109 protein-coding genes, 1 pseudogene and 1 riboswitch (1 of these 111 running past the window's edge) are annotated in these 112,841 nt (G+C 72.4%); of the genes and pseudogenes, 57 read left to right on the top strand and 53 right to left on the bottom strand.

The genetic code is table 11. From position 1 onward, the window contains the following. Positions 1–523, top strand: partial view of a hypothetical protein gene (locus AB0B66_RS23430; protein ID WP_360533552.1) — the 3' portion only. The gene continues 416 nt to the left of window position 1, outside the view; 523 of the gene's 939 nt are visible here — the last part of the coding sequence; its start codon lies beyond the left edge, outside the window; the stop codon is at positions 521–523. A gap of 74 nt (positions 524–597) precedes the next feature. Here the strand turns inward: AB0B66_RS23430 and AB0B66_RS23425 are convergent, their stop codons facing one another. After that, positions 598–2,556, bottom strand: a complete 1,959-nt coding sequence (locus AB0B66_RS23425) for a S8 family peptidase (RefSeq protein ID WP_360533549.1) — start codon at positions 2,554–2,556, stop codon at positions 598–600. Between the two features lie 394 nt (positions 2,557–2,950). Then, entirely contained in the window at positions 2,951–3,163 is a 213-nt protein-coding gene (locus AB0B66_RS23420; RefSeq protein ID WP_360533546.1) for a hypothetical protein, read from the bottom strand. Positions 3,164–3,264: 101 nt separating this feature from the next. On the opposite strand from AB0B66_RS23420, the gene AB0B66_RS23415 reads away from it, so the two are divergent. The 5 genes and pseudogenes from AB0B66_RS23415 to AB0B66_RS23395 form a co-directional block, all read left to right on the top strand. Then, entirely contained in the window at positions 3,265–3,489 is a 225-nt protein-coding gene (locus AB0B66_RS23415; protein ID WP_360533543.1) for a winged helix-turn-helix domain-containing protein, read from the top strand. A 195-nt stretch (positions 3,490–3,684) separates the two neighbouring features. Beyond that, positions 3,685–4,596, top strand: a complete 912-nt coding sequence (locus tag AB0B66_RS23410) for a ComEA family DNA-binding protein (protein WP_360533540.1) — start codon at positions 3,685–3,687, stop codon at positions 4,594–4,596. Further along, positions 4,596–7,010, top strand: coding sequence for a ComEC/Rec2 family competence protein (locus AB0B66_RS23405; protein ID WP_360533537.1), 2,415 nt, complete (start codon positions 4,596–4,598; stop codon positions 7,008–7,010). Before AB0B66_RS23410 ends, AB0B66_RS23405 begins: the two co-directional genes overlap by 1 nt. Before the next feature lie 43 nt (positions 7,011–7,053). Beyond that, complete coding sequence (holA, locus tag AB0B66_RS23400) at positions 7,054–8,037, top strand: DNA polymerase III subunit delta (RefSeq protein ID WP_360533649.1); 984 nt, start codon at positions 7,054–7,056, stop codon at positions 8,035–8,037. Then, positions 8,034–8,282 (top strand): annotated as a pseudogene (locus tag AB0B66_RS23395) (hypothetical protein); the annotation flags it as partial. The gene holA and the pseudogene AB0B66_RS23395, both read left to right, overlap by 4 nt. Positions 8,283–8,891: 609 nt before the next feature. Here the strand turns inward: AB0B66_RS23395 and rpsT are convergent. After that, on the bottom strand, positions 8,892–9,158 hold the full coding sequence (gene rpsT / locus AB0B66_RS23390) for a 30S ribosomal protein S20 (RefSeq protein WP_360533534.1): 267 nt from the start codon (positions 9,156–9,158) through the stop codon (positions 8,892–8,894). A gap of 380 nt (positions 9,159–9,538) precedes the next feature. On the opposite strand from rpsT, the gene AB0B66_RS23385 reads away from it, so the two are divergent. From AB0B66_RS23385 to AB0B66_RS23365, 5 genes are all read left to right on the top strand, one after another. Further along, complete coding sequence (locus tag AB0B66_RS23385; RefSeq protein ID WP_360533531.1) at positions 9,539–10,105, top strand: DUF4240 domain-containing protein; 567 nt, start codon at positions 9,539–9,541, stop codon at positions 10,103–10,105. Between the two features lie 162 nt (positions 10,106–10,267). Continuing rightward, entirely contained in the window at positions 10,268–12,139 is a 1,872-nt protein-coding gene (gene lepA, locus AB0B66_RS23380) for a translation elongation factor 4 (RefSeq protein ID WP_360533528.1), read from the top strand. After that, entirely contained in the window at positions 12,136–12,642 is a 507-nt protein-coding gene (locus AB0B66_RS23375; protein ID WP_360533525.1) for an NUDIX hydrolase, read from the top strand. The genes lepA and AB0B66_RS23375 overlap by 4 nt, the downstream gene beginning before the upstream one ends. Positions 12,643–13,079: 437 nt before the next feature. Further along, positions 13,080–14,228 (top strand): hypothetical protein, encoded by a 1,149-nt coding sequence (locus AB0B66_RS23370; protein ID WP_360533522.1) that lies wholly within the window; start codon positions 13,080–13,082, stop codon positions 14,226–14,228. Positions 14,229–14,366: 138 nt separating this feature from the next. Beyond that, positions 14,367–15,275, top strand: coding sequence for a hypothetical protein (locus AB0B66_RS23365; RefSeq protein ID WP_360533519.1), 909 nt, complete (start codon positions 14,367–14,369; stop codon positions 15,273–15,275). A 69-nt stretch (positions 15,276–15,344) separates the two neighbouring features. Here AB0B66_RS23365 and AB0B66_RS23360 read toward each other — a convergent pair whose 3' ends face one another. The 3 genes from AB0B66_RS23360 to AB0B66_RS23350 all read right to left on the bottom strand — a co-directional run bounded on the left by AB0B66_RS23360 (position 15,345) and on the right by AB0B66_RS23350 (position 18,224). Next, positions 15,345–16,271: a phytanoyl-CoA dioxygenase family protein gene (locus AB0B66_RS23360; RefSeq protein ID WP_360533516.1), complete on the bottom strand. Its 927-nt coding sequence runs from the start codon at positions 16,269–16,271 to the stop codon at positions 15,345–15,347. Positions 16,272–16,444: 173 nt separating this feature from the next. Then, positions 16,445–17,317 (bottom strand): hypothetical protein, encoded by an 873-nt coding sequence (locus AB0B66_RS23355; protein ID WP_360533513.1) that lies wholly within the window; start codon positions 17,315–17,317, stop codon positions 16,445–16,447. Positions 17,318–17,405: 88 nt separating this feature from the next. Next, positions 17,406–18,224: an enoyl-CoA hydratase-related protein gene (locus AB0B66_RS23350; RefSeq protein WP_360533510.1), complete on the bottom strand. Its 819-nt coding sequence runs from the start codon at positions 18,222–18,224 to the stop codon at positions 17,406–17,408. 17 nt (positions 18,225–18,241) lie between these two features. Here AB0B66_RS23350 and hemW point away from each other — a divergent pair, with 17 nt between their 5' ends. Further along, complete coding sequence (hemW, locus tag AB0B66_RS23345; protein WP_360533507.1) at positions 18,242–19,456, top strand: radical SAM family heme chaperone HemW; 1,215 nt, start codon at positions 18,242–18,244, stop codon at positions 19,454–19,456. A 6-nt stretch (positions 19,457–19,462) separates the two neighbouring features. On the opposite strand, the gene AB0B66_RS23340 is transcribed toward hemW, so the two are convergent. Continuing rightward, positions 19,463–19,963: a DUF4870 domain-containing protein gene (locus AB0B66_RS23340; protein ID WP_360533504.1), complete on the bottom strand. Its 501-nt coding sequence runs from the start codon at positions 19,961–19,963 to the stop codon at positions 19,463–19,465. Positions 19,964–20,192: 229 nt separating this feature from the next. On the opposite strand from AB0B66_RS23340, the gene hrcA reads away from it, so the two are divergent. The 3 genes from hrcA (at position 20,193) to AB0B66_RS23325 (ending at position 23,218) form a co-directional block, all read left to right on the top strand. Continuing rightward, positions 20,193–21,215, top strand: a complete 1,023-nt coding sequence (gene hrcA, locus AB0B66_RS23335; protein ID WP_360533501.1) for a heat-inducible transcriptional repressor HrcA — start codon at positions 20,193–20,195, stop codon at positions 21,213–21,215. Between the two features lie 42 nt (positions 21,216–21,257). After that, positions 21,258–22,388 (top strand): molecular chaperone DnaJ, encoded by a 1,131-nt coding sequence (gene dnaJ / locus AB0B66_RS23330; protein ID WP_360533498.1) that lies wholly within the window; start codon positions 21,258–21,260, stop codon positions 22,386–22,388. Positions 22,389–22,483: 95 nt separating this feature from the next. After that, entirely contained in the window at positions 22,484–23,218 is a 735-nt protein-coding gene (locus AB0B66_RS23325; protein ID WP_360533495.1) for a 16S rRNA (uracil(1498)-N(3))-methyltransferase, read from the top strand. A gap of 204 nt (positions 23,219–23,422) precedes the next feature. Here the strand turns inward: AB0B66_RS23325 and AB0B66_RS23320 are convergent, their stop codons facing one another. Further along, positions 23,423–24,187, bottom strand: a complete 765-nt coding sequence (locus AB0B66_RS23320) for an SDR family oxidoreductase (protein ID WP_360533492.1) — start codon at positions 24,185–24,187, stop codon at positions 23,423–23,425. Positions 24,188–24,210: 23 nt separating this feature from the next. Between AB0B66_RS23320 and AB0B66_RS23315 the strand changes: the two genes are divergently transcribed. The 6 genes from AB0B66_RS23315 (at position 24,211) to AB0B66_RS23290 (ending at position 29,634) form a co-directional block, all read left to right on the top strand. After that, positions 24,211–24,564: a histidine triad nucleotide-binding protein gene (locus AB0B66_RS23315; RefSeq protein WP_360533489.1), complete on the top strand. Its 354-nt coding sequence runs from the start codon at positions 24,211–24,213 to the stop codon at positions 24,562–24,564. Between the two features lie 10 nt (positions 24,565–24,574). Then, positions 24,575–25,948 carry a serine hydrolase domain-containing protein gene (locus tag AB0B66_RS23310; protein ID WP_360533486.1) on the top strand — a complete coding sequence of 458 codons (1,374 nt, stop codon included), beginning with the start codon at positions 24,575–24,577 and terminating at the stop codon, positions 25,946–25,948. Between the two features lie 370 nt (positions 25,949–26,318). Then, positions 26,319–27,362, top strand: a complete 1,044-nt coding sequence (locus AB0B66_RS23305) for a PhoH family protein (protein ID WP_360533483.1) — start codon at positions 26,319–26,321, stop codon at positions 27,360–27,362. Between the two features lie 17 nt (positions 27,363–27,379). After that, positions 27,380–27,931 (top strand): rRNA maturation RNase YbeY, encoded by a 552-nt coding sequence (gene ybeY, locus AB0B66_RS23300; protein ID WP_203692514.1) that lies wholly within the window; start codon positions 27,380–27,382, stop codon positions 27,929–27,931. A 40-nt stretch (positions 27,932–27,971) separates the two neighbouring features. Continuing rightward, positions 27,972–29,288, top strand: coding sequence for a hemolysin family protein (locus AB0B66_RS23295; RefSeq protein WP_360533479.1), 1,317 nt, complete (start codon positions 27,972–27,974; stop codon positions 29,286–29,288). After that, positions 29,281–29,634: a cytidine deaminase gene (locus tag AB0B66_RS23290; protein ID WP_360533476.1), complete on the top strand. Its 354-nt coding sequence runs from the start codon at positions 29,281–29,283 to the stop codon at positions 29,632–29,634. The genes AB0B66_RS23295 and AB0B66_RS23290 overlap by 8 nt, the downstream gene beginning before the upstream one ends. A 62-nt stretch (positions 29,635–29,696) precedes the next feature. Here the strand turns inward: AB0B66_RS23290 and AB0B66_RS23285 are convergent, their stop codons facing one another. From AB0B66_RS23285 to AB0B66_RS23275, 3 genes are read right to left on the bottom strand one after another with little or no spacing between them, the layout of a single operon-like run. Continuing rightward, positions 29,697–30,506: a sugar phosphate isomerase/epimerase gene (locus AB0B66_RS23285; protein ID WP_360533473.1), complete on the bottom strand. Its 810-nt coding sequence runs from the start codon at positions 30,504–30,506 to the stop codon at positions 29,697–29,699. After that, positions 30,503–31,588 (bottom strand): dihydrodipicolinate synthase family protein, encoded by a 1,086-nt coding sequence (locus tag AB0B66_RS23280; RefSeq protein ID WP_360533470.1) that lies wholly within the window; start codon positions 31,586–31,588, stop codon positions 30,503–30,505. Before AB0B66_RS23280 ends, AB0B66_RS23285 begins: the two co-directional genes overlap by 4 nt. Next, the gene (locus AB0B66_RS23275) at positions 31,585–32,730 is read right to left on the bottom strand and encodes a Gfo/Idh/MocA family oxidoreductase (protein ID WP_360533467.1); all 1,146 of its coding nucleotides are present in this window, start codon (positions 32,728–32,730) and stop codon (positions 31,585–31,587) included. Before AB0B66_RS23275 ends, AB0B66_RS23280 begins: the two co-directional genes overlap by 4 nt. 133 nt (positions 32,731–32,863) lie before the next feature. Here AB0B66_RS23275 and AB0B66_RS23270 point away from each other — a divergent pair, with 133 nt between their 5' ends. Together AB0B66_RS23270 and AB0B66_RS23265 are read left to right on the top strand one after the other, a co-directional pair. Next, a complete protein-coding gene (locus AB0B66_RS23270) occupies positions 32,864–33,889 on the top strand; it encodes a LacI family DNA-binding transcriptional regulator (RefSeq protein ID WP_360533464.1) in 1,026 nt (341 codons plus the stop codon). 93 nt (positions 33,890–33,982) lie between these two features. Further along, complete coding sequence (locus AB0B66_RS23265) at positions 33,983–35,260, top strand: hypothetical protein (protein WP_360533461.1); 1,278 nt, start codon at positions 33,983–33,985, stop codon at positions 35,258–35,260. Positions 35,261–35,347: 87 nt separating this feature from the next. Here the strand turns inward: AB0B66_RS23265 and AB0B66_RS23260 are convergent, their stop codons facing one another. From AB0B66_RS23260 to AB0B66_RS23245, 4 genes are all read right to left on the bottom strand, one after another. Continuing rightward, positions 35,348–36,637 (bottom strand): delta-60 repeat domain-containing protein, encoded by a 1,290-nt coding sequence (locus tag AB0B66_RS23260; protein WP_360533458.1) that lies wholly within the window; start codon positions 36,635–36,637, stop codon positions 35,348–35,350. Positions 36,638–36,706: 69 nt separating this feature from the next. Next, positions 36,707–37,093: a hypothetical protein gene (locus AB0B66_RS23255; RefSeq protein WP_360533455.1), complete on the bottom strand. Its 387-nt coding sequence runs from the start codon at positions 37,091–37,093 to the stop codon at positions 36,707–36,709. Continuing rightward, the gene (locus AB0B66_RS23250; RefSeq protein WP_360533452.1) at positions 37,090–37,278 is read right to left on the bottom strand and encodes a hypothetical protein; all 189 of its coding nucleotides are present in this window, start codon (positions 37,276–37,278) and stop codon (positions 37,090–37,092) included. Before AB0B66_RS23250 ends, AB0B66_RS23255 begins: the two co-directional genes overlap by 4 nt. A 47-nt stretch (positions 37,279–37,325) precedes the next feature. Further along, a complete protein-coding gene (locus AB0B66_RS23245) occupies positions 37,326–38,159 on the bottom strand; it encodes a phosphoribosylaminoimidazolesuccinocarboxamide synthase (RefSeq protein ID WP_360533449.1) in 834 nt (277 codons plus the stop codon). A gap of 110 nt (positions 38,160–38,269) precedes the next feature. On the opposite strand from AB0B66_RS23245, the gene AB0B66_RS23240 reads away from it, so the two are divergent. The 4 genes from AB0B66_RS23240 to AB0B66_RS23225 are packed head-to-tail and all read left to right on the top strand — an operon-like array spanning position 38,270 to position 41,986. After that, entirely contained in the window at positions 38,270–39,430 is a 1,161-nt protein-coding gene (locus AB0B66_RS23240; RefSeq protein ID WP_360533446.1) for an ImmA/IrrE family metallo-endopeptidase, read from the top strand. Positions 39,431–39,445: 15 nt separating this feature from the next. Continuing rightward, positions 39,446–40,333, top strand: coding sequence for a GTPase Era (gene era / locus AB0B66_RS23235; RefSeq protein ID WP_203692503.1), 888 nt, complete (start codon positions 39,446–39,448; stop codon positions 40,331–40,333). A gap of 27 nt (positions 40,334–40,360) precedes the next feature. Beyond that, complete coding sequence (gene recO / locus AB0B66_RS23230) at positions 40,361–41,116, top strand: DNA repair protein RecO (protein ID WP_360533442.1); 756 nt, start codon at positions 40,361–40,363, stop codon at positions 41,114–41,116. 54 nt (positions 41,117–41,170) lie between these two features. Next, positions 41,171–41,986: an isoprenyl transferase gene (locus AB0B66_RS23225; RefSeq protein WP_360533439.1), complete on the top strand. Its 816-nt coding sequence runs from the start codon at positions 41,171–41,173 to the stop codon at positions 41,984–41,986. Between the two features lie 149 nt (positions 41,987–42,135). Here AB0B66_RS23225 and AB0B66_RS23220 read toward each other — a convergent pair whose 3' ends face one another. The 3 genes from AB0B66_RS23220 to AB0B66_RS23210 form a co-directional block, all read right to left on the bottom strand. Continuing rightward, positions 42,136–42,909 carry an energy-coupling factor transporter transmembrane component T gene (locus AB0B66_RS23220; RefSeq protein ID WP_360533646.1) on the bottom strand — a complete coding sequence of 258 codons (774 nt, stop codon included), beginning with the start codon at positions 42,907–42,909 and terminating at the stop codon, positions 42,136–42,138. 124 nt (positions 42,910–43,033) lie between these two features. Next, positions 43,034–44,374 (bottom strand): ATP-binding cassette domain-containing protein, encoded by a 1,341-nt coding sequence (locus AB0B66_RS23215; RefSeq protein ID WP_360533436.1) that lies wholly within the window; start codon positions 44,372–44,374, stop codon positions 43,034–43,036. After that, entirely contained in the window at positions 44,374–44,982 is a 609-nt protein-coding gene (locus tag AB0B66_RS23210; protein ID WP_360533433.1) for an ECF transporter S component, read from the bottom strand. Before AB0B66_RS23210 ends, AB0B66_RS23215 begins: the two co-directional genes overlap by 1 nt. A gap of 98 nt (positions 44,983–45,080) precedes the next feature. Continuing rightward, a riboswitch (TPP riboswitch) is annotated at positions 45,081–45,186 on the bottom strand. A gap of 178 nt (positions 45,187–45,364) precedes the next feature. Here AB0B66_RS23210 and AB0B66_RS23205 point away from each other — a divergent pair. The 3 genes from AB0B66_RS23205 to AB0B66_RS23195 all read left to right on the top strand — a co-directional run bounded on the left by AB0B66_RS23205 (position 45,365) and on the right by AB0B66_RS23195 (position 49,200). Continuing rightward, entirely contained in the window at positions 45,365–46,321 is a 957-nt protein-coding gene (locus AB0B66_RS23205) for a permease (protein WP_360533643.1), read from the top strand. Beyond that, positions 46,318–47,148 (top strand): TIGR03943 family protein, encoded by an 831-nt coding sequence (locus AB0B66_RS23200; protein ID WP_360533430.1) that lies wholly within the window; start codon positions 46,318–46,320, stop codon positions 47,146–47,148. The genes AB0B66_RS23205 and AB0B66_RS23200 overlap by 4 nt, the downstream gene beginning before the upstream one ends. Before the next feature lie 153 nt (positions 47,149–47,301). Next, the gene (locus AB0B66_RS23195) at positions 47,302–49,200 is read left to right on the top strand and encodes an acyl-CoA dehydrogenase family protein (RefSeq protein WP_360533427.1); all 1,899 of its coding nucleotides are present in this window, start codon (positions 47,302–47,304) and stop codon (positions 49,198–49,200) included. A gap of 189 nt (positions 49,201–49,389) precedes the next feature. Here the strand turns inward: AB0B66_RS23195 and AB0B66_RS23190 are convergent, their stop codons facing one another. The 7 genes from AB0B66_RS23190 to AB0B66_RS23160 all read right to left on the bottom strand — a co-directional run bounded on the left by AB0B66_RS23190 (position 49,390) and on the right by AB0B66_RS23160 (position 54,157). Beyond that, positions 49,390–50,001: a hypothetical protein gene (locus AB0B66_RS23190; RefSeq protein WP_360533424.1), complete on the bottom strand. Its 612-nt coding sequence runs from the start codon at positions 49,999–50,001 to the stop codon at positions 49,390–49,392. Positions 50,002–50,044: 43 nt separating this feature from the next. Continuing rightward, positions 50,045–50,455 carry a transcriptional repressor gene (locus AB0B66_RS23185; protein ID WP_360533421.1) on the bottom strand — a complete coding sequence of 137 codons (411 nt, stop codon included), beginning with the start codon at positions 50,453–50,455 and terminating at the stop codon, positions 50,045–50,047. A gap of 22 nt (positions 50,456–50,477) precedes the next feature. Continuing rightward, on the bottom strand, positions 50,478–50,816 hold the full coding sequence (locus AB0B66_RS23180) for a metalloregulator ArsR/SmtB family transcription factor (protein WP_155374867.1): 339 nt from the start codon (positions 50,814–50,816) through the stop codon (positions 50,478–50,480). Then, positions 50,813–51,682 carry a metal ABC transporter permease gene (locus AB0B66_RS23175; RefSeq protein ID WP_360533640.1) on the bottom strand — a complete coding sequence of 290 codons (870 nt, stop codon included), beginning with the start codon at positions 51,680–51,682 and terminating at the stop codon, positions 50,813–50,815. Before AB0B66_RS23175 ends, AB0B66_RS23180 begins: the two co-directional genes overlap by 4 nt. 11 nt (positions 51,683–51,693) lie before the next feature. Continuing rightward, a complete protein-coding gene (locus tag AB0B66_RS23170; RefSeq protein WP_360533417.1) occupies positions 51,694–52,455 on the bottom strand; it encodes a metal ABC transporter ATP-binding protein in 762 nt (253 codons plus the stop codon). A 37-nt stretch (positions 52,456–52,492) separates the two neighbouring features. Beyond that, complete coding sequence (locus tag AB0B66_RS23165; RefSeq protein ID WP_360533414.1) at positions 52,493–53,416, bottom strand: metal ABC transporter substrate-binding protein; 924 nt, start codon at positions 53,414–53,416, stop codon at positions 52,493–52,495. A 477-nt stretch (positions 53,417–53,893) separates the two neighbouring features. Further along, the gene (locus AB0B66_RS23160) at positions 53,894–54,157 is read right to left on the bottom strand and encodes a hypothetical protein (RefSeq protein WP_360533411.1); all 264 of its coding nucleotides are present in this window, start codon (positions 54,155–54,157) and stop codon (positions 53,894–53,896) included. A gap of 86 nt (positions 54,158–54,243) precedes the next feature. On the opposite strand from AB0B66_RS23160, the gene AB0B66_RS23155 reads away from it, so the two are divergent. From AB0B66_RS23155 to AB0B66_RS23125, 7 genes are all read left to right on the top strand, one after another. Beyond that, complete coding sequence (locus AB0B66_RS23155) at positions 54,244–54,567, top strand: antibiotic biosynthesis monooxygenase (protein ID WP_120316467.1); 324 nt, start codon at positions 54,244–54,246, stop codon at positions 54,565–54,567. Positions 54,568–54,649: 82 nt separating this feature from the next. Next, positions 54,650–55,153 (top strand): hypothetical protein, encoded by a 504-nt coding sequence (locus AB0B66_RS23150; RefSeq protein WP_360533408.1) that lies wholly within the window; start codon positions 54,650–54,652, stop codon positions 55,151–55,153. A gap of 172 nt (positions 55,154–55,325) precedes the next feature. After that, positions 55,326–56,705 carry a glycine--tRNA ligase gene (locus AB0B66_RS23145; protein WP_360533405.1) on the top strand — a complete coding sequence of 460 codons (1,380 nt, stop codon included), beginning with the start codon at positions 55,326–55,328 and terminating at the stop codon, positions 56,703–56,705. Positions 56,706–56,817: 112 nt separating this feature from the next. Further along, on the top strand, positions 56,818–57,777 hold the full coding sequence (locus tag AB0B66_RS23140) for an endonuclease/exonuclease/phosphatase family protein (protein ID WP_360533402.1): 960 nt from the start codon (positions 56,818–56,820) through the stop codon (positions 57,775–57,777). A 220-nt stretch (positions 57,778–57,997) separates the two neighbouring features. Next, positions 57,998–58,816, top strand: coding sequence for a SigB/SigF/SigG family RNA polymerase sigma factor (locus AB0B66_RS23135; RefSeq protein WP_360533399.1), 819 nt, complete (start codon positions 57,998–58,000; stop codon positions 58,814–58,816). 55 nt (positions 58,817–58,871) lie between these two features. Further along, positions 58,872–59,015, top strand: a complete 144-nt coding sequence (locus tag AB0B66_RS23130) for a GPGG-motif small membrane protein (protein WP_170213016.1) — start codon at positions 58,872–58,874, stop codon at positions 59,013–59,015. Between the two features lie 108 nt (positions 59,016–59,123). Beyond that, positions 59,124–60,191, top strand: a complete 1,068-nt coding sequence (locus AB0B66_RS23125; RefSeq protein WP_360533396.1) for an NADH:flavin oxidoreductase/NADH oxidase — start codon at positions 59,124–59,126, stop codon at positions 60,189–60,191. A 41-nt stretch (positions 60,192–60,232) separates the two neighbouring features. Here the strand turns inward: AB0B66_RS23125 and AB0B66_RS23120 are convergent, their stop codons facing one another. Beyond that, complete coding sequence (locus AB0B66_RS23120) at positions 60,233–60,472, bottom strand: DivIVA domain-containing protein (RefSeq protein ID WP_360533393.1); 240 nt, start codon at positions 60,470–60,472, stop codon at positions 60,233–60,235. A gap of 209 nt (positions 60,473–60,681) precedes the next feature. Here AB0B66_RS23120 and AB0B66_RS23115 point away from each other — a divergent pair, with 209 nt between their 5' ends. Next, entirely contained in the window at positions 60,682–63,015 is a 2,334-nt protein-coding gene (locus tag AB0B66_RS23115) for a polyprenyl synthetase family protein (protein WP_360533390.1), read from the top strand. A gap of 57 nt (positions 63,016–63,072) precedes the next feature. On the opposite strand, the gene AB0B66_RS23110 is transcribed toward AB0B66_RS23115, so the two are convergent. Next, entirely contained in the window at positions 63,073–63,867 is a 795-nt protein-coding gene (locus AB0B66_RS23110) for a hypothetical protein (protein WP_360533387.1), read from the bottom strand. A 138-nt stretch (positions 63,868–64,005) separates the two neighbouring features. On the opposite strand from AB0B66_RS23110, the gene AB0B66_RS23105 reads away from it, so the two are divergent. After that, positions 64,006–64,665, top strand: a complete 660-nt coding sequence (locus tag AB0B66_RS23105; protein ID WP_360533384.1) for a hypothetical protein — start codon at positions 64,006–64,008, stop codon at positions 64,663–64,665. 93 nt (positions 64,666–64,758) lie between these two features. Further along, positions 64,759–65,172 (top strand): DoxX family protein, encoded by a 414-nt coding sequence (locus AB0B66_RS23100; RefSeq protein ID WP_360533381.1) that lies wholly within the window; start codon positions 64,759–64,761, stop codon positions 65,170–65,172. 93 nt (positions 65,173–65,265) lie between these two features. On the opposite strand, the gene dusB is transcribed toward AB0B66_RS23100, so the two are convergent. The 3 genes from dusB to AB0B66_RS23085 form a co-directional block, all read right to left on the bottom strand. Then, positions 65,266–66,378 (bottom strand): tRNA dihydrouridine synthase DusB, encoded by a 1,113-nt coding sequence (gene dusB / locus AB0B66_RS23095; protein WP_360533637.1) that lies wholly within the window; start codon positions 66,376–66,378, stop codon positions 65,266–65,268. A gap of 162 nt (positions 66,379–66,540) precedes the next feature. Further along, positions 66,541–66,825, bottom strand: a complete 285-nt coding sequence (locus AB0B66_RS23090) for a DUF6158 family protein (protein ID WP_360533378.1) — start codon at positions 66,823–66,825, stop codon at positions 66,541–66,543. 69 nt (positions 66,826–66,894) lie between these two features. Continuing rightward, positions 66,895–67,572, bottom strand: a complete 678-nt coding sequence (locus AB0B66_RS23085; protein ID WP_360533375.1) for a hypothetical protein — start codon at positions 67,570–67,572, stop codon at positions 66,895–66,897. A 117-nt stretch (positions 67,573–67,689) separates the two neighbouring features. On the opposite strand from AB0B66_RS23085, the gene AB0B66_RS23080 reads away from it, so the two are divergent. Beyond that, complete coding sequence (locus tag AB0B66_RS23080; protein WP_360533372.1) at positions 67,690–69,063, top strand: FAD-dependent oxidoreductase; 1,374 nt, start codon at positions 67,690–67,692, stop codon at positions 69,061–69,063. Between the two features lie 106 nt (positions 69,064–69,169). On the opposite strand, the gene AB0B66_RS23075 is transcribed toward AB0B66_RS23080, so the two are convergent. Beyond that, positions 69,170–70,129 carry a TIGR03557 family F420-dependent LLM class oxidoreductase gene (locus tag AB0B66_RS23075; RefSeq protein WP_360533369.1) on the bottom strand — a complete coding sequence of 320 codons (960 nt, stop codon included), beginning with the start codon at positions 70,127–70,129 and terminating at the stop codon, positions 69,170–69,172. A gap of 87 nt (positions 70,130–70,216) precedes the next feature. Between AB0B66_RS23075 and AB0B66_RS23070 the strand changes: the two genes are divergently transcribed. After that, positions 70,217–72,352: a DEAD/DEAH box helicase gene (locus AB0B66_RS23070; RefSeq protein ID WP_360533366.1), complete on the top strand. Its 2,136-nt coding sequence runs from the start codon at positions 70,217–70,219 to the stop codon at positions 72,350–72,352. Between the two features lie 87 nt (positions 72,353–72,439). Here the strand turns inward: AB0B66_RS23070 and AB0B66_RS23065 are convergent, their stop codons facing one another. Then, positions 72,440–72,715: a DUF1876 domain-containing protein gene (locus AB0B66_RS23065; RefSeq protein WP_360533363.1), complete on the bottom strand. Its 276-nt coding sequence runs from the start codon at positions 72,713–72,715 to the stop codon at positions 72,440–72,442. A 94-nt stretch (positions 72,716–72,809) separates the two neighbouring features. Here AB0B66_RS23065 and AB0B66_RS23060 point away from each other — a divergent pair, with 94 nt between their 5' ends. After that, the gene (locus AB0B66_RS23060) at positions 72,810–73,781 is read left to right on the top strand and encodes a quinone oxidoreductase (protein WP_360533360.1); all 972 of its coding nucleotides are present in this window, start codon (positions 72,810–72,812) and stop codon (positions 73,779–73,781) included. Position 73,782: 1 nt separating this feature from the next. Here AB0B66_RS23060 and AB0B66_RS23055 read toward each other — a convergent pair whose 3' ends face one another. Beyond that, positions 73,783–74,538, bottom strand: coding sequence for a carbohydrate-binding protein (locus AB0B66_RS23055; RefSeq protein ID WP_360533357.1), 756 nt, complete (start codon positions 74,536–74,538; stop codon positions 73,783–73,785). A gap of 204 nt (positions 74,539–74,742) precedes the next feature. Here AB0B66_RS23055 and AB0B66_RS23050 point away from each other — a divergent pair, with 204 nt between their 5' ends. Next, positions 74,743–75,966 (top strand): hypothetical protein, encoded by a 1,224-nt coding sequence (locus tag AB0B66_RS23050; RefSeq protein ID WP_360533354.1) that lies wholly within the window; start codon positions 74,743–74,745, stop codon positions 75,964–75,966. Here the strand turns inward: AB0B66_RS23050 and AB0B66_RS23045 are convergent. Next, entirely contained in the window at positions 75,941–77,278 is a 1,338-nt protein-coding gene (locus AB0B66_RS23045) for a hypothetical protein (RefSeq protein ID WP_360533351.1), read from the bottom strand. The genes AB0B66_RS23050 and AB0B66_RS23045 overlap by 26 nt on opposite strands. A 59-nt stretch (positions 77,279–77,337) precedes the next feature. Here AB0B66_RS23045 and AB0B66_RS23040 point away from each other — a divergent pair, with 59 nt between their 5' ends. Beyond that, positions 77,338–79,002, top strand: a complete 1,665-nt coding sequence (locus tag AB0B66_RS23040) for a hypothetical protein (protein WP_360533348.1) — start codon at positions 77,338–77,340, stop codon at positions 79,000–79,002. A gap of 183 nt (positions 79,003–79,185) precedes the next feature. Then, on the top strand, positions 79,186–80,736 hold the full coding sequence (locus AB0B66_RS23035) for an AMP-binding protein (RefSeq protein WP_360533345.1): 1,551 nt from the start codon (positions 79,186–79,188) through the stop codon (positions 80,734–80,736). A gap of 189 nt (positions 80,737–80,925) precedes the next feature. Here AB0B66_RS23035 and AB0B66_RS23030 read toward each other — a convergent pair whose 3' ends face one another. Together AB0B66_RS23030 and AB0B66_RS23025 are read right to left on the bottom strand one after the other, a co-directional pair. Further along, on the bottom strand, positions 80,926–82,104 hold the full coding sequence (locus AB0B66_RS23030; RefSeq protein ID WP_360533342.1) for a macrolide family glycosyltransferase: 1,179 nt from the start codon (positions 82,102–82,104) through the stop codon (positions 80,926–80,928). A gap of 82 nt (positions 82,105–82,186) precedes the next feature. Continuing rightward, a complete protein-coding gene (locus tag AB0B66_RS23025; protein ID WP_360533339.1) occupies positions 82,187–82,795 on the bottom strand; it encodes a GNAT family N-acetyltransferase in 609 nt (202 codons plus the stop codon). Between the two features lie 89 nt (positions 82,796–82,884). Between AB0B66_RS23025 and AB0B66_RS23020 the strand changes: the two genes are divergently transcribed. The 5 genes from AB0B66_RS23020 to AB0B66_RS23000 all read left to right on the top strand — a co-directional run bounded on the left by AB0B66_RS23020 (position 82,885) and on the right by AB0B66_RS23000 (position 86,599). Further along, a complete protein-coding gene (locus tag AB0B66_RS23020) occupies positions 82,885–84,264 on the top strand; it encodes an aminotransferase class V-fold PLP-dependent enzyme (protein WP_360533336.1) in 1,380 nt (459 codons plus the stop codon). Then, a complete protein-coding gene (locus tag AB0B66_RS23015) occupies positions 84,261–85,181 on the top strand; it encodes a phosphotransferase (protein WP_360533333.1) in 921 nt (306 codons plus the stop codon). The genes AB0B66_RS23020 and AB0B66_RS23015 overlap by 4 nt, the downstream gene beginning before the upstream one ends. Before the next feature lie 64 nt (positions 85,182–85,245). Further along, a complete protein-coding gene (gene ppgK / locus AB0B66_RS23010) occupies positions 85,246–85,998 on the top strand; it encodes a polyphosphate--glucose phosphotransferase (protein WP_360533330.1) in 753 nt (250 codons plus the stop codon). Between the two features lie 63 nt (positions 85,999–86,061). Then, positions 86,062–86,184, top strand: a complete 123-nt coding sequence (locus tag AB0B66_RS23005; protein ID WP_360533327.1) for a hypothetical protein — start codon at positions 86,062–86,064, stop codon at positions 86,182–86,184. Positions 86,185–86,197: 13 nt separating this feature from the next. Then, on the top strand, positions 86,198–86,599 hold the full coding sequence (locus tag AB0B66_RS23000) for a hypothetical protein (RefSeq protein ID WP_360533324.1): 402 nt from the start codon (positions 86,198–86,200) through the stop codon (positions 86,597–86,599). A 12-nt stretch (positions 86,600–86,611) separates the two neighbouring features. Here AB0B66_RS23000 and AB0B66_RS22995 read toward each other — a convergent pair whose 3' ends face one another. Then, entirely contained in the window at positions 86,612–87,838 is a 1,227-nt protein-coding gene (locus AB0B66_RS22995; RefSeq protein ID WP_360533321.1) for a cytochrome P450, read from the bottom strand. A 1-nt stretch (position 87,839) separates the two neighbouring features. Continuing rightward, the gene (locus tag AB0B66_RS22990; protein WP_360533318.1) at positions 87,840–89,138 is read right to left on the bottom strand and encodes an SGNH/GDSL hydrolase family protein; all 1,299 of its coding nucleotides are present in this window, start codon (positions 89,136–89,138) and stop codon (positions 87,840–87,842) included. A gap of 356 nt (positions 89,139–89,494) precedes the next feature. On the opposite strand from AB0B66_RS22990, the gene AB0B66_RS22985 reads away from it, so the two are divergent. Genes AB0B66_RS22985 through AB0B66_RS22975 form a run of 3 tightly spaced genes read left to right on the top strand, consistent with a single transcriptional unit; the run spans position 89,495 to position 93,724 of the window. Further along, complete coding sequence (locus tag AB0B66_RS22985; protein WP_360533315.1) at positions 89,495–91,069, top strand: AMP-binding protein; 1,575 nt, start codon at positions 89,495–89,497, stop codon at positions 91,067–91,069. Next, complete coding sequence (locus tag AB0B66_RS22980; protein WP_360533312.1) at positions 91,069–93,042, top strand: MFS transporter; 1,974 nt, start codon at positions 91,069–91,071, stop codon at positions 93,040–93,042. The genes AB0B66_RS22985 and AB0B66_RS22980 overlap by 1 nt, the downstream gene beginning before the upstream one ends. Next, the gene (locus AB0B66_RS22975; RefSeq protein ID WP_360533309.1) at positions 93,035–93,724 is read left to right on the top strand and encodes an SGNH/GDSL hydrolase family protein; all 690 of its coding nucleotides are present in this window, start codon (positions 93,035–93,037) and stop codon (positions 93,722–93,724) included. The genes AB0B66_RS22980 and AB0B66_RS22975 overlap by 8 nt, the downstream gene beginning before the upstream one ends. A 34-nt stretch (positions 93,725–93,758) precedes the next feature. Here the strand turns inward: AB0B66_RS22975 and AB0B66_RS22970 are convergent, their stop codons facing one another. Beyond that, positions 93,759–94,247, bottom strand: a complete 489-nt coding sequence (locus AB0B66_RS22970) for an isochorismatase family protein (protein ID WP_360533306.1) — start codon at positions 94,245–94,247, stop codon at positions 93,759–93,761. 245 nt (positions 94,248–94,492) lie between these two features. Between AB0B66_RS22970 and AB0B66_RS22965 the strand changes: the two genes are divergently transcribed. After that, entirely contained in the window at positions 94,493–95,530 is a 1,038-nt protein-coding gene (locus tag AB0B66_RS22965) for a S1 family peptidase (protein WP_360533634.1), read from the top strand. Between the two features lie 58 nt (positions 95,531–95,588). On the opposite strand, the gene AB0B66_RS22960 is transcribed toward AB0B66_RS22965, so the two are convergent. From AB0B66_RS22960 to AB0B66_RS22895, 14 genes are all read right to left on the bottom strand, one after another. Continuing rightward, positions 95,589–96,563, bottom strand: a complete 975-nt coding sequence (locus AB0B66_RS22960) for a transketolase C-terminal domain-containing protein (protein WP_360533303.1) — start codon at positions 96,561–96,563, stop codon at positions 95,589–95,591. Further along, positions 96,563–97,549 (bottom strand): thiamine pyrophosphate-dependent dehydrogenase E1 component subunit alpha, encoded by a 987-nt coding sequence (locus AB0B66_RS22955; protein ID WP_360533300.1) that lies wholly within the window; start codon positions 97,547–97,549, stop codon positions 96,563–96,565. Before AB0B66_RS22955 ends, AB0B66_RS22960 begins: the two co-directional genes overlap by 1 nt. After that, positions 97,546–98,538 (bottom strand): methyltransferase, encoded by a 993-nt coding sequence (locus AB0B66_RS22950; protein WP_360533297.1) that lies wholly within the window; start codon positions 98,536–98,538, stop codon positions 97,546–97,548. The genes AB0B66_RS22955 and AB0B66_RS22950 overlap by 4 nt, the downstream gene beginning before the upstream one ends. 148 nt (positions 98,539–98,686) lie before the next feature. Further along, the gene (locus AB0B66_RS22945) at positions 98,687–99,475 is read right to left on the bottom strand and encodes a DUF3050 domain-containing protein (RefSeq protein ID WP_360533294.1); all 789 of its coding nucleotides are present in this window, start codon (positions 99,473–99,475) and stop codon (positions 98,687–98,689) included. 29 nt (positions 99,476–99,504) lie between these two features. Beyond that, a complete protein-coding gene (locus AB0B66_RS22940; RefSeq protein WP_360533291.1) occupies positions 99,505–100,416 on the bottom strand; it encodes a phytanoyl-CoA dioxygenase family protein in 912 nt (303 codons plus the stop codon). Positions 100,417–100,474: 58 nt separating this feature from the next. Further along, entirely contained in the window at positions 100,475–101,596 is a 1,122-nt protein-coding gene (hppD, locus tag AB0B66_RS22935) for a 4-hydroxyphenylpyruvate dioxygenase (RefSeq protein ID WP_360533288.1), read from the bottom strand. A 334-nt stretch (positions 101,597–101,930) separates the two neighbouring features. Next, the gene (locus AB0B66_RS22930; RefSeq protein WP_360533285.1) at positions 101,931–103,199 is read right to left on the bottom strand and encodes a beta-ketoacyl-[acyl-carrier-protein] synthase family protein; all 1,269 of its coding nucleotides are present in this window, start codon (positions 103,197–103,199) and stop codon (positions 101,931–101,933) included. Continuing rightward, complete coding sequence (locus tag AB0B66_RS22925; RefSeq protein ID WP_360533282.1) at positions 103,196–104,812, bottom strand: class I adenylate-forming enzyme family protein; 1,617 nt, start codon at positions 104,810–104,812, stop codon at positions 103,196–103,198. The genes AB0B66_RS22930 and AB0B66_RS22925 overlap by 4 nt, the downstream gene beginning before the upstream one ends. A 5-nt stretch (positions 104,813–104,817) precedes the next feature. Then, the gene (locus tag AB0B66_RS22920) at positions 104,818–105,366 is read right to left on the bottom strand and encodes a beta-ketoacyl synthase chain length factor (protein ID WP_360533279.1); all 549 of its coding nucleotides are present in this window, start codon (positions 105,364–105,366) and stop codon (positions 104,818–104,820) included. Then, on the bottom strand, positions 105,363–106,517 hold the full coding sequence (locus AB0B66_RS22915) for a beta-ketoacyl synthase N-terminal-like domain-containing protein (protein ID WP_360533276.1): 1,155 nt from the start codon (positions 106,515–106,517) through the stop codon (positions 105,363–105,365). The genes AB0B66_RS22920 and AB0B66_RS22915 overlap by 4 nt, the downstream gene beginning before the upstream one ends. Then, positions 106,510–106,713 carry a hypothetical protein gene (locus AB0B66_RS22910; RefSeq protein ID WP_166386422.1) on the bottom strand — a complete coding sequence of 68 codons (204 nt, stop codon included), beginning with the start codon at positions 106,711–106,713 and terminating at the stop codon, positions 106,510–106,512. Before AB0B66_RS22910 ends, AB0B66_RS22915 begins: the two co-directional genes overlap by 8 nt. A 92-nt stretch (positions 106,714–106,805) precedes the next feature. Then, entirely contained in the window at positions 106,806–107,063 is a 258-nt protein-coding gene (locus AB0B66_RS22905) for an acyl carrier protein (protein ID WP_120316423.1), read from the bottom strand. 77 nt (positions 107,064–107,140) lie between these two features. Beyond that, positions 107,141–108,553: a fatty acid--CoA ligase family protein gene (locus tag AB0B66_RS22900; RefSeq protein ID WP_360533273.1), complete on the bottom strand. Its 1,413-nt coding sequence runs from the start codon at positions 108,551–108,553 to the stop codon at positions 107,141–107,143. A 156-nt stretch (positions 108,554–108,709) separates the two neighbouring features. Continuing rightward, positions 108,710–110,302, bottom strand: a complete 1,593-nt coding sequence (locus AB0B66_RS22895) for an MFS transporter (protein ID WP_360533270.1) — start codon at positions 110,300–110,302, stop codon at positions 108,710–108,712. Between the two features lie 168 nt (positions 110,303–110,470). On the opposite strand from AB0B66_RS22895, the gene AB0B66_RS22890 reads away from it, so the two are divergent. Next, positions 110,471–111,769, top strand: a complete 1,299-nt coding sequence (locus tag AB0B66_RS22890; protein WP_360533267.1) for an ATP-grasp domain-containing protein — start codon at positions 110,471–110,473, stop codon at positions 111,767–111,769. A 15-nt stretch (positions 111,770–111,784) separates the two neighbouring features. Continuing rightward, positions 111,785–112,720: an alpha/beta hydrolase gene (locus tag AB0B66_RS22885; protein ID WP_360533264.1), complete on the top strand. Its 936-nt coding sequence runs from the start codon at positions 111,785–111,787 to the stop codon at positions 112,718–112,720. Positions 112,721–112,841: the final 121 nt, after the last annotated feature.

Below are 112,841 nucleotides of genomic sequence, written 5' to 3'. Positions count from 1 at the left end.
GATCAGCCTGCACGACCTGTACCAGGTCGGCGCGCAGCGCCAGGAGCTGCGGCTCAACTGCCGCCAGGTGCTGCGGGCCAACGTGGACCGGGTGTCGCGCACGGTCGGCATCTTCCGCACCGACGACCTGGGCGCGCCCACCGGTGTGCAAGCCCTGCGCAACTGCCGGCTGGGCCGGGTGCGCTCGGACCCCGAGTCGGGCCTGCAGGCCGCTGAGATCATCTTCGACCGGATGCTGTCCCAGGGCGACACCGTCGTGCTGGAGTACGAGTTCGAGAGCGGCTCGATGATCGCCACCGACAACTACTACCGGGGCTTCTCGGTGCCGGTGGGGGAGTACGTGCTGCAGGTGCAGTTCGACCGCGACGCGGTGCCGGCCCGCTGCTACCGCTTCGAACGGCGCGGCCTGCACGCCCCCGACCAGGGCGTACGCGAGGTGTGGATCGGCTCGACGCACGGCGCGCACCTCGTCGCGACCGACATCCCGCCGGGCATCGTCGGCATGCGCTGGGAATGGGAGTGAGCGGCCGGGCATCGTCGTGAGATGCCCGGCCGCTCGGCCCCCCGTCGGCCTCCTGATCGCCGAGGCCCCCCGGATCAGGAGACGCTGATGGTCACGTCGTCGATCACCCAGCTGGTCTGCAGGGACTGGTCCTCGACGCCGTTGAACTTCAGCGTCACGGCCTGCCCGGCGAACTGGCTGACGTTGACGACCTTCTCCACGTAAGCGGAGTTGGCGTCGAGGTTGGTCTGGGTGGCCACGGTCGTGCTGCCCATGGTCACCGTCAGCCGGTCCCAGATCTGCCCGTCGGTCTCGGCGGTGCTGATGCGCACCCAGTACCGCAGCGTGGCGCTGGTGCAGCTCGCCGGGATCGTCACCGACTGCTGGACCCAGTCGGTCTGGGTCTGGCCCTGGCCGCCCAGCCAGGCGCTGCGGGTGCCGGTCTTGCCCGGGTAGCCGTAGCTCGACCAGGCGCCGACGACGCCCGTGTCGGCCGTCCACGGCGTGGTGCCGCTCTCGAAGCTCGAGTTGCCGACGACCTGCGCCGCGGTGCAACCGCCGCCACCGGTGGTGATCGTCCAGGTGAAGTTCGTCGACCCGGTCTTGCTCGCCGAGTCGGTGACCGTCACCGTGACGTTCGAGGTGCCCGCGGTGGTCGGGGTGCCCGAGATCAGGCCGCTCGACGAGCTGATCGACAGCCCGGCCGGCAGGCCCGACGCGCTCCAGGTGTACGGCGACGTGCCGCCGCTGGCCTGCATCTGCAGGCTGGCCGCCTGCCCGACGACGCCGCTGCGGTTACCCGGGTTGGTGACCGACGGGTTGTTGGGGTTCGTCCCGCCGTTCATGAAGCCCGTGTAGAGCAGCCGGTTCGGCGAACCCGTGCCCGGCGAGGTGACCTTGCCGGTGGTGGCGTTGTTCACCAGCGCGTCGCGCACCTGGGCGGGCGTCGCGTTGGGGTTCAGGCCCAGGTACACCGCGGCGGCGCCGGCCGTGTGCGGCGAGGCCATCGAGGTGCCCGTCATCGTCGCGCTGCCGTTGTTGCTGGAGTAGGACGCCGACACGATGCTCGTGCCCGGGGCGAAGATGTCCAGGCAGGAGCCGTAGTTGCTGCTGCTGTTGCGGGCGTCGGAGCTGTTGGTGTTGCCGACGGTGACCGCCGCCGCGACGGCCTGCGGGCTGTAGTAGCAGGCGTCGTCGGAGGAGTTGCCGGCCGCCTGGACGAACTGCACGCCCGAGGAGATCAGGCTCGACACGGCGCTGTCCATGGCCTGGCTGGTGCACCGGCTCTGGCAGCCGATGCTGTAGTTCACCACGGCCGGCTTCTGGGCATTGGTGCGCACCCAGTTGATACCCGCGATCAGGTCGTCGTTGGTGCCGCTGCCCTGGCAGTTCAGCACCCGGACGGCCACGACGGAGGCCTTCTTGGCCACGCCGTAGCTGGTGCCCACGGCGGTGCCGGCCACGTGGGTGCCGTGTCCGTGGCAGTCCGTCGGCGAGCTGTCGTCGTCCACCATGTCCGTGCCCTGCTTGACGCGGCCGGTGAACTCGACGTGGTTGGCGTTGATGCCGGTGTCGAGCACATAGACCGTCACCCCCTGACCCGGGTTGGTGGGGTACGTGTAAGCCTGGTTCAGCGGCAGGTTCGCCTGGTCGATCCGGTCGTCGCCCCAGTTCGGGGGGTTGTTCTGGGTGTCCAGCACGCCGATGCGCTGCACCGCCTCGACCGAGGCGACCGCGGGGTCGGCGGCCAGCTTGCGCGCCTGCGCCGCGGTCATGCCGACCGAGAAGCCGCGCAGACCGGCGGTGTAGACGTGGCGCGCCTTGCCGCCGAAGCGGCCGGCCAGGTCACGGGCCTTGGTGCCGACGGTGCTCGCGGGCACCGCGGAGTCCTTGAAGACCACGATGTAGCGGTCGGCGACAGCGCTCGGGCTGTCGGCGTACATGATGCTGCCCTCGGCCCCGGCGGGAGCGGCGTTGGCCGTCCCACCCGCGCCGAGCGCCCCGGCGAACGCGACGATGATCGCGAAGCCGAGAGCGGAGACTCGATGCCGCAAGGTTCTCTCCTCCCAGAGATCCCCGCTGCGCGGCCGGGTCCCGATGACACCGACCGCGTAGGGGTGACGCAGAACCTAGGAGCGGATGAATCCGTTGCGGCAGAGCGGTTAACAGCGATCGATGATTCGTAACGTCAAAACTGTTTATTGAACGTGCGCCATGTCGTCGGTCGTGATCGGACGATCGGTGCGATGTGCTGTGGCGGTGGCGTCGCCTGGGTCGTGATCAGGTCGTTGTCCGGCACCGGCCCGCCGTCTGGAGACAAGAGAATTGGGGGTGTACGCCCGCGCGGTCCTGGCGTGCGTCACTGGCGTCGGCGCAGGTGCCAGAGGATCGTCCAGCGCCGGGTGTGCGGCTGTGTGGCGTCGCGCCCGGCATGGCCAGTTCCGCCGTTTACCCGAACATCCTCCAGCGTCGCCTGCCCGGCTGGACAGGCTCGCGGCCTGCCATGAGCAGTTCTGCCGTGCCCTGCCAGACCGCCTGGCAGCTCACCTTGGCGCAGATGCGGCAGCGCCCCATGCGCTTGCGGTTCCTGTGGCGGTACAGCTCCTCGTAGAGGAATGCCGCCCGCTTGTCGGTGATCGGCTCGATGTACGAGGTACGCACGGCACCACCCCAAACGAGTAAGAGGTTGAAGAGGTTCAAGACTTGGTTGCTATAAATCAACCAGGCGTGATCGACTCGGAGAGCCGACCCGAGGAAGAGTCATGCCAGCCATCCCGATGTCGTCCACGCAGATCGCGCAGGACATCACCGCCCGCATCCAGTCCGGGGAGTACCCGCCCGGTTCCCAGCTGCCTACCATCGCTGCGCTGGCGGACCTCTACAACGTCAGTGACGGGACCATCTCCCGCGTGATGATCGTGCTACGCACACAGGGCACCGTGATTGGCGTGCCAGGACGCGGCACGTTCGTGCCGGAGAAGGACTGACCCGCACGGGGGACAGTCTGAGCGCGCCAGGGCACCAGGGCGTGGGCGTGTTCGTGCCTGACAACGAATGATCCCGGGCGTCCGCCGTAGCACGCAGGAGCCTTGATCAGGCGGTTGTCCACAAGCGGCGCGCTGTCCACAGGCAAGAGATTTGAGGCGTACGCCCACTGCCCTGCCCGCCCCTAGCGTGGCCGCGTGCCGTCCTCCCCGTTCCGCAAACCGCCGCCCGTCGAGGCCGACCTCGACCGGCTGCACCGCGTGCTCGCCCAGTCCCCATCGCCGGCCCGGCTGCCGCTCGCGCCCCCGCCCTGGCCGGACGCTCTCGACGCGCCATTTCTCGACGTCCTGCCCGACTTCGCACTGTCGCGGGCCATTCCGCAGACGTCGTCACCGGATCCGCGCGTCTTGCGCGACTCACCGGCGTACGCAGCCGCGCCATCGGGGGCCGCCGTTCCGGACACGGACGGGTCGCTGACGGCGGACAATCTGCCGAGCGCGTTGCCCGGCCGAGCGGCGTTCGATCCGGGGCGGCGCGGGCTACGGGCGCTGGCGGCGGTGGCCGCGCTGGTGGTCGCCATCGCGGCATACCTGGCCTGGCAGGCGCGTCCGTCCGTGGAGCCCGCACCCGAACCGGTGCCGTTGCCCGTCGCGGAATCCGGGCGGCCAGCAGCCTCGCCCTCGGCGACGACACTGGTCGTGGCGGTGACCGGGCGGGTACGCAAACCAGGACTGGTCCGGCTGGCACCCGGTGCCCGAGTCGCGGACGCCATCGAAGCCGCAGGTGGGGTGCTGCCCGACACCGACCTGTCCGCAGTCAACCTGGCCCGCAAGGTCACCGACGGCGAACTGATCGCGATCGGGGTGCCGGGCGTGGTCGGCGCGGAGGGCCCGGCCGCTGGGGTGGGACCTGGTGCGGGTCCCGTAAACCTCAACACCGCGACCCTCGCCCAACTCGACGCCCTGCCGGGGGTCGGTCCCGTGCTGGCACAGCGCATCCTCGACCACCGTGCGCGACACGGAGACTTCCGCAGCGTCGGTGACCTGCGCCAGGTGGAAGGTATCGGCGAGTCGAAGTTCGCCCAGCTCAAAGACCTGGTGACAGTCTGATGGAGGCCTCCGCCCGACCGGCTCAGCGGCCGCCGGACGGCCCTGACCTGCGGCTTGCTCCGTTCGCGTTGGGCTGCTGGGCGGCGTCGCTGGCCGCGCTCTTCACCGGACTGGGATTCACGCTCGCACTCGGCGCGGTGGGATCCGTTGGCGCGACGCTGGTCGCGGTTCGCCGGATCGGCCAGGGCCAGGTGCACGAGGTGTGGACAGGCTGGCCTCGGCGGGCGAGCTTGACGGCTTGGCGGGCAAGCAGCGGAGCAAAGCCGGGCACTTGGCGGTGGATCGTGGCAGGCGCGTTTCTCGGGGTGCTGTGCGGGGCGGCGGCGACCGGGGCGCGGCTGGCGGCGAGAGATGCTGAGGAGGTCGCTGCGCTGGTGGACGGGCGGACGTCGGTGACGGTGACGCTGGTCGTGCGCGACGATCCGCACCGGTCGCCCGGAATCGTCGGCCGTCCGGCGACCTGGGTGGTCACGGCGGACCTGGAGCAGGCCGGTGAATTGCATACCGACGTCGGGGTGCTGGTGCTGGCGAGCGGCGACGGCTGGGCGGGGCTGCTGCCGGGGCAGCGGGTGCGGGTGCCCGCCCGGTTCGGCCCGGCCCGGGGCGGTGACCTGCGAGCCGCGGTGCTGTCCACGGAACGGCCGCCCGAGCTGCTGGGGGAGGCGTCGTGGGCGCAGCGGGCGGCCGGCGGCCTGCGCGCGGGGCTGCAACGGGCCTGCGCACCGCTGGACGCCGCGACCGGCGGCCTGCTGCCGGGTCTCGTGGTGGGCGACACCAGCCGTCTCGACCCGGCGGTCGAGCAGTCCTTCCGCGACACCGGGATGACTCACCTGACGGCCGTCTCGGGCAGCAACGTCGCCATCGTCACCGGGGCTGTACTGCTGCTGGCGAGGCGGACCAGGGCTGGGCCACGGCTGACCGCCGTGGTGTGCGCGGTGTCCGTGGTCGGGTTCGTGATCCTGGCTCGGCCGTCGCCGAGCGTGCTGCGGGCTGCGGTGATGGGCGGGATCGCGCTGCTGGCGCTCGCCTCGGGCCGGTCGCGGGCGGCGCTGCCCGCGCTGTCGGCGGGTGCGGCGGTGCTGCTGATGGCCGATCCCGAGCTGGCCGCTGACGCGGGTTTCGCGCTGTCGGTGCTCGCCACGGCCGGGCTGCTGCTGCTCGCGCCGCCGATGCGCGACGCGCTGCGCCGCCGGGGGATGCCGGGCGGGGCCGCCGAGGCGTTGGCCGTGCCCGCCGCCGCGCAGGTGGCCTGCGCCCCGGTGGTCGCGGGCATCAGCGGCACGCTGAGCCTGGTCGCCGTACCCGCGAATCTGGTCGCGGTGCCCGCGATCGCGCCCGCGACCGTCACCGGAGTCGCCGCCGCGCTGCTGTCGCCGGTGTGGCCGGGCGGTGCCGAGTTCGCGGCCTGGCTCGGCAGCTGGCCCGCGTGGTGGCTGGTCACCGTGGCCAGGGTCGGTGCGCAGGTGCCGGCCGGGGTGTTGCCGTGGCCGGGCGGGCCGCCGGGCGCGCTGCTGTTGGCCGGGTTGACCGTGCTGCTCATGGTCGGTTTCCGGCGGCCCGCGGTGCGTCGGCTGGCGGCCGTCGTGGCGCTCGCCGGAGTCCTGGGCGCGCTGCCGGTGCGCGTGCTCACCGGCGGGTGGCCGCCCGACGGCTGGCTGGTCGTGGCCTGTGACGTGGGCCAGGGCGACGCCACCGTGCTCAACGCGGGCGGCGGTGCGGCCGTGGTCGTCGACGCCGGGCCCAAGCCCCGCGACGTGGACCGCTGCCTGCGCGAGCTGGACGTGGACGAGGTGCCGTTGTTGCTGATCAGCCACTTTCACGTGGACCACATCGGCGGCCTCGACGGGGTGCTCGCCGGGCGGCGGGTCGGTGCTCTGGTCACCACGCCCTGGCCGGAACCCGCCACCGGCCGGGAGGCGGTGACCCGGGCCGCCACCGCGCACCGGGTGCCGGTGTCGGATGCCCCGGAGTCCGGTGGCTGGACCGTTGGCGACGTAAGGCTGGAGGTGTTGCCCGCGCCGCCCGAACGCGGCACCCGCAGCGACCCGAACAACAACTCCCTGATGCTCGTCGCGACGGTACGCGGGGTGCGGGTGCTGCTGACCGGCGACGCCGAGACGGAGCGGCAGCAGGCGCTGCTGGCGGCGGGCGTGGACGTGTCGGCTGCCGTGCTGAAGGTCGCCCACCACGGCAGCGCCTTCCAGGAACCGTCCTTCCTGGACGCTGTCGCGCCGAGGATCGCCCTGGTCAGCGTGGGGGAGGGCAACGACTACGGGCATCCGAGCGGCTCGGTGCTCGCCCGGCTGTCGGGGCGCGGCGCGCGGGTGCAGCGCACCGACGTCAGCGGCGACCTCGCGGTGGTGCTCGACGCGGGCAAGCTTTCCGTCGTGCTCCCGACGCGCCCGTTGGAGTGACGGCGGGCGGGTGCCAGTTCGCACGTGCGACGATAGCGAGGTGGTGAGCCAGGTTCCGTCCCCCGTCCTGACACCCGTGGTCCTCGTGCTGGGCGACGAGGAGCTTCTGGTGGCGCGCGCGATCGCCGACGCGGCCGCGCAGGCGCGTGCCGCCGATCCGGCGGCCGAGGTCCGCGAGGTGGAGGCGAGCACGATGCTCGTCGGCGAGCTCGCCGAGCTGCTCAGCCCGTCGCTGTTCGGCGGGGTCCGGGTGGTGGTGGTGCGTGCCGCGCAGGATGCCAAGAAGGACGTGTCGGCGGTGCTGCTCGACTACGCGAAGTCGCCCGACCCTGACGTGAGCCTGGTTGTTGCGCATGCCGGCGGTGCCAAGAACAAGGCGCTGGCGGACTCGCTGGCCAAGGCGGGCGCGTCCGTGGTGCCCGCGGCGAAGCTCAGCAAGCACCGCGACCGGGTGGACTTCGTCACCGGCGAGGTGCGCCGGCTCGGCGGGCGCTGCGCGACCGACGCCGCCGAGACGCTGATCGAGGCCGTCGGCAACGACCTGCGTGAACTCGCGGCGGCCTGTTCGCAGTTGATGGCCGACACCGGCGGGCGGATCGACCAGGCGACGGTGGCGCGTTACTACCGGGGCAAGGCCGAGGTGAGCGGGTTCGCCGTCGCCGACGCCGCGGTCGCCGGGGACGTGCCGGCCGCGCTGGAGGCGCTGCGCTGGGCCCGGCACAGCGGCGTGGACCCGGTGCCGATCGCGGACGCGCTGGCCGACGGCGTGCGCACCGTGGCGCGGGTCGCCTCGGCGGGGCGCGGCAACGCGTACCAGCTGGCCTCGACGCTCGGCATGCCCGCCTGGAAGATCGAGAAGGCGCAGCGGCAGGCGCGCGGCTGGACCCCGGACGCGCTGGTGACCGCGATGCGGGCGGCTGCCGACTGCAACGCCGCCGTGAAGGGCGGCGAGGAGGACCGCGACTACGCGCTGGAACGCGCCATCGTGGCGTTCGCGCAGGCCAAGCAGGCGGGAGGTGGGCGATGACAGCGGGCATCCGATCCCGGCGCGCCGGGGGCATCAGTCCCGAAGAGGCGCGCAACCGGCCGCTGTACGCCCGGGTCCTGGGCCTGCAGTACGTACGCCCGAGCAGCCTGCTGTGCTTCCTGTACTTCGAGGGCACCGTGGCGCTGGCCGTCCTGCTGTCCCTGGCCGAGCTCACCGGCTGGTGGGCGGTGGCCGTGCTGCCCGCCTCGGTGGCGGTGATGGTGAAGCTCAACGACGTCATCGCGGGTGCGACGACCCGGTCGGGCGGCACGGCGACCCGGTCCCGCGGCCAGGCGACCCGGTCGAAGTCCGCCACGCGACGGGCCCTCGCCCAGCCGACCGTGCGACTACGAGTGGCGGCGCCAGCCGAGGACACCCGGCCGTCTCGTCGCGCCGAGCGGCCCACGGATGACGAGCACGACCCGTTCCCGAGCTCCGCCGGGTACGACCCGTCGCCGGAAAGCCGTCCCGGCAACGGCCTCCAGGACTCCTACTCCGGCCGTACCGCCGCCGGCGAACAGGGCATGCCTGGCTACGCCGACCAGACCGGGTACGGCGCACAAGGCATCTACGCCTCCGGCGGGTATGCCGACCAGTCGACGTATGCAGGGCTGTCCGATCTCGGCGCGCCGGCACAGCCGGCATCGACCGGTCCGGACGCCGAGGAGCCCTGGCTCAGCACGGCCGAACAGCGCGCCCGCCAGTCCGCCGCCCACCGCTACGAGTAGCGCCTGCGCCACCGCCGCCTCATCAGCCCAGCTCAGTGCGGGTCGGGGAAACACCGATGCCCGGCTCCCATCGGGAGCCGGGCATCGGGTGATGTCTTGGCGGTGCCGGGAGGCACGCTGCGACGATCAGGCAGAGAGCGAAGCCAGCTTCTTGGCGATCGACGACTTGCGGTTCGCCGCCTGGTTCTTGTGGATCACGCCCTTGCTGACGGCCTTGTCCAGCTTGCGCGAGGCGTCGCGCAGCAGCGCGGTGGCGTTCTCGACGTCACCGGCGGCGCTCGCCTCGTGGAACTTGCGGACAGCGGTCTTCAGCGACGACTTGACCGACTTGTTGCGCAGCCGGGCCTTCTCGTTCTGCCGGTTGCGCTTGATCTGGGACTTGATGTTCGCCACGCGACAGCCTCGTCCTGCTCGTTTCGGTTGACTGGTTCGGATGGGCCGGCGCAACGAAGCACCAGCCGCGACGTGCCAGGTTACCAGGTGGCCTGGGCATCGGCCAAAACAGGCCGAGGTGACACCCGTCGCGGTGCCCGACCCGGACAGCCTATCGCCCCGCCTGCGCGGCCCTTCCGGCACCCGCGTTCCGCCCGCGGTTGGTCCGCGCGGCACGTGACGATCGTCGTTTCGGGGCGAAAAGTGAAGCCGGACCACGCTTCTTGACCGCAATCAACGATCATGCGCGCGGCCGGGGCGGTGACCTTTCCGGGTGATGGGACGCGACACCCGCTCGTAGATCGAGGGCGGGCGCGGTCCGGGTGGCAGACTGTGCTGCTGTGGACATCGAGCGGTTCTGGGCTCTGATCGAGCAGGCGCGTACGGACGTCGAGGGTGACATCGGCGAGGACGGCACCGGGCTGGCCAAGGCGCTGACCGCGCGGCTGTCGGCGCTGAGCCTGGCGGACATCGCCGGGTTCGCGACGCGGTTCGAACAGCTGCGTGCCGCGGCCGACCGCTACGACCTGTGGGGCGCCGCGCATCTGATCGGCGGCGGCTGCTCCGACGACGCGTTCGTCGACTTCCGCAGCGGGCTGATCGCGGCGGGCCGCAAGTGGTACGAGGCGGCGCTGGCCGACCCGGACGCGCTGGCCGGGCACCCGTCCGTGGTCGAGGCCGTGGAGTGGGACGACGACAGCGCGATCTTCGCCGAGCTGGTCGGGTACGCGGCCGCCGACGCGTTCCGGGAGGTCGCCGGGGCGGAGCTGGTGCTGCCCGAGGTGGCGAAGGCGCCGATCGCGGGCGAGGACTGGGACTTCGAGGACGACGACCAGATGCGCCACCGGCTGCCCCGGCTGAGCGCGCTGGTGCTGGGCTGGCCCGCGAACGAGGGCTGCCGCTGCTGAGCGAGGCCGCCGCGGGAGCGTCGGCGGCGGTAACGTTGAAGCCCGCTTCGGCACGGTCGGCGGGCGTGGGATCATAGGGGCGGCAATGACCGCCTCACGCCGAACGCGGCCCGTCGCCTGCGACCCGCTTTCCGCGCCTCACGCCCTATAGAACGGATCACCGTGCCTCCGCTGCTCGGATCTAACAAGCCCGGCGACACTGACCCGGCCGCCATCCGCAACTTCTGCATCATCGCCCACATCGACCACGGCAAGTCGACGCTGGCCGACCGCATGCTGCAGATCACCGAGGTGGTGGACCCGCGGCAGATGCGGGCGCAGTACCTCGACCGGATGGACATCGAGCGCGAGCGCGGCATCACCATCAAGAGCCAGGCGGTACGCCTGCCGTGGACCGTGCGCGAGGGCGAGCGGGCCGGTGAGCAGGTCGTCCTCAACATGATCGACACGCCTGGCCACGTCGACTTCACCTACGAGGTCTCGCGCAGCCTGGCCGCCTGCGAGGGCGCGATCCTGCTGGTGGACGCCGCCCAGGGCATCGAGGCGCAGACGCTGGCCAACCTGTACCTGGCGATGGAGAACAACCTCACCATCATCCCGGTCCTCAACAAGATCGACCTGCCCGCGGCGCAGCCGGAGAAGTACGCCGAGGAGCTCGCGCACCTGATCGGCTGCGAGCCGGAGGACTGCCTGCGGGTGTCCGGCAAGACCGGTGACGGCGTGTCCCACCTGCTCGACGAGATCGTCCGGCAGCTGCCCGCCCCGACCGGCGGTGACCCGAAGGCCCCGGCCCGCGCCATGATCTTCGACTCGGTGTACGACGTCTACCGTGGCGTCGTCACCTACATCCGCGTCATCGACGGCCGCCTCGACGCCCGCGACCGGATCAAGATGATGTCCACCGGCGCGGTGCACGAGTTGCTGGAGATCGGTGTCATCTCGCCGGAGCCGATCAAGTCGCCGTCGCTCAGCGTCGGCGAGGTGGGTTACCTGATCACCGGCGTGAAGGACGTGCGGCAGTCCCGGGTCGGCGACACGGTCACCCTGAACGCCAAGCCGGCCACCGAGCCGCTCGGCGGCTACAAGGACCCCAAGCCGATGGTGTACTCCGGCCTCTACCCGCTGGACGGCTCGGACTACCCGGAGCTGCGCGACGCCCTGGACAAGCTCAAGCTCAACGACGCGTCCCTGGTGTACGAGCCGGAGACGTCGGCGGCGCTGGGCTTCGGCTTCCGCTGCGGCTTCCTCGGCCTGCTGCACCTGGAGATCATCCAGGAGCGGCTGGAGCGCGAGTTCGGCCTCGACCTGATCGCCACCGCGCCGAACGTGGTCTACCGCGTGGTCACCGACGACGGCAAGGAGATCACGGTCACCAACCCGAGCGAGTACCCGCACGGCAAGGTCGCCGAGGTGTACGAGCCGGTGGCGCGCGCCACGGTGCTGACGCCCAACGACTACGTCGGCGCGGTGATGGAGCTGTGCCAGGGCCGCCGCGGCGTGCTGCAGGGCATGGACTACCTGTCGGCCGACCGCGTCGAGCTGCGCTACACGCTGCCGCTCGGAGAGATCATCTTCGACTTCTTCGACCAGCTGAAGTCGCGCACCAAGGGCTACGCCAGCCTGGACTACGAGCCCAGCGGCGAGCAGGCCTCCGACCTGGTCAAGGTGGACATCCTGCTGCAGGGCGAGCCGGTCGACGCGTTCAGCGCCATCGTGCACAAGGACAAGGCGTACACGTACGGCACGACGATCGCCTCCAAGCTGCAGAAGCTGATCCCGCGCCAGCAGTTCGAGGTGCCGATCCAGGCGGCCATCGGCTCCCGGGTCATCGCCCGCGAGACGATCCGCGCGATCCGCAAGGACGTGCTGGCCAAGTGCTACGGCGGTGACATCAGCCGCAAGCGCAAGCTGCTGGAGAAGCAGAAGGAAGGCAAGAAGCGCATGAAGATGGTCGGCCGGGTCGAGGTGCCCCAGGAGGCCTTCATCGCTGCGCTGTCCACCTCGGAGGCACCCGAGGGCGGCAAGAAGAAGTGACGTTCGCGGGACACTGCTTCCGCTGCGGCGCGGCCCTTCCGGCCGCGCCGCCGGCCGTCTGTGGGGGCTGCGGGTACGAGCAATACCTCAACGCCCGCCCCACAGCCAGCCTCATCGTGCTCGACGGCAGCGGGCGCTTCCTGGCGCTGCGCCGCTCGCGGCCGCCCCGCGAAGGGCTGTGGGAGACACCGGGCGGCTTCTGCGACGCCTGGGAAGAACCCGCCGACGCGGCCCGCCGGGAGGCCCGCGAGGAGTTGGGCGTCGACGTCGAGCTGGGCGCGTTCGTCGGCATGTACGTCGGCGACTACGAGTTCCAGGGCGAGCGACTGCCGGTCCTGGACTGCTTCTTCCTCGCCACCCTGCCGGCCGGCGCCCACCTGCGCCTGGACCCCGACGAGTCCTCCGAGTCCGCCTGGCTCCCGCTGGCCGACCCGCCCGTCATGGCCTTCACCACGATGGACCGCGCCCTCCGCGACGCCGCCACCCTCCTCCCGTCCCGCTGACCCGCCCCGGCCGCAGACACGGGCCTGCGTCGGCCACCGGCCTGCAGTTTCAAGGAAAGTGCAGGAATCCAGCCGACGGTTCGTGCAGTTTCCAGGAACCTGCACCGTGGCGCTGCTCGCTGCGGCGGTCGCGGCCCTGCCCGAGCCAAGATCGCCCGACTTGCCGGGCAGGTGGGCGACCGGCGGGCCAAGATACGCACGTTTTCCGGGCAAGTCGGGCGATCATGGAGGTGCTCTCCGGCAGGGATGTGCCGTCGCTCGTGTGGGTTATGGCTGTTCGGTCGGCGGGGGTGCACGGTCGGCCAAAGATCTGCCGACAAAAGGCCTGGAGCCGTAGTAACTGGGCAATCTACCCATCGTTACCCCAAGTGCAGTGTTTTGCCGCTTTCGCCCGATATGAGGGCATAGCAGGTTCCAAAGTCGCACAAGGAGTGACGATGCAGATGAAGAAGGCCGGAGCCGTCGCCACGGGCGCTCTCGCTACGATGGCGATCATGGGGGCTCCTGCCGCTGCGGCGCCCAGCACGGACGCCTCTGCGCTGACCCAGGCCGGTGCCTCCACCGAGGGCAAGACCACGTCGATGCGCCAGGTCGGGGCCAACCAGCTGAAGCTCGCCCGCGGCGGCGGCTTCGACAACAACGGCTGGGACGCGCCGTGGGACATCGACTCGGCGTCGGTCGTCGCGCTGCTCAACGGTACGGTCGTCAACGTGGCCGCCCTCCAGCAGTGTGGCTCCACCAGCGGCAACGTGGTGGGCATCTCGGTGCCGATCACCTCGCCGAACACCGTTGTCTCGGGCTTCGGTCACGACGACGGCTACGGCCACAAGAACGACATCGCGTGCGCCAACGCCAACGTCAAGATCAAGCAGACGGACAAGCAGGCAGCGATCCTCGGCGTCGGCAACGACTCCGCGATCAACATCGCGTCGATCCAGTCCTGCGGCTCGACCGACGGCCAGGTCGTCGGCATCACCGTGCCGATCACCTCGCCGAACACGGTCATCGGTGACTGCCAGAACAGCAACATCGAGATCAACGGCTCCGACGAGTGGGACAACGACGACCACTGGCAGGAGTCGGCCCGGACCGAGGCCATGCCGATGGGCCAGTCCCTGGCGATGGACAAGGCCCGTCAGGCCCTGGTCAAGAAGGTCGGCGCGCTGAAGAACCGCAGCGCGTGGGCCAACCGGGCCAACGCCCGCGTCGCCCCGCAGGCGCGCGGCGGCGGCTGGGACGCCCCGTGGGACCAGGACTCCGTCAGCCTGATCTCCGCGCTGAACGGCACCGCCGTGCAGCTGATCACGGCCCAGGCCTGTGGCTCGACCTCGCCCGACGTGCTCAGCGTGGCGATCCCGATCACCTCGCCGAACACCGTCATCGGTGACTGCAAGAACGCCAACGTGAAGATCAGCAAGGACGACCCCAAGGGTGTCATCGCCGCCCTGGACAACACCTCGCTGAACGTGCTCCCGCTGCAGTCCTGCGGCTCCACGAGCGCGAACATCATCGCCGCGGCGGTTCCGATCACCTCGCCGAACACCGTCATCGGCAGCTGCTACAACGCCAACACGGTCATCGACTAGTCGCTGAACCGGCACGGCGGACGGGGCGGGTCGCGCCAGCGCGACTCGCCCCTTCGAATGCTCGCCAACGACAACTCATGCCGCGCTGACGTGTGCCTGCGACTCGGGCGCCGGCGGCACTGAATACAAGGAGTGACGATGCAGATAGGAAAGGCCGGGGTCGTCGCGGCCGGAGCGCTCGCTACGGTGGCGGTGATGGGTTCCGCGGCGACCGCCGCGCCCGCGGCCGGACCGGCGCATGCGGATCCCGTCAGGACCGCCGCGACCACCTTGAAGCAGGCGGCGGTGCAGCAGGCCGCGGGGCAGGCGCTCGCTGCCGTGAAGACCGTGAAGGACGTCGCCCGCGGCCCCCAGCGGGAGGTGCGCCAGCCGCTGATCTCCATCGCCAACGGCAGCGCGCTGACCACCGGCGCGTGGCAGGCGTGCGGCTCGGCATCGGCTCAGGTCGTATCGGCCGCGGTCGCGCTCCGCTCCCCGAACACCGTGCTGGGCGACTGTGCCAACGGCAACGTCCTGATCCGGCAGAACCAGGTGCAGGGGGTCATCTCGATCCTGGACGACACCTCGGTGAACGCGCTGCCGATCCAGGTCTGCGGCTCGAACGCGGCCATCGCCGGCGTGACGGCCGCGGTCGCCTCACCCGCCACCGTGGTGGGCGACTGCTCCAACGCCAACACGTTCATCGCCGCGCCCAAGGACAGCGCGCAGGAAGGGCCGCAAAGCCTGGTGTCGCTGCTCAGCGGCTCGGTCGTGAACGCCGCGGCCGTCCAGGTCTGCGGTTCGACCGCGTCGATCGTCGGCGTGGCCGCGGCCGTGAACTCGCCGACCACCGTGCTGGGTGACTGCTACAACAGCAACAGCACCATCCAGAAGCGCAAGAACCCGGCGGTGCTCCCGCTGCTCAGCAACCAGGTCCTGGACATCCTGCCGCTGCAGACCTGCGCGTCGTCCGGCCTGCTCGGCCAGCTCGGCCCGGCGCTGCCGATCAACAGCTCGGCGTTCGTCGCCGGCCAGTGCGTCACCGGCGGGCAGAAGATCCTGGACTGACCGCCCGCCAGCAGCAGTGAGGCCGGGCCGCGAGATGCGGCCCGGCCTCACTGTCTGTTCATGCGCTGGTCAGCGCAGCCAGGGGACGTTGCGGTCCAGCAGGCCGCGCTCCTTCAGCTCGGCGCGCAGCGGGATCGTGTCGTCGATCCAGCCGCCCTCGCCGACGCCCCACATGTTCTGCACCTTCAGGTTGCCGAACGCCTCGCCGATGAGCTGGCGCTGCACCGGGGTGAGGCCGGCGTACCACGCGGACTCGCGGTCGATCGGCATGTCGTCGACCGGGCGGATCCAGCGGTAGGTGTAGCTCATGAAGAGCATCTTGCGCGTCACGTCCGAGCGGTTGCGCGAGCGCGAGTGCCACAGCCGGCGGTCGAAGATGAACGCGTCACCGGGCTTGGCCAGCCACGGCACGGCGCCCTCCGGACCCTTGGCGATCTCGGTCGGGTCGGTCGGCCGGTACATGTGGTTGTTCAGGTGCGAGCCGGGGATGCACAGGGTCTGGCCCCGGCCCGGCTCCGAGATGTCGCTGAGCACGATGGCGACCTTGATCGACAGCATCGGCCGCGGGATGTCGCCGTAGTACGGGGCGTAGTACTCCGCGTCGGAGTTCTGCCGCCAGCCGTCCTGGTGCCACTCCCAGCGCGGGGTCTCGTCCTCCTCGTACGGCGGGTTGACGTCGAGGTGGTTGTGCTGGGAGTAGATGTTCCAGCCGGCCAGACCCCAGACCCAGCGGAAGGTCGGGGAGTAGTCGAGCATCCGGGCGAACGCCGGGCTGTGGCTGACGGCGCCGAGCAGGTGCAGCGAGCCGGTCTTGTCGATGTGACCGGTGTTCTTGTTCTCGCCGTACAGGCGGTCGGCCTCGGCCTGGAGTTCGGCCACGATCTCGGGGCTGACGACACCCGGGAGGTGCTTGTACCCGTTCTCGTGGAATTCCTTGCGCTCGGCGTCGGTGAGCGGCGCGTAGTCCACAGCCGGCTCCTGAGAGGTGATGGTCATGTCCTCCCCTTGCGTCCTTCCAGACTTGGGCACAGTCGAAGGCAGGATCGGGGCGCGCGACTTGGGGGGTGGCGTGCCGGGATGAGCAACCTTCGCGAACGAGTGCCGATACTAACTCGCGTTCCCGAGTGACTGTGTCGCGCGGGGCTCGTCGGACCGGCCTGCCACCAGGGTCACCCGCCCGCGACGACCTCGGCCACCACCTGTTCGGCCACTTTCTCGGCGCTCGACCACGCGCGGTCACCGGCGGACCACTGCTGGTCGGCGAAGGTCACCCGGGTGACCCCGGTGATCGGCGCCTGGGCCACCAGCCAGTGCGCGAACTGCCAGCCCGCCTTGCTGTTCGCGGCCGGTACGCGCAGGGCGGTGCCCTCGGCGGTGACGCCCTTGGCCTTGGCGGTGCCGAAGTCGGCCTTGATCCGGTCGGCCAGCGCCTTCGCGGTCGCGGCGTCGGCCGGCGGCTCGTCGCCGTACGTGTCGCAGGTCACACCGCCTGCCTGCTGTCCGGTCAGCACCTTGGCCAGCACGGTCGCCTCCTCGGCCCACTTCTCGTAGGCCTCGGGGTAGGCCGACCGCTGCACCCGCTGGGCGGCCTCGGTGACCCGCATCTTCTGCCACCCCTTGACCTTCAGCAGACTGGTGTAGAAGCGCTTGGCGGCGTGCCGCGGATCCATGATCTGTTTCGCGGTGCCCCAGCCCTGGCTGGGCCGCTGCTGGAACAGGCCGAGCGAGTCGTGGTCGTTGCCCTCGCCGAGATGCTCCAGGTTGCGCAGCTTCGACTCCTGCAGGGCGGTGGCCAGCGCGACGATCACCGCGCGGTCGGGCACGTTGCGGCTGATCCCCACGGCGGCGATGGTCGCGGCGTTGGCCATCTGCTCCGGGTCCAGGCGCACCTCGCCGTCGGCGCGCGCCACGCACTCGGGCGCGCCGAGCCGGGGGAGCGGGATCTCCAGCTTGCCGTCGAACTGCTGCCGGGCGAGGTAGCCGCCGACGCCGAACACCACGGCGAGGATCACCAGGACGGTCAGCGCATGCTTGCCCTTCACAGCGGCCTCCTCGACATGTGCGCGAGGGCGGGCGGCTTGTCGAAGTCCGCAAGCCGCCCGCCCCCGCCGCAGGCTCGTTCAGGCCACCCTACGGGGTGGCCGCCGCCACAGCACCGTCCTCGTCGGACCGCGGAACCCAAGCGGCATCCCGTTTCTCCCGGAATGCGGCGACTCCCTCGCGGCCCTCGGCGGAGCCGAAGAAGCGCAGCGAGATTTCCGACAGGTGGGCCAGCTCGGCGTCCAGGTCCGGCTCCGGGCGGCGGCGCAGCAGTTCCTTCGTCGTCGCCAGCGAGGCGGGCGCCCCCCGGACCAGGCTCTCGCACCAGCGTGCGACGACCGCGTCCACGTCGTCGTCCGGCGCGGTCGCGGTCACCAGCCCGATCGCGGCGGCGCGGGGTCCGTCGAAGACGTCGCCGGTCAGGTACAGCTCCGCGGCGGCGCGCGGGGCCAGCCTGGGCAGCACCGTGGCGGAGATCAGCGCGGGCACCACCCCCAGCCGCACCTCGGTGAAGGCGAACGTGGCCCCCGCCGTGCACACCGCGAGGTCGGCGGCGGCGATCAGACCCAGCCCGCCCGCGCGGGCCGGCCCCCGGACCACGGCCACCACGGGCTTGGCCGACCGGGCCACCGCGCCCAGCACGTCACCCAGCAGCGCGGCCGGCATCTGCCCGGACTTCGCCGCGGCGGCGGTCTCGGCCAGGTCGGCGCCGGAGCAGAAGACCGGGCCGGTGTGGTCGAGCACGATCACCCGTACCCGGTCGTCGGCGTTCGCCTCGGCCAGCGCCGCCAGCAGTTCGGTCATCAGCCGGTGCGACAGCGCGTTGCGGTTGTGCGGGCTGTCGAGGGTGATCGTCGTTACGCCGCGGGCGTGGGTGACCCGGACGAGGTGGGAGTCAGGTGAGGACATGAGGGCAGACTAGAGCCGTGGCCCAGCTTCCCGACGGTGAACCCGTACCCGACACCGGTGTCCTGCCCGAGTCCGCGCTGGCCGACGTCGGCGGGCGCGGCTTCGGCGTGTACCTGCACGTGCCGTTCTGCGCCAGCCGCTGCGGGTACTGCGACTTCAACACCTACACCGCCTCGGAGCTGGGCGGCGCGGACACCGAGGGCTACGTCGAGGCGGTGCTCGCCGAGCTGGCGCTGGCCGCGAAGGTGCTGCCCGCCCCGCCGCGCGTCGACACCGTCTTCGTCGGCGGCGGCACGCCCACCCTGCTCAAGCCGGCCCAGCTCGGCCGGATGCTGGAAGCGGTCGACAGCACGTGGGGACTGGCCGCCGGCGCGGAGGTCACCACCGAGGCCAACCCCGAGTCGGTGAACCCCGCCTCGCTGCGGGAGCTGCGCGCGGCCGGATTCACCCGGATCTCGCTGGGCATGCAGTCGGCCGCGCCCGGGGTGCTGCGCATCCTGGACCGCAAGCACACCGCCGGGCGCGCCCCGGCCGCCGCGCTCGAGGCGCGGGAGGCCGGGTTCGAGCACGTCAACCTGGACCTGATCTACGGGACGCCGGGGGAGACCGAGGACGACTTCGCCGCCTCGCTGGCCGCGGTGGTCGGCGCGGGGGTGGACCACGTCAGCGCGTACGCCCTGATCGTGGAGGACGGCACCCGCCTGTCGGCCCGGATCCGGCGCGGGGAGCTGGCCTCCCCGGACGACGACGTGGCCGCGGACCGCTACCTGGCGGCGGAGGCGGCGCTGTCCGCCGCCGGGTTGGGCTGGTACGAGGTCTCGAACTGGGCCGCCGACGAGGCCGCCCGGTGCGCGCACAACCTGCTCTACTGGCGCGGCGGCGACTGGTGGGGCCTCGGGCCCGGCGCGCACAGCCACGTCGGCGGCGTGCGCTGGTGGAACGTCAAGCACCCGGCGAAGTACGCGGCCCGGCTGGCCGAAGGGCTCTCCCCGGGCCTGGGCCGGGAGGTGCTGACCGAAGAGCAGCGCCACACCGAGGACGTGCTGCTGCGGCTGCGCCTGATCGAGGGCCTGCCGCTGGCCGTACTGGACGAGGCCGGGCGCGCCGCGGCCGGGCAGGCGCTGGCCGACGGGCTGCTCGAACCCTCCGCGTACGCAGAAGGCCGCGCAGCGCTGACGCTGCGCGGCCGTCTCCTCGCGGACGCGGTGGTCCACTCCTTGCTGGCCTGGTGACCCGGCTTACTTGATCAGGTTCATGGTCAGCGGGTACTTCGGCAGCTCGCCGTTGTTGGCCTTGACACCGGCCATGACGCCCATGATCAGCGGGAACAGCGGCACGAAGAACAGCACCATGGGCAGGATCAGCCAGCTCAGGCAGCTGCCGACGCAGAGGCTCACGATGCTGATGACGCCCCAGAGGATCTGGAAGTTCAGCGCGGCGGTCGCGTGCGCCTTGACCGTGGGCGACTCGTTGCCCTTGACGAGCAGGGCGACCAGCGGAGCGACGAACCAGGTCAGCGCGCCACCGAAGTGGGCGACCAGGGCCCAGGTCTTGTCATCCGGGTTGGCGTAGCCGACCGGGGCGGGGCCGCCGACCGACGGCGGAGGGGTGTAGCCGCCAGGGGCGGACGGCGGGGGAGACGCGGGGGCCGACGGCGGCGCTGCCGGGGCCGGCGGCTCGTAAGAGGGGGCCGAAGGAACCGGCGGCTCCGAGGAGCCGGGCGGGGTGGGTTCACTCATGCCCGACAGGCTAGGTCTGTGGATCAATCGGCGCCAGTCAACACCCGTGACCGATAGGCGACACACTGCGAGCCGATCGGCCGAGTTTACCCGCTGTCCACTTTGTCGATGTCCGCGCCAGGTGTCGGATGCCGCGTGGTGTCGACCCCGTCACCACGCCTATGCCGTCCGGGTGACGGCCCACGTAGACTGGCACTCGCTCACGACGAGTGCCAGCCGGGAGGTGCGTATGGGTCTGGATGACCGCAAACTCGAAGTGCTGCGTGCCATCGTCGAGGACTACGTCGCGACGCAGGAGCCGGTGGGGAGCAAGGCGCTGGTCGAGCGGCACGCCCTGGGTGTGTCGCCGGCGACCGTGCGCAACGACATGGCCGTGCTGGAGGAGGAGGGTTTCATCCGCCAGCCGCACACGTCGGCCGGCCGGGTGCCCACCGACCGGGGCTACCGCCTGTTCGTAGACCGGCTGTCGCGGGTCAAGCCGCTCTCCCCGGCCGAGCGCCGGGCGATCGAGCGGTTCCTGGTCGGCGCGGTCGACCTCGACGACGTGGTGCACCGCGCGGTGCGGCTGCTCGCGCAGCTCACCCGCCAGGTCGCCGTGGTGCAGTACCCGAGCCTGACCCGGTCCTCCGTACGCCATCTGGAACTGGTTCCGGTCTCCACCACCCGGCTGCTGCTCGTCATGATCACCGACACCGGCCGGGTCGAGCAGCGGGTCGTCGAGCTGCCTGGCCCCGTGGAGCCGGACGAGATCACCGAATTGCGCCGCACCCTCAACGCGACCCTGGTCGGCGTGAAGCTGGTGGACACCCCGCCGCTGGTGCAGGGTCTGGTCGAGCGGGCCGAGCCGCAGGGCAAGGCAACCATGAGCACGCTGGTCAGCGTCCTGCTGGAGACCCTCGTCGAGCGGCACGAGGAACGGCTGGCCCTCGCCGGCACGTCGAACCTGGCCCGGATGGGCCCGCTGGACCTGACCACCGGCGCGCTGCGGCCGATCCTGGAGGCGCTGGAGGAGGAGGTCATCCTGCTCAAGCTCTTCGACGAGGTGAAGTCGGGCGCGGCCCGGGTGCGCATCGGCGACGAGAACGAGGTCGTCGACCTGCGGGCCACCTCGGTGGTCAGCACGGGCTACGGTCCGGGCGCGACCGTCGTCGGCGGGATGGGCATCGTCGGCCCGACCCGCATGGACTACCCCGGCACCATCGCCACCGTTCGCGCCGTGGCGCGTTACGTGGGCGAGATGCTGGGACATTGATTCCGAATTTCCTGTTGTTGCTGAACGAGGCTTGAGGACAGCGTGGCCAAGGACTACTACGGCATTCTCGGCGTTCCCAAGGACGCCGACGCCGACGACATCAAGCGGGCTTACCGCAAGCTCGCCCGTCAGTACCACCCGGACGTCAATCCGGACCCGGCCGCGGCGGAGAAGTTCAAGGACATCAACAACGCGTACGAGGTCCTCTCCGACGACCAGAAGCGGCGCATGGTGGACCTGGGCGGCGACCCGCTCGCGCCGGGCGGAGGCGGCGCGGGTCCGGGCGGCCCCGGCGGCGGCCCGTTCGTCGGCTTCCAGGACATCATGGACGCCTTCTTCGGCGGCAGCGGCTCGCGCGGCCCGCGCCCGCGCACCCGGCCCGGCGCGGACGCCATCCTGCGGCTGGACCTCGACCTGTTCGAGACCGCGTTCGGTGTCGAGGCGCCGATCACCGTGGACACCGCGGTGCTGTGCACCACCTGTTCCGGCGCCGGCACCGCGGCGGGCACCCACCCGCAGACCTGCGACACCTGTGGCGGGCGCGGCGAGGTGCAGTCGGTGCAGCGCACCTTCCTGGGCCAGGTCGTGTCGTCGCGCCCGTGCAACGCCTGCCAGGGCTTCGGCACCACGATCCCGCACCCGTGCCCGACCTGCGCCGGCGACGGCCGCGTCCGCACCCGGCGCAGCCTGACCGTGAAGATCCCGGCCGGCGTCGAGGACGGCATGCGGATCCGGCTGGCCAACCAGGGCGAGGTCGGCCCCGGCGGCGGCCCGTCCGGCGACCTGTACGTGGAGATCCACGAGCGGGCCCACGACGTGTACGCGCGCAAGGGCGACGACCTGCACTGCAAGGTCACCGTCCCGATGACCGCCGCCGCCCTGGGCACCCGCCTGACCATCAAGACCCTGGACTCCGAGGAGCAGGTCGAGGTCAAGCCCGGCACCCAGCCGAACTCGACCCTGCGCATCCGCGCCAAGGGCGTCCCGCACCTGCGCGGCACCGGCCGCGGCGACCTGTTCGTGCACCTCGACGTCCGCACTCCCACCCGTCTCGACGGCGAGCAGGAGCGCATGCTCCGAGAGTTCGCCCGCGCCCGCGGCGAGGAGGTCGCCGAACTCTCCAAGCAGGGCGGCTTCTTCTCCCGAGTCCGCGACGCCTTCAACGGCCACTGAGGGGTCTCTTCACCGCGTTGATCATGAACTTATGGACGTGTTCGACGGCGTGTCGGCACCCATAAGTTCATGATCACCACTGGAGGATGTCTGCCGTGAGTGCGCCGCTGTTCCTGGTCGACGAGCTGCCTGCGGGGCGGGTCTACACGCTCGGTGGGGCGGAGGGCCACCATGCCGCGACGGTGCAGCGGCTGCGGGTGGGCGAGGCGCTGCTGCTCGCCGACGGGCGCGGTGGTCTGGCGTCCGCGGTGGTCCAGGCCATCGGCAAGGGCACGCTCGATCTGGCCATCATCGAGCTGCGGTACGCCCACGCGCCCGACCCTCGCCTGGTCGTCGCCCAGGGCATCGCCAAGGGCGACCGGGGTGAGCTGGCCGTACAGGCGATGACCGAGGTCGGCGTCGACGAGATCCTGCCCTGGGCCGCGTCGCGCAGCGTCGCCCAGTGGCGCGGCGACCGGGGCACGAAGTCCCGCGAGAAGTGGGCGGCGGTCGCCCGCGAGGCCGCCAAGCAGGCCCGCCGCACGTTCCTGCCCGTGGTCGGCGGCGACCCCGACCTGTCCACGAAACAGCTCGTCCAGCGGCTCACGACGGCCTCGGCCGTGTACGTGCTGCACGAGGAGGCGACCGAGCGGCTGTCCCAGGTCGAGCTGCCCGCCGCCGGGGAGATCGTGCTGGTCGTGGGCCCCGAGGGCGGCATCGACGATGCCGAGATCACGGCGTTCCTCGCCGCCGGTGCGGTGGCGGTGCGCCTGGGCGAGAACGTGTTGCGTACCTCGACAGCCGGCGTCGCGGCCCTCAGCGTGCTCGCCACCCGCCTGCACCGCTGGTGACTCCCCGGGCGACTTTGCTCTGCACCCATTTGCTTGCTCTGCACCCACCGGCGCAACGGCCGCGTCCGGTCACCGCCGCGAGGTGAGCACCCGACTGCGGCGCGTCCGCCATGATCGCTCGACTTGCCAGGCACCTGTGCGAAAGCGTGCTCAAGATACGCACACCTGCCAGGCAAGTTGGACGATCAAGGCCGCAGGGCCCGGTCAGCGGAGGTGGGAGGCGCCGTTGAGGTCTAGGACGGCGCCGGAGGCCCATTCGGCGGCGGGGTCGGCGAGCCAGAGGACGGCGGCGGCGATCTCCTCGGGGCGGGCGACCCGGCCGAACGGGCTCTGCGCGGCGTGTTCGGCACCGCGGGGGACCTTGTAGGCGGCGTTGGTCTCGTCCTCCTGGACGTAGCCGGGGGCCACGGTGGCGACGGCGATGCGGTACGGGGCCAGCGCCACGGCCAGGGACTGGCCCATGGCGTGCAGGCCGGCCTTGGCCGCGCCGTACGCGGGCTGGCCGGGCTCGCCGCGGTAGGCCCCGCGGGAGCCGACGTTGATCACGCGGGCGGACGGGGAGCCCGGGGGACGGGCGAGCATGTGCCGGACCGCGCAGTAGGTGACGTTCGCCGGGCCGGTCAGGTTCACCGCGAGCGTGCGCGTCCACAGCTCCTGCCACTGCTCGTAGGTGACCCCGGTGATCGGGTGCGGGTAGGCCTGCCCGGCGTTGTTGACCAGCACATCCAGCCCGCCCAGCGCCTGTGCGGCAGCATCGACCATCGTGGCGACGGCGGCCGGGTCGGCGAGGTCCGCGCGTACCACCGCGTGCCCTTGACCAGGCAGCGATGCCCGCAGCGATTCGGCGAGGTCGGCGGAGTCGCGGTGGTGGATGGCGACGCGGTCGCCGCGGGCGGCGAACGCGGCCGCGACGGCCCGGCCGACGCCGCGCGACGCCCCGGTGACCAGCACCGCTCGTGAATCGGACATGGAGGCAGCCTACGATCTGTCTCGTGACCGTTGCCGACTGCCTGTTCTGCCGCATCGTGGCGGGGGAGATCCCCGCGACGGTGGTCGCCGAGACCGAGCGCACCCTCGCCTTCCGGGACATCGCGCCGAAGGCCCCCACGCACGTGCTGGTGATCCCGAAGGAGCACTACGCCGACGTCGCGACACTGGCCGCGGGCGATTCCGCGCTGGCCGGCGAGGTGCTGGCCACCGTCGCCGACGTGGCCACCGCCGAGGGCGTGGTCGGCGAGGGCTTCCGGGTGATCTTCAATACCGGCGCGTCGGTGGGGCAGACCGTGTTCCACGCGCACGCGCACGTGCTCGGCGGCGTCGACATGGACGGCGATCTCACCGGGTAGTCTCGCCGCCGTGGCAGACCTGAACCGCACTCTCGAACGCCTGGTCCGCGCCGTACAGGCCGAGGCCCGGGTGCCCGCCCTCAGCGTGGCGCTGCGCCGCGACGACCGTCCGCTGTGGACATTCCAGGTGGGCGGGTCCGGCAACCCCGGCGCGCCCCTGGACGCCGACACCCCGTTCCGGATCGGGTCGATCACGAAGACCTTCACGGCGGTCCTGGTGCTGCAATGCCGCGACGCGGGCCTGCTGGACCTCGACGACCCGATCGGCTCCCACCTCGACGTGCCCGCGCACGGCGGGCTGACCATCCGGCGGCTGCTGTCGCACACCGCGGGCCTGCAGCGCGAGCCGGTCGGCGACGTGTGGGACACGCTGAGCCCGCCGGACCTGCCCGGCCTGCTCGACGACCTGGCCCGCACCGAGGCGATCCACCCGCCCGCGCGCCGCTTCCACTACTCGAACCTGGGCTTCGCGCTGCTGGGCCACCTCGCCGCGCGGCGGCTCGGCGGCGACTGGTGGGACCTGGTCGACGAGCGCATCTGCCGCCCGCTGAACCTGTCCGCCACCACGTACGGTGCGCCCGCGCACGCCGCGACCGGTTACCTGGTCGACGAGTACTCCGACCACGCCCGGCCGGAGCCGCCGACCGACTTCGGCGCGGTCAGCCCGGCCGCGCAGCTGTGGAGCACCGCGGCCGACCAGGCCCGCTGGGCGGCGTTCCTGACCGACCCGGCCTCGGTGGACCCGGACGGGACGGTGCTGGCCGCGGACACCCTCGCCGAGGCGCGCTGGCCGCTCACGCCACGCAACGAGACGCTCTGGGGCTCGGGTGTGGGCCTGGGCCTGATGCTGTGGCCCCGGGAGGGCCGTGTGCTGCACGTCGGACACAACGGCGCGATGCCCGGCTTCCTGGCCGCCGCGTGCGGCCGCCACGGCGGCCCCGGCAACCCGGGGGGTATGGCCGCAGCCGTGCTGGCCTCCTCCGGCACCGCCTCGGCGATCATCGACCTGCCGCACCGGCTGATCGAGGAGGCGCTGGCCGCCGACCCGGTCGACGTCGCGCCGTGGACCCCGGGCGAGCCCGCCCCCGAGCACCTGCGCAGCGTGCTGGGCCGCTGGTGGGGCGAGGGCTACGAGTACGTGTTCCGCTGGGAGGGCGGCGTGCTGACCGGGCGCGGCGCGGACGACCCGGCCGACGCGCCCCCGGCCGTCTTCGCGGCGCTGCCCGGCGAGCCGGACGTGCTGCGTACCGTGTCGGGCCGGGAGGTGGGCGAGCGTCTGCGCCTGACCCGCGACGCCGGCGGCGAGGTGGTTCGGATGCACTGGGCGACCTACCGCTTCACCCGCCGCCAGGAGACCTTCGACGGCGTATGGGTGAGCAGCTGAACTGGCGCCCGCCTTCGCGGGCGCGGGGTTCGGCCTCTCAGCCTCCCTTACCCGCCGGTCGCTCGTCCGCTGCGCGGACTTCCGCTCCTGGCGGGTGCGGTCGGCGGCCGAACTGAGCTGCCGGCGCCCGCCTTCGCGGGCGCGGGGTTCGGCCTCTCGGCCTCCCTTACCCGCCGGTCGCTCGTCCGCTGCGCGGACTTCCGCTCCTGGCGGGTGCGGTCGGCGGCCGAACCCGGCGGATAGCGGGCACGCCGTCATAACCACTGGCGGCGATGGTGGGATCGGTGACTACGATGGGACCAGCGGGCGGCGACCTGAGCCGGTCCGGTGAGTGCGGAGAGCAGGTGGCGGAAGGCCGGTCGGCCGACTTATGAGCGTTGGTTCTTCTTCGAACGCGGTGCAGACCAAGATCACCGTGTCCGACCCGAGTGTCATGGTCCAGTTGCTGGGCACCGGCGATCGCGTGCTCAAGCTCATCGAGAAGGCCCTGTCCAGCGACATCCTGGTCCGGGGCAACGAGATCACCATCACCGGCCCGGCGGCCGAGAACGCGCTTGCCGAGCGCGTCTTCGGTGAGCTGCTGGAGCTTATCGAGAAGGGCGAGACGCTGACCGAGGACGCCGTCCGACGCACCGTCGGCATGCTGACCGATGAGGGCACCACCGAACGGCCTGCCGAGGTGCTCACCCTCAACATCCTCTCCCGCCGCGGGCGCACCATCCGCCCCAAGACCCTCGGCCAGAAGAAATACGTGGACGCGATCGACGCGAACACGATCGTCTTCGGCATCGGCCCGGCGGGCACCGGCAAGACCTACCTGGCCATGGCCAAGGCGGTCCAGGCCCTGCAGGCCAAGCAGGTCACCCGGATCATCCTGACCCGGCCCGCGGTCGAGGCGGGCGAGCGGCTGGGCTTCCTGCCCGGCACGCTCAACGAGAAGATCGACCCGTACCTGCGCCCGCTCTACGACGCGCTGCACGACATGATGGACCCCGAGTCGATCCCGCGCCTGATGACGCAGGGCACGATCGAGGTGGCTCCGCTGGCGTACATGCGCGGCCGGACGCTCAACGACGCCTTCATCATCCTGGACGAGGCCCAGAACACCACGCCCGAGCAGATGAAGATGTTCCTGACCCGTCTCGGCTTCAACTCCAAGGTCGTGGTCACCGGTGACGTGACGCAGGTCGACCTGCCGGGTGACCAGCGCAGCGGCCTGCGGGTCGTGCAGGAGATCCTGGACGGCCTGGACGACGTGCACTTCTCCCGGCTCACCAGTGCCGACGTGGTGCGGCACCGGCTGGTCGGCGAGATCGTCGACGCATACGAGAAGTGGGACTCCGACCAGCAGCGTGAGACGCTGCCGGCGAACGTCCACTCCGTGCCGCGACGCGGCGCGGGGCGACGCCGCTGACGAACAAGGAATAAAGAGTGTCTATCGAGATCGCCAACGAGTCCGGAATCGACGTCGACGCGGACAACATCGTCGCCGTCGCCCGGCACGCCCTGGTCCAGATGGGGGTCAACCCGCTCGCCGAGCTGTCGGTGCTGCTGGTCGACTCCGATTACATGGCGGAGCTCAACCACCGCTGGATGGACAAGGACGGCCCCACGGACGTGCTGGCCTTCCCGATGGACGAGGACACCATCGACCACGGCCCGTCGGAGTCCTCCGGCGGGCAGCCGTCGCTGCTCGGCGACATCGTGTTGTGCCCGGAGGTGGCCGCGGCGCAGGCGCTGCGGTACGGCTCCGCCGACCCGCGCATGCGCACCGGTGATAGCGTGCCGGATGCGCCCGCCCCCGGGCTGCACGGTGACTACAGCACCGCGGACGAGCTGAGCATGCTCACCATCCATGGCGTGCTGCATCTGCTCGGCTACGACCACGCCGAGCCGGAGGAGGAGCGGGAGATGTTCGCCCTGCAGGGCAAACTCCTGGACAGTTGGCAGGCTCGGGCAGCGGGCGGGGCGAGCGGATCATGAATCCTGCCCATACCGTCCCGACTCGTGACGGGGCAGTGCCGTGACCGAGCTGGGCGGACTGCCCGACGTGCCGCTGCTGTGGTCGGCGGCCGGTCTGGTGGTGCTGGCGGGGCTGTTCGCGATGACCGAATCGGCCCTAGCCGTGATCTCTCCCGCCCGCGCGGCGGAGCTCAACCGGGAAGGCCAACGCGGCGCGGCGGCGCTGCAGGCGGTGGCGGCCGACGCGGTACGCCACATCAACCTGCTCCTGCTGCTGCGGCTGCTGTGCGAGCTGACCGCCACCACCCTGGTGGCCCTGGTAGCCGTGGACACGTTCGGGCCCGGCTGGACGGCCGCGCTGGTCACCGCCGGCGCGATGAGCGTGATCAGCTTCGTGGTGGTGGGTGTGGCCCCGCGCACGATAGGCCGCCAGCACGCGTACGAGGTGGGCCGCTACACCGCCCCCGTGCTGCGCTGGCTCGGCCGGGTGCTCGGCCCGCTGGCCAGCCTGCTGATCATCATCGGTAACGCGGTCACCCCGGGCAAGGGCTTCCGTGAGGGGCCGTTCGCCAGCACCCAGGTGGAGCTGCGCGAGCTGGTGGACCTCGCCGAGCAGCGCGGCGTCGTGGAGCACGGCGAGCGCGAGATGATCCACTCCGTGTTCGCGCTGGGTGACACCATCGCCCGCGAGGTCATGGTGCCCCGCACCGAGATGGTCTGGGTGGAGTCGACCAAGACCGCCGAGCAGGCGCTCGCGTTGGCCCTGCGCTCGGGCTTCTCCCGGGTGCCGGTCATCGGCGAGTCCGTCGACGACGTGCTCGGCGTGGTGTACCTCAAGGACATGGCCCGCCAGGTGCAGGAGGGCGGCGCGGCGACGCCGGTCGAGCACCTGATGCGGGTCGCGGCGTTCGTGCCCGAGTTCAAGCCCGTCGACGACCTGCTGTCGGAGATGCAGGCCGCCCGCACCCACCTCGCCATCGTCATCGACGAGTACGGCGGCACCGCCGGCCTGATCACCATCGAGGACATCCTCGAGGAGATCGTCGGCGAGATCACCGACGAGTACGACGTCGAGCGGCCGCCGGTCGAGCGGCTGGAGGACGGCGCGGTCCGGGTGACCGGGCGGCTGCCCATCGAGGACCTCGGCGAGCTGTTCGACGTCGAGCTGCCCGCCGACGAGGTGGAGACCGTCGCCGGCCTGCTCGCCCAGGCGCTGGGCCGGGTGCCGATCCCCGGCGCGCGGGTGTCGGTGGGCGGGCTGACCCTGGTCGCCGAGGGCACCACCGGCCGCCGCAACCACATCGACACGGTGCTCGTGAAGCGCGAGGAGCCGGCCGACGAGACGACCCCCTCCGAAAGGCACATGGCAGATGTCTGACGTCACCGGAGAGTCCGTCTCCGCCGAGGACCGCAAGCTGCTCACCATGGCCCGCTCGGCCCGCGCCCGGATCGGCGCGATCGAGGGCGCGGCGGTGCGCGACGGCGACGGGCGCACGTACACCGGGGTGAGCATCAACCTGCCGTCGTTCTCCGTGTCGGCGCTGCGGCTCGCGGTGGCCTCGGCGGTCGCCGCGGGCGCGAGCACGCTGGAGGCGGCCCTCGTGGTCACCGAGGCGTCGAAGGTCGACGGCCAGGACCTGGCCGCTGTCCGCGACGTCACCACCGGCATCCCCGTCTACCTGGCCACCCCCGACGGCTCCATCGCCGCCGCAGGCACCGCCTGACAGACGAAAGGAAGGGCACCTTCTACAACGCATAGCGTTGTGAAGGTGCCCTTCCTTCGTTCTCAGACGGGGCCGAGGTGGGTGAGGTGGCGGTCGACGACCGTTTTCACGGTGTCGGCGGGGTCGGTGTCCCAGATCGTCTGGTTGAAGATCTCGACCTCGACGTGGCCGGTGTAGCCCGCGCGGCGGACCGCGTCGGTGATCGGGGCGAAGTCGATGTGGCCGTCGCCGACGTGGCCCCGGCCGAGCAGCATGTCCGCGGGCAGCGGGACGACCCAGTCGCAGACCTGGTACGCCGAGATGCGGCCCTCGGCGCGGCTGATCTGCGCGAACAGCTGCGGGTCCCACCACACGTGGTAGGTGTCGACGACGACGCCGACCTCGTGCGGGGCGAACGGCTCGGCCAGGTCCAGAGCCTGGCCGAGGGTGGAGACCACCGCCCGGTCGGCGCAGAACATCGGGTGCAAGGGCTCGATCGCCAGGCGTACGCCGAGGCCGCTCGCATACGGCACGAGCTGCTCCAGGGCGCGGGCCACGTTGGCGCGGGCCGCGGGCAGGTCCTTGGAGCCCTCGGCCAGCCCGCCGACGACCAGCACCAGCTCGGCGGTGCCGAGGGCGGCGGCCTCCTCGATGGCGCGCCGGTTGTCGTCGAGCGATGCAGCCGAGCCGGTGGTGACGAAGCCGCCCCGGCACAGGCTGGTGACGGTCAGCACGTGCTGGTCGAGCAGCCGCCGGGCGGCCTTCGCCCCGCCCGCCGCCTCGACCACGTCCCGCCACGGCCCGATGCCGGTGATGCCGTTCTCGGAGCACAGCCGGGCGGCCTGCGCCAGCGTCGCCTTCTTGATCGTGGCGGTGTTCAGCGACAGCCTCATGCGGTGCCGTCCAGGTAGCGCGCGAGCCGGTCGGCGGCCAGGTCGGGGTCGTCGAGCACGCCCGCCTCCCCGGCCAGGCGGTGCAGCTCCAGCAGGTGGTCCCGGGAGCGGGAGTGCTCCTGGCCGCCGACCATCACGAAGCGGTCCTGGTGGCCGTTGAGCCAGGCCAGGAACACGATGCCGGTCTTGTAGTGGTAGGTCGGCGCGCCGAAGATGTGCTTGGCCAGCGGCACGGTCGGGTCGAGGACCGCGCGGAATCCGGCGGTGTCGCCCGCGTCGAGCAGTTCCAGCGCCTTCGCGGCGGGGACCGCGATGGCGTCGAAGATGCCCAGCAGCGCGTCCGAGTAGCCGACCTCGTCGCCCGCGATCAGCTGCGGGTAGTTGAAGTCGTCGCCGGTGTAGAGGCGTATGCCCTCGGGCAGCCGCCGCCGGATCGCCACCTCGCGGGCCTCGTCGAGCAGCGACACCTTGATGCCGTCGATCTTGCCCGCGTTGGCGTGGATCAGCTCCAGCGCGCTCTCGGTCGCCGCGTCCAGGTCGGCCGCGCCCCAGTAGCCGGCCAGCGCAGGGTCGAACATGTCGCCCAGCCAGTGCAGGATCACCGGCTGCTCGGCCTGCGCCAGCAGCTTGCCGTAGACGGCGTGGTAGTCGGCCGGACCGGTGGCGGCCGCGGCCAGCGCCCGCGACGCCATCAGGATGACCTTCGCACCGGACTCCTGCACGACGTCGAGCTGCTCGGCGTACGCCGCCTCGATGGCGGCCAGGCTGTGCGCGCCGGGCGGGAGTTGGTCGGTGCCTGCTCCGCAGGCCAGCCGACCGCCGACGGACCTGGCCTCCGCGCCGCTGCGGCGGATCAGTTCCGTGGTCGCGGCCCAGTCCAGGCCCATGCCGCGCTGCGCGGTGTCCATCGCGTCGGCGATGCCCAGTCCCAGCGACCACAGGTGGTGCCGGAAACGCATGGTCGCGTCCCAGTCGACGATCGCCGGGCGGCCCGCCCCGTTGTCGGCGGCCGGGTCGGCCACCACGTGCGCGGCGGCATAGAAGACCCGGCTGCGCGCGACCGTCCCGGTCTGCGCGCTCACAGGTCGCCGACCAGGATCTTGCGGCCCTCGCGGGCCGACTGGAGGCCGAGTTCGGCCAGCTGCACCCCGCGGGCGCCCGCGTACAGGTCGTGGCCGTACGGCGCGTCGGCGACCACGTACGCCAGGAACTCCTCCCACTGGCGCTTGAAGCCGTTGTCGTACACGTCGTTCTCCGGCAGCTCGCTCCACTGGTCGCGGAAGTCGTGGCTGACCGGCAGGTCCGGGTTCCACACCGGCTTCGGGGTGGTGGCCCGGTGCTGGATCCGGCAGTTGCGCAGGCCGGCCACGGCGCTGCCCTCGGTGCCGTCGACGTGGAAGGTGACCAGCTCGGTGCGGTCCACGCGGGTGGTCCAGGAGCTGTTGACCGAGGCGACGATGCCACCTTCCAGCTCCAGCACGGCGTACGCGGCGTCGTCGGCGGTGGCCGGGTAGGCGTTGCCCTGCTCGTCCCAGCGCTGCGGGATGTGCGTGGCCATCTGCGCGTAGACCGAACGCACCGGGGCGATCACGTGGTCGAGCACGTACCGCCAGTGCGGGAACATGTCGAGGATGATGCCGCCGCCGTCGGAGGACCGGTAGTTCCAGCTCGGACGCTGCGCGGCCTGCCAGTCGCCCTCGAAAACCCAGTAGCCGAACTCGACCCGCACCGACAGGATGCGGCCGAAGAAGCCCGACTCGACCAGGCGGCGCAGCTTGAGCAGGCCCGGCAGGTAGAGCTTGTCGGCGACGACGCCGTGCTTGATGCCCGCGGCCCGCGCCTCGTCGGCCAGCGCGACGGCGTCGGCCAGCGACTCGGCGGTCGGCTTCTCGGTGTAGACGTGCTTGCCGGCGGCGATGGCCTGGCGCAGCGCGGCGACGCGGGCGGTGGTCACCTGCGCGTCGAAGTAGATCTCGTTGCTGTCGTCGGCCAGAGCCGCGGCCAGGTCGGTCGTGTAACGGGTGAGCCCGTGCAGTTCGGCGAGCTGCTCCAGCTTCGCGGCGTTGCGGCCGACGAGCACCGGCTCCGGCCACACCACCGTGCCGTCGGCGAGGGTGAGGCCGCCCTGCTCGCGGATGGCCAGGATGGACCGCACCAGGTGCTGGCGGTAGCCCATCCGGCCGGTGACACCGTTCATGACGATGCCGACAGTTCTGCGGTCCATGCTCGTACCTCTCGGTCTGGCAGGTCGTGACGCGCGCACGACCTGTCGGGATCGGGGGCCGCCTCTCGGGAGGAGTTGCGGCGAGGGCGGGGGTGGAAAGCGCTTTCCGCCTGCGAGGCGGTACCCTACGCCCATGCCTCGAACCTCGTCAACCAGAGCGCCCGGCGGCGCCGTCACGCTGCAGCAGGTCGCCACGGCGGCCGGTGTCTCGCTGGCCACCGCGTCCCGCGTGCTGCACGGCAGCGGTGGGCGCAGAGTCGCCGAGGCGCTCGCCGAGCGGGTCACCACCGCGGCCGCCGAGCTGCGCTACGTCGCGCACGCCCCGGCGCAGTCGCTGGCCCGCTCGCGCAGCACGGTCGTCGGGGTGCTGGTGCACGACATCGCCGACCCGTACTTCGCCGCGATCGCGGCCGGCGCGATGGACGTGGCCCGCGAGCACGACCTGATGGTGCTGGTGGCCAACACCTTCCGCGATCCGGGGCTGGAGCGCGATTACCTGGCCCGGCTGCGCGCGCAGCGGGCCCGCGCGGTGCTGCTGGCGGGCTCGGCGTTCGTCGGCGAGCCGTTCGCCGAGGAGGTGGCGGCGTTCGCGGAGTCGGGCGGCCGGGTGGCCGCTATCGGCGCGCACGGCACCGGCATCGACACCGTCGAACCGGACCAGTACGGCGGCGGCCGCCTCATCGCCGAGCACCTGGTCGCGCTGGGGCACCGCGAGATCGGGGTGATCACCGGCCCGGCGGGCCTGGCCACGGTTGCCCAGCGGCTGGCCGGCTTCACCTCCGTGGTGACCGGGCCGCGGTTGGTCCACGCCGACTTCACCCGCGAAGGCGGTCGTGTTGCGACCCGTGAGCTGCTGAGCCGTCACCCCGAGCTGACCGCGATCTTCGCGCTGAACGACCTGATGGCGGCCGGCGCTCTGGCCGCCCTGCGCGAGTTGGCCCGCCCCGTGCCGGAGCAGATCTCCGTGGCGGGCTTCGACGACCTGCCGGTCGCGACCGACCTCACTCCGGCGCTGACCACGGTGCGGTTGCAGCTGGCCGACATCGGCGCGCGGGCCATGCGGCTGCTGCTCGACGACGAGCCGGGCGGACGGCTCGTGCCCGCCCCCGCTGAGCTGGTGATACGCGACAGCACCGGGCGGGCCAGCACGCTGCACTGATCTACCTTTTTTCCCAAAAAACCTGATTAGTCCGGTTTGAGACAAATCGGCATGGGTAGTCCCTGGGCTGCGTCGAGCTCAGTGGAGGTATGCATGCGACGTCTCAACTTCCGACTCATCCGACCCGGACACCGGCCACTCGCCGCCTGCGGGATGGCGGCGCTGACCTTCGGGATGGCGCTGGTGTTCGCGGGAACCGACCTCGGCGGCCAGCCCGCGAAGGCGTGGGCGAACGCGCCCGTCGACATCCTGCCGGCCAGCCTCGGCTTCACCGCCGCGGCGTTCGAGAACCACGTCTGCGACCCGGCATTCGGCGGCGGGCCGCTGTCCGGTCAGGACGTCTGGGTGTTCAAGCTGCCCGGCGACCACGCGAAGACCGGCGACTTCGTCAGCGTCACCGCCACGTTCAGCACCCCCGAGGGCACCGAGGCCACCGCGGTCGTGCCCACCGAGGGCGGTGGCGTCGTGCTGCGGGCGAACACCAGCAAGGCGTGGATCGCGGTGCCGGAGGGCTGGACCCTCACCGGCGCCAAGGCCGAGATCACCGGCACCGCGCCGCTGTTCGTGCTGGCCCGCACCTGCCCGGCCGAGGGCACGGTCCTGCCGCCGGTCGCTCCGGACCCGTCCGATTCGCCCACCCCGGACCCGTCCGCGTCAGCCGACCCGGATCCGTCCGCTTCACCGGAACCGTCTGCTTCGGTGGACCCCGGTGCCGCCGGCCCCGGTCCCTCCGCGTCGGCCGACCCGGCCCCGTCGGGTTCGGCTTCCGCGTCGCCGGACCCCTCGGGGCCACCGTCCGACGGACCCTCCGCGTCACCGTCCGACGGGCCTTCCGCGTCACCGTCGGTGGCACCGGGGCCGTCGGGCCCGCCCTCGGCGGAGGCCAAGCCCGCCAAGGGCACCGGACTGCGGGTGAAGGCCTTGACGCCGACCGCGGAGCCGTCGACGGACCCGGTGGAGCCGCCGATCGTGGACCCGTTCACCCCGCCTGTCGATCCGATCACGGATCCGTCCGCGCCGCCGGTCGAGCCCATCGTGGATCCGTCTGCGGGTCCGGTGGACCCGATCGTCGACCCGTCCGCGCCGCCCACCGACCCGATCGTGGACCCGTCCGCGGGCCCGGTGGACCCGTCCGCGCCGCCGGTGGACCCCATTGTGGATCCGTCTGCGGGCCCGGTGGACCCGATCGTCGACCCGTCGGCACCGCCGGCAGACCCGATCGTGGACCCCTCCGCTCCGCCGGTCGAGCCCTCGCCTGAGCCGGAGCCGCCGGTCGGCCCGGGGCAGCGGCCGCGTCCCGCCGAGCCCGGCCCGTCCTTCGTGAGCGCCCTGATCGGCCTCTGGGATGACATCGCCAACGCGTTCCGCTGAGGTGGTGCGGCACTGACGTGCGCAGACTCGGGGCCCCGTGCCCGCCGACCCACGCGGCGGAAACGGGGCCCCGTCCCGTCGAGTGGGTCAGGCGGGCGCGGACAGAGTCGGGTACGGGAACAGGCCGACGCGGGCGTGGTACTCGCGGGCCAGTTCGTCGGTGTCGGAGCCGACCAGCAGGCCCTGCGGGCAGGTCACGAAGGCGCGTACGCCCTGGCCGCGGCTGCGGGTGGGATTCCAGGCCAAGGCGCGGCCGGTCACCGGGTCGAGCGCGGCGATGCCGGGCCGGTCCACCGCGCCGGGGCCCTTCGTCTTCTGCCCGTACGTGTTGTCCTGCCACAACTGGTGACCACCGACGTAGACGGCCGGACCGGTGGCCGCCACCGCGTACAGGGAGTGGCCGCCGGTGTGGTTGATCCAGGTCGGGACGTGCTCGCCGCCGCCGGCGGTCTCGAACCGCGCGGCCGTGGTGCAGGGCAGGTCGGGTCCGGAGTCGTGGCCGGTGGTGACCACCACGAAGTAGGAGCCGTCGGGCGAGTGGTCGATGCCGCGCACGTAGCTGTCGAAGCGGGCGTCGCAGCGGTCGACGCCGTAGAAGGCGGTGGACCAGTCGCTGACCACGGCCTGCGGGCCGGTGATGTCCAGGCTGACCAGTTGCTGGCGGTCCAGGCCCTGCACCCGGGCGAAGTTTCCGATCACGACGAGCCGGGTGCCGTCCGGGGACAGGCTCATCGCCTCCGCGCGGGGATAGTTCTCCACCCCTTCGGCCAGGCCCGCGTCGAAGCCCTCGTCGAGGCGGCCGGACAACGCGTCGACCCGGGCCAGCCCGGCGCGGGGCACCCCGCTGACGGAACGGTAGTAGCCGCCGACATACAGCTCGCCGCCCAGTACGGCCAGGGTGCGCACGTCGCCGTCGACCGGCGCGTAGAAGCTGCGGTGCAGTCGGCCGGTGGCCAGGTCGAGGCGGGCCAGCGAGCGGCGGTGCCGGCCGTTGACCGTGGTGAAGTCGCCGCCCACGAGCAGGCTGCCGTCGGGGCCTTCGGCCAGCGCGTAGACCGGCCCGTCGAGTTCCGGGCTGAAGTCGGTGATCTGGCCGTCGGACAGCCGGAACGCCATCAGGTGGCGGCGGTTCACCGTGGCCTGGCGGCGGGCGTCGGCGGTGCTGGTGAAGTCGCCGCCCACCACGACCGTGTCGCCGATCAGCGCCATGGCCCAGACCTGCCCGTCGGTGACGTGCGGGGTCCAGTCCACCGGGTTCGCGGACACGACCCGCGGCATCGGCGGCCCCACGCCCGCGTCGGCACCGGCCGTAGCGGGTGCCGGTACGCCGAGCAGGACGGATGACATGACAAGCGACACGCCGAACAGAGAACGCATGTATCTATGATCGGTGTGATATGGCGCTAATGTGAAGAAATGCGACAAAAGCTGAAAGCCCGTTCGGGTTCACGCCTCACGCAGCAGGTCCGCACCGAGGATCTTGCCGGCGAGTGCCGGTTCCGTGGTCATCAGCGGCACACGCAGCACCGCCGCGAGCAGGCAGGCATGGGACATCCCGAGGGTGCCCAAGTGGTGGGCCAGCCCGCCGACGGCCTGCGCGTCCCCGGCGCTGAGCGGGACGACCTCGACCTGCGGCAGCGTGCGCAGCACGTCCAGCATCGGCTCGTCGGCACGGTCGGCCATCCAGTACGCCTCGCTCAGGCACAGCGCGGGCACCAGTGCGGTGAACCCGCCGGCCTCCAGGCCCGCCAGCGCCGCGCTGACGGTCAGGCTGTCCGCGGCCGCGTAGCGCCGGATCGCGCCCGTGTCCAGGACACGGCCGGCCGGTCTCACCGGGCCTTCCGCTGCAGCCGCGCCAGCACGGCCTCGTAGTTGGCCTCCTGCTCGGCGATCCACTCCGGATCGTTGCGGCGCTGCTCCTCCAGCTCCAGCTGGGCGCGGAACTCGTCGAGCAGCTCCTGCGGGATCTCCGGCAGGCCGAGCCGCCGCCGGGTCTCCAGGTAGGTCTCGCGGGCCATACGGCCAGGCTAGCTCGGCGCGCGCGGGCCGGGCAACGACCGTCGGGTCAGGACCAGGCCAGGCCGGTGAGCCGCTCGTACGCCTCGATGTAGCGCGCCCGGGTGGCCGCGATGATGTCCTCGGGCACCTCGGGTGCGGGCGGCGTCTTGTCCCAGCCCGTGCCGACCGCCCAGTCGCGGACGAACTGCTTGTCGAAGCTCGGCTGCACCCGGCCGGGCGCGTAGCCGTCGGCGGGCCAGAACCGCGAGGAGTCCGGCGTCAGCACCTCGTCGCCCAGCACCAGCGTGCCGTCGGTCGCCCAGCCCAGCTCGATCTTCGTGTCGGCCAGGATGATGCCCCGCTCGGCGGCGATGTCGCGTCCCCGGGCGTACACGGCCAGCGTGATGTCGCGCAGCCGCTCCGCGGTGTCCGCGCCGACCTTGTCGACCACCTCGGCGTACGAGATCGGCATGTCCTTCTCGCCGGCCGGGGCCTTGGTGGACGGGGTGAACACCGGCTCGTCCAGCCGCGACGCCTCGGTCAGCCCGGCGGGCAGCACGACCCCGGACACGGACCCGCTCGCCTGGTACTCCTTGAGCCCGCCCCCGGTCAGGTAACCGCGGGCCACACACTCCACCGGCACGATGTCCAGCGAGCGGCAGCGCAGCGCGCGCCCGGCGAACTCGGCCGGCACGTCGTCGCCGGAGATGACGTGGTTCGGCACGATGTCCTTGAGCTGCTCGAACCACCAGAGCGAGAGCTGGGTGAGCACCCGCCCCTTGTCCGGCACCGGCGTCGGCATGATCACGTCGTAGACCGAGAGCCGGTCCGACGCCACCAGAATGATGTCCTCGCCGTCGCGGTAGACGTCCCTGACCTTGCCCGAGTGCAGCAGCTCCACGGGGATCACCGTACCGGAGCCGGGGTGCGCGCCCGTGACCGCGGGCGGGTGTGTGTCAACCGTCCTGACGGCCGTTGCGATTATCGCGACCCCTCATTACGGTGATGGACATGGATGAAGGCGTGATCGACCGCGTCCGTTCGGTGATCACCCGGGTGTCGCCGAGCCAGGCCGCCTTCAGCGAGCTGGTCGGCATCAGCGCCGACAAGCTGTCCAAGTCGCTCAACGCGGTGCGCCGCTTCACCTCGCTGGAGCTGGCCCTCATCGCCGACGCGGGCGACGTCAGCGTGGACTGGCTGCTCACCGGCCGCACCCGCGAACCCGCCCTGCCCGGAGCCGAGCCCAGCGCCGGAGACGAGATCCGCGCGCTGGTCGACCGCTACGCCACGGCGTACGAGCGGCTGCGACTGCTCGGCCGCCGACCGCCGTTGCCGGCTCTGCCCACGCCCCCCACCGGAGCACCGGGACCGGCGGGCCGTGCGCTCGCCGACCTGGCCGTCGCCGCGGTACGCGACGCCGGGACACCGAGCCTGGGCACGCTGCCCACCGCCGAGTTGGCGGCCACCGTCGAGCGGGCCCTCGCCGTGGACGTCGCGGTCACCGCGCTGCCCGGCAGCGCCGATGCGCTGGCCTGGCAGTCCGCTCACGGCCGGCTCGTGCTGGCCAACGCCTCCAGCCAGTTCACCCGGCAGCGCTTCGCGCTCGCCCACGCCCTAGGCCACGTGCTGGCCGGGGATGCCACGCAGCCGCTGCTCGACCAGCACCTCGCGCCGGGCCGCCAGCGTGCCGCCCTGGAGCAGCGCGCCGACGCCTTCGCCGCCGCCTTCCTGATGCCCGCCGCCGAACTACGCGCGGCGATGGACCTGCCGCCCGCCGAGCCGCTGCCCCCGGCTGCGGTCACCGATGCCGTGTTCGCGGAGCTGGTCGGGCTGTTCGGCGTCTCGGCCGGGGCGATGGCGGCCCGGCTGCGTGGGCTCGGGTTGCTCGACGCGGCCCGCCAGGCCGAACTGGGCCTGTGGACGGCGGCCCGCTGCCAGCGCGGCCCCACCGGCAGGCAGGCGCTGCTGGCCCGGTTGAGCGCGGCGCAGGTCCCGCGGCAGCCCGCCCGGCTGGTGGCCGAGCTGTTCGGGGCGTACGCGGACGGTGCGACAACCCTGGTCCCGCTGGCCGACCTGCTGCAGACCCCGGTCGACGACCTGTTCGCCGCGCTCGTGGCCGAGCAGCCCGCCGCTCGCCGGGGGTACGCCGATGAGCCTGCCTTCCTGCCCTGACGGTAGGTTGGGCAGGTGGCGGATAACTCATACCGTGCCGGGTTCGCCTGCTTTGTGGGGCGGCCGAACGCGGGCAAGTCGACTCTGACGAACGCGATCGTCGGGCAGAAGATCGCGATCACGTCGAACAAACCGCAGACCACGCGGCACGTCATCCGCGCCGTGCTGCACCGCCCCGAAGCGCAGCTGGTGCTCGTGGACACCCCCGGGCTGCACCGCCCGCGCACCCTGCTGGGCGAGCGCCTCAACGACCTGGTCCGCGCGACCTGGAGCGAGGTCGACGTGATCGGCCTGTGCATCCCCGCCAACGAGCCGGTCGGCAAGGGCGACACCTTCATCGCGGGGGAGATCGCCGGGCTCAAGGCGACCGTGGTCGCGGTGGTCACCAAGACCGACCTGGTGGACAAGAAGACCCTGGCCGAGCAGCTGCTCGCGGTCAACGCGCTCGGCGAGTTCGCCGACGTGGTGCCGGTCAGCGCGGTCGCCAACTCGCAGCTCGACACGCTGGTCGACGTGATGGTCGGGCACCTGCCGAAGTCGCCGCAGCTCTACCCGGACAGCATGCTCACCGACGAGCCCGAGCACGTGCTGATCGCCGAGATGATCCGCGAAGCGGCCCTGGAGGGGGTGCGCGACGAGCTGCCGCACTCGATCGCCGTGCTGGTCGAGGAGATCATCCCCGAGGACGGCCTGACCAAGGTGTACGCCGACGTCTATGTCGAGCGGCAGAGCCAGAAGGCCATCATGATCGGTGCCCGCGGCTCCCGCCTCAAGGAGGTCGGCACCAAGGCCCGCGCCGACATCCAGGAACTCCTCGGCACCAAGATCTACCTGGACCTCCACGTCCGCGTGGCCAAGGACTGGCAACGCGACCCCCGCCAACTCCGGCGGCTGGGTTTCTAGTCGCCGGGGACCGGTAGGGTCGTCGGCATGCCGGGGATGCGCCGACCGCTGTATCGCGATGACGCGATCGTGCTGCGGGTGCAGAAACTCGGCGAGGCCGACCGGATCGTGACACTGCTGACCCGCCAGCACGGGCGGGTGCGCGCGGTCGCCAAGGGGGTGCGCCGCACCACGTCGCGCTTCGGGGCACGGCTGGAACCGTTCGGGCACGTGGACGTGCAGTGCAGCGAGGGCAGCTCGCTGGACACCGTCACCCAGGTCGAGGGCCGCGACCTGTTCGGCCGCCGCTTCCTGACCGACTACCCCCGCTACACGGCGGCCAGCGCGATCGTGGAGCTGGCCGAGCGGCTGACCCCGGTCGAGCGGGAACCCGCGCTGCGGCTCTACCAGCTCACCCTGGGCGCGCTGCGGGCGCTCGCGGAAGGGCTCCGGCCCGGTCCGCTGGTGCTCGACGCATACCTGCTGCGGGCCATGGCGCAGGCGGGCTGGGCCCCGGCGCTGCGGGACTGCGCGGTGTGCGGGGAGGCGGGGCCGCACCGGGCGTTCTCCGTACCCGCCGGTGGGGTCACCTGCCTGAACTGCCGCCCGCCCGGAGCCGCCCATCCCGACCCGGCCACCCTGGATCTGATGTCGGCCCTGCTGGAAGGGGACTGGCCCGCGGCGGAGAAATCCGAGCCGCCGGTGCAGCGCGAGTGTGCGGGTTTCGTGGCGGCGCATTTGCAGTGGCACCTGGAGCGGCAGCTACGCTCTCTGCCGTTGGTTGATCGCCGGGAGCCGGGCTGAGCCCCGGACCTGGCCGGATCGCCGGTGGCGACCGTGAACAGACAGGGGAGCGCCTTGATCAGAATCCGGCAGGCTCGGGAGCCGAAGGCGCCGACGCCGCACCCGTCCGGCGCGACCCCGCCCAAGCTGCCCGGTGAGGCGCTGCCCAAGCACATCGCCATCGTCATGGACGGCAACGGCCGCTGGGCCAAGGAGCGCGGGCTGCCCCGCACCGAGGGCCACAAGCGCGGCGAGTTCTCCCTGTTCGACACGATCGAGGGGGCGCTGGAGATCGGCGTGCCGTACCTGTCGGCGTATGCGTTCTCGACGGAGAACTGGAAGCGCTCGCCGGAGGAGGTGCGCTTCCTGATGGGCTTCAACCGCGACGTCATCCGCCGCCGCCGCGACATGCTCAACGACCTGGGCGTACGCATCGTTTGGTCGGGCCGGCGCGGGCGGCTGTGGAAGAGCGTCATCGACGAGCTGGAGACGGCCGAGCAGATGAGCCGCCACAACACCAAGCTCACCCTGCAGTTCTGCGTGAACTACGGCGGCCAGGCGGAGATCGCCGACGCGGCGGCCGCGATCGCCCGGGACGTGGCCGAGGGCCGCCTCAAGGCCGACAAGATCAACGAGAAGACGTTCGGGAAGTACCTCTACCACCCCGAGGTGCCGGACGTGGACCTGTTCCTGCGCCCGTCGGGCGAGCAGCGCACCAGCAACTACCTGATCTGGCAGTCCGCGTACGCCGAGCATGTCTACCTGGACACGCTGTGGCCCGACTTCGACCGCCGCCACCTCTGGTACGCCTGCGAGCTCTACGCCCAGCGCGACCGCCGCTTCGGCGGCGCCCTGCCCAACCCGGTCGCCCCGCCCGCCCCCGCGGCCTGACCTCGGCGGCCGTCCCGCGCCGCGTCGCGTCGCGTCTTGATCGTTCGACTTGCCTGGCACGTGTGGGTATTCGCATTCAAGATACGCACAGGTGCCAGGCAAGTCCGACGATCTTGCGTGTCGCGCGTCCCTGCCGGGGCGGGGCGCGGTCAGCGGTGGGCTATGAGCTGGATGGCCAGGGCCAGCAGCGCGCCGGCCGCGACCAGGAGCCAGTCCGCGAAACGCCAGGGCATCGGGCGGGCCACGGTGCGGGGCAGGCCGGAGTCGAAGCCGCGGGCGTCCATCGCGACGGCCAGCCGGGTGCCGCGCCGGATCGCGCCGACCAGCAGGCCGAACGCGGTGCCGGCGAACAGTCTCAGCCAGCGCAGCGGGTGGTGCCCGGCGTCGATGCCGCGGGCCCGGCGCGCCATCGCGATCATCTGCCACTCCTCGCCGAGCAGCCCGACCAGCCGGAACGCGGCCAGCGCGCCGATCGCGAAGCGGGGCGAGACCCGGGCGTGCTGGATCAGCGAGTCGGCCAGGTCGGTCGGGTCGGTGGTGCTGAACACCAGGATGCTGGGCAGCGCGATGGCCAGCAGCCGCAGCGCCAGCGACAGCGCGTTGCCGAGCACCGTCGTCGTGATCACCACCGGCCCGAAGTCGACCAGCACGGTCCCCGACCGGTCCGCGGCGAACAGCGCCAGCGACAGCACCACGGTCGCCGCGCCGAGCAGCGCGGGCCAGCCGCGCCGCAGCAGCCCCCAGGGCGTGATCCCGAACAGCGGCGCGGCCAGGAACGTCACCACCAGCGCGAAACCGAGCGCGGCCACATCCCGGGTGAACAGCGCGGCGGTGGTGAACAGCGCCAACGCGACGATCTTCGCGACCGGCGTACGGCGCGCGAGCAGTGCGTCGCTGCGTTGCAGCGCGTCGGCGGCGGGCAGGGTCACGGCATGCTCCGTGGGACGGCTCTGGCGGCGAGGCTGCGGCAGGAGCCGCCGCGCGATCGGACCGCGGCCGGGACGCGGCAGGCGCCGCAGGGTCGCAAGACGATGACGTTCCGGCCGGTCATGAGGGCTGTCCCAGGTCGAGGGTGCGGTCGGCGAGAGTTGTCACCACGTCCGGGTCGTGGGTGACGGTGACGATGCCGTGGCCGTCGTCGCGCAGCGCGGCGAGCAGGTCCACCAGCTCGATCCAGGTGCGGCGGTCCTGGCCGAAGGTGGGCTCGTCCAGGATCAGCAGGCGGGGCCGGGCGGCCAGCGCGGTCGCCACGGACAGCCGCCGGGCCTCGCCGCCCGAGAGGGTGAACGGGTTCGCCCCGGCCAGGTGGTCCAGGCGCAGCCGGGTCAGCAGCTCGTCGACCCGGCCCGGGGCGGTGCCGCCGAGCGCCAGTTCGTCGCGCACGGTCGCGGTCACGAACTGCTGCTCCGGGTTCTGGAACACCGAGCCGATCCGGCGCGCCAGCACGCGGGCCCGCCACCGGTGCGGCGGCCCGTCCGGGCTACGCACCTCGCCCGCGGCGGGTTTGAGCAGGCCGCCCAGCGCCAGCGCGAGGGTGGACTTGCCGCAGCCGTTCGGGCCGGTCACCGCGAGCGCCTGCCCGGCGCGGACGATCACGTCGGGGTAGGACAGGTGCCGTACCCGCAGGTCGTGGGTGGTGAGCAGGACGTCGCCGGGCGGGTTCGCGGCGTGGTGCGGGGGAGCGGGGTGGCCTGGCACCCAGACCCCGGCTGCGGCCAGCTCCGCGCCGAGCGGACCGGCCAGCAGGTGGGGCGGCACGTCATCGCGCACCCCGCCGCCGGGCTCCAGGACGACCACCCGGGTGACCAGGTCCAGCACCTCGGCGATGCGGTGCTCGATGAGCACGACGGTGGTGTCGGCGTCGACGGCGTCGCGCAGCGCCCGGCGGACCAGCGCGGCCCCGGCCGGGTCCAGGTTGGCCGTGGGTTCGTCGAGCAGCAGCAGCTCGGGACGCGGGGCCAGGGCCCCGGCCAGCACCAGGCGCTGCTGCTCGCCGCCGGACAGGGCGTCGGTGGCCCGGTCGCGCTCGTAGCCGAAGCCGACCTCGCGCAGCACCTCGTCCGCCCGGGGCCAGACCCGGTCAGGGGGCCAGGCGAGGTTCTCCAGGCCGAACGCGACCTCGTCGCCCGCCCGCGACATCACCAGCTGCGACTGCGGGTCCTGGAAGACGATGCCGACCCGTTCGGCGTCGACCTTGCGCTTACCCTCGGCCTCGCCCGAGTCCTCGGGCAGCAGCCCGGCCAGCGCGTGCAGCAGCGTGGACTTGCCCGCGCCCGAGGGGCCGAGCAGCAGCACCCGCTCGCCGCGCTCGATGCGCAGGTCGACCCCGCGCACCGCCCACGCGCGGCGGCCGGCGTGCCGCCACCCGTACCCCTCGAGCTCGATCATCAGACCAGGTCGCGGCTGCGGCCGGACGGGAACCGGTCCAGCGCGCCGGTGCCGGCCAGGGACTTGGTCAGGTAGTACCCGCCGACGCCCGCGAACAGCAGCGTGCTGGCCACGACGATGGCGACGTAGGCGACCTTCCAGTCGAACGTCCAGTCGCCGTAGTAGTAGTACAGGTCGAGCCCGGCCGCGGTGGCTCCCGCGAACGCGGCCGCGACCAGCGACTGGCCGAGGTTCCAGCGGCGGTACGCGCCGAGCAGGAAGCCCAGCTCGCCGGCCGCGCCCTGGGCCAGGCCGTACCAGAGCACGCTGATGCCCCACGAGGTGCCGAGCAGCGCCGACACGATCGCGGCGACCAGCTCGGTGTAGATCGCCGCGCCCGGCTTGCGGATGATCAGCGGGGCGAGCACGGCGGGCAGCAGCCATACGCCGTAGATGGCGGCCGCGGCCGGCGGGAACGTCGAGCCGAAGATCGCCCCGGCCGGGCCGTTCCACAGCAGGCCCCAGGCCCAGAAGACGACGCCGAAGGCGACGGCGAGGATCGAGGCGACGACGATGTCGACCGTCCGCCAGCGATGGTTCGTCGCCTTGGGCGAGCTGTTGTTCTGCATGAATAGCTCCTGGTCCGTTGAGGGTACGAACGAGGAGAAGTGCACACGCCGCGCCCGTGACATCCCTTTTCGGGGGTATCACGAAAGCAGGCGTGGCGGTGAGGTGTTGACCGAACTCCCTGCGCTGGCATTACCCAGATCAGGTTCGAGGGTCTGCGGCCGTGTGCCGCACTCTCAGCGCTGTGCGCTCCCCTGTCGTTACTTGTTCATATGAGGCCGCTGGACAGCGGCGCTTGTGCCGGAAAGGCTAACACCGAACGCACGCCCGGTAACCTGTGCCGGTCGGCACACCCCGATACCGCGAAGGATCCGTGTGACCTCCGTCGATCAGCGCCCGCCCGCGGCGCCCCCGTCGCCGCCCGCCGGGCCCGCCCGCACGCCGCTGTTCGGCGGCCGGATCGGCTCCGTCGAGGTGCTGGCGGCACTGCTCATCGTGCTGCTGATCTTCCGTGAGCCGATCGCCGCCGCGATCTCCACTCCGCTGCTGCAGACCTGGACCACCGTGTTCGTATCGGTGATGGTGCAGGCCATGCCGTTCCTGGTGTTCGGCGTCGCGCTGTCGGCGGTGATCGCGGTCTTCGTGCCGCGCTCGTTCTGGTCGAGGGCGCTGCCCAAGCACCCGGCGCTGGCCGTGCCGGTGGCCAGCGCCGCCGGGGTGGTGCTGCCCGGCTGCGAATGCGGCTCGGTGCCGATCGCCGGCTCGCTGATCCGCCGCGGCGTCACGCCCGCCGCCGCGCTGGCGTTCCTGCTGGCCGCGCCCGCGATCAACCCGATCGTGCTGACCGCCACCGCGGTCGCCTTCCCGAACAACCCGGAGATGGTGGTCGCCCGCGGCGTGGCCAGCATCATCGTCGCCATGGTGATGGGCTGGCTCTGGCTGCGCCTGGGCAAGCAGGAGTGGATCAGGCTGCCGCACCGGCCGGAGCTGGACGACCTGTCCCGCGCTCGGGCGTTCTGGGCGGCCTGCCGCCACGACATCGTGCACGCGGGCGGCTTCCTGGTGCTCGGCGCGATGGCCGCGGCCACCATCAACGTGCTGGTGCCCGAGTCGGTGCTGCAGGCCGTCGCCGACCAGCCGGTGCTGTCCGTGCTGGCGCTGGCGGCGCTCGCCGTGCTGCTGTCGATCTGCTCCGAGGCGGACGCGTTCGTCGCCGCGTCGCTCAGCCAGTTCTCGCTCACCGCGCGGCTGGCATTCCTGGTCGTCGGCCCGATGGTCGACCTGAAGCTGATCTCCATGCAGGCCGGGGTGTTCGGCCGCCGCTTCGCGATGCGCTTCGCCCCGGCCACGTTCGTGATGGCGGTCGCGGTCGCCGCCGGAGTCGGGATGGTGCTGCTGTGAACCGTCAGGCCCAGGGCGTGGTGATGCTGCTGCTCGGCGGCGCGATCCTCAAGGCCAGCCTCACCGACATGTACCTGCGCTACGTCAAGGCGGGACTGCAGCCGTTCCTGATCGGCGCGGGCGCGCTGCTGGTGCTCGCGGCCGTGATGACCCTCTGGTACGACATCCGGCACGGCTCGGCCGTGGACACCGAGTGCGCCGAGCACCCGGAACCGGTCGGGGCGGCAGCTGGCGACCTCGACCACGGCGGCCGCGGCCTGGACCGGGCGGTCGACGAAGGCGACGGCTCCGGCCACGGGCACGGCGGTCACGGGCACGGCCACGGGCACCGCGAGCCGCGGGTCGGCTGGCTGCTGATCGCGCCGGTGCTCGGCCTGCTCCTAGTCGCCCCGCCCGCGCTCGGCTCGTACGCCGCCGGGCAGGCCGGTTCGGCGCTCTCGGCGCAGCAGGTCTCCGACTTCCCGGCGCTGCCCGACGGGGACCCCGCCGAGATCAGCGTGCTCGACTACGCCACCCGGGCGATCTTCGACAAGGGACTGTCCATCGGCGAGCGCCGGGTCCGGGTCACCGGCTTCCTGTCCGACAACCCCGAGGGCGGGCAGCTGCTCACCCGCATGATCCTGTCCTGCTGCGCGGCCGACGCCCGCCCGATCAAGGTCGGCATGAACGGCAGCGTGCCGACGGGGCTGCCCGCCGACAGCTGGGTGGAGATCACCGGACAGTACACCGACCAGCAGGGCACCGACCCGGTCAACGGCGACAGCATCCCGTTCATCGAGGTGCTGGAGTGGCGGCCGGTGCAGGCTCCCGCGGAGCAGTACGAATAGCCGGTGTCGGACGGTTTGCCAACTGCTACCGCTCGGTAGTACTGCGGAGTAGCGTGATTTCAGGGCGCAAACCACCGAACACGGCTCGTCGCGGCGCGCTCATGAGGCGGCCCCGGCGACCCCGCGTTCGACCGGACGACAGGGGTGTCGACGATGACGACGGTGCAGCGTGAGGTGAGCGCGGAGCAGGCCCGGCAGGTCGCCGAGGCCGCCCGCGAGAGCGAATGGCGCAAGCCCAGTTTCGGCAAGCAGTTGTTCCTGGGACGGCTGCGGATGGACCTGATCCACCCGTGGCCCCAGCCCGCCCCGAACCCCGACGCGGAGCAGTTCCTGGCCAAGCTGGGGGAGTACGTCAGCACCGAGGTCGACGGGGCCGCCATCGAGCGCGACGCCCGCATCCCCGACGAGGTCTTCCACGGGCTGGCCGACCTCGGCGCCTTCGGCATGAAGATCGATCCCGCGTACGGCGGCCTCGGCCTGTCCCACCTCGACTACTGCCGCGCGCTCACGCTGGCCGGCTCGGTCAGCCCGGCGATCGGCGCGCTGCTGTCCGCGCACCAGTCCATCGGCGTGCCGCAGCCGCTCAAACTGTTCGGCACCAAGGAGCAGAAGCAGCGCTTCCTGCCGCGGCTGGCCGCGGGCGAGGTGTCGGCGTTCCTGCTCACCGAACCCGACGTCGGCTCCGACCCGGCCCGCATGGGCGCGACCGCCACCCCGGTCGACGGCGGCTACCGCCTGAACGGGGTGAAACTGTGGGCCACCAACGGCACCGTGGCGACGCTGCTCGTGGTCATGGCGATGGTGCCCAAGGCCGAGGGCCGCCGCGGCGGCATCACCGCGTTCGTGGTCGAGGGCGACGCCGAGGGCGTCACCGTCGAGAACCGCAACGCCTTCCTCGGCCTGCGCGGCCTGGAGAACAGCGTCACCCGCTTCCACGACGTGTTCGTGCCCGCCGAGAACGTCATCGGCGGCGAGGGCCAGGGCCTGAAGATCGCGCTGAGCACCCTCAACACCGGCCGACTGTCGCTGCCCGCGATGTGCGTCGGCGCGGCCAAGTGGTCCCTGAGCGTCGCCCGGCAGTGGTCCCAGCAGCGCGTGCAGTGGGGACGGGCCGTCGGGCAGCACGAGGCCGTCGCCACGAAGATCGCTTTCATCGCCGCCACCGCGTACGGCATGGAGTCCATGCTGGACCTGTGCTGCATGCTCGCCGACGACGACCGCAACGACTTCCGCATCGAGGCCGCCCTGGTCAAGCTGTACGGCTCCGAGCTGGCCTGGCAGGTCGCCGACGAACTGGTGCAGATCCGGGGCGGCCGCGGCTACGAGAGCGCCGACTCCCTCGCCGCCCGCGGCGAGAAGGCGATCGGGGTCGAACAGCTCCTGCGCGACCTGCGGATCAACCGCATCTTCGAGGGCTCCACCGAGATCATGCACCTGTTCATCGCCCGCGAGGCCGTGGACCAGCACCTGTCCGTCGCCGGTGCGCTCATCGACCCGAAGTCCCCGCTCGGCGCGAAGGGCAAGGCGCTGCTGCGCGCCACCGGCTTCTACGCCCGCTGGCTGCCCACCCTGGCCGTCGGCCGGGGCACCTTCGGCGGCTACCGCAAGTTCGGCCCGCTCGCCAAACACGTGCGCTGGGCCGAGCGCGCCGCCCGCCGCCTGGCCCGCAACACGTTCCAGGGCATGGCCCGCTGGCAGGGCAAACTGGAGCACCGGCAGGGCTTCCTGGGCCGGGTCGTCGACATCGGGGCGGAGCTGTTCGCCATCGCCGCGGTCTGCTCCCGCGCCACCGCCTCCGGCCGTCCCGAGGAGATCGAACTCGCCGACCTCTTCTGCCGGCAGTCCCGCGGCCGCATCGCCATCCTCGAACACGCCCTCTGGAACAACACCGACGCCGCCGACGCGGCCCTGGCTCGCAAGGTCCTGGCCGGCGACCACACCGCCCTGGAGTCGGGCATCATCCCGCCCCCCGACCAGGGCGAATGGGTCTCCACCTGGACCCCCGGCCCGTCCACCGCCACCGACGCCCGCCGCCGCATCCCACCCCGCTGAAAGGAAGGGCACCTTCCCATCGCTATGCGTAGAGGAAGGTGCCCTTCTTAACGTGGACCGTCCGAGCTCACGGCGATGATCGCTGTTTGCGGTCAGAACATGCGGTCCGACCACACTTTCTGACCGCAAACAGCGATCATCGAGCCGAGCCGCGCCGCGCCGAGCCGCGCCGAGCGGGTCTGTGATTAATCAGCGGCGAGGGCTGCCGCGCAGGCCCAGGCGGCGCAGCTCCAGCGCGGCGAGCTGCTCCACCGCCTCCGGGTCGCCGGTACGCCAGCCCGCGACCACGCCGCTGTCCAGCGACGCGAGCCGCCGCAGCGGTGCGGTGGCCAGCGCCCGCAGCGCGAGCAGCTCACCCCCGCCCGGATACCGGCGCACCTTCGCGGCGACGCTGGCCGCGCGGATCCACGACAGCCGCAGCGGCAGCCACAGCGCCAGCGCCATCAGCACCGGGATGCCCGCGGTCAGCCAGGCCAGCACCGTCGCCAGGTTCGCGATGGCGTCCTGCTGGTCGCGTCCCGCCTCGGCGATCGAGTTCGCCGCGTTGGCGGCGCTGCCGAACGGCGCGCCCACCTCGTCACCGACCAAGGGGATGCGCCCGGCGCGCGCCTGTGCCTCAGCCATGTCGGCGGCCAGGTTCGTTCCGGCGCTCTCCAGCTTCTGGCCGGGCACCGCCAGCTTCTGGACCAGCTCGTACAGTGTGATCGCGGCCCAGATCCAGATCGCGCTCCACACCAGTGCGGTGACATCGGCGATGATCTGCCGGGTGAACCGCCACGGCTTCTCCGCATAGAGCTTCATGAGAGCATTGTGATCGACGCGGGCGATCGATAAACGCCCCGCGTCACACCCGGGGCGCCGCGCAGCCCTGGCAGGTGCCGAAGATCTCCAGCGTATGGCTGACGTCGACGAACCCGTGCTGCGCCGCGACCCGGTCCGCCCAGGACTCCACAGCCGGCCCCGCCACCTCGACGGTACGGCCGCAGGTGCGGCACACCAGGTGGTGGTGGTGCCCGTTCGAGCACCGCCGGAACAGCTGCTCGCCGCCCGGCGGGCGCATCACGTCGATGTCCCCGCCGTCGGCGAGCGCCTGCAGCGTCCGGTACACGGTGGTCAGGCCGACCCGCTCGCCCCGGTCGCGCAGCATGGCGTGCAGCTCCTGCGCGCTGTGGAAGCCCTCCACCTCGGACAGCAACGTCGCCACCGCGGACCGCTGCCGCGTGTTCCGCGCCGCGGTTCCCTGTGGGCTGGTCATGCCTTCTCCTCGTGACACCTGTTCATGGGCGCTGCTCCGCGGCGTGGGTGACGGCGTCGGCGACGATGTGCGCGACGTGTTCGTCCACCAGGGAGTATGCGATCTCGCGGCCGTGCCGTTCGGCGCGCACCACGCCGGCCGCCCGGAGCACCCGCAGGTGCTGGGAGACCAGCGGCTGGGCCACTCGCAGCCGTTCCACCAGCTCGTGCACGTGACGCTCGCCGTTCGCCGCCAGCTCGGTCACGATCGCGATCCGGACGGGCGCGGCGAGCGCCCGCAGCAGCTCTCCGGCTCGGGCGTAGGACTGCGTCTGGCTCACATCGACCACCGTAGCCCCGCGCGTCGGTGCATACCCAATCATGAGTCGAGGACGCACTCGGGCGGCTCACACACCGCCGCCGGGCCCGTGTCGGCGCGTCGCCGCCGGCGCAGCACCGCGCCCACCGCCGCGACCAGCATGAACAGTGCGATGGCGGCGAGCACGATGGTCGCGCCAGGGGCGGTGTCGTACCCGGCGGACATGAGGATGCCGGCCCCGGCGCTGATCACGCCGCCGAGCATGGCCAGGGTCATGGTGCCGCCGAAGCCGCGCGAGACCAGCTGCGCCGCCGCGACGGGCACCACCATCAGCGCGCTGACCAGCAGCAGGCCGACCGAGCGCATGGCCACGGTGACGGTCACCGCGGTCATCACGGCGAGCAGCAGGTTCAGGGTGCGCACCGGCAGGCCGGAGACCTTGGCGTACTCCTCGTCCTGGCAGATCGCGAACAGCCAGGGCCGCAGCCCGACGGTGACCGCGAGCACGCACGCGCCGAGGATCGCGATCGTGATCAGATCCGTGGCCGACGTCGTGAGCAGCGAGCCGAACAGGTACGACGTCAGATTCGCGCTGCCCTTGCCCGGGGCGAGTCCGACCAGGAAGACGCCGCCCGCGATGCCGCCGTAGAACAGGATGGCCAGCGCGATGTCGCCCGAGGTGCGGCCGCGTTCGCGGATCAGCTCCACCGCGACCGCGCCCAGCGCCGACACGATGATCGCGGTGAGCACCGGCGAGGTGCCGGTGAGCAGGCCGACGCCGACGCCGGTCAGGGCGATGTGGCCGATGCCGTCGCCGATCAGCGACATGCGCCGCTGCACCAGGTAGATGCCCAGCGAGGGGGCGATCAGGCCGGTGATCAGCGCGCCCAGCAGCGCCCGCTGCATGAACGGCAGAGACATGATCTCGATCAGGTTCACGTTCACTCGCGTCCCCAGATGCTCGGCGGGTCCTGTGGTGCGTGCGGGTGCACGTGGTCGTGGCCGGGCTCGGCGTGGTGGCCGGCCGGGTGGGGCACCGCGCCGTCGTGCGCGATGACCCCGTCGTGCACGACCACGGCCCGGGTGATGACCGGCTGCAGCGGGCCCAGCTCGTGCGCGACCAGCAGCACCGTGCCGCCGTGCCGGACGAAGTCGCGCAGCGCCTGCGCGAACGCCTCCTGCGACTTGGCGTCCACACCGGCCGTAGGCTCGTCGAGCACCAGCAGGTCGGGTTCGCCGGCCAGCGCCCGCGCGATCAGGGTGCGCTGCTGCTGGCCGCCGGACAGGGAGGCGACCGGGTCGTGCGCGCGATCGGTGAGGTCCACCGCGGCCAGCGCCTTCGCGACGGCCTGCCGGTCACCGGCGCGCAGCAGGCCGGGGAAGCCTCGCCGGGCGAGCCGGCCGGAGGAGACGACCTCGCCGACGGTGGCGGGAACGCCGCCGCCCGCGCCCAGCCGCTGCGGCACGTACCCGATACGCCGCCAGTCGCGGAAGCGCCGCAGCGGGACGCCGAACAGCTCGACCTGGCCGTCGGCCAGCGGCACCAGGCCGAGCCCGGCCCGGATCATGGTGGACTTGCCGCTGCCGTTGGCGCCCAGTACGGCGACGACCTCGCCGCTGCGTACGGTCAGATTGACGTCGCGGAGCACGGGACGGTCGTAGGCGACCGCCCCGTGCTTGATTTCGAGAACCGGGGAGTTCACGTCTGCTCCTAGTCCCGTTCGTCGGCGGCGCGTGCGCTCATGAACAGCCCAACGCGGTGCGCAGCGTAGCGAGATTGGCCCGCATGACCGAGAAGTAGTCACCCGTCCCGCCCTCGGCGAGCCCCTCCAGCGGGTCGAGCACGGCGGTCTTCGCGCCGACCTGCTCGGCCAGCGTCTGCGCGACCTTCGGCGAGACCAGCGTCTCGAAGAAGATGGTCGTCGCGCCGTACTGGCGCGCCTCGGCGGCGACGGCCGCGACCTGCTGCGGGGTGGGCTCGGTGTCCGGGGTCAGCCCGGACAGCGCGATCTGCTTGAGCTTGTACCGGTCGGCCAGGTATCCGAACGCGGCGTGGCTGGTCACGATCTCGTGGCGTTGGCAGTTCGCCAGCCCGGCGGTGAACTCGGCGTCCAGCTTGGTCAGCTCGGCGACCAGGGCGTCGCCGCGCTCGGTGTAGGCCGCCGCGTGCGCCGGGTCGCGTTCGGCGAGCTTCTTCGCGACGTCCTTGGCGACCACGGCCAGGCGGGTCGGGTCCAGCCAGAAGTGCGGGTCGGGGGCGTTGCCGCCCTCCTCGTTCGCGCCCTGGTGGTTGGGGCCGCCGACGAGCGGGGTGACCGCCGCGACGTCGAACGCGCGGTCGCCGGCGTTCTGCGCGACGGCCTCGTCGAGCTGCGGCTGGAAGCCCTTGAGGTAGACCACCAGCCCCGCGTTGGCGACCTGGGCGACCTGGGCCGGGGACAGCTCCATGTCGTGCGGCTCGGCACCCGGCTGAGCGAGGTTGACCACGTCGACGTCGGGGCCGCCGACCTTCTCGGTGACGAACTGCAGGGGGTAGAAGCCGGTCACGACGGTGGTGCGGCCGGTGCTGTCGGTGGAGGAGTCGGAGCAGGCGGAGAGGGTGGCCAGGGCCAGCAGCGCGGCGACGCCGGCGACGGCGGCGCGCTGGAGAGATCGGCTCAGCATGGCGTCAACTCTCCCTGAAAATGAGAACGATTGTCAAAAACGCATAGGTGCATATCCCTGCCCCACACCCGCCCCTCCCGCCTCCATGATCCACCGCCCGCAGCGAAGGAAGGGCACCTTCTTAACGCTCTGCGTAGAGGAAGGGCACCTTGTTAACAGTTGCGCTGCGGAGGTGCAGGTCAGGCAGGGGGCGAGGCGGGGGTCGCGGACCGCGCGCGGGTCACCGGCGGCCGCCCGGCGCACCGGTGACCGCGTTTTTCGTCGTAAAAGCGACACCCGTTCGCCAAGATCGCCGGACTTGCCCGGCAGGTGGGCGTATGCGCGCTCAAGATACGCACAGGTGCCAGGCAAGTCCGACGATCTTGCATGGGCGCCGCGTCGCGTTGCGCCGCGCCGCGTCTGTCACGCGCTGCGTCGACCCGCGTCGCGTCGCGTCGACCCGCGTCGCGTCGACGGGTTTGGCGTGAGGGTGGAGAGTCAGAACAGGCGGGTCAGGGCCGCGGCGGTGAGCAGGGTGAGGACGATCACGCGCAGGGCCCGGGTCGCCGGGGGCTGGACCGGCCAGGTGGTCACCAGCAGCGCGGCCAGGGCGGCGGCCAGCGCCAGCAGCAGGATGCCGCTGTACGGGTTCGGCAGCAGCACCGCCACCAGTAGCAGCGCCAGCGTGCCCAGCAGCGCGGTGCTCTTGGGGATCCGGGCCAGCCGGCGCAGCAGGGGGTTGTTCGCGACATCCTGGGGCACGGCGGCGGTCCTCTCCGACAAGCGTTAAGAAGGGCACCCTTTACCCCGTAAAACGATAAGAAGGTGCCCCTCCTTACTGTAGTGAGGTGCTGATGCTCAATCGATTCGTGATCGCCGCCAACGAGGAGGCGTTCGTCGAGCGCGCCCACGCGGCGCTGGCCGCCCTCGCCGCCCGGCCCGGCTACCTGCGCGGGGAGCTGACCCGGTCGCTCGACGAGCCGGAGCACTGGTGCCTGCTCACCGAGTGGGAGAGCGTAGGGGCGTACCGGCGGGCGCTGGGCGGTTTCGACGTGAAGATGACGGCGACGCCACTGCTGGCCGAATCGCTGATGGAGCCGTGCGCGTTCGAGACCCTCGCCGAGGCCGAGCCGGGCGGCGAGGTGCAGACCAGGGCCAGCGACCGGGCCTGACCCGGCGACCCGGGCACCGGCCGGTCCGCCCGGTTTCGGGCACGGCGGCGGCGGGTGGGAAGAACGCAATATGATCGCGGCCATGACCCATGCGCCCGCGCCCTCGCCCGTGCCGCCCGGTCCGGGCGCCGCGCCGCCGTTCCCGGCCGCGCCGTCGGAGGGCGGCGGGACCCGGTTGGGCTGGGCGCTCGGCATCGCGGGCGGCCTGATCGCGCTGTGCTGCGGCGGCGGCCTGGTGGCCGGGGTCGGCCTGGCCGTCACCGGGGTCCAGGCGATCAACGAGCGCGCCCACGTCGCGGTGGGGACCTACCTCGACGCGCTCAAGGAGAAGAAGTACGACCAGGCCTATGAGCTGCTCTGCGAGGACGAGCAGCGGCGCCTGGACCTGGAGCGCTTCACCAGCCAGGAGCAGTCCCGGCCGGAGCGCATCCAGTCGTACGAGCTGGGCGAGGTCGAGCTGCAGGGCACGTCGGGGATCACCCTGCCGGTCACCGAGCGCTACACCGACGGCGACACCGAGCGGGTTGTCTACCGCCTCGCGCAGGACCCGAAGACGACCGACCTCGAAGTCTGCGGGCGCGAGTAGCCGGGGTGTCGGCGCGGCGCACCGGCGGACTCACCACGTTGCGTGTGCAGTAGCGTTTAACCGCATGCGGGTTGCGCGAGTGGCCCGTACCGTATCCACGTCGTGCGGATCTTCCGCCGACCTCCGCCGACAGCCAGCCGGCGGCAACCTCCAACGGAATGGAGACCTGATCATGCCCGCGGACCGCATCGACTCCGTCGTCAGCCTGGCCAAGCGCCGGGGCTTCGTCTACCCGTCGAGTGAGATCTACGGTGGCACCCGTTCGGCCTGGGACTACGGCCCGCTGGGCGTGGAGCTCAAGGACAACGTCCGCCGGCAGTGGTGGAAGACGATGGTCCAGCAGCGCGACGACATCGTCGGCCTGGACTCCGCGGTGATCCTGGCCCGCCAGGTGTGGGAGGCCTCCGGCCACATCGAGGCGTTCGTCGACCCGCTGACCGAGTGCACCAGCTGCCACAAGCGCTTCCGGGCCGACCACCTGGAGGAGGCGTTCCTGGAGAAGAAGCCCGGCGCCACCTTCGTGCTGTCCGAGCTGAACTGCCCCAACTGCGGCAACAAGGGCACCTTCACCGAGCCGCGCATGTTCAACGGCCTGATGAAGACCTTCCTCGGCCCGGTCGAGAGCGCCGAGGGCGTGCACTACCTGCGGCCGGAGACGGCCCAGGGCATCTTCGTGAACTACGCCAACGTGGCCACCACCGCGCGCAAGAAGCCGCCGTTCGGCATCGCGCAGGTCGGCAAGAGCTTCCGCAACGAGATCACCCCGGGCAACTTCATCTTCCGTACGCGGGAGTTCGAGCAGATGGAGATGGAGTTCTTCGTCGAGCCCGGCACCGACGAGACCTGGCACGAGTACTGGCTGAACGAGCGCTGGAACTGGTACCTCGACCTGGGCATCTCGGCCGACAACCTGCGCTTCTTCGAGCACCCGCAGGAGAAGCTGTCGCACTACTCCAAGCGCACGGTCGACATCGAGTACCGCTTCCGGTTCGGCGGCACCGAGTTCTCCGAGCTGGAGGGCATCGCCAACCGCACCGACTTCGACCTGACCACGCACAGCAAGCACTCGGGCACCGACCTGTCGTACTTCGACCAGGAGAAGAACGAGCGCTGGGTGCCGTACGTCATCGAGCCGGCGGCGGGTCTGACCCGGGCCGTGCTGGCGTTCATGCTGGAGGCGTACGACGAGGACGAGGCGCCCAACACCAAGGGCGGCGTCGACAAGCGCACCGTGATGCGCTTCGACAAGCGCCTGGCCCCGGTGAAGGTGGCCGTGCTCCCGCTGTCGCGCAACGAGCAGCTCTCGCCGAAGGCCCGTGGCCTGGCCGCGGACCTGCGCAAGCGCTGGGTGGTGGACTTCGACGACGCGCAGGCGATCGGCCGCCGCTACCGCCGCCAGGACGAGATCGGCACGCCCTACTGCGTCACCGTCGACTTCGACACCTTGGAAGACAACGCGGTGACCGTGCGTGATCGTGATTCGATGGTCCAGGAGCGCGTCTCGCTGGACCAGGTGGAGCGCTACCTGATCGAGCGCCTGCCCGGCTGCTGAGAACGGTTGACGTGCGTGAAGTCCCCCGAACCGGTGGTTCGGGGGACTTCGCACACGGGTAGTGCGACGTTTGCCGAGTTTGATTCGGGTCCTCCCCGGTAACATACGGACAGTGACCACCATCGAGCTGAAGAAGACGCCCGGGGGCCCGGCCGAGCCGCCGCCCCGGCGCCCGGCCTGGCGTGCGGGGCTGGTCATCGCGGCCGCCCTGCTGCTGGCGGCCGTGCTCGCGGGTCACCGGCTCATCCCCAACGTGCACGGCATCGGCAGCGTGCTCGACACCATCGCCCCGCTGTTCGGCCTGGCGGTGCCGGTGCTCGCGGTGGCCGCGCTGCTGGCCCGGTCGGGCAAGGCGCTGCTGGTGGTGCTGCTGCCGGCCGTCATCTGGGCCGCGATGTTCGGCCGGGCGCTGCTGCCGCCCCCGGGCGGGCCGGTGCAGCTGCGGGTGGTCACCCAGAACCTGTACGCCGACAATCCCGACCCGCAGACCACGGTCGAGGCGCTCGCGGCGGGCGGCCCCGATTTGATCGCGCTGCAGGAGGCCTCCGGCGGGACGATCGAGACGGTCGCCGAGCGGCTGGCGAAGACCTATCCGCACTATGCGGTGCGCTCGACGGTCGGGCTGCTCAGCCGGTATCCGATCACGGGCATCACCGGCGTGGACACCGGTCTGGACTGGACCCGGGCACTGCGCGCGGTGGTGAAGGCCCCGCAGGGCGACGTGGCAGTGTACGTGGTGCACCTGGGCTCGGCCCGGATCAACGACACGGCGACCCGGGACCACACCATCGACATGCTGGCCCAGGCGGTCCGCGAGGACGAGGCGCAGCGTGTGCTGGTGCTGGGCGACCTCAACACCGCGGCCACCGACCGGGCCATCGCGCCGCTGTCGGCGCAGCTGCGCGACGCGCAGGCCGACGCGGGCTGGGGTTACGGCTTCACCTGGCCGTCCTCGCTGCCGGTGATGCGGCCCGATCACGTGCTGTACCGGGGACTGACCGCGACGCAGGCCGGGGTGCTGCGTACGCCGGGCACCGATCATCGGGCCGTGACCTCGGGTTTCGCGTTCTGAATCCTCCGGCTCACTCCCGTAACGTGTACGTTCTTCTCCTTGGACTAGTACTTTCGGCTGACCTTCGGTATGGTCGGCAGTGCTCGGCTTGCCGAGTCGGCTGCCTAGCCGTCTGCAGCGCTCAAGAAACGGGTGCTGTGACCGTCACAGGCGAACCGTGTCCGAGGGCGACCCCCGTCGCTCCGGGTTCACACGCGGTTCACTGCGCCGGAGGCCTGCAATGACTGCAACACTGGTTCGCGAGACCGAAGCGTCCGCGTCCCCCTCGTCCCTGACCGACACCCTCGACGCGACCGCCGGCGATCTGCTGCTGCGCCGTCTCGGCGAGCTGAGCGAGCAAGACCCCGCACATGAGGACGTGCGGCAGGAGGCCATCTGCGCCTGGCTGCCGCTGGCTGAACGCCTGGCCCGCCGCTTCCGCCACCGCGGCGTGGACGGCGACGACCTCGTGCAGGTGGCGACCATCGGCCTGATCCAGGCCGTGGACCGTTTCGACCCCGCCCGCGGCAGTGCTTTCGTGCACTTCGCGGTGCCGACGATCGTCGGCGAACTCAAGCGCTACTTCCGTGACCGGGGCTGGAGCATGCGGGTCAGTCGCCGCATGCAGGAGCTGTATCTGGACATCAACCGGGTGTCCCCGCAGCTCTGCCAGGACCTCGGCCGGTGGCCGAGTGCCGAGGACCTCGCCGAGCATCTCAACGTCACCGTCGAGGACGTGGTGGCCGGGATGCACTGCGCGCAGGCCTACCGCATCAACTCCCTCAACGTCGCGGTGAGCGGCGAGGACGGCGATGTGGAGCTCGGTGAGCTGATCGGCGAGACCGACACCGTGCTGGAGTCCATTCCGGACGTGCACGCGGTCCGGCAGTACGTCAAGGAGCTGCCGGAACGTGAGCAGAAGATCCTGATGCTGCGCTTCGTCCAGGGCCACAACCAGGCCCAGATCGCGGAGCAGATCGGGGTCTCCCAGATGCACGTGTCTCGCCTGCTCAGCCGGTGCCTCGCACAGCTGCGCGAGCGCATGCTGGCCGAGGACTGAATCAGCAGCGGACAGTAGCGGTTTCGTCACCGAGTTCGTGGGGCAGGAAGGAACCATGGAGCTTTTACTGTGGATCCTCGCCGTGGTCCTGGTCGTTTCCGGGATCGTCTCGCTGGCACGACGCCAGATCCTGTGGGGCATCGTGCTGATCGTGATCGGTCTGCTGGTCGGACCTGGAGGCGTGAGCATCTTCTCGTAGGACGCCACGCAGAAGCCGAAGGGCCGCGAAGACATGGTCTTCGCGGCCCTTCGCCTTGTGCGATCCGTGTCACAGGACGATGCCCTCGGCCGGTCGTACTGTTGCGCCGTGACGGTACTCGGCCAGCCCCTCGAACTGCGCGGCGTGACGCTGCCCAACCGCATCGCGATGTCGCCGATGTGCCAGTACTCCGCAGGCCCGGACGGGCTGCCCGGCGACTGGCACCTGAACCACCTGGGCGCCCGCGCGGTCGGCGGGGCCGGACTGGTCATCGCCGAGGCCAGCGCGGTGCTGCCGGAAGGCCGGATCTCGCCGCGCGACGCCGGCATCTGGTCACCGGCGCACGTGGACGCCTGGCGGCCGGTCACCGCGTTCGTCGCCGCGCAGGGGGCGGTGCCCGCGATCCAGCTCGCCCACGCCGGGTTCAAGGCCTCCACGTACTGGCCGTTCGCGCAGGAGCGGGGCGGGGTGCCCGACGCCGACGGCGGCTGGCAGCCGGTCGGGCCGGGCACGGAGCCGTTCGTGCCGGCGTACCGCACGCCGAAGGCCCTCGACGAGGCCGGCATCGCCGCGGTGATCGCCGCGTTCGCGCAGGCCGCGGTGTACGCGGTCGACGCCGGCTTCCAGGCCGTGGAGATCCACGCCGCGCACGGCTACCTGCTGCACGAGTTCTACTCGCCGCTGACCAACCAGCGCACCGACGGCTGGGGCGGCGACCACGCCGGGCGCACCCGCCTGGCGGTTGCCGTCGCGGCGGCGGTGCGTGACGCCGTCGGCCCCGACGTGCCCGTGCTGGCGCGGGTGTCCGCCACCGACTGGGTCGACGGCGGCTGGGCCGTGGCCGACACCGTGGAGCTGGCTCGCGCTCTGTTCGCGGCCGGTGTCGACCTGATCGACTGCTCCTCGGGCGGGGCGGTCGCCCACGCCGACATCCCGGTCGGCCCCGGCTACCAGGCCCCGCTGGCGGAGCGGGTCCGCCGCGACGTCGGTGTGCCCACCGGCGCGGTCGGTCTGATCACCGAGCCGGAGCAGGCCGAGCGCATCGTCGAGGACGGGCAGGCCGACCTGGTGCTGATCGGGCGGGAGCTGCTGCGCGACCCGTACTGGCCGCGCCGGGCACTGGCCAAGCTCGGCGGACAGCCGCACTGGCCGGACCAGTACGCCCGCGCCTTCTGAACCTCAGCGGCCCTCGGCCCGCAGCCGGGTCACGACCGCGCTCAGATAGCCGCCGGGCCGGGTGCGGTGGGGCGCCCGCCCTCGGCCGCGTGCTGCGCGGCGAGCAGGCCCAGGTACGCGAAGACCTGCTCGCGGTCGTAGCCGCGCAGCACGACGGTGAAGTCGATCCGGGGATTGTCGGCGAGGCTCAGCTCGCCCCGGTCCACCTGGGCGAGCAGGGCGTCGACCTCGGTGCGCTCGAAGCCGCGCAGGACGACCGTGAAGTCAGGATGGGTCTGCATGGCGGACATCCTGGCAGATCAAGGCAAGGGTGAGGGCATAACGGGGGAGAGCGCCCGGCGGCGTGACTGTCCGGTTAGGAAGGGCACCTTCCACAACGCGGAGCGTGGTGAAGGTGCCCTTCCTTTCTGTCCGGGCGGGGCGTGGCGCGGGGGTGGGATCATGGGGTCGCGGGGTCGTCAGGGGATCCTGCGGGGAGGTGGTCGGCCTCATGAGTGTCGCTACGGAGCTGCTGGGGCCGTTCCCGTTCCGGCAGGAGGACCTCGAACACGGCAGGCTTGAGCAAGGTGTGCGGCACACGCTGGCGCACTACGCCGGTTGGCGGGACACGAATCCGGCCGCGATCGGATCGCATGTGGACCGGTACACCGAGCAGCTGCGGTCGATCGCCGGGCGGCACACCCCGGCGGCCGCGCTGCTGCGCGGGGTGTACGCGCCGCGCCGGCGGCGGGAGCTGCGCGAGCAGGCGCTGCTGGAACTGAACTACTTCGGCGTCTACAACCTCAGCGAGGTGCCCGACCCGGCCGACGTCGCCCGGGGTGAGGCGCTCGCGCGGGCGCACGCCCGCACGGCGCGGGAGGTCGTCGAGGGCATCGAGCGCGGGCGCGGCGTGGCGGGTGTCGTGGAGTCGCTGGAGCGGCGCTTCCCGGCGCTGCGCGGTGCCGCCGAGACCCGCTGGCTGGCCGAGCGGCTGGACCGGCTGCACCGCACCCTGCCGGAGACGGTGGTGCAGGCGGGGGCGATGGGCAAGGTGGTCCGCACGCTGGTGGGAGTGCTGGCCATCGGGGGGTACGACACCCGCGACGCGGGCCGGACCGCGGTGCGCGAACACCTCACCCGGATCCTGCCCGGCGCGTACGCGTACGGGGCCGCGTACGCCGTCATCGACGACAGCTTCCAGGACCTGCCCGGCGAGCACATGCTGCCGCGTGAGCGGGACCGGCTGCACCGGCTGATCCTGCGCGGCCTGTCCACCGGCGGCGCGATCGACGCCAGGCAGGTGCCCGACCACCCACTCGCCGAGGAGATGCACGAGCTGTACGGCATCGCGCTGCAGGTCTACCCGTTCGGCACGCACCGGCACCTCTACCACGCGGCCGAGTCGATGTACCTGGCCCAGCACCGCGACGCGAGCCGTGGCGTGGACGAGTCGCTGGAGTCGGCGTACCCGGACATCTTCCTCAAGGCCGGGCTGAGCCGGGTGGTGGCCAACATCCTCGGCCGGCGCAGTCTCGACGAGGGCTTCTACGCCCGCTGCCTCAACACGATCTTTCTGAGCCAGTTCAAGGACGACCTCGCCGACCGCGACGAGGACCGCCGCGCGGGGAGGATGACCCCGTTCACGCACCCCGGCGACGGCCGCACCAACCCGCTGCTGGACCTGTTCGCCTACGACGCGTACGTGGTGGACCAGGTGTACGGCGGCGACCCGGTGGCCCGCGACGCGCTGACCGGGGTCGGCGCGATCAAGCTGGGGATACACCTGTGCGCGGATCCGGAGAACACGCTGCGGCTGCTCGACCAGTACCCGGTCACCCCGGAGATCGCCACGTTCCTGCGTACGGCGGCCGGGGTCCCGCGCCGGGTGCTGCCCCAGCTGACCACCGGTGACCTGCGGCTGAAGCGGGAGGCGGCGGCGGTGATGGGCCGCCGTGACCCGAACAGCGTCGACGCTCGCACGTTCGTGCTCGACCGGCTGCCGCGCATCAACGAGATCGTGCACAACTGCCACGCCGAGGTGAACGCCGCCGAGCTCGCGCCGATCCTGGCGTACACGATGGACGGTCCGGCCAAGCGGCTGCGGCCCGCGCTGACCCTGATGCTGGCCGAAGGGCTCGGCGTGCGCGGGGACATGCCCGAGTCGCTGCTCGGCGCGATCGAGCTGTTCCACACCGCCAGCCTCATCTTCGACGACCTGCCCGCCCAGGACGACGCCACGCTGCGCCGGGGCCGCCCGGCCGCGCACACCGTGTTCGACGAGGGCAGCGTGCAGCTCGCCGCGATCTCGATGCTGTCCTCCGGGTTCGGCATGCTGGCCCGGCTCGACCGGCACTACCCGGCGCACCGGGTCACCGACGTCGTCGCGTACGTCGGCACGGTGCTGGGCCCGCAGCGGCTGTGCCGGGGGCAGTATCTGGACCTGCGCTACGCCCGCGACGCGTCGCCGGTCACCGGCGAGGACATCCTGGAGATGTACCGGCTGAAGACGTCGACCATGGTCGAGGCCGCGCTGGTGCCGCTGCTGATGCTGCTGGACCGGCCACGCGTCGAGATCGAGCTGATCACCCGGTACGCCGACCACGCGGGCATCGTGTTCCAGGCCCGCGACGACATCCTCGACGCGACCGCGTCGGCCGAGCAGCTCGGCAAGGACTCCGGCAACGACGTGGGCAAGGCCAACCTGGTCCGGGTGTACGGGCTCGCGCAGGCGCGCCGGCTCATGGAGCAGCACCGCGACGCGGCGGTGGACAGCTGCGCCGCGCTGCCCTTCGACACCCGCCTGCTACAGGGCATCGTCGAGCACTTCGCCGCCCGCGGCCGCTGACGGCGGACAGCCGAGCGGGCCGGTGGACGGCACCGGCCCGCTCGCTTCGCGGTGCGGTCAGGCCGGGACTTCCCAGGCCTTCAGCTGGATCGTCACCTTCGCGTTGCTGGACAGCGCGGAGATGTGGAGCACCACCAGGCGCTGACGCTGACCGATGGCGGTGGCCTGCTCCTGCGACGTCGCGATACACATGGTCAGTTCACGCTGAGCAGCGGTCTCGGCGCGCTGCGGAACAGGGCTCTTGCGGATGAGGTCGGCGCAGTCCTGCGGCTGCGGGTCCGGCATGGTCGGCGGCACGATGGCCCCTTCGACCCCGTCCAGCAGGATGATCACCGGGACGGTGCTGTTGTAGGGCAGCTCCAGGCGGACGTCGTCCTTGTCGCTGCCCTGCTGGACCACGCGCGGCTCGTTGAGGTCCAGGTAGGCGCTGGCCTGGCTGGTCACCTGCGGGATCAGTTCCTGGTCCTTGTACGCCGGGTCGAAGGCCGCCTGCGGGTTGAGCACGCCGAGCACCGCGGTCGGCGACGGCCGGCCCCCGGCTTCGGTGGTCGCCGGAGCGGCGGGCGCGTCGGCGCCGGCAGAGGCCGGAGCACTGTTGGCGGCTCCCGGCGCGGCCGTGGTGTCCGGAGTGTCCTCACCGGAGCGGACCAGCGCCACCCCGGCCACGCCGACCGCGACCAGGGCCACGACGAGGCTCACCGCGGCGACGAGCAGCGCGAGGCGAGCCGTGCCCTTGCCGGGAGGTGCCGCTGCCACCGGCCGCAGGGTGGCGGTCGGGGCAGAGGAGCTGGTGGAGGCGGGTCCGGTGGGCGGTTCGGGCGCAGCGGGGGGCGTGGAGAGGGTATCGGCCATGAAAGGGCATTCTGCCCTCGGGGAACACCAGGGTAGATCCCCGATGTTGTCGGATATCAGTTCCGCTGGGCCGATTCTCATCTATCCGACCCCGTGCGAAAATCGTCGTTCCTCCCCTTGACTTCCCTCAGGAGCAGCGTGTCCACCCCTATCGAGCCCCCTGGACCGCGCAAGATCCGGTGGGCGACCATCGGCGCGTTCGTCGTCGGCGCCGTGACCATCATCGGCACGTTGACGCAGACCTGGACTCTCCTCTTTCCCGCCGGCGCGGCCCCGCAGTCGCCGCAGCCCGCTGCCGGGACGAGCCCGATCGCCGTGTCCGCAGCCCCTGCGGCTACGACACACGCACCCGCGCCCGTCCAGGGCGGCACCTATCTGGACACCCTCCCCGCGGTGACCGGGTCGAGCCTGCTGGTCCCGTTGCCGAAGGACCTGGCCGGGCTGCCTGAGTACGCCCATGCGCTCGCGGTGAAGTGCCCGCCGAACACGACCGGCAACACCATGGCGGAGGTCGCCTACGTGATCCCCCGCAACCTGACCACGTTCACCGCGACCCTGACGGCGCACCAGACGTCGGTGCCGACCAACCAGCTCGTCCAGCTGAGTGTGTTCCCGGCCCCGAAGGATCTGCTGCCCAACGGAGGCAACGAAGGCAAGCCCGCCATCGTGCAGGCGGAGATCGGCGCGAAGACGACGGTCAGGGCCGATCTCACCGACGCCTTCCACGTGCGGTTGCGGATCCAGTGCAACCTGCCCGGGGCGGTCGCGGTGATCGTCGACCCGATGCTGCGACCCTGATCGGGAATGTTCCTTCCGGACCAATGAGTTCCGCGCGCGCCGTCCGTCTACACGGATGAACGCGATGACCGAACTTCACGGAAGGAACCCGTCATGACCTCGTACGCCGCCCCCACCGTCCGTCCCCGCCGCGCCGTGAACATCGCCGTGTGGATCGGGCAGGTGCTGCTCGGGCTGTTCTTCATCGGCGTCTCGGTGCCGAAGTACCTGCCGTTCTTCGAGGCCCCGCCCGCCTTCGCCGAGGCCGGGCTGGGCATGGGGTTCATCTGGTTCGTGGGCGCCTGCGAGCTGGCCGGCGGCGTCGGGCTGCTGATCCCCCGGTTGTCGGGGGTGGCCGCGATCGGGCTGGTCGGCCTGATGGCCGGCGCGACGATCATGAACCTGTTCGTGCTGCCCGGGGCGGCGTCTAACGCGATCATGTCCGGGGCGCTGCTGGTGGTGTTCGCGCTGATCGCGCGGGTGCGGGCACCGTACACCCGGGCTCTGCTCGACAGCTTCCGGCGCTGAGGCGGGGCTGGCGGCGAAGACCGCTGTCTGCGGTCATGAGCTGCGGTGGGACCGCAGGTTCTGACCGCAGACAGCGATCTTCGCGGGCCGGGGTCAGCCGCCGGAGTCGTCGTGTTCGGCGTCCTCGGGGACGGTTTCGGAGTCGCGATCGTCGAGCCAGCCGTAGGGGAGCACGACCCTGGCGGGGGAGTTGGTGCGGCCGCGCGGCTGGCCCAGGTTCGCCACCGGGAACGGTGCGGCGTGGTCCAGCTTGCCGAGCAGGTCGTCGAGTTCCATCAGCGACGACGCCATGGCCATCGAGCGGCGCAGCTCCGAGCCGACGGGGAAGCCCTTGAGATACCAGGCGACGTGCTTGCGGAAGTCGGTGACGGCTTCGCGCTCGGCGCCCCACCAGTGCACGAGCAACTCGGCGTGGCGGCGCATGACCTGCGCGACCTCGCCCAGGTCGGGCATGACCCGCTCGGGGCGGCCGGCGAACGCGGCGGCCAGGTCGGCGAACAGCCACGGCCGGCCCAGGCAGCCCCGGCCGACCACGACGCCGTCGCAGCCGGTCTCGGCCACCATGCGCAGCGCGTCGTCGGCCTCCCAGATGTCGCCGTTGCCGAGCACCGGCACGTCCAGGGCCTGCTTGAGGGTGGCGATGGACTCCCAGTCGGCCTCGCCGGAGTAGCGCTGGGCGGCGGTGCGCGCGTGCAGCGCCACCCATTTCGCCCCGGCCTCCTGCGCGATGAGACCGGCCTCGACGTACGTCAGATGGTCGTCGTCGATGCCCTTGCGCATCTTGATGGTAACCGGGATGCCCGCCGGCGCGGCCGCGTCGACGGCCGCCTTGATGATCGACCCGAACAGGCGGCGCTTCCACGGGATCGCCGACCCGCCGCCCTTGCTCGTGATCTTCTTGACGCTGCACCCGAAGTTGAGGTCGATGTGATCGGCCAGGTTCTCGTCGACCACCCGCCGCACCGCCTTGGCGGTGATGTCCGGGTCGACGCCGTACAGCTGCATGCTGCGGGGGTTCTCGTCCGGCCCGAACTCGATCATCTTGTCGGTCTTGGGGTTGCGCACCGCCAACGCGACCGTCGTGATCATCTCGCAGACGTAGATCCCGGCCCCCTGCTCCCGGCAGAGCTGCCGGAACGCGACATTGGTGATGCCCGCCATCGGCGCGAGCACCACGGGCGGATCGACCGGATACCGGCCCAACATCAACGTCGCAGTCACGCCCCCAAGAATCTCACGACCCACCCCACCACCCCGAACCCCCGTAACCCACCCCACACCACCCCCGCCCGGCCGCCGCGCATGATCGCGACGATCTTGCATGAACTGTTGACCTTATGGGCGTTTTGGGCGTGCTCTCGGCACACTTCACGCAAGATCGTCGCGATCATGGGTGGGGCGTAGGCGGGCCGGATCGGGTTCTCGGGTGGGGTGGCGGCGGAGGTAGTCGGCTTCTAGTTCGATCATGCGGGCGGTGTGGTGGGAGAGGGACTGGTCGGAGCCGTGGCGCAGGGTGTCGTGGCGGGTGCGGTGGATCGCCGCGAGTTCGCGGAGCAGGTCTTCGTCGGGGAGGTCGCGGGCGGGCACGCCGCCGGTCGGCTCGGGCTGCTGCCAGGCGTAGACGATCTCCACCACTTCGTCGTAGTCGCGCATGGGGGAGGGGTACCCGCGGTTCGGGTGGTTCAACCGTCCCGCCCTGGTTTGTCGCTGTTGTGGGGGTGGTCAGCGGCGGCCGTCGCGCAGGACGGTCTGGACGGCCTGGGCTTCGTAGGCGGCGTCGGCGGCTTCCTGGGTGAGGGCGTGGGAGGAGACGCGGGCTACCTCGGCGGCGCGGCGGGCGCTGCGGGCGCGGGAGGCGGCCACGTGGTAGAGGCGGGCCGCTTCGGCGTCTTCGGCGCGCAGGCGGGACAGCTCGTGCGAGCGGTCCTGGCGGGACTGGTCCCAGCCGTCGACCTTCGACCAGATGGCGCGCAGCTGTTCCATGGTCAGGTCGCCGCGTTTGTAGGCCGCGCGCGCGGCCAGGGCGACCTCGCGCAGGGTCTCCGTGGAGGCGGTGGCCTCGGCCGGTTCGGGCGGCAGCGTCTCGGCCGCGTCCTCCAGCAGCTGTGCCGCCGCCAGGTGGGCCTGCCAGGCGGCGTCCCGGTCGGCCTCGGCCGCCGTCAGTTCGGTCGCGGTGCGCTCGGCCAGCAGCACGGCGGTGCGGGCCGCCTCCAGCACTTCGGCGGCGACTTCTTCCAGCTCACGGGCCTCGGCGGTGAGCTGCGCGCGGTCGGTCGCGCTGAGCCGCCCTCGCCGCACGCCGTCGCGCCGGGACTGCGCCTGCGCCAGCAGCCCCAAAAACAGCACCGCGAGCAGCGTGAACGGCAGCCCGCCCAGCAACACCACCGCGGAATTGGACACACCAGCACACTAGTATCGATCCCCGTTGATCGTTAGGGCTGGCGGGAATTAGTCACATCGGCGGCGTGGACCGGGCCCGGGTCGGCGATCTCGGGTGACCCCGTCGAAGATGGACGGATGACCGAGATCGTCCCGCCCGTGCCCGCGTCCACCGCCGTCGTGATCGGAGCCGGTATCGCCGGGCTGTGCGCGGCCCGGGTGCTGGCCGACCGATACGCCCGCGTGGTCGTGCTGGACCGGGACCACCTGCCGCCGGACGCGTCGCCGCGGCGCGGCGTGCCGCAGGGCAACCACGGGGCGGTGCTGCTGGCGGCCGGTCAGCGGGCGCTCGGCGAGTTGTTCGACGGGCTGGTCGACGAGCTGGTCGCGGCGGGGGCGACCCCGTTCGAGCCGGGCACCCAGATGATCTTCTACCGGTACGGCAGCGTCTGGCCGAAGTCGCCGACCGGCATCGACCTGCTCTCGTTCAGCCGTCCGCTGCTGGAGCACGCCGTACGCGGCCGGGTGGCGGCACTGCCGAACGTCGAGTTCCGGGCCGGGGTCGCGGCCGCCGGGCTGGCGGGCGCCGACGGTGTCGTCAGCGGCGTGGTGCTCGACGACGGCCAGACGCTGCCGTGCGCGCTGGTGGTCGACTGCTCGGGCCGGGGCAGCCGCTCCGACCGCTGGCTCGCCGAGCTGGGCTTCGCCGCACCGGCGGTCACCGAGGTCAAGGTCGGCGTCGGCTACACCACCCGGTTGTTCCGGCGCGGGCCGGCCGACCTGCCCGACGCCACGGCGGTGTTCGTGCTGCCCGCGCCGCCGCACGAGACCCGGGTCGGGCTGGCCCTGCCCATCGAGGGCGATCGCTGGCTGATCTCGCTGGGCGGCTGGCACGGCGACTTCCCGGCCGCCGGCGACGCGGACGCCTTCGGCGCGCACGCCCGCAGCCTGCCCCACCCCGGCATCGCGGACCTCATCGAGCGGTGCGAGCCGGTGACCGAGGCGGTCTCGTTCACCTTCCCGTCCAACCGCCGCCGCCACTTCGAGGACCTGCCCGCCCATCCCGCCGGCTACCTGGCCCTCGGTGACGCCGTCTGCAGCTTCAACCCCATCTACGGCCAGGGCATGACCTGCGCCGCCCTGGAGTCCCAGGCCCTGGGCCGCCGACTCGACGCGCACTGCACGCCCTCCGCCGCCCTGGCCGCCGACTTCTATCAGGAGACGGCGCACATCCTCGCCACCCCCTGGGGCTTCGCCGCCGGCGGCGACTTCGCCTACCCGCAGACCCAGGGCGAACGCCCGCGCGGCATCGCCCTGCGCAACCGCTACTCCCGCCGCATCCAGCTCGCCGCACAGGCCGACCCCGAGATCCGGCGCATCTTCACCGCCGTCCAGCACCTGCTCATGCCACCCGGCATCCTCCGCAAACCCGCCATGGTCCTGCGCATCCTCCGCCTCTCCCGCCGCGCCCCCGGCGCGAAAGGAAGGGCACCTGCACAACGCTCCGCGTAGCGGAAGGGCACCTTCTTAACGCGCCTGGTGCGTGCAGGCTGCTCAGAAAGGGTGGGCCGCGGCTTGCGGGAGGCACGAGCCTCGTCGGCGGCGATCGCAGCTCAGCTCAGACGGCGGCCAGTGCCGGGAGGAGCTGCTTCTCGGCGAAGTCGAGGAAGTCGCGCTGGCTGTCGCCGCCGATCTGGATCAGGGCGACGTCGGTGAACCCGGCGTCGGCGAACCGCTTCACGGCGGCCACGTGCTTGTCCAGGTCGGGGCCGCAGGAGATCTTCGCGGCGACCATCTCGGGTGTCATCGCGGTGGTCGCCGCGGCGAACGAGCGCGGGTGCGGCATCTCCGCGTTCACCGCCCAGCCCAGGTCGAACCAGCGGAACTGGTCGTGGGCGATCCGGGCGCACTCGTCGGCGTCCGGCCCCCAGCAGATCGCCACCTGCCCGTAGCGGGGGCCGCTGCCGCCGGCGTCGGCGTACTGCGTGATCAGCTCGCGTTTCGGCTCGACCGCGATCAGCGCCGCGTCGTGGCGGGCGGCCAGCCGGATCGAGGACGGCCCGGACACCGCCACGGCGATCGGCACCCGCTCGTCCGGCAGGTCCCACAGGCGCGCCTCGGGCACCTCGAAGTACTCGCCCAGGTGGTGCACGACCTCGCCGGCCAGCAGCGGCTGGATGATCTCCATGGCCTCGGACAGCATCGCGTGGCGCTGCACCGCCTGCGGGTACGCCCCCACCACGTGCTCGTTGAGGTTCTCGCCCGCGCCCAGGCCGAGGGTGAACCGCCCCTGCGACATGACGCCCACGGTCGCCGCCATCTGCGCCACCACCGCCGGGTGGTAGCGCATGGTGGGGCAGGTGACGAACGAGACCAGCGGGAGGCGCTCGGTGGCGTGGGCGGCCGCGCCCAGCACCGACCAGGCGAACGGGGCGTGCCCCTGCTCGGCCAGCCAGGGGTAGTAGTGGTCGGAGCAGACCGCGAAGCCGAACCCGGCCGCCTCGGCGCGTACCGCGTCGTCGACCAGTTCCCGGGGCCCGCGCTGCTCGGTCATGAGCGTGTAACCGATATTGGTCATTCGCCCTGATTACCCCCGGGTGCGGCAGCCGACACCCCCGCCGCCGCCGGCCGGGCCGATGACACCCCCGGCTGGTAGAACTGCGGGATGGCGGACGACAGGACACAACTGCGCGAACGTGCCGAAACCGTGCTCCGGCGGCTCGCGGGTGAGCACGCCGAGCTGCGGCCGGACCAGTGGCGGGCGATCGAGGCGCTGGTCGCCGACGCCCGGCGGGTGCTGTGCGTGCAGCGCACCGGCTGGGGCAAGTCCGCGGTGTACTTCGTCGCCACCGCCCTGCTGCGCGAGCGCGGCCACGGCCCGACGGTGATCGTGTCCCCGCTGCTGGCGCTCATGCGCAACCAGGTCGACGCGGCGGCCCGCGCGGGCATCCACGCCCGCACCATCAACTCGGCCAACCTGGAGGACTGGGAACAGATCACCGCGGAGATCGCCGACGGCGCGGTCGACGTGCTGCTGATCAGCCCGGAGCGGCTCAACAACCCCGACTTCCGCGACACCGTGCTGCCCCGCCTGGCCGCCACCACCGGCCTGCTCGTCGTCGACGAGGCGCACTGCGTCTCCGACTGGGGCCACGACTTCCGCCCCGACTACCGCCGCCTGCGCACCATGCTGGCCGAGCTGCCCACGGGCACGCCGGTGCTGGCCACCACCGCGACGGCCAACGAGCGGGTCACCACCGACGTCGCCGAGCAGCTCGGCGGGGGGCAGGCCGCCGACCACGAGCCGCTGGTGCTGCGCGGCCCGCTGGACCGGGAGTCGCTGCGGCTGGCCGCGCTGGAGCTGCCCAGCCCGGCCCACCGGCTGGCCTGGCTCGCCGACCACCTCGACCAGATCCCCGGCTCCGGCATCGTCTACACGCTGACCGTCGCCGCCGCGCACGAGACCGCCCAGTTCCTGGCCGGCCGGGGGTATGCCGTGGCCGCGTACACCGGCCAGGCCGAGGACGCCGACCGGCGCTCCGCCGAGCAGGACCTGCTCGACAACAAGCTCAAGGCGCTGGTGGCCACCTCCGCCCTGGGCATGGGCTTCGACAAGCCCGACCTCGGGTTCGTCGTGCACCTCGGCGCGCCCGCCTCGCCGATCGCCTACTACCAGCAGGTCGGCCGCGCGGGCCGGGCCGTGGCCGGGGCGGACGTGATGCTGCTGCCCGGCCCGGAGGACGCCGCGATCTGGCGGTACTTCGCCTCGCTGGCCTTCCCGCCGGAGGACCAGGTGCGCCGGGTGCTCGACGTGCTCGACGCCGCCGGGCGCCCCGTGTCCACGCAGGCCCTGGAGGTGCAGGTCGACCTGCGGCGCAACCGGCTGGAGATGATGCTCAAGGTCCTCGACGTCGACGGCGCGGTCAAGCGCGTGCGCGGCGGCTGGGAGGCCACCGGCCGGCCCTGGGCGTACGACACCGAGCGCTACGCGCGCATCGCCAAGGCCCGCCAGGCCGAGCAGGACGCCATGCGCGACTACACCGGCACCACCCGGTGCCGCATGGAGTTCCTCCGGCACACCCTCGACGACCCCGAGGCGCGCCGCTGCGGCCGCTGCGACAACTGCGCGGGTCCTGCCTACGGCAAGGACGTCTCCGCCGAGGCCCTCCAGGCCGCGCACGTCTTCCTCGGCCGCCCCGGCGTCCAGATCGAACCCCGCAAGATGTGGCCGACCGGGCTGGCCGCCGCGGGCGTGCCGCTCTCCGGGAAGATCCCCCCGGCCGAGCAGACGCTGCCCGGCCGCGCCGTGGGCCGCCTGTCCGACCTCGGCTGGGGCACCCGCCTGCGAGAACTGCTCGCCGAGGGCGCTCCCGACACGGCTGCGCCCGCCGACCTGCTCGCGGTGCTCGTCGAGGTCCTCAAGGACTGGTCACACGGCGCCGACCCGTGGCCCGCCCGCCCCGCCGCTGTGGTGGCGATCAACTCCCGGACCCGCCCGCGCCTGATCGCCGGCGTGGCCGAACACGTGGCCCGCGTCGGCCGCCTGGAGTTGCTCGGCACCGTCGCGGGCGGCCCGCCCGCCGACCAGCCCCGGGCCAACAGTGCCCAGCGCGTCAAAGCCCTGCACGACGCCTTCACCGTCCCCGAGGGCATGGCCGACCGACTCCGCGACCTCTCCGGCCCCGTCCTCCTGGTCGACGACCAACTCGACTCCGGCTGGACCATGGCCGTCGTAGCCCGCCAACTCCTCCAGGCAGGCGCCCCCGGCGTCCTCCCCCTCACCCTCGCCACCACGTCCTAGGCACGTCACGGTCGTGCAGTTTCGGGGAAACCGCACGAATCACCGGCCCGATTCCACCACTTTCCAGGAAACCGCGGACCGAGGCCGCTAGATCGCCGGGTCGCCTCCGTGGACGTTCGATTCGACCTCGTCGGCGGCGGCCTCCAGGAGGCGGTGCGCCAAGCCGGAGAGGGCTCGGGCTCCTGCCATCTCCTCGCCGATCGAGGGCCGTGGGCGGTCGATCGGATTGCGCCGGGCCTGGCCCTCGGCGGTCAGCAGCCGCCCCGACGGCAGCCGCATGGACGCGGTTGCCCTGGTCAGGTCCGCGTCCTCCTCGTACCGCAGTTCCACCATCCAGGTCTTGGTCATCGTCGCGGTGGTCATGGCGCGCCTCCCGTTCCTGCGATGCTGCTCTCATTGTCCCTCCGCAGGCGTGCCCCGGACCCCGCATCAGGCCCCGATGAGGCAGGCTCGGACCATGCAGGCTGTTCAGATCACGCAGTACGGCGGCCCCGAGGTGCTCACCCCCGCCGAGGTGGAGCCGCCCGTGGCGGGGCCGGGCCAGGCGGTCGTGGAGATCGCCGCGACCGGGGTCAACTTCATCGACGTGTATCACCGCCAGGGCCGTTACCCGACACCGCTGCCGTTCGTCCCCGGCGTGGAGGCGGCGGGCCGGGTGGCCGCGGTGGGGCCGGACGTGACCGGGGTGTCGGTCGGCGACCGGGTCGGCTGGGTCCTGGCGCCCGGGGCGTACGCGCAGGCCGCGGCGGTGCCCGTGGACCGGCTGGTGCCGCTGCCCGACGGGGTGTCCGACGAGACCGCCGCTGCGGTGCTGCTGCAGGGCATGACCGCGCACTTCCTGACCCACGACGTGCACCCGGTGCGGGCGGGTGACACGGTGCTGGTGCACGCGGCCGCGGGCGGCATGGGGCTGCTGCTGACGCAGCTGGTCACGCACCTGGGCGGCCGGGTGGTCGGCACGGTCTCCACGGACGAGAAGGAGCGGCTGGCCCGGGGCGCGGGCGCGGCCGAGGTGATCCGCTACGACCAGGTCGACGACCTGGCCGGGCAGGTGCGGGCGCTGACCGGCGGCGAAGGCGTGGCCGCGGTGTACGACGGGGTCGGCGCGTCCACGTTCGACGCCAGCCTCGCCTCGCTGCGCCGCCGCGGCGTGCTGGCGCTGTACGGCGCGGCCAGCGGCCCGGTGCCGCCGGTGGACCCGCTGCGGCTGATGCAGGCCGGTTCGGCGGTGCTGACCCGGCCGACGCTCAACGACTTCGTGGTCTCCCGCCAGGAGCTGCTGGAACGGGCCACCGACGTGCTGGGCTGGGTCGCCTCGGGCGCCCTGCGGGTGACGGTCGGCGGCCGGTACCCGCTGGCCGAGGCGGCACGCGCGCACGACGACCTGACGTCGCGGCGCACCACGGGCAAGCTGCTGCTCATTCCGTGAGCTACTGGACGACCTCGAGGTAGTCGATGTTCGGGCCGCCCTCACGGCTGGTGGCGGTGGCCCGGACGGTGTTCGTGCCCGCGGTCAGGGTGACCGTCACGGTGACCGTGTTCCAGTCGTCCCAGGTGCGCATCGGGTCGAAGCGGACCTCGCGCAGCACGGTGCCGCCGTTGACGCTGATGTCCATGGTGCGGTTGCAACAGCCGGCGTTGGCGAACCGCAGCCGCAGCGTGGCCGTCCCGGCCGCGCCCGGCACGCTCCACTGCAGGTATCCGCCGGAGACGTTGTCGTAGTCGACGAAACCCGAGCCGCTGAAGCCGTTGTGGTCGTTGGCGGTGCGGGCCTGGGATCGGCTCGCCGACTCGGCCTCGTAACGCGCGGTGCGCGGCGGCGCGGGCGGCGGCGGGGCCACCGGTGACGGGGAGGCGGCCGCCGACGGCGACGTGCCCCCGGCCGACGGGGCCGGCGAGGCCGCCGCCGACGTGCTCGTCGAGGGCCGGGCGGCGGGCGTACGCGGCACCGGGCTGTTCGCCACCGGGGCGTCCGGGTAGACCGGCGCGGCGATGGGCTCGGCGCTCGGCTCGGGGTCCCACGGCAGCGCGTCGTTCCAGGTCGCCGGCCGGTGGATGGTGGTGAGGATGAGCAGGATCAGCGCGGCGGTGAACACCGTGGTGGCCACCAGCGGCAGGCCGCGCAGCCGCTCCAGCATGGGAATACGGAGCCGCCGGCGGCCCTCGTACCCGAAATCGTCCTCCACCGCCGAAGCCCGCCGTCTCTCGTCTGCCGCCAGTCACGGTTACGAGCGAGAAACGTAGTGTGCGCGTGCCGGTCGCGCACCGGCCGCTCGGTCAGCAAATCCGGAGCCGACGGTCACCCCGGGCCGCCGGTGCGGCGGCCGGGCCAGTCCATATCGATCGCCGCCGTGCGGGAACCGGCGCGGGGTGCGGCGACTCGACCGGGCATGACGACGAGACGTGACGTGCTGACCCTGCTCGGTGTGGGTGCGGCCGCCGCCCTGACCGGGTGCCGTGCGCAGACGCCCGCCGGGCCCACGGCCGCGCCGGACCTGGTGCTGGTGCGGGCCGAAGGCGGGCTCACCGTGCTGCGACCATCCGGAATGGAGCGCCTCGGGGCGGGTCTGGCCACCCCGGACGGCAGCACCGTGTACGCCGCCGCCCCCGCGGGCGTGCACACCGAACTGACCGCGATCGAGACCCGCACCGGGCGGCGCACCGCGGGGCCGCGGCTGGCCGGGGCGTGGGTGCCGCGGGTCGCCTCGGCGGACGGGCGGCTGGTGGCGCTGGCCGCGCCGGGCGCCGGCGAGGTCACCCACGTGCCCTCGGGCCGGGCGCGCACCCCGCTGGTGGTCGCGGACGCGGCCCGCGAGGTGGCGCGGCTGGAACTGGCCGGCAACATCGTGCCCGACGCGTTCACGGCCGGCGGCGAGGGCCTGTTCGTGCTGGACTGGCTGCCCGCGACCGCGCCGGACCGATACCGGGTGCGCCAGGTCGAGGTGGCCACGGGCCGCAGTTCGGCGCTGCTGACCCGGGTGAAGACGGCGGTGCCGCCGGGGGCCGAGGAGGAGATGAGCGGCGAGGGCCGGATGGCGGTGTACGCGCCGAACCGGCAGGTCCTGTACACCCTCTACACGCACCAGCCGGACCACCGGCACACCCGTGACCTGATCGCGGGCCGCCCCGGCGACGTGCACGCCTTCGTGCACACGCTGCACCTGGCCGAGCAGTGGGCGTACTGCGTCGACCTGCCCGCGCCGTTCGGCGAGGGCCCGGGAGCAGGCCACGCCCTGGCGATCAACCCGGAGGGCTCCGAGTTCTACGTCGCCGACGTGACCGGCGGGCGGTTCGCGGTCGTCGACACGCGGGAGCTCACCATCCGGGAGACCGTCGACGGCCCGAAGGGCACCGGCACCGCGTACGCCGCCGCGACGTTCCGCCAGGTGCTCGTGGCGATCGGCGGCACCGTGCACGTGCTGCCCCGCGACGGCGCGCCGGTGTGGCGCAGCTGGGACGCCGGGGGCGTGGTGCGCGGCCTCGGCGCGAGCCCCGACGGCAAGCGGGTGTACGCGGCCCTGCCCGACGCCGTCGCCTGGTTCGACGCCGAGTCCGGGCAGCGCCTGGGCACCGTCGCCGTTCCCGGCGTCAACGCCCTGGATCGGGTGCTGTGACCTCGGCGTCGGGGAGCTCCGCGTCCGCCGGGTCGGCGGATCGGGCTTGCGCGTGCCGGCGCCGGGCCCGGCCGAAGGGCGCGATCCTCGCGGCGACCAGCGCCAGCAGCCAGGCCGGGGCGAGCAGCGCGGTCAGCCCGGCGTACCAGGGCAGGCGCCAGGTCCACGACGGGCCGGTGGCGGCGGTGACGTCGCCGCCGGTCCACGGCCGCGCGGCCAGCGACCAGGCCAGGAACGCGTCGCCGACGGGCAGCGCGCCGCCCAGGTAACGCCGCTCGCCGTCCCACTGCACGGCGAGTCCGGCGGCCTCGGCCAGGCCGGTGAGCGCGGCCGCCGCCTCGCGGTCGCCGTAGACGACGGCGTCGCCGAGCGCGACCGCGCTCGCCGACGTGCTCAGCCCCCGGATCAGCGGCCCCGAGTCGACGTCGCCGGCCAGGTCCACGCCCTGCGGATGCTCCCGCACGCCGGGCGCGCCCGGCACGGTCGAGGCGAAGCGCTCCCGGAAGACCGCCCAGTCGCGTGCGCCGGCCGCCGGGTCCACCTCGCGCAGGAAGCGCAGCACCATCACCTGCGAGGTGGCGCGGGCACCGCTGGTCGGCTGCCCGGTCGACGGGTCCACGGTGTGCGGCAGCAGCCCGGTCGCGGGGTCACGGCGGGTGTCCGCGGCGGCCAGCCAGTCGCGGACCAGGCCCGCGCGGTCGGTGCCGGTCAACGTGCCCGCCAGCCGCACCGCGGCGATGCCGACGGCGCTGTCACAGGGCCACGCCTGCCCCGGGTACGCGGTGAGGAACGGCGACCCGGTCGTGTCGAGCTGCCGCCGGAACGCCCCGGCCAGCGCATCGGCGTCGGCGGCCAGCCGGTCCCGCTCGGGCGCGCCCGGCCCGGCGAGCGCGACGACGCCGCCCCGCAGCCAGGTCGCCCAGCCCTGGTAGAACACGCCGTACGCCGGTTCGAGGGAGGCGTCGAAGACCGCGCGGCCGTCGTCGGAGTCCACGTGCGACAGCGCCCAGCGCGCCTCGGCCAGCGCCCGGTCCTTCAGCTGCGCGCTGCGTGCGCCGACGTCGAGCCAGGTCAGGCCGTAGAGTGTGTAGCTGAAGAACCAGCCCTCGGGGAACAGGTGCTGCATCCGGACGGCGCTGCCGCCGTCGAGCGCCGCGCGCTGGAAGGCCAGGCGCGGCAGCGCGTCCGCGACGATCTCCGCGTCGGTGCGTGCCAGTGGGCTCGACGTGTGCAGCCGCGACACTTCGATCACCGCCAGCCCGGTGAACGCCACCACCAGCAACACCGTCAACGACCGCACCAGCCTGCGCATCGGGAGATCGTAGACGGGCTTGCATGCGTAGCGTCGTCCCGCGGGCCTACTATCAGCCGGTGACCCAGGGTGTGGAACCAGTGGACCTGTTGCGGCTCATCGGATCCGCGGCGCACGACTACGACAGCATGGACGCGCTGGAGCAGGTGCTGCTGCCCGCCGACGGCCTGCATCCGCTGGCCGCGCAGCTGGTCGCGCCGATCCTGGCGTTCGCCGCGGACCCCAAGACGCGGCTGCCCGACCAGCTGCTGATGCTGGTCGGCGAGCTGGCCGCGCACCCGGACGGCGAGCCGGTGCGCCAGGCACTGCGCGCCTTCACCGTGACACTGCGTAATCTGTCCGATCTCGACGACCACAGCGTGGTGGAGGAGTCGACCGCCCTGCTCGGCTGGTGCGGCCCCGATCCGCGGCTGTCCGCGGTCCTGCTGACCAGGGCGCGGGAGTACGCCGACGACTACCGCCGGGTCACCCCGCTGGTGGCCGCCGCCCAGCTCGATCCGGCCGCCGCCGCGGGCTGGCTGCCGGAGTTCCTCGACCCGTCCCGCTCATCCACAGTCCGGGTCGCGGCCGTGCTGGCGATGCGGGAGGCCGGGCTCGCACCCACGGCGCAGGCGGGCGCGGCGCTGGCCGCGGGCTGGTCGGCCGACCCGGACGCGCTGCGCTGGACCACCCGCCGCGGCAAGCTGGCCGACCTGGTCGAGTACGCCGCCGGCGGCGACGCCCGCCGGGATGCCGACCTGCTCGCCGCGATCGCGCGGGACGGGCAGGCGCAGGCCCGCCGGGACGTCGCGCAGACACTGGCCGACCGGGCCGCGCGGCAGGAGCTGCCGCTGGAGTCGCAGGCCCTGCTCTGCTCGTTCCTGGACGACCCCGAGGAGCGGGTGCGCCGCTGCGCGTACCGCGCGGTGGTCGCCGACGACACGCTCACCCGCCGCCAGGCCGACTGGCTCGCCGACGCGGTGGCGCGCGGGGCACGGATGCGCCGCTCGGCGCTGGACGCGCTGATCCGCGTCGGCGACCCGCGCTGGCGGGAGCACGCCGAGGCCGCGCTGCGCGAGGGCTGGACGCCGCCCCGGCTGCCCGGCGCGCTGGCCGACCTGCCCGCGCCGGACGAGTCACTGCGGGCGGCGGTGCTCGGCCGCGTGGTGGACCTGGCCACCACGATCGACGTGAACCGCTCGCCCAAGGCCACGGCCAAGGAGCAGCGCGAACTGGTGGGGCTGCTGCGAGTGCTCGGCGACGCACCCGGTCCGGCGGTCGGCGTGCTCGCCCGGCACCTGGCCCAGATGACCTGGCCGGCGCGGCTGTGGGTGGCCGAGTTCCTCGCCGAGGCGGGCCGCGGCAACCCCGAGGTGATCGAGGCGATCGGCGCGATGGCCAACGGCGAGGTCATCTACCTGCGCCTGCTGTGGCTGGCCGGGGGCGACGACGCCCCGCTGCGGGCCGCGATCGCGGTCGCCCCGCGCCGGGACGTGCTGGCCGCGGTCGCCGCGGCCGAGGTGTTCGGCGACGCCGACCCCGACGTCGCGGCCCGGCTGCGCGAGATCCGCGACGGCGACGCCGACCTCAAGGACCGGTTCGCGGCCGCGGGCGCGCTGTGGGAGCTGACCGGTGATCCGGCGGAGGCGGCGGCGACGGTCCGGGAGGCGCTGGACGCACCGTGGCTGCGCACCCGGCAGCGGGCCCGGGAGCTGGCCGACCAGCTCGGACCTGAGCGGGCCTGACCGGGAAAGCGCTCCATAGCACAGTTGCCGCCACTCGGCGTCCACTGAGGAGACATATGCATCTCGATTGTCGACGAATGGTTGCGATCTCGTAACGGGCGTTATGGTGCCGGTTCGGAAGAGCGCCATGTCGACGTCGCCAGCGCGCCCCAGTGATCGGTCGAGCCACGGGAGTGCCCGGCGATGGACCAGCGCGACCAGGAAAACTATGCGGCCCAGGCGCTCGCCGTCTTCGAGGGATACGGCTCGGCGGAGGCGATCGTGCACGGGGCGCGGCGGCTGACGTACGCCGACCTGGCCGCCGGGATCAGGGACATGGCCGCGACGCTGTACGACAACGGCGTGCGGTCCTCCTCGGCGGTCGGCATCCTGGCCGGCAACCCGCCCGAGTCGATCCAGGTGCAGTTCGCCCTGCACCTGCTGGGCTGCCGGTCGGTGTGGCTGGCCCCGAACGCGCCCCCGCAGCTGTGCGCCGACTACCTGTCCCTGGCCGACGTCGACGCGTTCGCCTACGACGCGCGCACCCACGCCACGCTGGGCGAGCAGCTCGCGCAGGGGGCCGGGGACCTGACGGTGTTCTGCTTCGGCGCGGGCGCGGGCATCGACCTGGCCGCGCCGCGGCGCTCCGGCGCGGCTCAGCTCGGGCTGCCGCACTCGGTGCGCGAGCCGCAGTCGCTGTTCCAGACCGGCGGCACCACCGGGCGGCCGAAGCTGGTGCACCACCGGCACGCCTTCTTCAAGGCGGTGCAGGCGGTCGCGGCCAGTTACCAGGTCACCGACGGCCGCCCGCTGCGGCACCTGGCGGTGGCCGGCTTCTGGCACTCCAGCCAGCAGGTCGCCGCGATGATCACCCTGTTCACCGGCGGGGTGCTGGTGCTGCACGACCGCTTCACCGCCGAGGACTTCCTGGCCACCCTGGAGCAGGAGCGCATCACGAGCGCGGTGCTGCCGCCGCCGATGCTCTACCAGGTGCTCGACCACCCGCGGCTGGCCAAGACGGACACGAGCAGCCTGGCCACGCTGTCCTGCGCGGGCAGCGCCGCCGCCCCGACCCGCCTGGCCGAAGCCGTGGCGCGCTTCGGCCCGGTGCTGCGCCCGGTGTACGGCATGAGCGAGGCCACCTTCATCGCCGCGTACCCGAACCTCGAACACGACCCGGCGTTTCCGGAACGGCTCGGCTCGTGCGGGCGGCCCTATCCCGGGGTGCGGGTCGAGATCCGGGACGGCAACGGCACGGTCGTCGGGCCCGGGGAGATCGGCGAAGTGTGGGTGTCCGCCGCGCTGATGACCTCCGGCTACTGGGGCCAGGCCGAACTCACCAGCCGCACCATCGTGGACGGCTGGCTGCGCACCGGCGACCTGGGCCGCCTCGACGCCGACGGCTACCTGTTCCTGGTCGACCGGCTCAAGGACATGATCGTCACCGGTGCGACCTCGACGAACGTGTACTCCCGCACGGTCGAGGACGCCCTGCTGCGCCACCCGCAGGTGCGCGCCGCCGCGGTGATCGGCGTGCCGCACCAGAGCATGGGCGAGGCGGTCTACGCCTTCGTCGTGCCCGCCCCCGACGCCGAGATCACGGCCGCCGAGCTGCGCGAATGGGCCGTCACCGAACTCAACGAACTCTGGGCCCCCTACGCCGTCGAGTTCCTCCGCGACCTCCCCCTCACCGACGTCGGCAAGGTCGACAAGAAAGCCCTCCGCGCCCGCCGCGTCGCCGGCGCCACCGGCTGAAGCAAGGGCACCTTCTTATCGTTTTCCGTAGAAGAAGGTGCCCTTCCCAACCTCTGCCCCCGGCGCGGGCCGTGAAGATCGGCGTTTCCGGTCAGAAGCTGCGGTCCCACCCCACTTTCTGACCTCAAACGCCGATCTTCGCCGCCGCGCCGAGCCGCCGCGCCGAGCCGCCGCGCCGAGGCGGCCGGGTCAGGGGAGGGCGGACTCGATGAGGTCGGCGGCCAGCGGCGCGCCGCCGTAGGTGTGCAGGTCGGCCTGGAGGCGCGTGAGCGCGTCGCGTACACCCTGGTCGGTGGTCAGGGTTTCGACGGCGGTGCGCAGCGCGGCGGCGGTCGGCGCGGCCGGGTCCAGTGGGCGGCCGACCCCGAGTTCGGCCACGCGCAAGGCGTTGACCTCCTGTTCGGGGGTCTGCGGGACGGTCAGCATGGGCACCCCGGCGCGGATCGCCTCCAGGATGCCGCCCATGCCCGCGTGCGTGACGAACACGGCCGCGTGCGCCAGCACGTCGAGTTGCGGCACGCTCGCCGCCACGGTCACATTGCCGGGCACCGGGCCGAGTTCGGCGGGATCGGTGCGCTCACCCACCGCCAGCACCACCTGCCATGGGCTGTCCCCGAACGCCGCCACGCAGGTGCGGTAGAAACCGGGCAGGCGGTTGTAGACGGTGCCGAGCGAGATCAGCACGACCGGCCGCCTGGGATCGGGCGGCGTCCACCTCGCCTGGAACGGCCGCGGACCGGTGCACGGCCCGGTGAAGTGGTGGCGCTCGCCGAACGTCTCCGCCCGGAACTGCATGAACCGGGGATAGAGCAGCAGCTGCGCCAAGGGCTGGAAGGCCCGCACCGCGTCCGGGTCGATGCCCTGCTCGGCGACGAACGTGTCGAGCTGCACCTGGTGCTCGGGCAGGCCGGGCCGGGGCGTGACGGTGAGCCCCAGGTGACGGGCGATGGACCAGTGCTCGTTGGCGGCCTGGAAGCTCTGGAACTGCACCGCGGGCAGGTCGTCGCGGACGGCGATGAGCCGCCCGGCGAGGCTCTGCATGCCGAACACCATCAGGTCGGGGCGGTCGTCCCGGAAGTACGGTGCGAGCTGCGGCAGGGTGGCGCGGGCCTCACCGAGGAAGCCCTCCCGCACGGTCGTGATGTAGTCGGCGCGCTCGGGCCGGCGCAGTTCGCGGTCGCTCTCGGCGGGCAGGCCGGAGGTGTACGGCACCACCAGCGCCCCCGTGGCCGCCACCGCCTCGGCGCGGGCCGCCACGGTGGCGTAGCCGACCCGGTGGCCGCGCCGGACCAGCTCCGCCACGATCGGCAGGGTCGGATAGACCTCGCCGACCGTGGGCGCGTTGACGAAAGCGATGTGTCGACCCATCCGCACAGCGTCGGGGCGGCGGCGGCCCCGCTCAAGCCACCATCGGACCGTCTACTGTGGCGTAACGGTCGATGGACGTCGATCAGACCCGGCGGCCTAGGTAGGTCACCGGCCCCGCGTCGGGCACGTCGATGTCGTGCAGGCCGGTCCGGCGGTAGAAGGCGAGCGCGGCGGTGTTCGCGGTGGCGACGCCGAGGTGCAGGGCGGGCACGCCGGCTTCCTGCAGGGCGAGGACGAGGCGGCCCAGCAGGGCCCGGCCGTGGCCCTGTCGCCGGTGTTCGGGCAGCATGCCCATGTGCAGGTGCGCCGGGTAGGGCGCGAGCGCGGGCACGAGCATGTGTTCGGGGGAGTGCAGCAGGCGGCGGAGGGCCTCGTCGCCGTCGCGGGGGTCGGTGCCGTCCGGCGCGGGGTAGCGGCCACTGACCCGGGGCAGCCACTCGTCGCGGAAGCGCGCCGCGAAGGCGGCGGTGTCGCCGGTGGCGAGCACGTATCCGACCGCACGGTCGTCGGCGTCGGCGAGCACGAATGCGAGCTGCGGCTCCAGGTGCGTGTAGGGCAGGGCGAAGATCTCCGGGAGGATGTCGGGGTCGCGGAAGTGGGGCCGGGCGTCGCCGCCGCAGTGGGCGGTGCGCAGGCAGATGTCGTGCACCGCGTCGTGGTCGATCGGTCGGTACGGACGAATGATCGTCATGCGTGGCAGGATACCTGGAAGCGCTCCCACGTGCGCGCCCGTCGATCGCCGTCCCACCCGCCGGGCGTCCGATGTAGCAGAGTGCACATATGACCGCACGCCCGGAGGACTACGCGCCCGCGCTGGATCACGCCGTCGCCCATACCCTCGCCTGGCTGGCCTCGCTGCCCGACCGCCCGGTGCGGCCCCGCGCCGACGCCGACGAACTGACGGCGGTGTTCGGCGGCCCGCTGCCGGACGGTCCCACCGACGCCGCCGAGGTCGTCGACCAGCTCGCGCGCCGGGCCGAGCCCGGCCTGATGGCGATGCCGTCGGGCCGGTTCTTCGGCTGGGTCATCGGCGGCACGCTGCCCGCCGCCCTCGCCGCGGACTGGCTGGTCAGCGCCTGGGACCAGAACGCGACCCTGCGCTACGCCACCCCGGCCGTCGCCGCGATCGAACAGGCCGCCGCGGCCTGGGTGCTCGACCTGCTGGGCCTGCCCGGCCACGCCGACGTCGGGTTCGTCACCGGCGCGACGATGGCCAACTTCACCGGTCTGGCCGCCGGCCGCCAGCACGTGCTGGCCCAGGCCGGATGGGACCTCGACACGCTCGGCCTCACCGGCGCGCCCCGGGTGCGCGTGATCGCCGGTGCGGAACGCCACGCCACACTCGACCAGGCGCTGCGCTACCTCGGCCTCGGCGCGCCGATCCCGGTCCCCGCCGACGACCAGGGCCGCATCCGCCTCGACGCGCTCGCCGAGGAACTGGCCCGCGGCACCGGGCCGACGATCCTGTGCCTGCAGGCGGGCAACATCCACTCCGGGGCGTACGACGACATCGGCGCGGCCTGCGCGCTTGCCCGGCAGCACGGCGCGTGGGTGCACGTGGACGGTGCGTTCGGCCTCTGGGCCGCCGCCGCCCCGGCCACCCGGCATCTGCTCACCGGGCACGAACTCGCCGACTCCTGGGCCACCGACGCGCACAAGACCCTCAACGTGCCCTACGACTGCGGCATCGTCGTGGTCGCGCACCCTGCCGCGCTGCGGGCCGCGATGGGCACCCAGGCCAGCTATCTGGTACGCGCCGAAGCCGGCCCCGCCGACCCGCAGGACAAGGTCCCCGAGCTGTCCCGCCGTGCCCGCAGCGTGCCGGTGTGGGCGGCGCTGCGCTCGCTCGGCCGCTCCGGCGTCGCCGACCTGGTGGAACGGCTCACCCGGCACGCCCGCGCGCTCGCCGACGGCATCGGCGCGATCGAGGGGGCGACGATCCGCAACGATGTGGTGTTCACGCAGGTCTGCGCCACGTTCGGCGACGACGCCCGGACCCGCGAGGTCACCGCCCGGCTGCTCGCCGACGGCACCGCCTGGATGTCCGGCTCCCGCTGGCAGGGCCGCGACGTGCTGCGGGTGTCGGTCAGCAACTGGTCCACCGACGACGCCGACGTGGCCGCCTCCGTCGCCGCCGTACGCCGGGCCGCCGCCGGATGACCGCACCCGCCTGGACACCCGAACACGAGGTCGACGCGGCCCAGGCCGCCACGCTGATCGCCGAGCAGTTCCCGGCGCTGCGCGGCGCGCCCGTGACCCCGCTCGCCACCGGCTGGGACAACACCGTGCACCTGGTCGGCGGCGAGTGGGTGTTCCGCTTTCCGCGCCGGGCCGTCGCCCTGCGACTGCTGGCCCACGAGACGGCGGTGCTGCCGCTGCTCGCGGGACGGCTGCCGCTGCCGGTCCCGGACCCGCAACTGATCGGTGAACCCTCGGGCGGCTTCCCGTGGCCGTTCTGGGGTGCCCGGCTGCTGCCCGGAACGGAGCTCGCCGACACCGGCCTGCCCGACGAGCAGCGCCTGTGTGCCGCCACCGACCTGGGCCTGTTCCTCCGCGCCCTGCACGAACCGGCACTGGCGGCGCTGACCGCCGCGACGGAGCTGCCGCACGATCCGATGCGGCGCGGGGACCCGGGCGTGCGCGGGCCGCAGGCGCGGGAGTGGCTGGCCCGGCTGGCCGCGGCGGGACTGTGGCAGCCCGATCCGGCCGTGTTCGGTCTCCTGGACGAGGCGGAGCCGCTCGGTCCTGGCGCCGGCGACCCGGTCCTGGTCCACGGCGACCTGCACCAGCGGCATCTGCTGCTCGGCGGCGACGGGCGGGCCACGGGCGTCATCGACTGGGGTGACGTGTGCCTGGCGGACCCGGCCGTGGACCTGTCCCTGGCGTACAGCGGCTTCCTCGGGCCCGCTCGGGACGCCCTGCTGGACGCCTACGGCCCCGTGCCGGCCGAACGGGCGGCGCGGGCCCGGGTGCTGGCCGTGAACCTCAGCGCGGTGCTGGCCGAGTACGCCCGCGCCGAGGGCCGGACCGCGCTGCTGCGCGAGGCGCTGGCGGGCATCGCCCGCGCGGTCCGCTGACCGGGCACGACGTGTGGTCGCTTGTGGGGCGTGGCCGGGCCCGTGCGCGGCCTAGACTGAGGAAATGGCGATTCTGGGCATCGACATCGGCGGCTCCGGCATCAAGGGCGCCCCGGTGGACGTCACCAACGGCACCCTGGTCGAGGAGCGGTTCCGGGTGGAGACGCCGCAACCGTCCGACGTGACCAGCGTCGTGGCCGCGGTCGCCCAGGTGGCGGCCCACTTCGACGCGACGGAGCGGATCGGGGTCACCTTCCCCGGCGTCGTCCTGCACGGGGTGACCCGTACGGCCGCGAACGTCGACAAGTCCTGGCTCGGCGCGCCCGCCCGTGACCTGTTCAGCCAGGCCGTCGGCGTGCCGGTGACCGTGCTCAACGACGCCGACGCGGCCGGCGTGGCCGAGATGACCTTCGGTGCGGGCCGCGGCCGCAAGGGCGTCACCATCATGCTCACGCTGGGCACCGGCATCGGCAGCGCGGTCTTCATCGACGACCGGCTCGTGCCCAACACCGAGTTCGGGCACCTGAAGATCAAGGGTGAGGACGCCGAGGAGCGGGCGTCGGCGCACGCGCGCGAGGTGGACAAGCTCGGCTGGGCCAAGTGGGCCAAGCACGTCGAGGAATACCTGCGCGAGATGGAGAACCTGTTCAATCCCGACCTGTTCATCATCGGCGGCGGCATCAGCAAGAAGTCCGAGAAGTTCCTCCCGCTGATCGACATCCGCACACCCACGGTGCCCGCGGTCCTGCTCAACGAGGCCGGCATCGTCGGCGCCGCGCTCGCCGCCACGGGAGCGGAGCCCGCCGGCGAGGCCTGACCGCGAATGCCCGCCGCGGCGGGCGCCGGCGGGGGATGATGGCCCGGGAGGGGGCGGTTGCGGATGCGGATCGGCAACACCGAGATCAGGCCGCTGGGCGGGGCGTGGGGCTGCCTCGCCATGATCGCCGTATCGATCCTGCTCTCGCTCTTCTGCACGATCGGGCTCAACCTGATCGCCCGGTGACCGAGGAGGCGCGATGGCGTTTTCCGATCGCATGACCCTGCGCAACATGTACCTGTACCTGGTCTGCCTGATCACCCTGGTGATCTCGATCTTCGCGGCGGTGAACCTGGTCCGCAGCACGGTCGAGCTGCTCTATCCCGACCCGGGCTACTACGGCTATGTGCCACGCTGCGCCGAGAGCAAGCCCGGCCAGGTCTGCACGCCCGCCGAGGAGGCGGCGTTCGCCGCGGAGCAGAAGCGCATCGAGAAGCTGACCCGCGACTCGCAGCGCCGCCAGGCGGTGCTCAGCATCGTCGGCTCGGCCACCACGCTGGCCATCGCGGTGCCGGTCTACATCTACCACTGGCGGCGTATCCAGGACGAACTCCCACCGCGCACCCAGCTCACCGGCGGCGAGCCGCTGCCACCGGCCTGACCCGAGCACGGATCAGCTCAGGGTGAGCCAGAGCTGCTCGTGGCCGCGCAGCATGAGCTGGCGCGGGGTGCCGGGCGGTTCGGCGAGCCGGATGTCGGCGAAGCGCTCCAGCAGCATGGCCAGCCCGCGCTGCCCCTCCAGCCGCGCCAGCGCGGCGCCCAGGCAGTAGTGTGCCCCCGCGCCGAAGCTCAGCGTGGACGTCTCGGTCCGGTCGGGGTCGAACACGTCCGGGTGGGCGAACCGGTCCGGGTCGCGGTTGGCGGCCGCCAGCAGCACCAGCACCCAGCAGCCGGCCGGGATCGGCACCCCGGCGACCTCGGTGTCCTGCGCCACGAAGCGCACCGAGAAGTGCGTGGGCACCTCGTAGCGCAGGATCTCCTCGACGAACCGCGGGGTCAGCGATCGGTCGGCGCGCAGCCGGGCCAGCTGGTCGGGCCGCTCCAGCAGCAGGGTCAGCCCGTTGCCGAGCAGGTGGGTGGTGGTGACGAAGCCAGCGTTGAACACCACGATCAGGTTCGCGACCAGCTCCTCCTCGGACAGCTGCCCGCCGTCGGACTCCAACGCCTGCACCAGCGCCGTGACCATGTCGTCGCGCGGGTCCACGCGCCGCCGCGCCGCCAGCTCGGCGAAGTACGGCGTGATCTGTTCGGCGGCGGTGTTCGCGGCGGCGACGTTGTCGGGTGTCGCGCCGCCCAGTTCCAGGATCGCGCCGAGGGCCAGCGCCCGGGGGCGGTACCAGGCCCGGTCGGCTTCGGGCACGCCGAGCAGCTCGCCGAGCACGTTGGCGGGCAGCGGGAAGGCGAACTCGCTCATGAAGTCGACCTTCGCGCCGCCCGCGGCCTGCTCGGCGAGGCGGTCGAGCAGGTCCGCGGTGAGCCGTTCGATCGCGGGGTCGAGCGCGTTGACCCGGCGCGGGGTGAACGCCTGGTTGAACATCTTGCGCATCCGGGTGTGCCGGGGCGCGTTGGTGAAGAACACCGAGTTCATGAACACGGCGTGCGCCCGGTTGCCCTCCCAGCTGGGCTTCGCGCCGAGCAGCGTCTCGTCCATCACCTTGAAGGTCGCCGAGTCGCGCAGCACCTGCGTCGAGGCCTCGTACCCGTGCACGACGTAGCTGTACCGGTCGCCCGGCGCGACCTTGCAGACCGGACCGAGGGCGTGCAACCGCGCGTAGAACGGGTACGGATCGCGGCGCACCTCGTCGGTGTGCAGCGACGCCAGCGAGACCTCGGCGACCACGTCAGTCCTCGTCGGAGTCGTCGGCGAGGAGCAGGTCGAGCGGGATCGCCTTGGCCATCGCCTCGTTGCCCGCGTCGTTGGGGTGGATGTGGTCGCCGCTGTCCCACTCGGGGCGCAGCTTGGTCGGGTTGGCCGGGTCGCGCAGTGCGGCGTCGAAGTCGATGACCCCGTCGAAGTCGGTGCTGGTGCGGATGTACGAGTTCACCTGCAGTCGCACCGAGTCCAGGATCGGGGTGTACGCCACCACGCCCGGGGCGGACTCGAAGGCGTTCCAGGGGCTCAGCGTACAAACGATGATCTTCAAGCCGGACTGCCTGGCCACCGAGGCCATCTGCTGGATGCGCGCGATGATGTTGTCGGCGGTGTCCTGGCTCAGCCAGACGTCGTTGATGCCCAGCGCCAGGATGACCGTGCGCACCCCGGTCTGCCCGAGCACGTCGAAGTGGAACCGGGACGCCCCGTTCATGCCCAGCTCGTTGACGCCGAGGTCGGCGCCGTTGAGGGTGAGCCGGTTGCCGGACAGGCCCGCGTTGAGGATGCCCGGGGCCCTGCCGTCGGGGGCCTCCTTGACCAGCCGCGCGGCCAGGTAGTCGGTCCACCGGCGGTCGGCGTTGACGGTCGTCTTCAGGCCGTCGGTGATCGAGTCGCCGAGCACCACGATCGAGCCCTGCCCGCTGCGGTTGAGCACGTCGAGCCCGGCCAGGTAGTACCAGTTGTTACGGGTCTCGGCGAGCTTCGCGCCGCTGGCCGCGCTCGCGTGGTCGCCCGTGCCGATGTAGGCGGTCTCCCGGGCGTACAGGTGCCAGGTGGCGGGGTTCGGCTTGGGCTGCGCCGGCACGTAGAGGCTCACCGCGATGTCCTGCGACGCGGGGATCTCCATCGGCACGGGATCGCTCACCGCGCTGCCGCCGGACGGGATGGTGACCTGCTTCTGCCCGTTGAACGTGGCGTCGACGACCGAGCCGGGCTTCAGGTCGCCGGGCCCGGCCTCGGGCCACGGCAGGGCGAGCGTGGCGCGGCCGATGGTCAGCGGCGCGGTGCCGTACCGATTGGACAGCCGGATGCGGGCCTGGGTGCCGCCGACCGAGGTGTGCACGAACATCCGGATGGTCTGGTCGGAGAAGCCGTCCTTGGACTTGCCCGCCCCGGCCGGGGTCAGCGCCGCGGACCAGGAGCCGACCCAGGCCTCCGGCTCAGGGGCGACGGCCTGGCTGTTCGCGGTGGCGACCAGCAGGGTCGAGCCCACGGTCACCAGGGTGACCAGGGCCATCAGGAATTGCCGTTGCCGGGGGCTGTTCATCGGGGTGGGGCTCCTCGGTCGCGGAGAGGTGTTGTCGACCATCGGTCACCGGAACCCGGGCGTCGCCCATCGCGCCGCGTGCGCGGCGGTGCCGGGCTCCGTGGTGTCAGGTCGGCAGTCTAAGCCGATCGGAGCGCGCTTGGCACCATCGGAATCGATGTACCGTCCGCTCAAGACGTCTGCATACGCAAATGTCCCGATTGGAAAATGATGAGTGTACGAATCGACGACCCTAGGTGGTGGATGATTCACCCCCACGGCGGTAACCTCCTGCGCGTAGGCCGCTGCCACACACCCGGAATCGGCCTGCCACCAGCGAATCCGCTGCCTTCTGACCAAACTGGGGTGACTCGACCGTGGGCGACCGAACGTACGATCCGGCAGACAACTACGCCGCCAAGGCATTGACGCTCTTCGCCGGATTCGGTGACACTGAAGCGCTCGTCGCGGTCGACGGACGGCGCTACTCCTACGCCGAGGTGCGCGCCGAGGTGATCGCGATGGCCGGGGCGCTGTGGGCGCACGGCGTCCGCCCCGGACAGGCGTTGGGCGTGCTCGCCCGCAACCCCGCCGAGTCGATCTTCCTGCAGCTCGCGGCCGGACTGATGGGCTGCCGCACCGCCTGGATCGCCAACAACGCCCCGCCGCGTTTCCGGCGCGGCTTCCTCGACCTCGCCGAGGTCGACGCGTTCGTCTACGACGCCGGCAAGCTGCCCGAGATGGGCGCGGAGCTGGCCGCCCTCGCCGCGCCGCGGCCGGTGTTCTGCTTCGGGTCCGGCGGCAAGGGGCCCGACCTCACCGCCGGGACACCCGCGATCACGCTGCCGTTCGACCCGGCCGGCGTCACCCAGGAGCCGTCGTCGCTGTTCCAGACCGGCGGCACCACCGGCTCGCCGAAGCTGGTGCACCACGGCCACGGCTTCTTCGCCGCGCTGCACGCCCTGTCGGAGTACTACCTGCACAGCGGTCAGCCCACCCTGCGGCACCTGCTGATCGCTGGCACCTGGCACGTCAGCGCGCAGACCGCCGTGTTCATGACGCTGTTCACCGGCGGCACCGCGTTCCTGCACGACGGCCTCGACTACCCGCTGTTCTACGACACCGTCGAGCGCGAACGCATCAACAGCACGCTGCTCGCCCCGCCGCTGCTCTCCGTGCTGCTCGACGACCCGAAGTCGGCCGGGGTCGACTTCAGCAGCCTGCACACGCTGACCGTGTCCGGCGCGGCGGCCTCGCCGACCCGGCTCACCCAGGCGATCGAGCGCTTCGGCCCGGTGCTGCGCATCGTGTACGGCATGAGCGAGTCCCCGTTCATCTCGGCGCTGCCCGGACTCGACCACGACCCGGCGCACCCCGAACGGCTGTCCTCGTGCGGCATCCCGTACGGCGACGTGCGCGTGCAGATCCGCGACTCCGACGGCCAGGTGCTGCCGCCCGGCACGGTCGGTGAAGTGTGGATCACCGGTTCGCTGCTGATGCGCGGCTACTGGGGCATGCCGGAGCTGACCGCGCAGACGCTGGTGGACGGGTGGCTGCGCACCGGCGACGTGGGCCGGCTGGACGACGACGGCTACCTGTACCTGCTGGACCGCGTCAAGGACATGATCGTGACCGGGCTGAGCAGCACCAACGTCTTCTGCCGCCCGGTCGAGGACGCGCTGGCCGCCCACCCCGAGGTGCAGGCCGCGGCGGTCATCGGCGTCCCGCACGAGCTGGAGGGTGAGGCGGTGTACGCGTACGTCGTGCGCACGCCCGACGGCACCGTCACCGGGGCGGAGCTGATCCGGCTCGCCACCGCCGAACTCAACGCGATGTGGGCCCCGCAGCAGGTCGAGTTCATCGAGGCGTTCCCGCTGACCGAGTTCGGCAAGGTCGACAAGAAGGCGCTGCGGGAGCGGTACGCCGCGCGCACCGGTTCTGGAGGACAGTGATGACGATCCACGCCGCACCCGCGGTCGGCGACCCGGCACCGGAGCAGGCCGAGCAGGCCGCGGCGCTGCCCGTGCTGGCCGCCGCGGCGGTGTCGACACTGGCCACCCGGGTGTCGCTGCTGGCAGTGCCGTGGCTGCTGCTGACCGGGGAGGCCGGCTGGCAGGCGGTCGGGCTGGTCTCGGCGGCCCAGGTGCTGGCCTACCTGCTGGCCGGGCCGCTGGGCGTGGCGCTGGCCGACCGGCTGCGCCCGGTGCGGCTGGCGGTGTCGGCCGACCTGCTCAGCGCGCCCGCGCTGGCGGGGATAGCGTACTTCGCGCTGCCCGACTCGGCATTGGCCGCGAAGTCGGACCTGCTCGGTGCGGTCGGGCTGGGCGTGCTGGCGGCCCTGGCCGGCGCGTTGCGGTCGATCGGCGACCGGGCCAGGGACGCGGTACGCCGCGACGCCGCCGACGACGGTGCGCGGCCGCCCGGATCGGGCCTGGTCCGCGCACTGCAGGTGCTCGTGCTGCTGGCGGGGGGAGCGGCGGCCGGAGTGCTGGCGGTGCGCCTGGGCCCCGCCGGGGTGCTGTGGCTGGATGCGGTGCTGTGCCTGCTCGGTGCGGCGATGCTGGTGCAGGCGGTCACCGTGCGGCCGCGTCCCGACGCCGCCGTGCCGCCGTCCGAAGTGCTCAGCGGCGAGGTGCTGCCCGCCGACTCGGCATCGGGCTCCGCCGGAGTGCGATCCGATGACGAAACCCGGGCGGCCGACCGAGACGCCGCCGCAGACGATGCGGCGGCCGAGGGCCGAGTCGCCGCGGCCACCGGGGTGGTGGGCGATCCGCGGCTCAACGGTCGCGTCGCGGCCTCGCCGGAAGACGACGCTTCGCAGGCCACCGCCCGCGACCGGGCTGGCGAAACCGAGCGGGCCGACGGCGGTCCGGCCACGCGTGGGCGGCATGCCGCAGCCGAAACCGGTCCGGCCGGTGACGGCGCCCAGGCGCTCCCGATCGCCCGTACCCAGGCGCGTGACCTGCGGCGCAGCGCGATGGCCGAGCTGCGGGCCGATGGGCTGGTGCGCCGGCTGGCGGCCGTGCTGTTCGTGACGAACCTGCTGGTGCAGGCCGGTGCCGTGCTGCTGGTGGCGGCCTGGGTCGAGCACGTGCTGGGCGAACCGGAGCTGCTCGGCCTGGTCGGCGGGGCGTTCGCGCTCGGCGCGGTCACCGGGTCGGTCGTGCTGACCGGGCTGACCCGGGCGCCGTCCCGGCACCTGCTGCTCGCGCTGGCCTTCCTCGCCGGGGGCGGGGCCGCCGCGGTCGTCGGCGGGCTGCCGCCGGTGCAGCTGATCGTCGCGGTGGTGGCCGCCGTGTGCGGGGCGACCATGTCGTCGGTGACGCCGCCGCTGGGCATGCTGCTGTCGCAGCGGGTGCCGGTGCCCGTGCGCAGCCGGGTCGGCGCGTTCGCCGCCGGGGTGGCCTACCTGGGCGTGCCGCTCGGCACGGCCGCCGCGGCCTGGGCGCTGCCCCGGCTGGAGCTGCGCTGGGCGCTGGCCGCCGCGGCCGGGGCCTACCTGGTGGCGCTGCTCGCGCCGGTGTTCGCATACCGCACCTGGCGGCAGCTGAGCGCCGGTGCGCCGGCCGTGCTCACCGGCGCGGCCCGGCTGCCCGCCCGCCTGTCCGTGACGCTGGCCTACGCCAACGGCCAGTGGCTGGTGGAGGTGCGCAAGGGCCGCGCGCTGCTGGGCTCGCGGCATCTGGTGAAGAGCGCCGAGGCGCTGAACATGCTGGCCCTGCTGGACGTCCCGGGCGTACGCCGCAGCGTCGAGGAGGCGCTCACCGTCGACCAGACCGAGGCCACCCGGCAGGCCGAGCGCATGCGCAGCGAGCTGGCCGAGCTGGAGGCGAAGCTGGCCGGGCTGTCGGAGATGGCCGAACTGAGCGAGGTCCGGCTGCCGGTGCAGCAGACGCCGAACAGCAAGGCGGCCAGCCATGGCTGACGGGTACGCCGCCATGCCGGAGGCGGCCGACCCGTACTGCCTGCGCCCCGGCGAGGCGGCCGCGCTGCTGGCCGGGCACCCGTGGAAGCGCTTCGTGGTGCTGGGCGACAGCGTCGCCTCGGGGGTGGGCGACCCGGTGCCCGGATACGTGGAGCAGGCCTGGTGCGACCGCATCCGCAGCGAGCTGGCCCAGCAGCAGCCCGACCTGAGCTATCTCAACCTGGGCGTACGCGAGCTGCGCGCGGCGGAGATCCGTGCGCAGCAGCTGGACCGCGCGCTGGAGTTCGCACCGGACCTGGCGCTGATCTCGGCGGGCGGCAACGACGCGATGCGGCGCTCGTACCAGCCGGACGCGGTGGACGCGGAGCTGGCCGCGATGATCACCGCGCTGCGCGCGGCGGGCGCGGACGTCATCACCGTCGGCATGTTCGACGTCTCTTTCGCCCCGTCGTTTCCCGAGCCGGTGAAGCAGCAGGTGGGGGAGCGGATGCGGATGCTGTCGGCGCGCACCGCGGCGCTCGCGGCCCGGCTCGGCGCGATCCACGTCAACTGCACCGGCCACCCCGCCGAGCGCGACCCGGCCAGCTACAGCGCCGACGGCGTGCACGGCAACCTGCGCAGCCACAGCATCTGCGCCGCCCTCACCGTCCGCCGCCTAGGCCTCCACCTGGGCCGCCCCTGACGCGTCCGCCCACCGCCGCGGGTCGCGCCGGGGGTCAGAGGTAGTCGGCGGTGGTGCGGACGCGGCCGAAGCGGGGGAAGGTGCGGCGGACGGCCATCTCGTGTTCGTCGGTGGCCAGGCCGGACATGGCGTCCTCGACGAATTCGAGGTCGTAGCCGAGGTCGCTCGCGACGCGCGCGGTGGACTCGACGCCCATGGTGGTGACCAGGCCCGCGAGCACGAGGGTGGTCACGCCGCGCTGCCGCAGCCGCTCGTGCAGGTCGGTGCCGTGGAACGCGCCGATGGTGCGCTTGACCACGAGCACGTCGCCGGGCTGCGCCAGGCCCTCGACCAGGTCGCTGCCGGGCGGCTGGGTGGGCACGTTCGGCCGGTCGACGCGCACCAGCACCACCGGGCGGTCCGCCGCCCGGAACGCGGTCGCCAGCTGGACGCACCGCCGCAGCACGTCGTCGCCGGAGTGCGGCTCCACGGGCAGCGCCACGATGCGGGGCATCAGGTCGATCAGTACGAGAGCCGTCGCCATGAAATCGATCTTACTCCGTCGAGCCCTGCCTCGATCATCCGCCGCGGCCGGACGTTCCCGGCGCCGTCGAGGTTGCACGCTCGGCGTTGTTGGCACATATATTTAGCAAGCTAAATATTGAAGATTCTTGCAAGGTTTGGCATCGTGTTCCACGACTGAGCGCCTCATCCGGGCAACTCGGTCACCTCCGGCATGTCACCACATGCCACAACCCCGAGGAGGAACCCATGCTCCACACGAGCTCCATGACCCGGCGCACGGCCGTACGCGCGGCTGCCGCCGCCCTGCTCGCCGCGGGTCTGCTGGTCCCGGCGACGGCCCAGGCCGCCCCGGCCACCGAGCCCGTTCTGACCGCCGACGCGGCAACCGCTCTCGCGGCCCAGATCGACTCGGCCGGCGTCTACCAGGACAACGCCGGCAAGATCGTCGTCACGGTCACCGACGGGGCCGCCGCCGCACGGGTCCGCGCCGCAGGCGGCGTCGCCCGCCTCGTCACCCGCAGCGCCGCACAGCTCAGCGGCGCGACCGCCGAACTCGACCGGCTCGCCCGCATCTCCGGCACCTCCTGGTACACCGACCCGATCAGCAACCAGGTCGTGGTCACCGCCGACAGCACCGTCACCGGGTCGAAGCTGGCCAAACTGAAGGCTGTCACCGACCGCCTGGGCGACAGCGTCCGGGTGGAGACCGTGGCGGGCACGCTCAGCCCGACCATCTCCGGCGGCAACGCCATCTACGGCGGCGGCTCGCGCTGCTCGCTCGGCTTCAACGTGCGCAGCGCCAGCGGCGCTTACTACTTCCTCACCGCCGGCCACTGCACCAACCTGGCGTCGAGCTGGTACGCCAACTCGGCTCGCACCCAGCTGATCGGCACCCGCGTGGGCAGCAGCTTCCCCGGCAACGACTACGGCATCGTGCGCTACGACAGCACGATCTCCCACCCGGGCGACGTCTACCTGTACAACGGCAGCTACCAGGACATCACCAGCGCCGCCAACGCCGTGGTCAACCAGACCGTGTACCGCAGCGGCAGCACCACCGGCCTGCGCAGCGGCCGCGTGCTCGGCACCGGCGCGACCGTCAACTACCCGCAGGGCACCGTCACCGGCCTGATCCGCACCAACGTGTGCGCCGAGGGCGGCGACAGCGGCGGCTCGCTGTTCGCGGGCACCGTCGCGCTCGGCCTGACCTCGGGCGGCAGCGGTAACTGCAGCACCGGTGGCACGACGTACTTCCAGCCGGTCACCGAGCCGCTCAGCGTCTACGGCGTGAGCGTCTACTGAGCACTCCTCCTCAGGTGAGGCAGCCGCCGGGGTTCCCCCACCCGGCGGCTGCCGCCGTTCAGCGGCTGGACTTGTAGACCTCCTGCACGGCGGTGAGCAACTGGTCCTGCTGGGGCTGAACAGCCAGGTCGAGTTCGCTCGCGAACGGCAGCACCGCGCCGTCGGGCCGGGTGACCCGCTTCGGCGGCACCGTCAGCCGCATCTCCTCGGCGGCGGTGGCCAGGATCTCCCCGGCGATGCCGCACATCCGGTTCGAGTCGTCGACGACGACCAGCCGCCCGGTCTTGTTCACCGACGCCGCCAGCCCCGCCCAGTCGAACGGGAACAGCGAGCGCGGGTCGAACACCTCCACCGAGATCTGGTCGGCGAGCTGCTCGGCGACGGCCAGCGCGGCCTGCACCAGGTGCCCGACCGCGACGACGGTCACGTCCGTGCCCTCGCGGTGCACCCGGCCGACGCCCAGCGGCACCGGCCCGAGTGCGTCCATGTCCACGTCGCCACGCACCCCGAGCGAGCCCGCGGGCGCGAACAGCACCACCGGGTCGTCGTCGCGGATCGCCGTCAGGAACAGCCCGTACGCGTCCTCCGGCGTCGCCGGCACCACCGTCTTCACCCCCACATGGGCGAACAGCCCGTACGGGTGGTCGGAGTGCTGCCCCGCCCAGCCGCTGCGGGACCCGGAACCCGGCACGAAGTACGTCACCGGCACCTTCGCCTGCCCGCCGGTCATCAGCGAGAACTTGTGCGCCTGGTTGGCGATCTGCTCGAAGACCAGGAACAGCAGCGACGGGATCTGGAACTCGATGACCGGGCGCAGCCCCGCCAGCGCCGCGCCGGTCGCGAAGCTGGTGAACGCCTGCTCGGACAGCGGGGTGTCGACGACGCGGGCCGGGCCGTGCTTGGCCAGCAGGCCGGTGGTGACGTTGTTGACGGCCACGCCGATGTCCTCGCCGAGCACGCACACGTCGGCGTCGCGGGCCATCTCGTCGGCCAGCGCCCGCTGCAGGGCCTTGAGGTAGGAGAGTCTCGCCATCACCGCACCGCCGTGTCGAGTAGTCCGATTCCGTTGCGCCCCCGCATGCCGGTGGCGTAGAGGTGGTCGAGCGCGCCCGCCGGGTCGGGCCGCGGGCTGTCCAGTGCGAACGCGACCGCCTCGGCCATCAGCGCCTCGACCTCGGCGTCGATCCCGGCCCTGGTTTCCGTGTCCAGGCGGGAGCCGTGCACGTCCAGGGGGTCGCGGGACCGGCCGGCCGCCACCTCCTCGTCGCTGCGGTAGCGCACCCGGGCCTTGTGCTCCCAGGTGTGGTGGGCGTCGAAGCGGTACGCGGTGGCCTCGATGAAGCTCGGGCCGCCCCCGGCGCGGCCGCGGGCCACGGCGTCGCGGGCCGCGTCGAGCACCGCCGCCGCGTCGGCCCCGTCCACGCCGACCGCGGGGATGCCGAACGCCTCGGCGCGGCCGGTGATGGACCCGGCGACCGAGTTCTCCACGGTGAGGGTGGTGGCGTACCCGTTGTTCTCGCAGACGAACAGCACCGGCAGCCGCCACAGCGCGGCCAGGTTGAACGTCTCCAGCAGCACGCCCTGGCTGACCGCGCCGTCGCCGAAGAAGCTGACCGCGACCCGGTCGCTGCCCTCCTTGACCGCGGCCCAGGCCGCGCCGGTGGCGATGGCTCCGCCCGCGCCGACGATGCCGTTCGCGCCGTAGATGCCCCTGCTGAAGTCCGCGGCGTGCATCGAGCCGCCCCGGCCCCGGTTGAGGCCGGTCGCCCGGCCGGTCAGCTCGGCGAGCATGCGCACCGGGTCCGCGCCCTTGGCCAGCACGTGCCCGTGCCCGCGGTGGGTGCTGGTGATGACGTCGTCGTCGCGCAGCGCCGCGCACACGCCCGCGGCGATGGCCTCCTGCCCGATGTACGGATGGATCCCGCCGACGATCTCCCCGGCGTGGACCAGCTCGATCGCCCGCTCCTCGAACCTGCGGATCAGCCGCATGGTCCGGTACAGGTTCTCCGCGGCACTCATGCGACCCGCGCCTCCAGTACTCCCGTGCGGGCCGCGACGATCTCGAAGCCCGCTTTGCCCAGCAGTTCCCGGTACTCGTTCTCGGTGCGGTCGTGGCCCTCCAGGGTGACCAGCATGAGCAGGTCGACGAGCCCGGCCGCGGAGCGGCCCGCCGGGTCGGCCTCCTCGGGCAGGAACTCCTCCAGCACGATCACGCGGCCGTGCGGCGGCAGCGCCGCGTGCACCCGGCGCAGGATCGCGATCGCGTTGTCGTCGTTCCAGTTGTGCAGCACCCGGGCCAGTGTGTAGACGTCGCCGCCGTCGGGCACGCCGTCGAAGAAGCTGCCCTCCACGCACGCCGAGCGCCCCGCGAGTCCGGCCTCGGCCAGCTTGGCGCGGGCGGCGGCGGCCGCGTCGGGCAGTTCCAGCAGCACGCCCTGCAGTTCCGGGTGCCGTTCCAGCAGCTCGACGAGCAGGCTGCCGTTGCCGCCGCCGACGTCGACGACGATGCGCGCACCGCTCAGGTCGCAGGTGGCCAGTGCCTCCGGCGGGCGTTGGTCGCCCATGGACTCGTTGAACACCGCCGCGGCCTCGGGGTTGTCGCCGAGGTAGTCGTAGAACGGGCGGCCGTACACCGCTTCGAAGGCCGGGCGGCCGGTGCGCAGCGTGTGCATGATCTCGGCGAACGAGCGGAACACCTCGTCGCCCTGCATCAGCGCGTTCAGCCGCACCGAGCCGGGCACGTCGGCGCGCAGCAGCTCGGTGGTGGGGGTGAGCCCGTAGGTGTCGGGAGCGGGCCGGGTGAACAGGCCCATCAGCGCCAGTGCCCGCAGCAGCCGGCCGAGCGCGCGGGGGTCCGCGCCGCACCGGTGGGCCAAGTCGCCGACGTGCACCGGACCGTCCGCCATCAGGTCCGGCACGCCGAGCCGGACCAGCGCGTACACTCCCTGCGCGACCCAGCTTCCGGACAGGATGCCGAGGAGTTTTCGTCGGGCCAGTGCTTCGTTCATGGTGCTCTCCGAGCTGTGGTGAGGGTGTTCCGGAGCCTCGGCTCACAGGCGTGCGAGACAGCTTGTGAGCCAGGCCGCAGATGCCGAGACCGTGGCTCACAATCCGGCTTGGCCGGTTGTGAGCCACGGTCGAAAAAAGAGAGGGTGCTCAGCTCGCCAGGATGGCGGAGTGGATGCCGGTCCACAGCTTCTGGCGGGCGGCCAGCGCCGCGTTGACCGTCTGCGCCGCCTGCGCCCACTTCTCGTCGTCGTCGCCGCACAGGTCGGTGACCATCTGCATGGCCATCGGGGTGTGGAACTCGCCGTCGACCTCGATGTGGCGGGCCAGGTAGTCGACGAACGTGTCGAGCTTGCCGCCCTCCTGGTTGACCTTGATGACCTGCTGGAACATGTCCGGGATCAGGTCCTCGCGGCCGAACGCGAACGCCGCGGCCTGACAGTGGATCGGCAGCGTGTCGATGAAGCGGAAGGTGGTGCGCACGAAGTCCGCCGAGACCGGGTTGACGTCCGCCCCGGTCAGCGCCTGCTCCACCGTGCTGCCCTCACCCAGCATCTTGATCAGGTGGTTGATCGCGGTGGTGTCCGCGCCGGCCTGGTCCATGCCGCCGACGTACAGCTCGAAGTGGCTGATGAAGCCGCCCTGCAGCTCGTCGCTCTCCTCGACCAGCACGATGTCGTTGATCAGGCGCCGGCTGCCGGTCGGGCCGCTCGGGATCCACGGCACGGTGACGCTGGTCAGGTGGCGCTGCAGCGACTTCAGCAGCGACATGAAGTCCCACACCGCGAAGACGTGGTGCTCCATGAACGTGACGATGGCCTGGTGGTTGTCCAGCGCGGCGTACAGCGGGTGGGTGACGACGGCGTTGCGGGCCTCGCTCACCGCCTCTTCGAGCCGGGTGATGCCCGGATGCGTCTGGCCCCAGTCGTAACGCGACATTGCTCTCTCCTTGTCGATCGGGTGGTCGGTCAGTGCTGAGCCGAGGTCCAGAGCACCGGGCAGTAGTCGGGGTCGGCGTAGTCGGGGCGGCCGTCAGGGGTGCGGCGGACCAGCTCGTCGTGGTTGTAGCCGACGACGGTGCCGTCGCTGAGGGCGTACGGGCGGTACTGGTTCTCGCCGTCCTGCAGGTGGAGGGAGACCGCGCGGCGGGGACGGTCGCTGCGGTTGCCCGCACTGCCGTGGTACGTGCGGCAGTGGTGGAAGCTCATGTGGCCCTTGGGGATGATCATCGGCACCTTGGTGACGGTGGTGCCGTTGAACTCCGCGTTGCGGGCCAGCAGGACCTCCAGGTCCTCCTTGTCGCGCTCGGCGAAGTGCTTGGCGGTGGAGTCGTTGTTGCCGGTCTCCCGCCAGGCGTGGCTGCCGTCGACCATCGTGATGGTGCCCATCTCCTCGCCGCAGTCGTGGAAGGGGATGAACGCGGTGAGCATGCGCTCCGAGGTCGACGACGCCCAGTAGTGCCGGTCGAAGTGCCACGGCACGACATTGGTCGGCTCCTCCGGGCGCGGCGGCTTGAAGATCAGCGTCGACTGGAAGATGCGGATCTCGTCGGCCTGGGCCAGCCGGGCCGCGACCGCGCCGATCAGCGGCTTGCGCAGCAGCTTGGCCAGGCCGTCGTGCTCGTAGTGCACGTAGTCGTTGTGCCGCTGCACGTCGCCGTGCTGCGGCTCCCAGTACGCCAGGCGGCGCGGGCGCAGCGGCAGGGAGCGGCTGCGCTCCCCGGCGTAGAAGCGCTCGCTGGCCTCGACCAGCTCGTCGACCTCCGCGTCGGTGAACAGCTTCTTCGTCAGGTACCAGCCGTGCGCGGCGTAGAACGCGACGTCCTCGTCGGACGGGAGCAGCTCCAGCTCCTCGTCGGTCAGATTGAACTGCTCAGCCATGGGGGTAGCTCCTCGCCTGGATGTGGTGGGTGGTGTGGTGCACGGGGGTGTCCCGGTCTCAGGCGGCGGCCAGGCCGGCGGGGCGGGCGTCCGGCGCTGCCGCCTGTGCCGCCTCGGCGGGGCCCGCCAGCTCGCGCTCCTTGGCCTCGTACAGCGCCTTGATGTTGCTGCTGCCGAAGGTCAGCGCGCCGTGCCGCTCGATCAGCTCCAGGAACAGCGTCCGGCGCACGTGCATCGACTGCGTGAAGATCTGGTACAGCTCGCCGTAGTGGTCGGTGTCGACCAGCACCCCGAGCTGGCGCAGCTCCGCGATGGGCAGGTCGACGCTGCCCAGGCGCTGCTCCAGCGCGTCGAAGTAGGTCTGCGGCGTGCTGAGGAAGCCCACCCCGCGCTCGGCGAACGTGCGCACCGCGGTGACGATGTCGTTGGTGCGGAACGCCACGTGCTGCACCCCCGCCCCGGCGTGCCAGGACAGGAAGTCGTCGATCTGCCCCGGGCGGCGCGACAGGTCCGGCTCGATCAGCGTGAAGGTGACCTGGCGCGACGGGCTCTGCACCACCTTGGAGTCCATGCCCTGGCCGCCGACCTCGATGTACTCCTCGAAGATCTCGGCGAAGCCGAAGACGTCCTGGTAGTAGCGCGAGGTGGCGGCGATCTCCCCGGCCGGCACGCAGATGGCGAGGTGGTCGATGACCTGGAGCAGGTCGTCGGCGAACGACTGCTCGTCGGCGGTCATCTCGATGGTGGCGGGCAGGAACTCCCAGCGGGAGCCGTGCCGCTCGACCAGCCGGTGGGTGACGTCGCCGAAGCCGGAGACGCTCGCGGTCACGACGCGCCCAGCCGCGTTCTCGTGCACGGTGGGCGTCTCCAGGGCGGTCGCGCCCCGGCCGACCACGGTGTCGTACACGCCGGCGGCGTCGTCGGTCTCGAAGGCGATGACGGCGACGCCGTCGCCGTGACGGCCGACGTACAGCGTGGCCGGGTGGTCGGCGACCAGGCCCGAGGTCAGCACGATGCGGATGTCGCCGTGCTGCAGCAGCAGCGAGCGCTGCCCGGCCAGGCCCGTCTGCGGCCCGCCCTGCCCGCAGATCCGGAATCCGAATGCCGTGCACAGATAGTAGGCCGTCTGCCGGGCGTCACCGACGTAGAACTCCAGGTGGTCGATGCCGAGAATGTTCATTTGCTACCTACCCCTTGGCGTACGATGTCCTGTTTTGCACTGACTGCTAGGACTCGCTCCGCGCCAGGTGGATGGGCGTGGAACGGGTCACGGATCGTGGCTCGCCCGGTGCCGCCGCTGTCGCGGCGCACGCCGAATGAACCCACCACGCTCCGATTGGCCGTCGTGCCCCTGTGACGTCCGTTGTTCGCGACCCATCCGCCGGAGCTGAGCGCTCCGGCGAGGGCCGTCTGACTGTCACGCTAGCCGGTTGTGCTGATGTCCCTCAATACCTAACTACGCAAATATTTAATTGCGACAGTATGTTGCGTACGGCAAACGATTCGGTGACACCTCACTCAGCAAAACGGCTGAGTCTCGTGGTGGGTCGACCCAGGACAAGGCTCACATTATGTCCGCCGAATCCGAATGAATTGGACAGTGCAAAACCGATGGGACTTTGCCGAGCCTTGCCGCGAATATGGTCGAGATCGCACGCGGGATCGGGGTCTTCGAGGTTCACCGTCGGTGGCAGCAGCCCGTGCCCGAGCGCCATCACCGTCGCCGCGGCCTCGATCACCCCGGACGCGCCGAGCATGTGCCCGGTGACGCCCTTGTTCGAGCTGACCGGCGGCATGGCGTCGGCGAACACCGTGTTGACCGCCAGCGACTCGGCCACGTCGCCCAGCTTGGTGCTGGTGGCGTGCGCGTTGAGGTAGCCGATGTCGGCCGGCGACAGCCCCGCGTCGGCCAGCGCCCGTCGCATGCACTCGGCCTGCCCGTCGCCGTCGGGCCGGGGCGTGGTCGGGTGGTGGGCGTCGGTGGTCGCACCCCAGCCGTGCAGCGTCGCGTACGCCGGGCGGCCCCGCGCGTCCGCGTCCGCGGCCCGCTCCAGCACGAACACCCCCGCCCCCTCGGCCAGCACCAGCCCGTTGCGCCGGGTGTCGAACGGGCGGCTGGCCGCCGTCGGGTCCTCGGTCCAGCCCTTGGCCAGCGCCCGGGTGTTGCCGAAGGTGTCGGCCAGGGTGGGGAACAGCGGCGCCTCGCCGCAGCCGACCAGGACCACGTCCGCCTCGTCGTAACGCAGGATGCGCATGCCCTCGGCGATCGACTGCGCCCCGGCCGCGCAGGCCGTGCCGATGGAGGAGCTGTAGCCGCGCAGGCCGTACTTGATGGCGATGCGCGCGGTGGCCATGTTCGGCAGCATGCCCGGCAGCAGGTACGGGCTCACCCCGAGCCGGCCCTTCTGGGTGCGCGTGATGACCTGTGCCTCCAGCGTGGCCAGCCCGCCCGTGCCGGACACCACGGTCGCGGCCCGGTACGGGTCCACGTCGCGGCCCACCACCAGGTCGGCGTCGGCCACCGCCTGGGCCGCGGCGACCAGCGCGTGCACGATGTACCGGTCCAGCGTGCGGGCCTCCGGACCCGGCAGCACGCTGGCCGCCTCGATGTCCGGGCCCTTGCCCATCACCTCCAGCGACCCCTGCCCGGGGTGCCCCTCGGGGGTGACCACGATCCCGGACCGGCCGGTGCACAGCGCATCGAAGATCCCGTCCAGGTCCTGCCCGACGGGGGTGACCAGCCCGATGCCCGTGACGACGATGTCAGGACGGTTTCGAGTCATCGCGACGCACCTGCCAGGGCGCGCTCGCGCAGCACCAGCTTGCGCACCTTGCCGGTGGCGCCGGTGGGGATGTCCTCGTCGTGCACCGCGTTGACGTCGCGCAGCGTCGGCGCGGCGTGCTCGCCGAGCGCCGCGAGCACCGCTTCGCGGCGGTCCGCCCCGGCGTCGGCCCCGGCCTTGAGCACCAGCAGCACGTCGGTGACCACCTTGCCGTCCTCGCGCACCGCGACCACCGTGCAGTCGAGCACGTCGGGGCAGCTCGCCAGGATCTTCTCCTCGGTCAGCGAGGTGTGCAGCCACTGGCCGCCGTCCAGCACGACCGAGTCCACCGCCCGGTCCACGTGGTAGTAGTAGCCGTCCTCGTCGAAGTAGACGAGGTCGCCGGTCAGGTAGTAGCCCGACTGCCGGGTGCGGTACTCGGTGACCGAGTCGTTCCAGTACATCAGCTTCACCGTCGGCGACTTGAGGCCCAGGTGCCCGACCACGCCCGCCGCCACCGGCTCGCCGGCGTCGTCGAGCACCGCCACGTCGGCGAACACGTGCGGGCGGCCGATGCAGCGGTCGTAGCGTTCGGTGTCGACCCGGTGGGTGATGTGGAACGCGGAGTGGCCCATCTCGGTGGAGCCGATGCCGTCGATGAACATCGAGCCCTTCACCCGGGTCACGCCCTCCCTGGTGACCGTGTTGTGACTGCCCACCGCGACCAGCGGGCGGATGTGCGCCTCGTGCGCGCAGTCGCCGGTGTTGAACCAGATCGCCACCGAGTCCACGGCGCGCTTGCTCAGGTCGTGGCGGGCCATGTCGGCCCAGGTCACCGCGAAGCCGAAGACTCCCGTCGGCCGGAACCGCTCGATCGCGTCGAGCACGTAGTCGCCCCGCTGCGAGGACAGGAACACCAGCTCGGCGCGGTTGCACAGGGCCTGGTTGATGGACAGGATGCCCGCCGTGTGCGCCGACGGCAGCGCGCAGACGACCCGCTCGGTGCCCTGCGCCCGCGGGCCGGACAGCCGGATCTTGCGGGTCGCCGCGAACAGCGTGGTGTGCGAGTGCACGATCGCCTTGGGCAGGCCGGTCGTGCCCGAGGAGTGCGTGATCGAGATCGGGTCGTCCGGGTGGTGTCGGTACGGCGGGGGAGCGGCCGCCGGGTCCGCCGAGCCCATCTCGGTGATGTCGCCGAGCAGGCGCGAGCCGAAGTCGCGGCCCTCCAGCAGCGCGGCGTGCTTCGGGTCGGTCAGCACCGCCTCGGCCCGCAGCCGGCGGATGTATTCGGCCGCGATCTCGCCGCTGAGGTTGCCGTTGAGCAGCGCCGGAATCGCCCCGATCCGGTTGAGGGCGAGGAACGACAGGATGACGTCGGCGGACGTGCTGGCGTACACCGCGACCGGGTCGCGCCAGCCGATGCCCCGCTGGTGCAGCCACGCGGCGCGGGCCGCGACCCGCTCGTCGAGCTGCCCCAGGGTGAGCGGCTCCCACGCCGGGTGGCCGTCGACGTCGACGTCGAAGGTCAGCCCCGGCCCGGCGGGGTCGGCCCCGTGCGCCAGCAGCCTGGTGATGACGTTGCCCGCGCCGAGGTCGGCGTCGGCGGCGAGGATCGCCCGCAGATTGGTTCCCATCGCTGCTACTCCTTCGGTCGGTTCACTGCGCTGTCACGCACGAGCACGGCCAGCGCGCGGTCGCGCTCGCCGTCGGTCAGGGCCTGCTCGGCCACCACGATCAGGGCCTCGTCGGCGTCGCCGTCGCGGATCAGCAGCGACGCCATGGCCAGGCCCTCGGCCAGGGACTCCGCGACGGGGTCGGCGCCGCCGCCGGGGCTCAGCGAGACCACGGGCCCGCCCAGCTCCCACCGCGCCGCCACGTACCCGGCCACCGCGTTGGGCACGGCCTGGAAGAACAGCAGCGGCCCCAGCCGCCGCCCGCCATCCACGGCCCGCGCCACCTCGGCCGCCGTCGCGGCGTCCCCGGTCGCCGAAGAGATGATCACCGCGGTACGCCGTCCGCGCTCGGGTGCGACCGGCGGCTGCCCGTACGCCCGGCTCAGGCACCGCCGCGCCGCCTCCGCCACCAGCGGACTGAACGACGACATCACGAACCCCGCCAACACCGGCGGCTCGACGTCCCCACCGGACTCCGGCCACGCCCCCCGCGCCACCTCCACCAGCGCACTCATGGGAGGCCGATCAGGAGGGCGGTGTTGGCGCCGCCGAAGGCGGCGTTGAGGCTGAGGGCGTACTGCGGGCGGGCTGCCGCCGTTTCGGTGAGCACGTGGAGCGGGCAGTCGGGGTCGGGGCCGAGGTAGCCCGCGTTCACCGGCAGGAAGCCCTCGCGCAGGGACAGGACCGTCGCGACGAGTTCCAGCAGCGGCGAGGCTTCGAGGGCCTGGCCGTGCAGGGACTTGGTCGAGCTGATCGGGACCGTGGAAGCGTGTCCGCCCAGGGCACGCAGCAGGGCGGCGGACTCGGCGGCGTCGCTCTGCGCGGAGCCGGAGCCGTGCGCATTGACGTAGCCGATCTGCTCGGGGGCCAGGCCCGCCCGGCCGAGTGCGGCTTCGATGGCTCTGGCCAGGCCCGCGCCGTCGGGCCGCGGCTGCACCACGTGGTAGCCGTCCCCGGCCCGGCCCCAGCCGTGCACCCGGGCCAGCGGCGTCGCGCCCCGGGCCTGGGCGGCACGGGCCGACTCCACCACGACCGCGGCCACCCCGTCGCCGAGCAGCAGGCCTTTGCGGTCCGCGCTGAACGGGCGCACCGCACCGTCGGCGGCCAGCGCCCGGCCCGCGTCGAACAGGGCGAACTGGTCCGGTTCGACCAGGTAACCGGCGGCCACCACCAGGCGCTCGGCGTCACCGGCGGCCACCGCCGCGGCGGCGTCGGCGACCGCGGTGCTGGCCGCGACACAGGCACTGGTGTACGTGCGCACGCTGCCGGACAGCCCCGCCTTCTCGGTGACGGTCCTGCCGAACGCGCCGGTGCGGCCGGGCCGGTCCGGCAGGCCGCGGGACCCGTCGGGCTCGCCGTGCACGGCCAGCAGCAGGGCGGTCGCGGCCCGGTCCGCCGCGGACAATCCGGCCGATGCGGCCGCCTCGTCCACCACCGTGAGCAGCTCGTCGAGCAGCACCGGCACGCCGGGCAGCAGCGCCCCGACGCCCACCCGCCGGGCGCTCACATCGAAACGGGTGACCGGCGCGAACGCCGGCCGCCCCGAACGCAGGCCGACCGACAGCGCCGCGGCGCCCCGGCCGTACGCGCTGACCGCCGACAACCCGGTGACCACGACCGGCACGCGGTCGGGCCGCGGGGCCGGGGCGGGGCGCGGTTCAGTCACCGGCAGGCTCCGCCAGCACCTCGGCCAGCACCTCGACCGCGCCGGTCACCGTGGTCATCCGGACGAGCACGTCGTCGTCGAGGTCGAGCATCCGCCCGTGGCGCTGCTCGACCTGGTGCACCAGCCAGGCCAGCTCCAGCGAGTCGATGCGCTCGCGCACCTGCTCCGGGCTGCGCTCGCCGTAGCTGGCCAGCATCGCGACGACCTCGTCCCGGTTCGGGGACTGCGGTTCGCCGTCGCGCTGGCGCGGCACGCCGAGGGACCCGGCGGCCGCGACGGGGGTGTCCATCACGCGCTCGCCAGATTGCCGCGCTCGCGGATCGCCTCGGCGAACTCGCCGACGGTCATGGCCGCCATCTGCTCGGCCTCCTCGTCGCTGAACTTCACGCCGTAGGTGTCCTCCACCCGCACCGCGAGCTCGGCGACGGCCAGCGACTCCAGGTCCACGCCCGCCGAGCCCAGCGGAGTGTCGGCGTCGACGTCGTCGATCGGGTAGTTCATGTCCGCGATCGCGTCGATGATGAACTGGCGTACGTCGGTGCTCATGTTGACTTCCTTCCATGGTGGACGGCCCAACGGGCCCGGATCGGGATGGCAGTCGGGGGACGGGTGGTGCGCGTCGGCTACGGAGCCGCCGTCGGGTCCGCCGTACGCAGCACCGCTCGGTCGCGGACGAGCTTGCCCGTCGCGGTGCGGGGCAGCTGCTCGACGATGTGCAGCACCCGCGGCCGCTTGTAGGGCGCCAGCCGGATCGCCAGCTCGCCCTCCAGGGCCGCGGCCGCGTCCGGGTCGGGCACCACGGCGAACGCTTCGATGCCGCCGTCGTAGACGACCACCGCGCTCTCCACGCCTGGCAGGGCCGCCAGCGTGTGCTCGACCTCGGTCAGGTCCACCTTGAGGCCGCCGACCGAGACCTGCGAGTCGAGTCGGCCCAGCACCGTCATCAGGCCGGTCGCCGGGTCGACCCGGCCCGCGTCCTTGGTGTGCAGCCAGCCGTCGACCCAGCGGGTCGGGTCGGACAGCCCGACGTACGGGCTCTCCGGCGTCGCGATCAGCAGCTCGCCGTCGGACTCCCGGACGGTGATGCCGGGCGCGGGCATGAGCGAAGGGCGGTGCTCGCCGAACAGGTCGGTCGCGATGACCCCGACCTCGGTCATGCCGTACATGTTGCCCAGCACGATGCCGTAGCGCTCGGTGAAGCGCTGGGCGACCTCGGCGCGCACCAGCTCGCCGCCGGTGGTCATGCGCTTGAGTTGCGGCAGCTTCGGCGGGTTCGGGTTGGAGGCCAGCAGCTCGGTGTGGAACGGCACGCCCAGCAGCGTGGTCGGCGCGTCCCCGGCCTCGACGGCGCGCAGGATGGCGTCCACGGTCAGCCGCTCCGGCAGCACCAGCTCGACACCCGCGTGCAGGCAGTAGAGCAGGCCGCCGACCAGGCCGAGCACGTGCACCACCGAGGCCAGCAGCACCACCCGCTCGCCGGGCAGCGGCACCCCGTCGATCCGGGTGTACCGGTCGACCTCGGCGACCAGCTGCTCCGCGGTGCGGGCGATGACCTTCGACGGGCCGGTGGAGCCGGAGCTGAGCTGCACCACGGCGTGCCCGGTCTCGGCGGGCCTGCCGTCGCGGGCCTCGGCGACGTCGGTGACCTCGTAGAAGGCGCGCAGCCCGCCCGGCAGGGCGCCGCTGAAGCTCACCACGACCTGCGGCTGCAGCCGGTCCAGGGCGCGATCGGTCTCGTACGCGGTCAGCCGGTGGTCCAGCAGCGCCACCTGCGCCCCGATCCGCCACGCGGCCAGCAGGTTCGCCACGTACGCCAGGGACGGCGGCAGCCGCAGGGCGATCGAGCCGCCCCGGGTCAGGCCGAGCCGGCGCAGCGTGTCGGCGCGGTCGGCGACGGCGTGGCGCAGCGCCGCGCGGTCCACGGGGGAGCCGAAGTGGAGGCAGACGTCGCGGTCGTCTCCGGCGAGCAGGAGCTCGTCCACCCAGTCGGGGGTCGCCGCCAAGGGCGCGCCGGTCGCCCATCCCGTATTGCTCATGATTTGCTCCGCCAGGTGTCGCAAGTGTGCTGGAACCTGGGCCGTGCGCCCCCGACGGACCCGGTGAATCCGGAGACTAGCAAGGAGATCGATGCACTTGCAATGCTCGCTTTAAGTCTGTCGATACGTGAATGGACCAGCCAAAATTCGGGCTTTTCATGGCAGATGAGAGGGCCGCAATCCGACATTTATCTGACTCATCGCGAATTCCATCCGGGCGAGTTCGGCACGCAGCCGGGCCGCCTCGCGCCCCGCCCCGTCGTGCTCGTGCCGCGCCAGTTCGCGGACTGCCTCGTGCACCGCCGGTGCGTCGAGCTGTGCCAGCGCGTGGGCCGCGGTCTTGGCGCGCAGCACCCGTCGCGGGGCCAGCCGGCGCAGCCCCGACCTGGCGTGCAGCGTCCACTCGCCGTCGCTGTAGCGCAGCGTGACCCGGGGGCCGAGCGCGGTCGCGGCCAGCCCGTACCCCCGCGGCAGCGCCACCGCCGGATCGGCCGTCGGGCCGCGCGCCCCGGCGTCGTTGAGCTCGCGCCACACCCGGTGCCGGATGACCGGGGTCAGGGTGACCGCGAAGTACAGCACCGACGACAGCAGCACCCCGTTGACGAAACCCAGCCGCTCCACGACCAGCCCGGCCAGCACACCGCCGAGCGGGATCCCGGCCATCGCCACGGCCATGATGATGCCGCCCGCCCTGGCCAGCATCGGGCCGGGCACCCGCTGGTAGATGACCGCGCCGACGGTCGGGTTCACCGAGCACATCACCATGCCGCTGATGAAGGTCACCACGACGATCACGGTCAGGTTGTCGCTGAGCGCGAAGACCAGGAAGCGCGGCGCACCGCCGACGAAATACCCGAAGACCAGCGCGCTGTACCGCGGCAGGTACGGCGCCAGAGTCGCGAACACGACACTGCCCACGATCATCCCGATGGCGTACGCCGCCGCGACCGACCCCAGCGCGACCGGCGAGTCCAGCACCGTCAGCACCCACATCGGCACGAAAACCACGGCGCTGGCCTGGTTGAACAGGTTGGTGAAGAACAGCATCCCGGTCACCGCCCGCAGCAGCGGCTCGGAGGTGAAGTAGGTGAACCCGCCGCGCAGCGCGGTCAGGTAGGGCTCGGCGGGAGCGGGTTTCTTCGGCTCGCCGTCCTTGCGGGCCGGGTCGGGAACGAAGAAGGCGACCAGTGCCGCGCCGATCAGGAAGCTCGCCGCGTCGACCCAGATCGCCCCGATCGCGCCGAACGCCGCGATGGCGACCCCGCCCACCGAGGCCCCGATCAGCCCGGACGTGCGCAGCACGCCCTCCCGGGCCGCCGAGACCCGGGTGAAGTCCGTGCCCGCGGCGTCCATCAGCGGCTTGAGCAGGTTGTTCTTGGACCGGTCGGCCTGCGCCCGCAGCGCCCCGGCCAGGCTGGACAGCACGATCAGCACGCCGAAGCCGAGCTGCCCGGTCAGCGCGATCGCGCCCATCACCACCGCGCTGCCGACATCGGACAGCAGTGAGGTCGCCCGCGAGCCGATCCGGTCCTGCAGCGGCGCGGCCAGTACCCCGCTCAGCACGTACGCCAGCGTCTCCGCGCCCGCCACCACGCCGACCTTGACCGGGCTGCCCGTGGTGACCAGCACCAGCCAGGGGATCGCGAGGAAGGACATCCGGCCGCCGATGACCGAGATCGCCTCCGCGGCGACCAGGCCGGGGATGGCTGCTCGGGTGCGCCAGGGCGACGGCGGTGTCGCGATGGACAACGGAACTCCCTCTCAAGCCGGTCGGGTTCTTTGTACCAGCAAGGAACGCAGGCATTGAAGTATCCGTAGGTATCGAGTGGTGGTGCTCTGGACACCCACCGTCGCCGTCGATACGGTGACCTTCGATCCGCGGGCGGTGGGCCGCGGGCGGGGAGAGGCGGTCGGCCGATGCGGTTGCTGATGGTGGGTGCGGACCTGCCCGCCCTGGCCGCGCTCGCCCCCGATGTCGACGCCACCGTGCTGCTCGGCGCGACCACCAAGGACGGCTGGCTGCCGCTGCCCGCCGGCGTGTGCACCGTGTTCGTCGACGACCACAAGAGCCTCGACGCCGCCGTCAACGGCCTGCTGCGGGCGGGCTTCGGCCCCGGCTCCTTCGACGCCGTCTACGCCTACGACGACCCCGCGCTGATGACCGCCGCCGCGCTGGCCGCCATGCTCGGCGCGCGGGGCGTCCCGCCGGGCACGGTGGCGCTGTTCCGCGACAAGTACCTGCAAAAGCGGGCGCTACGCGAGGCCGGGCTGCCGGTCACCGCGTGCGAGGTCATCGAGGACATCCGCGAGCTGCCTGCCGGTTACCGGCTGCCGTTCCCGAAAGCCGTGGTCAAGCCGGTGGCCGGGATGGCGACGCAGTCGACGTTCGTCGTCGAGGGCGACGCGGACCTGGCCCGGATCAGCGCACAGTGCCGCGCGAACAACACCGCCGCGCGCACCTTCGTGGTCGAGGAATTCGTCGCGGGCGAGGAGTGGTTCGCCGACGGCCTGCTGTCCGAAGGGGAGTTGCGCTTCCTCAGCCTGGGCCGGTATGCCCAGCCGTGCCTGAGCGCGGTGCTGGAGAAGGCGCCGGTGCAGACCTTCTGCCTCGACCCGGTCGCCGACAAGCAGGCGTACGACCTGGCCATGCCGCTGATCACCGGAGCCCTGCGGGTGCTGGGCCTGACCGACGGCGTCTTCCACATGGAGCTGTTCCACCTGTCCGAGACCGGCGACCTGGTGTTCAGCGAGTGCGCGGCGCGCCGCGCGGGCGGCCCGATCAGCGACCAGATCCGCTACAAGCACGGCGTCGACCTTGCCGCCGAGGGGGTGCGCGCCCTGCTGGGGCCGGTCGGCGAGCCCGAGGTGCGGGTCCGCGACGGCGTCGTCGCCTCCACGTTCCTGCCGCTGCGTCCGGGAGTCGTGCTCGGCTGCCCGACCGTGGCGCAGGTGCTGGCGCAGCCCGACGTGGTGCACGCCCGGCTCTTCGTGCCCAAGGGCATGCGGGTGCAGGGCGGCGCGGCGAACACGTTCGCCCGCATGGGCGAGGTCACCGTGCACACCGCCGACGCCGCGACCGCCCAGCGGCGGCTCACCGAGCTGGCCGACTGGTTCCGGCAGCACATCGAGGTGCTGCCGCTGGCCCCGACGCTGCGGGAGCTGTTCGCCGACCCCCGAAACGCCGACTTCGTCCACGCCGCCGCCGCGGACGGCTGAGCGCAGGAGATTCCGATGCCACTGCACCCGCAGGTCCAGGCGATGCGCGCGCGTCGCGAAGCCAGCGACACCCCGCAGCTGTACACGCTGTCGGTGGACGAGGCCCGCGCCGCCGACCTGGCCTCGATCCAGGCCTCCGGCGGCGACCCGGAGAAGGTCGCCGAGGTGGTCGACCGCGAGATCGACGGTCCCGGCGGGCCGCTGCCGATCCGGATCTACCGCCCGGTGCTCGGCGGCGAGCTGCCGGTGCTGGTGTACTTCTTCGGCGGTGGCTGGACCCTGGGCACCATCGACACCTCCGACGCCGTGTGCCGCAGCCTCGCCAACGCGGTCGGCTGCCTGGTCGTCGCCGCAGGCTACCGGCTCGCCCCGGAGCACAAGTTCCCCGCCGCGGTGCACGACTGCCACGCCGCCGTGCGCTGGGTCGCCGCGAACGCCGCGGAGATCGGTGCGGACCCGGCCCGCATCGCCGTCGGCGGCGACAGCGCGGGCGGCAACCTGGCCGCCGCGGTCACCCTGCTGGCCCGCGCGGACGGCGACCTGCCGCTGGCCGGGCAGCTGCTGGTGTATCCGAACACCGACCACCGCTCGCACACCGCCTCGCTGCGCGAGGGCACCGACCCGTTCCTGTTCAACGCCACCTCGGTCGCCTGGTACTGGGCGAACTACCTGGCCACGCCCGAGGACGGGCTGAACCCGCTGGCCTCGCCGCTGCGCGCGGACAGCCTGGCCGGGCTGCCCCCGGCCCTGGTCGTCACCGCCGAGTACGACCCGCTGCGCGACCAGGCCGAGGAGTATGCCCGCCGGCTCGGGCGCGAGGGCGTGCCGGTGACGCTGACCCGATACGACGGCATGGTGCACGGCTTCTTCTGCATGGGCGGCGAACTCGACGCCGGCCGCCGCGCCCTCACCCAGGCCGCCACCCAGCTCCGCACCTGGTTCACGGTCTGACCCACCCCCCGCCTTACACAGACGTTGGGCTAATAGAAAGAGAAGGATATGTAACACCTCGCTGTGATATGCCCAACTCGTTTATAATCGGGGGGGGGGGGGGAGGGGTTCCCAGCCAGGT

It is taken from the genome of Catellatospora sp. NPDC049111, assembly GCF_040648615.1.
Lineage (GTDB): Bacteria > Actinomycetota > Actinomycetes > Mycobacteriales > Micromonosporaceae > Catellatospora > Catellatospora aurea.
The sequence above is the reverse complement of the archived record's forward strand: the minus strand, read 5'-3'. Positions and strand labels throughout refer to the sequence as shown.

Bases quoted from the DNA above. Each gene is read 5' to 3' on its own strand.
- AB0B66_RS23020 (WP_360533336.1), top strand. From the start codon at position 82,885: ATGACCGCACGCCCGGAGGACTACGCGCCCGCGCTGGATCACGCCGTC.
- AB0B66_RS23150 (WP_360533408.1), top strand. From the start codon at position 54,650: ATGACCCATGCGCCCGCGCCCTCGCCCGTGCCGCCCGGTCCGGGCGCC.
- AB0B66_RS23100 (WP_360533381.1), top strand. From the start codon at position 64,759: ATGACCTCGTACGCCGCCCCCACCGTCCGTCCCCGCCGCGCCGTGAAC.
- AB0B66_RS22905 (WP_120316423.1), bottom strand. From the start codon at position 107,063: ATGAGCACCGACGTACGCCAGTTCATCATCGACGCGATCGCGGACATG.
- AB0B66_RS22930 (WP_360533285.1), bottom strand. From the start codon at position 103,199: ATGACTCGAAACCGTCCTGACATCGTCGTCACGGGCATCGGGCTGGTC.
- AB0B66_RS23135 (WP_360533399.1), top strand. From the start codon at position 57,998: ATGACTGCAACACTGGTTCGCGAGACCGAAGCGTCCGCGTCCCCCTCG.
- AB0B66_RS22955 (WP_360533300.1), bottom strand. From the start codon at position 97,549: ATGAGTGCCGCGGAGAACCTGTACCGGACCATGCGGCTGATCCGCAGG.
- AB0B66_RS23120 (WP_360533393.1), bottom strand. From the start codon at position 60,472: ATGCAGACCCATCCTGACTTCACGGTCGTCCTGCGCGGCTTCGAGCGC.
- AB0B66_RS22975 (WP_360533309.1), top strand. From the start codon at position 93,035: ATGGCTGACGGGTACGCCGCCATGCCGGAGGCGGCCGACCCGTACTGC.
- AB0B66_RS23320 (WP_360533492.1), bottom strand. From the start codon at position 24,187: ATGTCCGATTCACGAGCGGTGCTGGTCACCGGGGCGTCGCGCGGCGTC.
- AB0B66_RS23415 (WP_360533543.1), top strand. From the start codon at position 3,265: ATGCCAGCCATCCCGATGTCGTCCACGCAGATCGCGCAGGACATCACC.
- AB0B66_RS23370 (WP_360533522.1), top strand. From the start codon at position 13,080: ATGCAGATGAAGAAGGCCGGAGCCGTCGCCACGGGCGCTCTCGCTACG.
- AB0B66_RS23045 (WP_360533351.1), bottom strand. From the start codon at position 77,278: ATGCGCAGGCTGGTGCGGTCGTTGACGGTGTTGCTGGTGGTGGCGTTC.
- AB0B66_RS23025 (WP_360533339.1), bottom strand. From the start codon at position 82,795: ATGACGATCATTCGTCCGTACCGACCGATCGACCACGACGCGGTGCAC.
- AB0B66_RS23050 (WP_360533354.1), top strand. From the start codon at position 74,743: ATGACGACGAGACGTGACGTGCTGACCCTGCTCGGTGTGGGTGCGGCC.
- AB0B66_RS22920 (WP_360533279.1), bottom strand. From the start codon at position 105,366: ATGAGTGCGCTGGTGGAGGTGGCGCGGGGGGCGTGGCCGGAGTCCGGT.
- AB0B66_RS22890 (WP_360533267.1), top strand. From the start codon at position 110,471: ATGCGGTTGCTGATGGTGGGTGCGGACCTGCCCGCCCTGGCCGCGCTC.
- AB0B66_RS23275 (WP_360533467.1), bottom strand. From the start codon at position 32,730: ATGGACCGCAGAACTGTCGGCATCGTCATGAACGGTGTCACCGGCCGG.
- AB0B66_RS22940 (WP_360533291.1), bottom strand. From the start codon at position 100,416: ATGGCTGAGCAGTTCAATCTGACCGACGAGGAGCTGGAGCTGCTCCCG.
- recO (WP_360533442.1), top strand. From the start codon at position 40,361: ATGCCGGGGATGCGCCGACCGCTGTATCGCGATGACGCGATCGTGCTG.
- AB0B66_RS23240 (WP_360533446.1), top strand. From the start codon at position 38,270: ATGGATGAAGGCGTGATCGACCGCGTCCGTTCGGTGATCACCCGGGTG.
- AB0B66_RS23350 (WP_360533510.1), bottom strand. From the start codon at position 18,224: ATGTCCTCACCTGACTCCCACCTCGTCCGGGTCACCCACGCCCGCGGC.
- AB0B66_RS22910 (WP_166386422.1), bottom strand. From the start codon at position 106,713: ATGCTGGCCAGCTACGGCGAGCGCAGCCCGGAGCAGGTGCGCGAGCGC.
- ppgK (WP_360533330.1), top strand. From the start codon at position 85,246: ATGGCGATTCTGGGCATCGACATCGGCGGCTCCGGCATCAAGGGCGCC.
- AB0B66_RS23145 (WP_360533405.1), top strand. From the start codon at position 55,326: ATGCCCGCGGACCGCATCGACTCCGTCGTCAGCCTGGCCAAGCGCCGG.
- AB0B66_RS23065 (WP_360533363.1), bottom strand. From the start codon at position 72,715: ATGACCACCGCGACGATGACCAAGACCTGGATGGTGGAACTGCGGTAC.
- AB0B66_RS22980 (WP_360533312.1), top strand. From the start codon at position 91,069: ATGACGATCCACGCCGCACCCGCGGTCGGCGACCCGGCACCGGAGCAG.
- AB0B66_RS23080 (WP_360533372.1), top strand. From the start codon at position 67,690: ATGACCGAGATCGTCCCGCCCGTGCCCGCGTCCACCGCCGTCGTGATC.
- AB0B66_RS23070 (WP_360533366.1), top strand. From the start codon at position 70,217: ATGGCGGACGACAGGACACAACTGCGCGAACGTGCCGAAACCGTGCTC.
- AB0B66_RS23165 (WP_360533414.1), bottom strand. From the start codon at position 53,416: ATGCTGAGCCGATCTCTCCAGCGCGCCGCCGTCGCCGGCGTCGCCGCG.
- AB0B66_RS23360 (WP_360533516.1), bottom strand. From the start codon at position 16,271: ATGACCATCACCTCTCAGGAGCCGGCTGTGGACTACGCGCCGCTCACC.
- AB0B66_RS23210 (WP_360533433.1), bottom strand. From the start codon at position 44,982: ATGCAGAACAACAGCTCGCCCAAGGCGACGAACCATCGCTGGCGGACG.
- AB0B66_RS23180 (WP_155374867.1), bottom strand. From the start codon at position 50,816: ATGATTGGGTATGCACCGACGCGCGGGGCTACGGTGGTCGATGTGAGC.
- AB0B66_RS23270 (WP_360533464.1), top strand. From the start codon at position 32,864: ATGCCTCGAACCTCGTCAACCAGAGCGCCCGGCGGCGCCGTCACGCTG.
- AB0B66_RS23000 (WP_360533324.1), top strand. From the start codon at position 86,198: ATGGCGTTTTCCGATCGCATGACCCTGCGCAACATGTACCTGTACCTG.
- AB0B66_RS22900 (WP_360533273.1), bottom strand. From the start codon at position 108,553: ATGAGCAATACGGGATGGGCGACCGGCGCGCCCTTGGCGGCGACCCCC.
- AB0B66_RS23365 (WP_360533519.1), top strand. From the start codon at position 14,367: ATGCAGATAGGAAAGGCCGGGGTCGTCGCGGCCGGAGCGCTCGCTACG.
- hrcA (WP_360533501.1), top strand. From the start codon at position 20,193: ATGGGTCTGGATGACCGCAAACTCGAAGTGCTGCGTGCCATCGTCGAG.
- AB0B66_RS23005 (WP_360533327.1), top strand. From the start codon at position 86,062: ATGCGGATCGGCAACACCGAGATCAGGCCGCTGGGCGGGGCGTGGGGC.
- AB0B66_RS23190 (WP_360533424.1), bottom strand. From the start codon at position 50,001: ATGAAGCTCTATGCGGAGAAGCCGTGGCGGTTCACCCGGCAGATCATC.
- AB0B66_RS23260 (WP_360533458.1), bottom strand. From the start codon at position 36,637: ATGCGTTCTCTGTTCGGCGTGTCGCTTGTCATGTCATCCGTCCTGCTC.
- AB0B66_RS22970 (WP_360533306.1), bottom strand. From the start codon at position 94,247: ATGGCGACGGCTCTCGTACTGATCGACCTGATGCCCCGCATCGTGGCG.
- AB0B66_RS23195 (WP_360533427.1), top strand. From the start codon at position 47,302: ATGACGACGGTGCAGCGTGAGGTGAGCGCGGAGCAGGCCCGGCAGGTC.
- AB0B66_RS23110 (WP_360533387.1), bottom strand. From the start codon at position 63,867: ATGGCCGATACCCTCTCCACGCCCCCCGCTGCGCCCGAACCGCCCACC.
- AB0B66_RS22925 (WP_360533282.1), bottom strand. From the start codon at position 104,812: ATGGGAACCAATCTGCGGGCGATCCTCGCCGCCGACGCCGACCTCGGC.
- AB0B66_RS23290 (WP_360533476.1), top strand. From the start codon at position 29,281: ATGTCTGACGTCACCGGAGAGTCCGTCTCCGCCGAGGACCGCAAGCTG.
- AB0B66_RS23130 (WP_170213016.1), top strand. From the start codon at position 58,872: ATGGAGCTTTTACTGTGGATCCTCGCCGTGGTCCTGGTCGTTTCCGGG.
- AB0B66_RS23265 (WP_360533461.1), top strand. From the start codon at position 33,983: ATGCGACGTCTCAACTTCCGACTCATCCGACCCGGACACCGGCCACTC.
- AB0B66_RS23305 (WP_360533483.1), top strand. From the start codon at position 26,319: ATGAGCGTTGGTTCTTCTTCGAACGCGGTGCAGACCAAGATCACCGTG.
- AB0B66_RS23405 (WP_360533537.1), top strand. From the start codon at position 4,596: ATGGAGGCCTCCGCCCGACCGGCTCAGCGGCCGCCGGACGGCCCTGAC.
- AB0B66_RS22990 (WP_360533318.1), bottom strand. From the start codon at position 89,138: ATGAACAGCCCCCGGCAACGGCAATTCCTGATGGCCCTGGTCACCCTG.
- dusB (WP_360533637.1), bottom strand. From the start codon at position 66,378: ATGTTGGGCCGGTATCCGGTCGATCCGCCCGTGGTGCTCGCGCCGATG.
- AB0B66_RS23250 (WP_360533452.1), bottom strand. From the start codon at position 37,278: ATGGCCCGCGAGACCTACCTGGAGACCCGGCGGCGGCTCGGCCTGCCG.
- AB0B66_RS23115 (WP_360533390.1), top strand. From the start codon at position 60,682: ATGAGTGTCGCTACGGAGCTGCTGGGGCCGTTCCCGTTCCGGCAGGAG.
- AB0B66_RS23090 (WP_360533378.1), bottom strand. From the start codon at position 66,825: ATGCGCGACTACGACGAAGTGGTGGAGATCGTCTACGCCTGGCAGCAG.
- AB0B66_RS22960 (WP_360533303.1), bottom strand. From the start codon at position 96,563: ATGGCGAGACTCTCCTACCTCAAGGCCCTGCAGCGGGCGCTGGCCGAC.
- AB0B66_RS23015 (WP_360533333.1), top strand. From the start codon at position 84,261: ATGACCGCACCCGCCTGGACACCCGAACACGAGGTCGACGCGGCCCAG.
- hppD (WP_360533288.1), bottom strand. From the start codon at position 101,596: ATGAACATTCTCGGCATCGACCACCTGGAGTTCTACGTCGGTGACGCC.
- AB0B66_RS22885 (WP_360533264.1), top strand. From the start codon at position 111,785: ATGCCACTGCACCCGCAGGTCCAGGCGATGCGCGCGCGTCGCGAAGCC.
- AB0B66_RS23215 (WP_360533436.1), bottom strand. From the start codon at position 44,374: ATGATCGAGCTCGAGGGGTACGGGTGGCGGCACGCCGGCCGCCGCGCG.
- AB0B66_RS23075 (WP_360533369.1), bottom strand. From the start codon at position 70,129: ATGACCAATATCGGTTACACGCTCATGACCGAGCAGCGCGGGCCCCGG.
- AB0B66_RS22965 (WP_360533634.1), top strand. From the start codon at position 94,493: ATGACCCGGCGCACGGCCGTACGCGCGGCTGCCGCCGCCCTGCTCGCC.
- AB0B66_RS22945 (WP_360533294.1), bottom strand. From the start codon at position 99,475: ATGTCGCGTTACGACTGGGGCCAGACGCATCCGGGCATCACCCGGCTC.
- AB0B66_RS23030 (WP_360533342.1), bottom strand. From the start codon at position 82,104: ATGGGTCGACACATCGCTTTCGTCAACGCGCCCACGGTCGGCGAGGTC.
- AB0B66_RS23185 (WP_360533421.1), bottom strand. From the start codon at position 50,455: ATGACCAGCCCACAGGGAACCGCGGCGCGGAACACGCGGCAGCGGTCC.
- AB0B66_RS23035 (WP_360533345.1), top strand. From the start codon at position 79,186: ATGGACCAGCGCGACCAGGAAAACTATGCGGCCCAGGCGCTCGCCGTC.
- AB0B66_RS23060 (WP_360533360.1), top strand. From the start codon at position 72,810: ATGCAGGCTGTTCAGATCACGCAGTACGGCGGCCCCGAGGTGCTCACC.
- AB0B66_RS23285 (WP_360533473.1), bottom strand. From the start codon at position 30,506: ATGAGGCTGTCGCTGAACACCGCCACGATCAAGAAGGCGACGCTGGCG.
- AB0B66_RS22950 (WP_360533297.1), bottom strand. From the start codon at position 98,538: ATGAACGAAGCACTGGCCCGACGAAAACTCCTCGGCATCCTGTCCGGA.
- AB0B66_RS23340 (WP_360533504.1), bottom strand. From the start codon at position 19,963: ATGAGTGAACCCACCCCGCCCGGCTCCTCGGAGCCGCCGGTTCCTTCG.